Origin of the sequence: Citrobacter sp. RHBSTW-01044, assembly GCF_013781945.1 — a bacterium.
GTDB classification, from domain to species: domain Bacteria; phylum Pseudomonadota; class Gammaproteobacteria; order Enterobacterales; family Enterobacteriaceae; genus Citrobacter; species Citrobacter braakii.
The window spans coordinates 3,499,395-3,614,737 of the sequence record NZ_CP056180.1; the positions used below are offsets into that span (position 1 = coordinate 3,499,395).

Below are 115,343 nucleotides of genomic sequence, written 5' to 3' on the forward strand. Positions count from 1 at the left end.
TGCGTAACGCATCTTTGCTGGCCGGTACCGGCGTCGGTAATAATTCCTGAGTCATCACCACACGCCCGGAGCGTCCCGCCACGTATTTCAGCGACATCAGATGTTCGTCACGGCTAAAGTCTGCCAACGCATCGGCAACCATAAACGGCTTGATGTCGCGCATAAAGGCGTCCGTTGCGGTGGTCATACAGCCAATATGCGCATACACGCCGGTAATGATCAGTTGATTACGTCCGGTCTCCTTAAGCATCTGTTCCAGCGGGGAGCGATGAAATGCGCTGTAACGCCATTTCACCAGAATGGTATCCGCTTCATCCGGCGCCAGCGCCTCTACGATTTTCTGCTGTTCCGGTGAACGCGTCAGTCCCGGTCCCCACATATCATTGAGCAGAGCGCGGTCTTCATCACTCTGTTCTTTGGGCTGAGCGGTGTAATACACCGGAATGTTATGCTCTTTGCAGTACTGACGCAGTGCGGCGATGTTAGCGACGACCTGCTCCATCATCGGGCAGTTATCGCCCCAAAAGCCGATAAAATAGTCCTGCATGTCGTGGATCAGCAGTGCGGCGCGTTCGGGGTCAAACGCCCAGTCCACTTTGTTCACCGGAACATCAAGCGCCGTGGGTAGCGCATAAGCCTGCAGTTTAGGAATTGCCATCTCTTATTCTCCTTCAGGCCAGTGAACGTGATGCCAGCCACTGACGTAATTGTTTTTTATCTACTTTCCCAACCGGAGTCAGCGGTAACGACTCAACGCACTCAACGCGGTCAGGTAATTTAAATTCCGCTACGCCCTGTTCGCGTAGAAAACGACGCACCTGCACCGCTCGCAGCGGCTCTTTTACCACCAACCAGGCACAGCTTTTCTCGCCCATCAGTTCGTCATCCATACTGACCAGCGCGGCATGGATCACCATCGGGTGGCGCAGCAGCAGGTTTTCAATCTCTTCTGCAGCGATCTTCTCTCCACCGCGGTTGATCTGATCCTTCTCGCGTCCCTGGACGGTGATGTAGCCATCTCGATCGATGGCGATCAGATCGCCGGAGCAGTAAAAACCGTTGGCGTCAAAGGCGCTGGCATTGTGCTCAGGACTGTTGAAGTAGCCGCGGAAGGTGTATGGGCCACGCGTCATCAGGCGCCCGGTTTCTCCCTCGGCTAAAGGGTTGCCGTCAGCGTCTGCTACCCAGACTTCATCATCGGGACACATCGGGCGGCCCTGGGTATTGATGATGCGTTCAGGACTGTCGTCCAGACGGGTGTAGTTCACCAGCCCTTCCGCCATGCCGAAGACCTGCTGCAGCTGGCAGCCAATCTCCGCCGGAATACGCGCCGCAAGCGAGGCGGAAAGCCGTGCCCCACCGACCTGTAGCAGCGTCAGCGAAGCCAATTGCGCATTGCTCCCCCACTCCGCAATTGCCTGCAGCCACAGGCTCACCGCTGGCGGCACTAGCGCCGTGACGTTAACCTGATGCTGTTCAATCAGAGGGAAGCACAGGGTGGCGCTCGGGTCAGCCGCCAGCACGACGGTGCCGCCAGCCAGGAATACCCCCAACGCGCCAGGCGAACTCATCGCGTAGTTATGCGCCGCCGGGATCGCGCATAAATAACGCGTTTCCCCGGTGAATCGGCAAATCTCATTGCTGCGACGCACGCTGTAGTAGTAATCGTTATGGGTACGAGGAATCAGCTTTGGCGTCCCGGTAGTCCCGCCAGAAAGCTGGAAATAGGCCACCTCATCAGCAGGCGATGGCGTGGCGGAAAAATCAGTCGCAGGCTGGCTTATCGCCGTTTGCAGATTGTGTTCGCCTTCATCATTGCGCAGTTGCACCACGCGCACTGAATTGTGTTCAGCCACAAAAGCGTTAAGAAAATCGTCTCCGCTAAACAACGCATGCTGACGATCGGCAATCAGCAGCGCAGGTTCGATCTGTTTGGCATAGGCGTTAAGTTCGTTTCGCTGATGGCTGAATAATGCCAGCACCGGGGCTACGCCCAGCTTGAGCAGCGCAAAGAAAGTGATATACAACTCAGCCACGTTGCCCAGTTGTACCAGCGCGGTTTCGCCGGGTTTGATCCCCTGACGGCGCAGGCTGCAGGCGAGATTGTCAGTGGCCTGATTCAGTTGGCGATAGCTCAGGTGGCGTTCGCCATCGATCACCGCCGTATGGTCGCTGTCGGCGTGACGGGTAAGAATGTCGGTCAGCGGCAAATCCTGCCAGTAACCTTTTTCACGATAGCGGCGGGCAAACTCCTCCGGCCAACGGGTGAAAGGAATACTCATTATCGCTCCTTAGAGGCCTGGTCAATAAGGCTCTTAATGCAGTCCAAAAACATTCAACATCGTGGAGAGTTTGGCTCCCGTTTCACGCCATTCCGCAACCGGGGACGAGGCCGGAACAATCCCGGCACCGGCAAAGAAACGTACCTGATTACGCAGCAGCTTCGCACAACGGATCGTCACCACCCATTCGCCGTTGCCTTGGGAATCACACCAGCCGACAATGCCACCGAACAGTTCGCGATCGAACGGCTCCAGCTCGGCGATAAGTTTGCGCGCAACCTGATGCGGGAAGCCGCTCAGCGCAGGCGTCGGATGCAGCAGGCACGCGAGCGTCAGGGCGTTTTCTTGCGCGTTGGCTTTACCCTCAAACGGCGTGCCGAGGTGCCAGAGCGTAGGCGTGGTGACCAGTTGCGGAGAAGAAGGGAGTTGCAGTTCACGGCTTCGATCGCGCAGGACATTTTTCATGGCCTGCGTCACCAGTTCGTGCTCATGGCGATCCTTTTCGGACGCCAGCAGGCGGATGCCCGCCTCACGGTCCAGCACATCGTCCGGTTGACGTCGTGCCGAGCCTGCCAGCGGTAATGAGCTGAAACGATCGCCTTCTTTGCGTAACAGCAGTTCCGGACTGGCGCCAATCAATACGCCACCGTCTTCAAGGGGAACGTGAAAGTTGTAGCTCGCCGGATTTTGCGCCACCAGGCGCTCCAGCAGCGCCCCGCTGTCAATATTGGCATCAGCGGTGATATCGATCAGGCGTGACAACACCACTTTGTCGACTTCAGGGGTTGCCGTCAGCGCAGCCGCGCGAGCGACCATATCTTCAAAGAAGTTCTGTTCCGGGATCGATTTACGTTCAACAACGTTCAGCGACTGATGCGCGTTAAAGTAACGAGATGATTGCTGCTTCGCCGTTCGGGAGAACGTCTGCCATGACTGGGGAATAAACAGCGATGACGGCTGGCGGGTGTCAAAAGGAATCGCCCCGACCATGATGGGGTTAGCGATACCCTGCGCTTTGGCATCAGCAAACAGTGCATGCATTTTTTGTTGGAAAGGGCTGTCTGGCGAATCGCCATCAATTGCCGGTTCCGCATAGCGGGCGAAGCATCCTGACGTCGTAAAACTACGGTACGGCGACATAAAGAAAAAACTGTCGGGAGCGAGCGTCGGCATAGTCTGCGTTTTTTCCTCGGCCAGTGACGTTTCCATATCATCCTCCAAAAATGATAAAAGCTCTAATAATGATTATCATTTATATTTTCGGTCGCTAACCTAAAAGCAAAGCGGCGGTATGTCAACTCTTGTGGCAGCACAATGTGCGACTTTGGCTTGCATCCTTGTCCACTAACAATGAAAATGAGAAGCATTACTTATACTGATAACAGGATGCTGATTCGTGAGTCTCCCCTCTTTTTGCCGCACCGTGCTCTTACTGGCAGGTTTGTCTATTTCAGGAATTTCTTCAGGTTATGCCGCCGACTGGCCGCGTCAGGTTACCGACAGTCGTGGTACGCATACGCTGGAACATAAGCCGCAGCGAATTGTCTCCACCAGCGTCACCCTCACCGGCTCGCTGCTGGCAATTGATGCCCCGGTCATCGCCAGCGGCGCTACTACGCCGAACAATCGCATCGGCGATGCACAGGGCTTTTTACGCCAGTGGAGCGAAGTGGCAAAAGCGCGCAAACTGAGCCGCCTGTATATCGGCGAACCGAGCGCTGAGGCCGTGGCGGCGCAAATGCCGGATCTGATTCTGATCAGCGCCACTGGGGGAGATTCAGCCCTCGCGCTATACGATCAGCTGTCCACCATTGCGCCAACGCTCATCATTAATTACGACGACAAAAGCTGGCAGTCGCTGTTGACGCAGTTAGGTGAAATTACCGGTCAGGAGCAACAGGCGGCTGCGCGTATTGCCGAGTTTGATAAGCAACTGCAGGCGGTCAAGCAGCGTATTACCCTACCGCCGCAACCGGTCAGCGCGCTGGTGTACACCGCTGCAGCGCACAGCGCCAACCTGTGGACGACTGAGTCGGCGCAGGGCAAGCTGATGGAGCAGTTAGGTTTCACCCTGGCACCGCTGCCTGCCGGATTGCACACCAGCCAGAGTCAGGGCAAACGCCACGATATCATCCAGCTTGGCGGTGAGAACCTGGCGGCAGGCCTGAACGGCGAAGCGCTGTTCCTGTTCGCTGGCGACAACAAAGATGCCGACGCCATTTATGCTAATCCGCTGCTGGCACATCTGCCTGCCGTGCAGAATAAACGTGTTTACGCCCTGGGTACGGAAACCTTCCGTCTCGACTACTACAGCGCGACCTTGCTGCTGCAACGTCTGTCAGCTCTCTTTTAATCGCCAGCGCCGGATACGGCTAACGCCTTATCCGGCCTACAAACCGTAGAGGACAACGCTATCCGGCATTCACAGGCATTTGTCGGAATCGGCGCACTTCTCCCAGCAACAGCAGCAGTAGCAGACCGACAATCACCAGCCCAAACCCACTTACGCTTGCCGAAGCAACCGGTGTCATCATCGCCCCCAACCCCCCTAACAGCGCCGCGCCGATCGCATCTCCTGTAACGTTCTGCGCAGTCCACAAACCGTTAATTCGCCCGAGCATCGCTTCTGGCGTCTGCGTCTGTAACAGGGTGTACTGCAACAAAGAGCTGACCGCACTCAGCCAGCCGAACAGCGCCAGGCAGACAACGCCAAGCTCCCAGACCGGCATCAACCCAAACAGACCGATAGCCAGGAACGAAGCCACGGTCGATACCAGCATGATCAGTCCCGGACGAACGCTGTGCGCCAGTTGTCCGCTGGTCAACGCGCCCACCGCCGCGCCAAGAGGAATGGCCGCATACAGCAGACCTATTTGCGCACTCGACATTTGCCAGTTAATCGCCAACGCGGGATACAACACGCGCACGGCGCTCGCCATAGTCAACAGACCGCCAAGCAGCGCAATGCCGCCAATCAGCGGGCTGGCAAGCAGAAAGCGAAATGCTGCCAGCAGCGATTTTAGCGGATGCTCGCGCGGCTGCGGCGGAGGCGGTAGCGCAGGAAGGCTCAGCAACGGCAGCAAGGTAATGAAAGTGCCCGCCGCCGCCAGACCGTAGTTCCACGCCACGCCACCGGTCGCGAGCAATACCCCGCCAAGCATCGGCGAAATAACCGAACCCAGACGTACCGTCAGCATGGTAATCGCCCCGGCCTGCATCAAATTCTCCCGCCCAACCAGCGCCGGTGTTGCCGCCAGCAACGCGGTCACGCCCAGCGAGGCAAAGAAACCGTCCCATAAGCCAAGCAAATAAATCGCCAGTAACGACGGTTCGGGCAGCAGCGCATTCAGACACAGACCAATAAAGCCGATTCCGCAGGTTCCACGAGCCAACAGGATCACTTTTTTACGCTCATAGCGGTCGGCCAGCACCCCGCCCACCATCAGACCAATAAACATTGCGCTGCCGGTCAACGTTACTGACAAACCTACCTGCCAGGTCGACTGCGTCATCATCTGGATCTGTACCGGAACCGCCACGCCGAGTAGCCCCAGAGAGACAATGGAAATAAAACGGGCGAGGAAGACGGCGCGAAATGCAGGGTGGGTCTTTAACAGGCTGAGATTGAGCAGCCAGGATTGTCGATTCATTACAGAGCCTTACCAGGTACTTTTTCAATATCAATTCGATGGCTGCACATGCTAACATATCCAAATAAGATCGATAACGATAATTACTATCATTATCAGGGAAGTTGATATGTCATGCTCTGTTTCCGCGACACGTGCCTTCGCCGTGCCCGGACTATTGTTATTACTTGTTCTCACCACGGTATTAAGTCTGGTTATTGGCGCCAAGTCGCTACCTGCCTCCGTGGTGCTGGATGCACTTACCAGCAGTTGTCAAAGCGCTGATTGCACCATCGTGCTGGACGCGCGACTGCCGCGCACGCTGGCGGGGCTGCTCGCCGGTGGGGCGCTGGGTCTGGCTGGTGCATTAATGCAAACGCTCACGCGTAACCCTCTCGCCGATCCCGGCATTCTGGGCGTTAACTCCGGAGCCAGCTTCGCTATTGTGCTGGGAGCCGCGCTGTTCGGTTTTTCTTCTGCGCAAGAGCAACTGCTGATGGCCTTTTCCGGGGCGCTGGCCGCGTCGCTTATAGTGGCCTTTACCGGCAGCCAGGGCGGCGGGCAGTTAAGCCCGGTACGCCTGACGCTGGCGGGCGTTGCGCTGGGCGCGGTGCTGGAAGGATTATCCACCGGAATCGCCCTGCTCAACCCGGATGTCTACGATCAGTTGCGTTTCTGGCAGGCCGGTTCATTGGATATCCGCAGCCTGCAAACGCTGAAGGTCGTCCTGGTGCCGGTACTGATTGCCGCGGCTGTCGCGTTATTCCTTAGCCGTGCTCTGAATAGCCTGAGCCTCGGGAGCGACACCGCCACCGCGCTTGGCAGCAAAGTCGCTCGCACGCAGTTTATTGGCCTGCTGGTGATTACCGTACTGTGCGGCAGTGCGACCGCGATTGTCGGCCCTATCGCCTTTATCGGCCTGATGATGCCGCATATGGCGCGCTGGCTGGTGGGGGCAGATCACCGTTGGTCGCTGCCCGTTACCCTGCTGGCAACCCCCTCTCTGTTGTTAATTGCCGATATCATCGGTCGCCTGATTGTCCCCGGCGAACTGCGCGTTTCAGTGGTCAGCGCATTTATCGGCGCGCCGGTGCTTATCTTTCTGGTACGCCGGAAACCGCGCGGGGGTGGCGCATGATGCACCTCTCCCGCCGCCTGATCGTCAGCAGCCTGCTGCTGGTTGTAGGTTGTCTCGCCGTTGGCTTGTGGAGCCTGCGTAGCGGCGTCGTTACGCTGGAAACCCAGCAAATTATTGCCGCCCTGCTTGGCGATGCGCCGCGCAGTATTACGCTGGTGGTGACCGAATGGCGTTTGCCACGCGTGCTGATGGCGCTATTGATTGGCGCGGCGCTCGGCGTGAGCGGTGCAATATTCCAGTCGCTGATGCGCAACCCGCTGGGCAGCCCGGATGTGATGGGTTTCAATACCGGTGCCTGGAGCGGTGTGCTGGTGGCAATGGTGCTGTTCGGACAGCATCTCACCGCTATCGCGCTTGCGGCCATGGTTGGCGGGGTCCTGACGTCTCTGGTGGTCTGGGCGCTCGCCTGGCGCAATGGTATCGACACCTTTCGGCTGATTATTATTGGGATCGGTATACGCGCCATGCTGGTTGCGTTCAACACCTGGCTACTGCTGAAGGCATCATTAGAAACCGCGCTGACCGCCGGACTGTGGAACGCCGGATCGCTCAATGGCCTGACCTGGGCCAAAACCTGGCCTTCTGCCCCACTGATTATCATTATGCTGGTGTGCGCCACGCTGCTGGTGCGCCGGATGCGTTTACTGGAAATGGGTGATGACAGCGCCTGTGCGCTTGGCGTCAGCGTAGAGCGCTCACGTCTGATGATGATGCTGGTTGCGGTTGTACTGACCGCTGCCGCCACCGCGCTGGCTGGCCCTATCTCGTTTATTGCCCTTGTCGCCCCACATATCGCGCGGCGGATTAGCGGCACATCGCGCTGGGGATTAACCCTGTCGGCGCTGTGTGGCGCGTTGCTGCTGTTGATGGCGGATTTATGCGCCCAACAGCTGTTTATGCCTTATCAGCTTCCGGTGGGCGTTGTCACCGTAAGCCTCGGCGGTATTTATCTTATCGTCTTGTTAATTCAGGAGTCCCGCAAAAAATGATCGAATCAGTAGCCCGTTTGCGTGGCGACCAGTTAACGCTGGGTTATGGCAAATTTACCGTAGCGGAAAACCTCAATGTGTCGATTCCAGACGGTCACTTCACCGCAATTATCGGGCCAAACGGCTGCGGAAAATCAACGCTACTGCGCACGCTTAGTCGTCTGATGACGCCCGCGCACGGTAAGGTCTGGCTCGACGGCGAGCATATCCAGCACTATGCCAGCAAAGAGGTTGCTCGCAGAATAGGTTTGTTGGCGCAGAACGCCACCACGCCGGGTGATATTACGGTACAGGAGCTGGTTGCCCGTGGGCGCTACCCGCATCAGCCATTGTTTACCCGCTGGCGAAATGAGGATGAAATCGCGGTCTCAAACGCAATGCAGGCGACGGGAATCACTCATCTTGCGTCGCAAAGTGTGGATACCCTTTCCGGTGGACAACGCCAGCGCGCATGGATTGCGATGGTGCTGGCGCAGGAAACGTCGATTATGCTGCTCGACGAACCTACCACCTGGCTGGATATCAGCCATCAGATCGATCTGCTGGAGCTGCTGAGTGAGCTAAACCGGGATAAAGGGTATACGCTGGCCGCCGTTCTGCACGATCTTAATCAGGCATGTCGCTATGCAACGCATCTGATTGCGCTGCGTGACGGAAAAATTGTTGCCGAGGGTGCGCCGAAGGAGATCGTCACAGCGCAGCTTATTGAAAAAATCTATGGTCTGCGCTGTATGATTATCGACGATCCGGTTGCCGGAACGCCGTTAGTGGTGCCGCTTGGGCGTACACCGAAAATTCATACCCAGTCATCTCTATAGGGATGACTACACGGGTCAGCGTTTAACACGCTGACCCGATGACGTTTATTGGATATTTTGGAGCAGGTCACGCATGACAGGCCCAATCTTCTCAAACGCTTCAGGGGTTATGATATCGACATGCGCGCAGTCCTGACGATATACATCCAGACTGGATATCCACGGTGACCAACTGCGTTCAGGACTGACACCCGGCACTAAGGTGCGCTCAGCGACGAACAGTGTGGCGTGACCAGCAAACGGCACGCTGTGTGCCGTGGTGAGCAGGCGAACCGCATCGGCGTAGTTACCTTCGATAGCATTAAATAAGGCCTCTGACGCATTCCCCTGCTGCGCTGCCAGAAACGCTTCACGTTCACGCTCGATCTCAGCCAGTACCGCGGGATCCAACCCATTAGCCTCCTTTTCCTGCCAGTTTTGCGTTTCCGGCGGCCAGGTATCCAGCAGCCCCAGGAATGCAACTGTCTCTCCTCTGGCATGTAAGCGTGCGGCGATTCCCTGCGCCAACGTCCCCCCCAGCGAGTAGCCTAATAAATAATAGGGACCATGAGGCTGCTGGCTGAGCAGCGTTGCCAGGTGATGTTCGCATACCGCATCAAGGTTTTCCGCCGTCTGCATAGGGCCATCCGGTCGCGGCGACTGAATGCCAATAATCGACCACTGCGGACTGAGGTAACGCGACAGCACGCTAAACTGCCAGGCGAAACCCGACGCCGGATGGAAGCAAAACAGCGTTGGGCCATGACTTTCACGCAGCGGCAGCAGCGTCTCGAATCCCAGACGCTGCGACTGTTCATCATCATTGCTCTCCAGCAGTGCACTCAGTTGTTCAACAGTAGAAGCCACCATTATTTGCCCAGGCGTTACCTGACGCTCAAAAATCTGGCTCAACTGCGCTGCCAGTTTCATCGCCAGCAGCGAATGTCCGCCAAGCGCAAAGAAGTCAGCCTCTACGTCATTAACCTCGCAATCCAGCAAAGCCGCAAAAGACTGCGCGATGGCGGTTTCAGTCCCTGCTCGCGGCGCACGTCCTGACGTACGCGACGTCAACTGCGGCATCGGCAGCGCTTTACGATCCAGTTTACCGTTTGCACTCAGCGGCAGCTCCGCCAGTTGCAACAATACCGTCGGCACCATATGCGCAGGCAGTTTTTCACGCAGAGTTTCCCGCAATGCAGACGTATCCAGCGGTAACCCCGATTGCGACACCAGATACCCCACCAACTGTCGTGCATCGCCGCCTGTCGCCGCCGCCTGGTTGAATACGCAGGCGTGGGCTACGGCATGTTCGACATCTGGCAGTTGCTGCATCACCCGATCAATCTCACCGAGCTCAATGCGCTGTCCGCGAATTTTAAGCTGGTCATCGCTGCGCCCGAGGTATTCCACTGCGCCATTCTCCAGCCAGCGCGCCACATCCCCGGTACGGTACATGCGTTCACCAGGGTTAAACGGATCGGCGATAAAGCGGCTCGCGGTTAGATCCGCTCGCCCCAGGTATCCTTGCGCCAGTTGGATCCCCGTCAGATAGAGATCACCTGCCACGCCAAAGGGCACCGGGCGCATCATGGCGTCCAGGATCCGTAAACCGGTATTCCATACCGGATAGCCAATCGGCACGCTATTGCCCGTTACGGCAGCGAGATCGTCCCCCCAGGCCGGATACCAGCTCACATCGACCGCCGCTTCCGTTGGCCCGTATAAATTGTGCAGTGGCGCATGAGTCAACTGTTCCCATTCGCGGCATAAATCTGCAGGTAAGGCTTCGCCGCTGCAGAATACCCGTTTCAGCGAGGCACAGCTCTCCCGCGCGGTTTCCGGCGTCAGTGATGCTACAAAAGCGGCCAGCATAGAGGGAACAAAGTGCGTGGTCGTCACCCCTGACTGCGCAAAGAACTGCTGCATCGCCAGCGGATCGCGGTGCGCTTCAGGTTCTGCCATGACCAGTTTTGCCCCGGCAATAAACGGCCAGAAAAACTCCCATACCGAGACGTCAAAACTGCACGGTGTTTTTTGCGCCACCACATCATCCGCGGTCAGTGGATAGTGATTTTGCATCCACAGCAAACGGTTAACGATGGCGGTTTGCCCAACCATCACCCCTTTTGGTCTGCCGGTAGAACCGGAAGTAAAAATAATATAGGCCGTATGATTAGGTTGAGATAGCGCCAGCGGTGCAGCATCCTCTTCTGGCAGCGGCGCGTTGTAGCACAGACTTTCTAGCTCCGGAATATCGCTAAAGCGCGCCAGTTGCTCTTCGGTCGCGATTAACAATTTTGGCTTCGCGTCTTCGAGCATCATCCGCAGGCGATCGTCCGGGTATCCGGTATCCAATGGCAGCCAGGCAGCTCCCGCCTCAACAATACCGTGTAGCGCCAGCGTGAGGAACACGGAACGCGGTAATGCCACGGCAACGCTGTCACCAGGCTGTACGCCACGTTCGCGCAGGCGGCGCGCCAGCGCCACGACCTGTTGGCGCATTTCACGATAGCTAAACTGATAGCGGGCATCAGCCAGCGCCGGGGCATCCGGCGTTTTATCGGCCTGCTGTACCACCAGCGCGCTCAGCGTGGTGGACGGGAGCGCCACGGTCGTGTCGTTAATCTTCGCCAGCCGCTCATGTTCTGTCGGCAACAGCATCCCGGCATCGCCGCAGCATAGCGACGGATTGTCGGCAAACTGCGCGATAAGCGCGGTTAAACGTGATGCATGTTGCGCCAGCGTCGCGGCATCGTAGCGCTGTTTATTGGCCAGGATTTCAATACTCAGCCCGCCGTTTTCATCCGGGAACAGCGCCAGCTCCAGATCGTTCACCGGACCTGTCGCCAACGTATGGGTTTGCGCCTGAACGCCAGGAATATTCAGTTGATAGTCGAATATTTTCACGTTCAGTACCGGGCCAAACAGCGGTTCGGCACCGGCTGCGCGCCCGCTGTCGCGAACAATTTGCTCAGCATCATATCGCTGATGTCGGCGCATTTTCTTCAACTGTGCGGCCAGTCGTTGGGCAAGTGCAGGCAAGCTTTCTGCCGCATTCAACTGCACGCCAAATGGCAGGACGTTTAAAACCGGTCCGGTGGACGTGAGCGCCGCCGACCCCATACGCCGCATAAAGATAAACCCGGCGGCATATTCCATTCGGCTGCATAAACGTCCGAGCCACAGCGCCACCAGCGCAAGGGCCAGATCCGCACGCTGAACGTCTGGCATACGTGCCGCAAGCCGGCGAAACTCCCCTTCAGGCGCGGTTAACTTCAGACGAATAATATCCGCGCTGGCCGACCGCCCTGGCAGGGGTTTGTTAGACAGCGAAGCCGGAGGTGGGAGTTGCTTTCGCTGCTCGGTCCAGAAGGCGCCGTCACGTTGCCAGGCATCGCTTTGCCGATACTGTTGATACTCTTCCACCACCTCAGAAAATGGCGTAAAAGGTGATTCCGGCGTGGGCTCGCCATGCAGCCATGCGCGGTAAATTGCGGCTATCTGGCGGGTAATGGCAGGGAAACTGAAGCCATCAACCAGCAGATGATGGTAACGCTGATACCAATACCAACGCTTTTCTCCCACCTGAATGAGCAGGTGAAAAACCAGCGGCTTAGTGCCATCAGCACGGATGTCCTGCTGCAGGTCTGCCTGCATCAATGCGCGCGCTGACGCATGCGGATCGGATTTTTCGCGCAGATCGATAATTTCTGGTGGCGCAAAGGCAAGCGCAGAGTCTACCCATTGCCAGACCTCGCCGTTATCTTCGCTAAACCGCATCCTTAGAGTATCGGCCTGCTCCAGACCCGCCACTACCGCTTTCGCCAGCAACGGAGCGTCCAGTTCGCCGGTTAATTCTACGTAGTGCGCCACGCTCCACGCAGAGGGCAATGTGGAGAGTTTTTCCGCCATCCAGATCCCCGGCTGAGCCGCAACTAACGGTAAACGTTGAGTCATGGAGCCTCCTGCACATCGACGTAGTTCGCTGGCGTCAGCGTGGTCCAGTTTGCATCCAGCCATTGCTGGCAGGCTTCCTGTGATTGGGGTTCGCACGCGACCGTCCAGCCTGCAGGAAGTGAGCATTGCTGCGGCCAAAGGCTAAACTGACGTTGGGGATTTTGCAGAATGTAAAACTGGCCCTGCGGATTATCGAAGGGGTTACTGAATTCCATACTCAACTCCTGTCGTGGAACATCGTCCGGTTAAATCGTGTCGGTAAGCGGTTGCCAGAGCGTGATCAGCCCTTGCATCAGTCCGCCGCGCCAGCAAAGCGCATCGTGTCCACCATCAACCTGACGCCAGAAAATAGACTGTGGTGCAGAGGGTAACTGGGCATAAAGCGCCTGATTTGCGCGATAAATAATGGGCTCGCGGATCCCGGCTTCCAGCACAATACGCAGCCCCTGGGCGCTTATCTTTCCGCTTTTCAGTTGCTCAACGATCGCCCCATCCTGATGACCACCGCGATGCGGCCACCAATAAGAGCCTGACTGGCTGAGCACGCAGCCAAAGCGCGCGGGCCAGTTAAGCCCGGCATACAGCGATGACAGCCCGCCAAAACTTTGCCCGGCGACGACGGTACGCTGCGGGTCGTCACTGAACGCGGTCGTGGTCTTCACCAGCGGCAATAGTTCCTGCTGTACTGCCAACCAAAAATCCGCATTACACGGCAATTCGCGGCTGCGGTGAGCCGTGTCGATGGTATCAATCAGGAGATAAACGGCGGGGGGGAGGTGTCCGCGATGGGTGAGTGAAGTCAGCGCAGGCCAGACCGGCATACTTTGTGCCCAAAACTGTCCGTCCAGCAGGATAGCCAGCGGACGCGCTTCCGGTTGGGCTTCACCAGTGGTAAACACCCACACGCGGCGCGTATTGCCGAGCCTGGCGCTACGCCATTGCAGGCAAACTGCGGGCGAGTCGGGGTTTTCAGGTCGATCCCATCCCGGTTGTACGGGTGCATCAGGCATTTCCAGCGCAGACACCGCATGGCCACGACCGCCCTGCCAGCTCTGCGGATTGAGGGGATCGGCAATAGCCTGCGGCAACAATTGCCGCCAGCCTTCACGCAGCACGGTTCGGTCAGGCGCTTCGCCCGGCGTCTGCGCGGCAAAAATATCATTTCGTTCTGTTGGGATAAAACAGTAACTGCCGCGCCAGTTGGCGCTAAGGGAAACACTCCAGCACCAAACATTTGTCCCATCAATGCGTTGCATCGACTGAGGGGTGGCATTTTGATGGTGGTCGGTGACGCCGGTGATATAGACCCATACGTGATGAATAGCTGACTCTTTTTCCGTTCCCTGCGGGTCGCGCCACCAGAAGGTTACCCGATAATTTCCGTTGTCTTCACGCTCCCACTCCGGGCCTTTTTTTGACTGCCACCACGCCTCGCTTCCCATCTTTAACGTCGTCACCGCCATAACCCCATGTTTATTGTCAAATTTTATGATCTAGCGTGAAATATATTGATAATATTATTGATAACTATTTGCATTTGCAATAGCGTATTGTCGCGCTGTGGGAAGCGCGCACAGTTTTTCACCACTTATAAACCGGCCTGGCGCTGCGTACTTTTTCTGGAATGGAGGGTTTACGCGGATGCGGGCGACATCAGACCAAATGCCGCACCACGGCACATTGGTACTCGTGGCTAAAAGAACAGCAGGACATACAATGAACAACAAGATTCATTCACTGGCCTTATTGGTCAATTTAGGGATTTACGGGGTAGCCCTGCCAGCGATGGCAGAAGATCAAACCGATAGCGCCGCTGTCTCTCATGAAGACACCATCGTGGTTACCGCCGCCCAGCAGAACCTGCAGGCACCGGGCGTTTCAACCATTACCGCTGATGAAATTCGTAAGAATCCTCCCGCTCGCGATGTGTCGGAAATCATCCGTACCATGCCAGGCGTCAACCTGACCGGTAACTCAACCAGCGGTCAACGCGGTAACAACCGCCAAATCGATATTCGCGGCATGGGGCCGGAAAACACCCTGATTCTGATCGACGGCAAACCGGTAACCAGCCGTAACTCTGTGCGTCAGGGCTGGCGCGGCGAGCGTGATACCCGCGGCGATACCGCCTGGGTGCCACCAGAAATGATCGAACGTATTGAAGTGCTGCGCGGTCCTGCCGCGGCACGCTATGGCAACGGTGCGGCTGGCGGCGTGGTGAATATCATCACCAAAAAAGGCAGCAACGAATGGCACGGCTCCTGGGATACCTATTTCAACGCCCCGGAACATAAAGACGAAGGTTCAACCAAACGCACCAACTTTAGCCTGAACGGTCCGCTGGGCGGGGATTTCAGCTTCCGTTTGTACGGTAATCTCGATAAAACTCAGGCCGACGCGTGGGATATCAACCAGGGTCATCAGTCAGAACGTACCGGCACGTATTCAAATACTTTACCGGCCGGTCGTGAAGGGGTGATCAACAAAGACATTAACGGCGTGGTTCGCTGGGATTTCGCCCCGCTCCAGTCACTGGAACTGGAGGCTGGCTATAGCCGTCAGGGCAACCTGTATGCGGGCGACACTCAAAACACCAACACCAACCAACTGGTGAAAGATAACTACGGGAAAGAGACCAACCGTCTTTACCGCCAGAACTACTCTCTGACCTGGAACGGCGGCTGGGATAACGGCGTCACTACCAGTAACTGGGTGCAGTATGAACATACGCGTAACTCCCGTACGCCGGAGGGCCTGGCGGGGGGTACCGAAGGGATTTTCGACCCGAATGCGTCACAAAAATACCTCGACGCCGACCTGAGTGACGTCATGCTGCACAGTGAAATCAGCATTCCGTTAGATCTGCTGGTTAACCAAAATCTGACGCTCGGTACCGAATGGAACCAGCAGCGCATGAAGGACATGTTGTCCAATTCGCAGACCTTTATGGGCGGTGATATTCCAGGGTCCAGCAGCACCAACCGCAGCCCGTACTCAGACGCAGAGATTTTCTCTCTGTTTGCTGAAAACAACATGGAACTGACCGACAGCACCATGCTGACGCCAGGTTTGCGTTTCGATCATCACAGCATTGTGGGCGATAACTGGAGTCCGTCCCTGAACCTTTCCCAAGGTCTGGGCGATGACTTCACCCTGAAGATGGGGATTGCGCGCGCCTATAAAGCGCCAAGCCTGTATCAGCTCAACCCGAACTACATTCTGTACAGTAAAGGTCAGGGTTGCTACGCCACCGGCTCCGCGACCGGTATTGGTTGCTATATGATGGGCAACGATGATCTGAAGGCCGAAACCAGTATCAACAAAGAGATTGGTCTGGAGTTCAAACGCGACGGCTGGCTGGCTGGGGTAACCTGGTTCCGCAACGATTACCGTAACAAGATTGAAGCAGGTACGGTCCCGTTCGACAGAACGTCTATCACCAACAAAGGGAAAACGACTTATACCGATATCTATCAGTGGGAAAACATTCCTAAAGCGGTAGTTGAAGGTCTGGAAGGGACGTTGAACGTGCCGGTTAGCGAAACCGTTAACTGGACTAACAACATCACCTACATGCTGCAAAGTAAGAATAAAGAGACCGGCGAGCGTCTGTCGATTATTCCTGAATACACGCTGAACTCGACCCTGAGCTGGCAGGCACGTGAAGATCTGTCATTGCAATCCACCTTCACCTGGTACGGCAAACAGCAGCCGAAAAAATACGATTACCAGGGTAAACCCGTTACCGGTAGCTCGGCCAGTGAAGTCAGCCCGTACAGCATCGTCGGCCTGAGTGCGACCTGGGATGTGACGAAAAACGTCAGCCTGACCGGCGGCGTGGATAACGTCTTTGACAAACGTCTGTGGCGTGAAGGGAATGCCCAAACCACGGGCGATATCGTGACCGGGAACTATATGGCGGGCGCAGGCGCGCACACCTATAACGAACCGGGCCGGACGTGGTTCATGAGCGTTAACACACACTTCTGATAACGTTTTTCCCTCTCCTCGCTGCGGGGAGAGGGAAACCGTAAGAAATCATGCACACAACGCACATCCCGCTCCCTTTCGCAGATCATACGCTGCACATTGTCGAATTTGATCCCGACACTTTCCATGAGCACGACCTGCTCTGGCTCCCCCACCACACTCAGCTCCACTCCAGTGGGCGTAAGCGTAAAGCTGAGCACTTAGCGGGGCGTATTGCTGCAGTCCACGCACTGCGTGAATTTGGCCACAAAACCGTGCCCGGCATCGGTGTGCAACGCCAACCATTGTGGCCGCAGGATCTGTTTGGCAGCATCAGCCATAGCGCAACAACGGCGCTGGCGGTCGTATCAACGCATCCCATTGGGCTGGATATAGAAGCTATTTTTACACCTCAAACCGCAGTTGAGCTGGCTGATGGCATTATTGATAACCACGAACATCAGATTTTGCAGCATGCCTGCCTGCCCTTTCCGCTCGCCTTAACCCTGGTATTCAGCGCAAAGGAGAGCCTGTATAAGGCGTTTTCCAATCAGGCATCGGGGCTACCAGGTTTCACCAGCGCAAAAATCACCGCACTCACGACTCAGCAATTAACATTACAAATCATGCCGTCATTTTCGGCAAACCTCGGCAATCAAGAAGTTAACGTTCATTGGTTTCAGCGTGATAAAAATATCGTGACGCTATTTCCATTCTCACCATCAGGATCGTGATCCTTTTCTCTTTTTAAGAAATTAGCTGCGCAAATCGTAGACAGTTCGATTATCTCGACTTATCGTTAACTTGAATAATAAATCATATTTGAATAAATATTCAAAGTGGAGAAAGAGATGAACAAGACCTTGATTAAATCCGTATTACTGGCCTCGATCCTTACCACATCGGGTTCGCTGTATGCTGCCGACAACGGACTGATTGCGATTATTACCCCTTCTCACGATAACCCGTTTTTTAAAGCCGAAGCCGACGGTGCAGTCGCCAAAGCAAAAGAGCTGGGATACGCCACGCTGGTTGCCTCTCATGATGATGACGTCAATAAACAAAACCAACTGATTGAGACTGCTATTGCTCGTAAAGCGAAAGCGATCATTCTCGATAATGCGGGTGCAGATGCCACCGTAGGGCCGCTGGAAAAAGCCAAAGCAGCGGGTGTAGCTGCTTTTCTGATCGATCGCGAAATCAATAAAACCGGTATCGCGGTGGCGCAAATCGTGTCGAATAACTATCAAGGCGCACAGCTCGGCGCAGAGAAGTTCGCCAGGTTACTGGACGGAAAAGGGAAGTACGTTGAACTGCTGGGACGTCAATCCGACACCAACGCCCATGTACGCTCGCAGGGGTATCACGATGTACTCGATGACTATCCGGACATGAAAATGGTAGCCCAGCAGACGGCAAACTGGAGCCAAACCGAAGCCTTTACCCGAATGGAAGCCATTTTGCAAACCAACCCAGATATCGTAGGCGTGATCTCAGGTAACGACACTATGGCGCTGGGTGCAGAAGCCGCATTAAAAGCAGCGGGGAAAAATAATGTCATCGTGGTCGGTTTTGATGGCAGCGACTACACCCGCGATTCAATCATTAATAAAAGCAATATTAAAGCGACAGTACTGCAGCCCGGCTGGCAACAGGCACAAATGGCTGTTGAGCAGGCGGATTACTATCTGAAAAACGGCAAAGCCCAGAAAGAAGAAAAACAGCTCATGGATTGCGTGCTGATTGACGAAACCAATGCCAGCAAGCTGAACAAGTTCAACCTGAGCCACTAAGCGGAGGCACTATGTCGTTAACACAATGGGGTGCCGCGCTGGTTGGATGCGCCACCCTGTTGCTGACGGCCTGTACGGTAGTTGACCTCGACGAAAACGGCAAACCAATTATCCCGGCCGATCCTCAGGCCAAAGCCAGTTTCGACAACCAGACTTCCGATCAGATCGCGCAACAAACCTGGCAATCCCGCGTCCTGGAAGCGGCACAGCAACATGTTCTGGATGCTTCAGCGCTGACCACTCGCCTGAAGGCCCCCTCACCCGCTCCCGAAAGCGTGTTTGTACGCCTGACCAGCCAGATTGATAGCGTCGACACCACCAATGGGCGAGAGCACACCATCGTGGTGAGGGTCAATGATATGCCCGTCACGATTCAGATTGGCCCGGTAATGCGTGGCAATGCTATTCGCGATGCCAGTGGTTTCAAGTTTGAAGATTTTACTAACCAGGTTCAGTTTGCCCAACTGTCACGGGCTTATAACCGTGAAGCGGCGAAACAGTTACCCGCCGTAGACACTAGCTGGCAAGGGAAAACTGCCACGGTGCTGTTTGCCGTGACGTTGAATGCTGGAAAAGCGGAAAACGCAGCAGCACTGACGCTGGAACAGGAGGCTCACTAATGCGCAATACCTCAGCTGATGACATCATCCTGCGCACGCATGCCATTTCAATGCTGTTTCCCGGCACAATTGCGCTGGACAGCGTCGATTATCAGGTCTGGCGTGGCAAGGTGAATGTGATTATTGGTGAGAATGGTGCGGGGAAATCGACGTTGATGAAGATCCTCGCTGGCGTTCAGCAACCCAGTAGCGGTGAGATGTCGCTCAATGGAAATCCCGTGCGCTTTGCCAGCACCCGGGATGCTGCGGCACATGGAATTGGTATGGTGCATCAGGAGTTAAACCTGTTTGAGAACCTCACCGTCGCGGAAAACATTTTCCTCGGTCGGGAGATTCAAAAAGGCATGGCCCCCATTAATGAGGCCGAGCAAGAGAAACGCACCGCGGAATTATTAACCCGGCTCGATCAGCCGATATCACCGCGCGACCTGGTTGGCAATCTCAAAGTAGGGCAGCAACAGCTGGTCGAAATCGCCAAAGCACTGGCTGAAGATGCAGATATCCTGATTCTTGATGAACCCACCTCAGCGCTCAGTAAAACTGAAGTCGAGATTCTGTTTCGCGTGATCCGTGAACTTACTCGCCAGGGCGTGTCGATAATCTATATCTCCCATCGCCTCGAAGAATTGATGGCAATTGGCGATGTGATCACTATTTTACGCGATGGTAAATTTCAAGCCGAAGCCAAGGTTAGCGACATCGATGTCCCGTGGATTGTGCGCGAGATGTTGGGCAGTGATCCGGTAAGCAACTTTCTCGAACCCGGCCGCACGTTTGGAGCTCCGGTTCTGGAAGCTGAACATATCACCTGCGTGAATACCGCTGGCAGCGCAGTCGTCAATGACGTCACCTTTAACGTTCATGCCGGTGAAATTGTCGGTATCTATGGACTTATGGGGGCTGGGCGAACCGAATTGTTCGAGTGCTTGTTAGGTACTGAGCGCAACTACCTCGGAAAACTGTGGCTCGACAGCAAACCGGTCCCGCAGCGCTTAACCACCGCCGATCGCATCCGTATGGGAATGAGTCTGGTGCCGGAGGATCGCAAGCGCACGGGGATTTTCCCCATTTCATCCGTCGCCACCAATCTGACCATTGCCAGCCTTTGGCGGCGTCTGCAACGTGGCTTTGCCATTGCCCGCAAAGATGAAGAGGCCGTGGTCGCCAGCACAATTGGCAATCTGTCGATAAAAGTCTCCTCGCCAGAGGTTGAAATTCAGGCGCTGAGCGGAGGGAACCAGCAAAAAGTGGTGATTGGTCGCTCTCTGCTCACCAATCCCAAAATTCTCTTTCTTGACGAACCCACACGCGGCATCGATGTCGGGGCGAAAGCCGATGTGTTCCGCATGATGGTCCAGCTTTCCCAGCAGGGTATTGCTGTGGTCTTCTCCACCTCAGATTTAAAAGAAATTATGGCGGTTTCTGACCGCATTCTGGTGATGTCCGGCGGCAAGCTAACTGCCGATATCGCCCGCGATCGTGCCGAAGAATCGGCGCTGGTAACCGCAAGTGCTCAGGGGTTCTGATATGAAAACACTACAATCTGCCGCCAACGCGCCTCGCTCCACAGTCGCCTTCTCTCGGGAAAATATCCTGCTACTAATCCTAAAACTGCGCACTTTTATTGCACTGTTTTTAATCGTCGGGTTCTTTGCCTTCACCGTACCGGGATTTCTCTCTGGCGGCAGCATGGTCATTATGATCAAGCATATCGCCATTAACGCCTTTCTGGCGCTGGGGATCACGTTTGTCATTATTACCGCCGGGATTGATCTCTCAATTGGCGCTACGCTTGGGCTGTGCGGCATGGTCGCAGGATGGCTAATCACTAAAGGCATTGTATTGCCAATGTTCGGCATCGCAATTTTCCCCAGCGTCTGGGTGATTGTGCCTGTCGTCTTGTTGATTGGTGGGCTGATTGGCGCGGCGAATGGTTGGATCATCACCCACTATAACGTCGCACCGTTTATTTGTACGCTCGGAACCATGTACGTTTTGCGCGGGGCGGCGATGCTGACCTCCGATGGGCAAACCTTTCCCGGGCTTTCCGGCAATCCGCAGCTCGGCAATACCGGTTTTGATGAGATTGGTGCCGGTACACTGTTTGGGATTCCGTGGGCCATCTGGATGATGATTGTGCTGGCACTGGTCATTGCTTACGTCGCTCGTCGTCTACCTTTTGGTCGCCACGTTTACGCCATCGGGGATAACGAGCGCGCTGCTGAGCTGTCAGGGGTAAAAGTAAAACAGGTGAAAATCTGGGTGTATACCCTATCCGGACTGTGTGCCGCGATTGCTGGAATTGTGGTCTCGGCACAGCTTTCCGCCAGCCATCCGGCCAACGGTACGGCATTTGAGATGAACGCCATTGCCGCAGTGGTTCTCGGCGGTACGTCACTGGCCGGTGGACGGGGCACGATTTTAGGCACGCTGATTGGCGCTTTCGTTATCGGTTTTCTGGCCGATGGTCTGGTGATGATGGGCGTCAGCGAGTTCTGGCAAATGGTGATTAAAGGTATCGTGATTATCGTCGCGGTCATCATCGACCAGATGCAAAACCGGATGCAGCAAAAAGCCGCGGTGGTAGCACAAAAGGCGGCGATGGAAAGTCAGTAATCCCCTCTGAAAAGTCTGATATGCACAACCAGACAGCTCCAGGGGCCTCCTGGGGCTGTCAATTGTTTAACTCACCGTGACATCACCCTTCCACCAGACTGCGGGCTGTCGGGTAGTCGGTGATCAATACGTCAATATAATTCCCCTGCAATGCCCCGCGTATCGCATTCTGTTTTTCCACACCACCAGCCAAAGCAATCACGTGGTTACACTCCCGGATCTGCGAAAGCTCCATTCCGATGACCGGGTCTTCCTCATGGCTGAGTACCGGGTTACCTGCTGCATCGTAATAATGCAGACAGATATCGCCTACTGCGCCGCGCTCGGCGAGCAGTCGCAACATTTCTTCGTTGTAGTAGTTGCCTGAGTTTTTCAGCAATTGAGAAGGCTCCAGTTCGCCAATACCGACAATTGCCACATCCACTTCAGCGAACTTTTCAACCACCGCGGCAACGTCAGGGCTGTTAACCAACCGTGTACGCTCTTCAACCGAATGCTCAATACTTTGTGAAGGCAGCAGCCAGGCCGGACAGCCGAGGTGCGCTGCCAACTGTTGCGTAAGAATCGTGGCCTGCACGTTACCATTCGGCCCTACGCCGCCCAGCAGTTGGATCACCCCCGCCGCACGGATATTTTGCGGGTGCATCTCATCGACCATACAGCGAATGGTGCTACTCCAGGAGGAAATTCCAACCAGGTCCTCGGCTCGCAAGCGGGTTTCAACGTAATGCGCCGCCGCGCTGCCAATTGCATGCTTAATTTGCGTATTGCTGGGGTTGTCACCGACATCCACGACAATCGCCTGACGAATACCAAACTGCTCTTCAATGGCTTTTTCCAGCGCCACAAAGATATTGGTCGGCTGTACGACGGTGATTTTCACCAGCCCTTCTTTCTGACAACGCGTTAAAGCACGGGAGACAAAGGACTGCGACAAATGCAGCAGCGTGGCGATTTCAGACTGTTTTTTATTTTCGGCGTAGTAAAGCGTGGCAATCTTAACCAGCAACCGCTGTTCATCCTGCTTTGACATGGCATTCCCCCTGATAAACTGCCTGTTATTTTTATTCATACCTGAATAGATAACAAGTCATCAGTACCTTTCCAGTTATCACGTTAGTGTGATCCTTTTCTCTTTTCTCCAAAATTTGGTGGCACAAGCCGTAGACAAACCGCCAGACAAGGCATATCTTTAATCATGAATAATAAATCAGTAGTGAATATTTATTCTAACCAATAACGACTGACTGTTTTATCTGCAGATTACGTGGTGGGTAGAGAGACAGTTGCACTACTGCACTCACATGGAATATTTATTCATTCAAGATTAAACATTCAAGAGGTGTCTTATGAATCCGTTTTCGCTCTCAATACCAGAGCTAGAAAAGAAAGCACGTGCCGTGCGTCGCCGCATTATCGTGTTGAATGCTGAAAGCCCGGCTGGCGGGCACACTGGCGCAGACCTGTCGCAGGTTGAACTGCTGACAGCACTCTATTTTCGTATCCTGAATTGCTCCCCGGAGATTAAAGAGAGCGACGAGCGCGATATCTACATCCAGTCAAAAGGTCACGCTGTGGGCGGTTACTACTGTGTCTTGGCAGAAGCCGGTTTTATTCCTGTGGACTGGCTGGCGACCTATCAACACGCCGATTCGCATCTGCCGGGGCATCCGGTAAAACATAAAACGCCAGGAATTGAATTGAATACCGGAGCTCTAGGTCACGGTCTGCCGGTTGCAGTAGGGATTGCGCTGGCGGCTAAACGCAGCAACAGCAAACGCCGGGTGTTTGTCGTCACCGGTGATGGTGAACTGGCCGAAGGCAGCAACTGGGAAGCAGCACTGGTCGCTGCCCACTATAAACTGGATAACCTGATTATCATCAACGACAAAAATAACCTCCAGCTTGCCGGATCAACCAAAGAGATCATGAACACCGATCCGCTGGATGAAAAATGGCGAGCCTTCGGTATGCAAGTCACAGAGTGTCGCGGGAACGATATGAGTGATGTGGTACGCACGCTGGAAGGATTACCCCCTGAAGGCAAGCCATATGTCGTCATTGCACACACCACCAAAGGAGCCGGGATCTCTTTTATCCAGGGCCGCCCGGAATGGCACCACCGCGTGCCAAAAGGAGAAGAAGTTGAACTGGCGCTGGAGGAACTGAAAGATGCGTAATAGCGAACACCTCGCCACCGTCATGGTGAACACGTTAATTGCCGCGGTCAAACGTGGAATGGATGTTGTGCCGGTGGTGGCTGACTCAACATCAACAGCAAAAATCGCCCCATTTATGAAGGAATTTCCCGGTCGTCTGGTCAACGTGGGTATTGCCGAACAGACGTTGGTCGGTGCTGCTGCCGGACTGGCGCTGGGCGGTAAAATCGCCGTCACCTGTAACGCTGCGCCCTTCTTGATTTCACGGGCCAATGAGCAAATTAAAGTCGACATTTGCTACAACAATACCAACGTGAAGTTGATTGGCCTGAACGCAGGGGCCAGCTACGGACCGCTCGCCAGTACACACCACAGCATTGATGATATTTCCGTGCTACGCGGTTTTGGCAATATTGAGATTTACGCCCCGTCCTGTCCGGTGGAATGCCGACAGATTCTCGACTACGCCTTAAGCCACATAGGTCCGGTTTATATTCGCCTGGATGGCAAAGCCTTACCCGAATTACACGACGAAAACTACCAGTTCGCGCCGGGTAATATCGATATTTTGCGCAAAGGAAAAGATGTCGCACTGGTGGCAATGGGCTCAACTGTGCATGAAATTGTCGAGGCTGCCACAGTGCTGGAACAGGCGGGTATTGACGCCAGCGTAATCAGTGTACCGTCAATTCGTCCCTGCAATACCCAACAGTTACTGGCAGCTTTAACCCACTGCAAGGCAGTGGTTAGCGTGGAAGAACATAACATTAATGGCGGCGTGGGAAGTCTGGTGGCTGAAGTGCTGGCAGAAGCTGGCTGTGCTATTCCACTGCGTAGATTGGGGATTGCCGATGGCCAATATGCAATCGCAGCCGATCGTGCAGCAACGCGCGCACGCCATGAAATTGACGCGGCGGGTGTCGTGAAAAACGCCACCGCACTGTTGCTGGCAACACGATAAAACAATAACAACAACAGAACACTTACTGGAGAAAGCGATGTCACGAATTCCTCATCAGTTGACCATGGCGGTGATTATTGGCAATCGGGGATTTTTCCCGAGCTATCTGGTTGCTGAAGCCCGCGAACAAGCCAGCGTGCTCTTTGAGCGGCTGGGCATTAACACCATTATGCTCAACGATACGCAGACAGAACTCGGCGGTGTTGAAACCCGTCAGGATGCGAAAGTTTGTGCTGAACTTTTCCGCGCTCACCGCGACAAGATTCACGGTGTGGTGGTACTACTGCCGAACTTTGGCGATGAAAAAGCGATAGCGGAAACGCTGCGACTTTCCGGTTTAGATGTCCCGGTTCTGATCCAGGCGCAGGAAGACAACCTGGATAAAATGGGGCTTGCCACTCGCCGTGACAGCTTCTGCGGCAAGATCTCTCTGTGCAATAACATGCGCCAGTACGGTATTCCGTTTACGCTAACCACCCAGCATGTCTGCGACCTGTCAGGCGAGGTGTTTGCACAAGATCTGAAACGTTTCGAACAAATCTGTCGCGTGGTCGCCAGCATGCGCGGAGTTCGCGTCGGCGCTATCGGCGCACGTCCAGCTGGGTTTAACACCGTCCGCTACAGCGAAAAATTGCTCGAAAGACTGGGTATTGCCGTTGAAACACTGGATCTGTCTGAAGTCTTTACCCGCATCAAACGACTGCGCGACGACGATATCCGGGTGGATGAAAAACGCCGCCTGTTGATGGATAACGCCGACGCCAGCGCCATTCCAGCCGACAAACTGGTCACCATGGCAAAACTGTTTGTCGTTATCAGCGAATGGGTCATCGCTAATGATATTGATACGACTGCCATCCAGTGCTGGACCTCGCTGCAGGAAAATTTAGGCATCAACGTGTGCTCAATCATGAGCGTGATGTCCGGGCAGTTAATGCCCAGTGCCTGCGAAGTGGATGTGATGGGCGCGTTGTCAATGTACGCCCTCGCCAGCAGCAACTTAAGTCCAGCATCCATTGCCGACTGGAACAATAATTTCGGCGACGATCGTGATAAATGCGTTCTTTTTCACTGCGGTAATTTCGCATCAGCCAGTCTGGACAGCCCGAAGATGGGGACGGCGGATATCATCGGTACCACCGTCGGTAAAGAGAACACCTGCGGTGCAGTTCACGGTCGTATGAAAAGCGGTGCCTTGACCTACTTCCGCCTGAGTACCGACGATTTAACCGGCGAAATCAAAGCCTACGTCGGCGAAGGACTATCGGTTGACGATCCGCTGGACACTGTCGGCTGCCGAGCGGTAATCCAGGTACCTCATCTGGAGAACCTACTGGCATGGATTTGTCGTAATGGCTTTGAGCATCACGTGGCAATGAACCATTCCGCCAGCGCAGAGGTACTGCATGAAGCTTTCACCCGCTATCTCGGGGTGGATACCTTTTTCCATCGCTAATACTCAGGGAAACCGAAGGGCTGGAGAAAACAATGTCAGCACAAAAAGACATTATTATTGCGCTTGATGAAGGCACCACCAATGCCAAAGCCGTAGCGCTGGATGGTCAGGGAAACGTGGTCGCGAAGTTCTCCCGCGCGCTGGCGATCCACACGCCCCGTGAAGGCTGGGTTGAACAGTCAGGTGATGCACTTCTGGACGCATCGCTGGATGTTGTGGCACAAGCCATTGCCTGCGTCGGCGCACAACGCGTCGCAGCGCTGGCGATCAGCAATCAACGTGAAACGGCGATAGGCTGGTATCGTGCCAGCGGTCGCCCTCTCGGCCCTGCTATCACCTGGCAATGTTCGCGCACGGCAGATTTTTGCCGTGCATTACGTGAACAGGGGCACGAGGCGTACATAAAATCCATCACCGGATTACCCGTTGCCCCACTCTTTTCCGCCTCTAAAATGCGCTGGCTGCTGGAGTCAGTTCCCAACGGTATGACGCTCGCACAGCAAGGGGAAATATGTCTCGGGACCATCGATAGCTGGTTACTGTGGAACTTAACGCACGGCGAGGAATTTCGTTGCGATATCTCCAACGCTTCACGCACGCAGTTGCTCAATCTCAACAGCGGACAATGGGATAACGAGATGTTGGCTCTATTCTGTATTCCGCAGCAGGCGTTGCCCGAAGTTTGCCCTTCCAGCCACCATTTTGGCGTAACAAAAGGTCTGGAGAGGATACCTGATGGAATCCCTATTCTGGCGATGATTGGCGACTCTCATGCTGCACTTTTTGCCCATGGGTTGGGTAGGGAAGGCTGCGTCAAAGCGACCTATGGCACCGGATCTTCCGTTATGGCACCCGTATTCTCGGCGCAGTCCGAGGTGAGCGCGCTGGCAACGACCATAGCCTGGCATGACGGTGACACCCTGGTCTACGGACTGGAAGGTAATATTCCGCATACGGGAGATGCCGTCGCATGGATGGCCGATAGCACAGGTCTTAGCGAATTACCGGAAGAGCAACTGCTTCATGAGCTCAATACGCTGCCCGCCACGGTTGACTCCACGCTGGGCGTCTATTTTGTTCCGGCCCTTACCGGGCTGGGCGCGCCCTGGTGGGATGAAGATGCCCGGGGGTTGATTCACGGTCTCAGCCGCGGAGTGAAACGCGCACATCTGGTACGTGCGGCACTGGAGTCGATTACCTATCAGATTGCCGATGTTGTTTTAGCGATGCGCCAGCACAACGGTTTTCGACTCAGCGCGTTAATGGTTGATGGCGGGCCAACAAAAAATGACTGGCTAATGCAGTATCAAGCCGATTTATTGGGCTGTCCGGTGATGCGCAGCGATATCCCTGAACTTTCCGCTATCGGTGCCGGATTGCTGGCACGCAAGAAGCTGCAAGGTGCATCTACCAGCCAGTTGCGAGATTATCTGCCCGATCACGTATCGTTCCAGCCAAACATGGCGCGCCATGGGAGATTGCAAAAACGCTGGCATGAATGGCAAGGAGCCGTCGAACGCACCCGTTGGCAAACCCGTTAATAAATCAACGCTAATGATAAATGCGCCCGCAGCCATAACTGACTGTGGGTGCACTGTTAATTCTTCAAAAGCGAGTTACTGCGGCTGACACGCCGCCAGCGATCGGCGTTGCTGCCCTTTTTCATCGAAGTTGTCGGCAGCCAGCCAGCGCTGCAAAACAGCGTCGCACTGGGGCCATTCACTATCAATCATCGATAACCAGTCGCTGTCGCGATTACGCCCCTTGCGCACAATCTTCTGGCGAAAACGTCCTTCGAAGATAAACCCAAGGCGCTCCGCCGCCCGACGGGAAGCCGTGTTCAGAGAGTCACATTTCCACTCCACGCGACGATAGCCCAACGCAAACGCCTGGCGCAGCAACAGCCAGATGCTTTCGGTGCCGAGTACCGTATTTTTCATGCGCGGTGACCAGGTTACATGACCAATTTCAACCGAACCATGCTCCCGTTCGATCGCCATAAAGCACACCAGTCCCACCGCACGACCGGAACGCTGTTCAATGACAGCATAGGGAACCAGAGATGCATCCGTGGATTTGCCCTCTACCCAGCAAGCTGTGGCCTCAACGCTCGTGGGGCGAGAACTTGCAAGCCAGGTCCAGTCGCGATCGTCTGGCGCCTGCGCGTAAGCATCAAACAGATCGGCGGCATGGCTGTCGGCATCCAGGGGAACCAGTCGACAATATTGCCCTGCAAGTTCTTCCCGCGGCAGTACGGCAGCACCATTCCAGTCAGGCACAATATCGCCGACGGTCTGTCCATAAAGATTAATTTCCGGCACGATTCAACCCCTGTTGCGAAGTAAAAAATAGTTATAACACCGGCCATTTCGCCTTCAAAGCATCACGGGGGGATTTCTGACAACGAACAGAAATTCAGCGGCCCTTCTATATGCAGCTTGCAAGATGACGCGTCTATACTGATTAAAAATCAACGCTGAAGAGAACACTATGTCCCTACCCGATTTTCATGTTTCAGACCCTTTTACGTTAGGCATTGAACTGGAAATGCAGGTGGTCAATCCTCCGGGCTACGACCTGAGCCAGGACTCTTCCCGACTGATTGACGCCGTAAAGCCGCAGCTCACCGCCGGAGAAGTAAAGCACGATATCACTGAAAGTATGCTGGAGATGGCGACCGGGGTTTGTCGCAATATCGACCAGGCGAGTGCTGAATTATCCGCCATGCAGCAGATAATCTCACGGGTTGCTGCCGAGCATCACCTCGCCATCTGTGGCGGCGGTACGCATCCGTTTCAAAAATGGCAACGTCAGGAAGTCTGCGATGACGAACGCTATCGGCGCAACCTGGAAAATTTTGGCTATCTTATTCAGCAGGCGACGGTATTCGGCCAACATGTGCATATCGGCTGCGCAAACGGCGATGATGCTATTTACCTCCTGCACGGCCTGTCGCGATTTGTTCCCCATTTTATTGCACTCTCTGCCGCCTCACCTTATATGCAGACGTCCGACACGCGGTTTGCCTGCGCGCGGCTGAATATTTTCTCCGGATTTCCCGATAATGGCCCGATGCCGTGGGTGAATAACTGGCAGGAATTCGAGGGGTTATTTCGTCGACTGGCTTACACCAGCATGATTGATAGCATTAAAGATTTACACTGGGATATCCGCCCCAGCCCGCACTTTGGTACGGTAGAGGTTCGCGTCATGGACACTCCGCTAACCCTTGAACACGCAGTCAATATGGCGGGACTTATTCAGGCTACCGCCCACTGGTTGCTCACTAAACGGCCATTCAAGCACCAGGAGCGTGATTACCTGCTGTATAAATTTAACCGTTTCCAGGCCTGCCGCTTTGGCATGGCGGGAATCATCACCGACGTCAATACCGGCGATGGGCACCGCCTGTCAGATGACACGCTACGGCTACTGGAGAATGTCGCCGCTTCTGCGGACAAAGTGGGCGCGACCAGCGCGATTGAATCCTTACGCCTGCAGGTTAAAAATGGTCATGATGAAGCGCAGAGCATGCGTGATTTCGTCGCCGACGGCGGATCTCTGAGTGGTCTGGTGAAAAAACATTGTGAGATTTGGGCCGGGCTGTAAGCGTGGCGTTTGCGTTGCCCACAGAGATCCCGGACAATGGCTTTTTAACTCAAGTTTAACAATGCCATGAAACACCCGCTTGAATCACTGATGACCGCCGCAGGGATCCTGCTGCTGGCTTTTTTGTCTTGCCTGCTGCTGCCCGCCCCCTCACTGGGCATTGTGCTGGCGCAAAAACTCGTCGCCACCTTTCATCTAATGGATCTCAACCAATTTTATACTTTGCTGTTTTGTCTGTGGTTTTTACTGCTGGGGGTGATTGAATATTTTGTACTGCGTTTTATCTGGCGGCGCTGGTTCTCGCTGGCGGATTAGACCCGCGAGAACCCTTTGCCTTTAATGCGTTCGGCTATGATTTTCTTTGCGATACGCGCCCGGCGGCTGGCTGAACGTACGGGTGAAAATTCGCGTAAAGGTCTGCTGCGAATCGAATCCGTATTTCAAACAGATGTCATACACTTTCTGGTCGGTATCGCGTAGATCGCGCGCCGCCAATAGCAGCTTACGCTCGCGGATGTAGCGCCCGAGGCTTTCACCTTTGTACTGCATAAAAAGACGCTGCAGGTGCCATTTGGAATATCCCGCATGGCGTGCAATATCATCAATGCGCAATGGCTGATTCAAATTATCATCAATCCATTCAACAATCGTATCAATGACCTGAGCAGAAATCGTCATCATGCTCTCCCCTGTATTCATTGAGTCGCCTGTTGCCACCAGGCCGTAAACGGTTGGTCCGGTTCGGACAGTATTACCGGTTCACCCAGCATTGGCGTCAGTAGTCGGTAATCCTGACGACGGCTGGCAAGCGCCAGTCGTTTGTAGGGATCATCCCAGGTATGTTTCGCCAGAACGAAACGGCCGGCATGCCCTGGCAACACGGCTTTCGCATGCAGATCGGCCGCAGCCTGCGCCGTCTCTTCAGGCATCATGTGAATAAACTTCCAGTCCTGGTCATATTGACCGTTCTCCATAATCGCCAAATCAACCGAGCCAAACTGCTCACCGATGGCTTTAAAATGCGGTCCATAGCCGGAATCTCCGCTGTAATAAACGTTCTGCTCCGGCGTTTCGAACATGAAGCTCGCCCATAGCGTCTGGTTGCGCTTGATACCGCGCCCCGAAAAATGACGAGCAGGCAGCACATGAAGGATCAGCGAATCCGTCACTCTGACGGACTGATTCCAGTCCCGCTCTTCGATTATCTCGCTGCGCATCCCCCAGTAACGCAGATGCGACCCTACGCCGAGCGGCGTAATCACTCGCTTAATTTTCGGCATTAACGCCTTGATAGTGGCGAGATCCAGATGGTCATAGTGATCGTGCGAGATAATGAGCAGATCGATCTCCGGCATCGTCTGCGCAGTCCACGGATAATCCCCGGCAAAGGCTTTGTTCAGGAATGAAAACGGTGCGGCATAATTGCTAAATACCGGATCAATCAGGATACGTTGACCCGCCAGCTGCAAATACCATGAGGAGTGGCCCAGCCAGACCAGAGTATCCTGCTGTGGCGAAAGTCCAGCGAGATCGGTTGCCACCAGCGGTAACGGCTGCGCCGGGCGCGCATTATCACGCTTAGCGACCAGAAATTCCCACCAGGCCGCCAGCATGCCTTTGTTGCCGGTATAGCCCGGTGTCGGCACCTGGTTATGAAACTGTCCATCACGATAGTGAGGTGACTGTTCAACCAAACTCAGTTGTGCCCCTTGCGGGGCCTGACCAAACCCGGCATTAAGTACAAACGGTAAACTTGCAGCTGCGGCAATTAGCATAATAACAACCACACAAACTGTGAGACGCTTCATATCCTGACCTTAAACGCGCCCCTTTCCGCTGGTTTGCGCGACTGACTCTTGATTATGAGTGAGTAAGCACTCATTATAGAAATCGAAAGTTCGCCGTCAAGATGATTTTCAATCTTTGACATTCGCCGTTGCGGTGCTGCAAAGGCCGTGATTCAATCATGTTTTTTACAGACTTAAGGGTAAAGTGTAGTGGCTCGTCCGAAGAGTGAAGACAAAAAACTGGCATTACTGGAAGCTGCAACCACAGCATTTGCACAATCAGGCATTGCGGCATCTACCGCCGTGATAGCCCGCAATGCAGGGGTTGCGGAGGGGACGTTGTTTCGCTATTTCGCGACCAAAGATGATTTGATCAACGAGCTTTACCTCTTTTTGAAGCAAGACCTTTGTCAGTCGATGATGGCAAATTTGGATCGATCGGTGACCGATGCCAAAACCATGACTCACTACATCTGGAACAGCTACATTAGCTGGGGCCTGAACCATACCTGCGGGCATCGCACGATTCGCCAGTTGGCCGTCAGCGAGAAAATCAGCAAAGAAACGGAACAGCAGGCTGACGATATGTTCCCGGAACTGCGCGATCTTTGTCATCGCTCCGTACGACCTGAGTTTATGTCTGACGAGTATCGCGCCTTTGGCGACGCGCTGTTTCTTTCTCTGGCAGAGACCACCATGGAGTTCGCCGCCCGCGACGCGGCTCGCGCAAAAGAATATATTTCGATGGGATTTGAGGCGATGTGGCGCGCACTCACCCGTGAGGAAAAATAATGGACGGCCAGACCTTACATGCCTGTGCAAAGCGCCTTGCGCTCGAACTGCCTTTTACCGAGCACTGCTGGCCATTCGGCCCGGAATACGATGTCTTCAAAGTCGGCGGCAAAATTTTTATGCTGGTCTCAGAGCTTCGCGGACGCCCGCTGGTTAACCTGAAAGCCGATCCGCAAAAGTCACTGTTAAATCAGCAGATCTACCCCAGCATTGAACCCGGCTATCACATGAATAAAAAGCACTGGATATCGGTCTACCCAGGCGACGACATTACCGAGTCATTACTGACGGAGTTGGTAAATGATTCATGGCATCGCGTCGTAGACGGCCTGGCGAAGCGGGATCAAAAACGCCTGCGTCCAGGTTGATTTATCGTTAACTCCGATAAGTGTTTTTGCATTTTCCTGTCTTATCTTTTTCTTGCTAACCCTGTACCCTGCTGAAACAAAACGCACCCGCAGGGTATGAAAAATCACCAGGAGTAGTTATGGATATTGTTTCTGTCGCCTTAAAACGTTACTCCACTAAGGCATTCGATCCGAATAAAAAACTAACCGCTGAGCAGGTCGAAAAATTAAAAACGCTGCTGCAGTTTAGTCCGTCCAGCACCAACTCTCAGCCGTGGCACTTTATCGTTGCCAGCACTGACGAAGGTAAAGCGCGCGTGGCGAAATCCGCAGCCGGCGGTTTTGTATTCAACGAACGTAAAATGCTGGATGCTTCCCACGTCGTGGTGTTCTGCGCCAAAACGGCGATGGACGATGCCTGGCTGGAGCGCGTGGTGGATCAAGAAGAGCACGATGGCCGTTTCGCCACCCCTGAAGCCAAAGCCGCAAACCACAAAGGCCGCACCTTCTTTGCCGACATGCATCGCAAAGAGCTGAAAGATGACAACCACTGGATGGCAAAACAGGTGTACCTGAACGTCGGTAACTTCCTGCTGGGCGTGGCGGCGATGGGTCTGGATGCGGTGCCGATCGAAGGCTTCGATGCGGCGGTGATGGATGCAGAATTTGGCCTGAAAGAAAAAGGATTCACCAGCGTAGTTGTGGTCCCGGTGGGTCATCACAGCGTAGAAGATTTCAACGCCGCGCTGCCAAAATCTCGTCTGCCGCTGGAAACAACACTGACGGAAGTTTAATCCCCGCATTTGCATAAGCTCTACACAGCGGTCATCATAGACCGCTGTTTATTAAGGAGACGTTATGCAGGAATTGATATCTCAGGTAGAAGAACTCGGCATTGAAATAAATCACACCACCTCACTGGTGATGATTTTTGGCATTATTTTTATCACCGCCATTATTGTTCACGTTATTTTGCACTGGGTGGTATTACGCGCATTTGAAAAGCGCGCCAACGCCAGCTCCCGCCTGTGGCTACAAATCATCACGCAGAACAAGTTATTTCACCGGCTGGCATTCACCCTGCAGGGTATCATTGTCAATATACAGGCCGCACTCTGGTTGCAGAAAGGCAGTGAAGCAGCAGAAATATTAGTAACCTGCGCACAGCTGTGGATCATGATGTACGCCCTGTTGTCCTTGTTTTCCCTGCTGGACGTCATTCTCAATCTGTCGCAAAAATTCCCTGCCGCATCGCAATTGCCGCTAAAAGGCATATTTCAGGGCATCAAGCTCATCAGCGCTATTGTCGTCGGAATATTGATGATTTCCCTGCTGATTGGTCAATCACCGGCAATATTGATAAGCGGTCTGGGTGCCATGGCCGCCGTGTTAATGCTGGTGTTTAAAGATCCGATCCTCGGGCTGGTGGCCGGAATACAGCTTTCAGCCAACGATATGTTGAAGTTGGGTGACTGGCTGGAAATGCCTAAATACGGCGCAGATGGCGCGGTGATTGATATTGGCTTAACCACCGTAAAAGTGCGCAACTGGGATAACACCATCACCACTATCCCAACCTGGTCACTGGTATCGGACTCTTTTAAAAACTGGAGTGGGATGTCGGCTTCCGGTGGGCGACGCATTAAACGCAGCATCAGCATTGATGCTACCAGCATTCATTTTCTTGATGAGGATGAGCGTCAGCGGCTGCATAAAGCGCACCTGCTGAAACCGTATTTGACCACGCGCCATCAGGAAATTGACGAGTGGAATCAACAGTTAGATGCGCCTGAATCGGTATTAAACCACCGTCGGATGACGAATATTGGCACCTTCCGCGCCTATCTGAACGAATATTTGCGTCATCATCCGCGGATTCGCAAAGATATGACGTTAATGGTGCGCCAGCTTGCGCCAGACGATCACGGCTTACCGATCGAAATTTATGCCTTTACCAATACGGTGGTCTGGCTGGAATATGAAAGTATTCAGGCTGATATTTTCGACCATATATTCGCCGTGATCGAAGAATTTGGCTTGCGCATTCATCAGTCACCCACCGGAAATGATATTCGCGCGCTGTCAGGCGCGTTTCAACGCTAACGCTCAGGTACTGGCGCGTGAAATATAGCGCCAGTCCATCATCACCCTTTCCGTCTGCGCGTCAGGATTTTCTATTTTATTCAGCAGCAATCCTACCGCTTTGCGGCCTATATCCCGCGAGGGCTGCTCAATGGTCGAAAGCTGTGGGGAAACCATTTCTGCCAGTTCCGTACCGTCGAAGCCCACGACGGCGATATCCTGCGGGATCTGTAATCCGGCATTGAAAATAGCACGCATCGCCCCAGCGGCAAGCGTGTCCGATACGGCAAACACCGCGTCGGGTTTCACCTCTGCGGCAAGCAATGTTTTCATCGCCGCAATTCCTGCACTGGAACTTAACTCGCTGGCGTATTCTACGGCCTGATACTCAAGCGACAGCGCATGCAGCGCCGCTTTATAGCCACGTTCGCGCAACCGGGCGTATTTATAACTCAGATCATGATTGATTAGCGCAATGCGTCGATAGCCCTTTTCCACCAGGTGAGATATTACCGACTGCGCAGCGTCAACATCGTTAATCCCTACGCAGGAAACCGCGCCTTTATCAGCATATTCCGCACACTGAACCCAGGGAGCGTCGCCAATCAGCGTGGTCAGTTCCGGTAATTTTGAGAATGCATCCATGGTGATAATGCCATCAACGATTTTCCCCGATAGCAGCTTTAGCGCCGATTTTGAGCGGGCGGTATCCGAGCCGGAATTACACAGCAAAATGCGATAGCCATTCTTTTCCGCCTCTTCTTCAATGCCTTTAACAACCTCTGCACAAAAAGGGTTGGCAATGTTGGAAACCATCACCAGAATCATCGAACTGCGTGCCGTACGCAGCTGACGAGCCAGCAGGTTGGGCTGATAATTGCTTTCTTTAATAGCCTGTAGCACGCGCTCGCGATTTTTGGCTTTGACGGTATCACTGTGATTCAGCACACGCGATACCGTCGCCACCGACACACCGGCAAGCTGGGCGATTTTTTGAATAGACATAACGACGACAAGTCCTGCGGTTTAGGCTTTACGTTGAGGCTACCATAAAATCACTGCCCGGCGAACCGGGTGCGTGTTTAGCGCTGCACTGATACCCAGCGCTGCTGCTGATGGCTTTTTATAATCGCATCAATGATATACATCACATCCGCACCATCAGAAAATGACGCAAATCGACGCTCCGCCGTCGCGGGCATTTTGCCTGCCTGCACCGCCTGATAGAACTGCTGCATCATATTCTTGAACGCATCCGGCCAGCCCTCAATATGCCCACCCGGAAAGTGCGCACTGGCAGCAACATCCGCATTCATCAATCCTGGGTCATCGGTCAGGATCTGGTTCGCCTGCTGACGGTGCCCAATCCAAAGCTGTTGCGGCGTTTCCTGATCCCAGTGCAGTGAACTCTGGCTACCGTTAATTTCAAAGCTCAGGTGATTCTTGCGCCCGGCACTCACCTGTGAAACGCTAAAGCAGCCTTTGCTACCATCGTCAAAACGTATCAGCACCGATCCACAATCTTCCGTCGTCACCGCTTTATTCTCAAATTGCAGGTCAGCCGTTTGCTGGCCAAACGTAGCGTTACTGGCGATGCTGGCTTTTCGTACCGGCCAGACGATAGCCAGATCGGCCATCACCTCGACAATACGTTTTCCAGTGACGAATTGCACCGTGTCACACCAGTGGGAACCGATATCCGCAACCGCCCGTGAGTTGCCGCCTTGTTTGGCATCGACCCGCCAGTTGTAGTCAGTTTCCAGCAGCATCCAGTCTTGCAAATAGCTCCCCTGGACGGCAAACAGACGCCCCACGCTACCGCGCCTGACCATGCTGGCAGCCTGTTGTACCATCGCAAACTGACGATAGACAAAGCTCACGCCGTGCACCACTCCTACCTGCTCCGCCAGCGTTTCCAGTTCACGAGCCTCCTCAGGCGTCATACACAGCGGCTTTTCTGAAAACACGTGCAGACCCGCGCGTAAAATCTGCCGGTTGATGTCGGCATGCAGATGATTCGGCGTACAGTTATGCACCACCTGCAGTCCGGGATGCGCCAGCAGCGCCTCAACGCTGCCGTACGCCTGAGGAATATGAAGAGCATCTGCACGTTCCTGGGCAACCGCCAGCGAGCTATCACAGAGCGCCACCACGTTCACACCGCCGAGTCGACGCAACGCCTCGATATGTGCAGGCCCAATAAAACCGCTGCCAATAATGCCAACCTGTATCATTTGCGTACCTCATCGCCAGCGGCGAAATCATCAAATGCGCGTGAAGAAACCGGAATAATGTGGCGGCGTATAAAATCGCTCCCCTCACGCGCCCCGGTTTGCGCGTCTTTCAGGCAACACTCCCATTCCAGTACCGCCCAGCCAGGGAAATCATATTGTGTGAGCTTGCTGAAGATGGTTTTGAAATCGACCTGACCGTCCCCCAGGGAACGGAAACGCCCAGCGCGATCGAGCCACGGCTGATAACCGCCATAGACACCACTGCGGCTACTGGCATGGTACTCAGCGTCCTTGACGTGAAACGCTTTAATGCGCGAGTGGTAAACATCGATAAACCCAAGGTAATCCATCTGCTGCAATAACAGATGGCTCGGGTCATAGAGAATGTTGCAGCGAGGATGATGATTAACCAGCGCCAGAAAGCGCTCGAACGTTACGCCATCGTGCAGATCTTCACCGGGATGGATTTCAAAGCAAACATCCACCCCATGATGATCAAAGCGATCGAGAATGGGTCTCCAGCGGCGCGCCAGCTCCAGAAAAGCCTCTTCGAAGCGCTGACGGTTATGCGGTGGCCACGGATAAAAGAAGGGCCAGGCGAGCGAACCTGAAAACGTAGCATGCGCCGTCAGCCCCAGTCTTTGCGAAGCCGCAGCGGCCTGGTGGAGGGTTTCGATGGCCCACGCCTGCCTGGCCTGCGGATTAGCGCGTACAGATGGCGGAGCAAATCCGTCAAAAGCGTCATCGTAAGCCGGATGGACGGCAACCAGTTGGCCTTCAAGATGGGTAGATAGTTCGCTAATCACCAGCCCATGCCCGGCCAGCATCCCACGAATATCATCACAATAGGCCTGACTTATGGCTGCTTGTTCGACATCAAACAAAGACTTGTGATTACACGGGATTTGTAATGCCTTATAGCCCAGCTCCGCCGCCCATTTTGCCACGCCTTCCAGGGTGTTAAATGGGGGACGATCCCCGATAAATTGCGCCAGAAAAATGCCAGGCCCCTTGATGGTTTTCATAACCCCTCCTGAAAATTACGCCTGCTCTTTGTCGTCATACTTGAAAGAGAAAAGGAAAATCACGGCAATCACTGCGGCAGCCACTGCCGGGATCCACCAGAATGTGGTCCACGCCTGAGGCACCGTTTGCCCCGCCACCAGACGGTTGTAAAGTGCGCCTGAAATTTGCGAACCAAGCAGCATACCGATCCCATAGGTAAACATAACGATCATGCTTTGCGCCTGGCCTTTTACTTTCTCCCCGGCAATACGATCGGTGTAAATAAAGCCGACCACGAAGAAGAAGTCGTAGCACACGCCGTGCAGCAGAATGCCGAGATACAGCAGGAATCGGCCCTCTTCGCTGATGCCGAGGGCAAAGAATGCGTAGCGCACAAACCAGGCGCACATCCCGATTAACAACATGTATTTCACGCCCAGACGCCTGAACAGGAACGGGATCACCAGCATGAAGAAAATTTCAGACATCTGACCAAACGACATCGCCGTACTGACATCGCCAACGCCTGCATCAGCCAGAAACGACGCGGTATATGCGTAATAGGTTCCCAACGGTACAGAAATAAGCGTCGCGCAGAGCGAGAAGACAAAAAAGTGACGAACCTTGAGTAAGGCGAAAGCATCCGCACAAAACAGATCGCGCACTTTTACCGGCAGTCCTTTCGCCGGTGCTGGCGTGTTGGGCAACGTCAGGCTGTAGAGCGCCAGAATCACAGAAATAACCGCCGCCAGCGTAAAGATGCCGGTAGTATCCGAGATTCCGGTTACGCCGATAAAAATCCCCGCGACAATCCAGCCAATGGTGCCAAACACCCGCACCACCGGGAAAGTTTTGTCTTTATCCGACAGGCTATGAAAAGCAATGTTGTTGGTAAGCGCCAGCGTTGGCATGTAGCACAACGTGTAGCCAAACAGCAGACCAATCAACAGCGCACCGTTTTGCGCCACCAATGCCTGCGGAACAAACCAGAGGATCGCCGCGCCTGCAAGGTGCATCACCGCCATCACCTTTTGCGAGGCAAAAAAGCGGTCTACCAGCATCCCTAAGACGAACGGCGACAGAATAGAAGCAATGGGCCCGGCTGAAAACGCATCGCCAATCAGCAGCGACATGTTGTGCTGGCTCATCACCAGCCCCAGCGTGACGGACCAACTTCCCCAGATAAAGAACTGTAAGAACATCATTAGCGACAGCCGGGGTACCAGCAGCCGGTACTGTACGTTCTGTTTTCCACTACTTTCGGTTGTTGACACCATTTTTTGCCTCACCTTTAAAAAGTAATCGATTACAAAATAGATTCAATAGAAAAGTAATCGATTACAAAATAAAGATCCTGCCAGCAACGGCAAAATTGCGAGAGCGGTCACGATAAACATTGAGAGAAGATCCGATCCCATCCTGACGATGGGATCGGTAGAAACTTAGCGGGACTTACGACACAGCAGTTTGAAGGCAACGAACAGGAACAGGATCCACACCGGCAGGAGAATAGCTGACAGGCGCATATCGTCCATCGTACACATCAGCACCAGAATCATGCCAAGGAAAGCAATACACAGGTAGTTCCCTGCCGGGTACAGCAGCGCTTTGAACTGCGTCTCACGTCCCTTACGACGCATCGCCGCCCGGAATCGCAGATGGGCCAGGCAGATCATAATCCAGTTCAACAGCAGCGTCGCCACAACCAGCGCCATCAGCAGGCTAAAGGCCTTTTGTGGCAGGACATAGTTGATCAGTACGACCAGAGACGTAATAGCACCGGAGAGGATCAGTGAATTCACCGGTACGCCGCGACGGCTGACGCGGGTTAAGAACTTCGGCGCGTTCCCCTGGACAGAGAGACCAAACAGCATACGGCTGTTAGAGTAGACGCCACTGTTATATACCGACAGCGAAGCCACCAGAATGACAAAGTTCAGCGCTGAAGCCACCACGTTGCTATCAAGATTATGGAAGATCATCACAAACGGGCTGCTGTTGGATTTCACTTCCACCCACGGGTACAGCGCCAGCAGCACCACCAGAGAACCGATGTAAAACAGCAGAATACGGTATACCACCTGGTTTACCGCCTTTGGAATGCTTTTCTGCGGATCCTGCGCTTCTGCGGCAGTAATCCCGATAAGCTCAAGTCCGCCAAAGGAGAACATAATCACCGCCAGCGACAGGATCAACCCGTTCCAGCCGGTGGCAAAAAAGCCGTTGTAACGCCACAGGTTATCAATGCTGGCATGTTCCCCGCCGTGACCGGAAAACAGCATCCACACGCCAAAACCAATCATGCCGATAATGGCCAGCACTTTAATCAGCGCAAACCAGAATTCCGTTTCGCCATACAGACGTACGTTGACCAGGTTAACCGCGTTGATGATCACGAAGAATGCCGCGGCCCAAATCCAGGTCGGGACATCGGGCAGCCAGTACTGCATGTAGATCCCAGCCGCGGTCAGTTCCGCCATGCCAACCAGCACAAACATCACCCAGTAGTTCCAGCCGGACAGAAAACCCGCGAACGGTCCCCAGTATTTATAGGCAAAATGGGCAAACGATCCCGAAACGGGTTCTTCCACCACCATTTCGCCCAGTTGACGCATAATCAAAAAAGCGATGATCCCGGCAACGCCGTAACCCAGTAACACCGCAGGTCCCGCCATCTGAATAGCCGGGCCAATGCCCAAAAACAGGCCGGTACCAATTGCGCCGCCCAGCGCAATTAATTGAATATGGCGGTTTTGCAACCCCCTCTGAAGCGTCGGCTCATTCGTTGACGCGGCATCAGACACGCTGGTGTCAGATGCAGTTGACGCGTTTTTCACGCCCTTCCCCTGTGTCGTTTTTATTGAAGGGGCTTCTTTTAACATTTCAACCTGGTTGTCGCAAGGCGCAATAAGGACCCTCTGTGCCCGTGGCATTGCGTTTGTTCATAATTACAGTGAATTATTCTGGACGAAAAGGCATCGCAGGCCACAGAATGCGCTTTACTGTTTTTCTAACATTTTCAAACGGGTGAATCCGCTGTGTTTCAGCCACTCGTTTTTGAGCCAGGCCAGGCAACGACTGTCATGAATAAGATCATCAAACGACTGGAAATCGTCAAAAGCGCTATTGAACTGGAAGATGAGGAGATTATTTTCCAGCAGGTAGATCATCTGAAAAATGAGCCTATGTCAGTCTTGCCAGGCGCCATCGTTCAGGCGCTCGAAGCACGGCGCTTTAGTGATGCCCTACGTGAAATCACGGCCTGGCTGCAATCTCAACGGGCAGTCTCAACGTGGCAGGATCCTGCCATTGCCGCCAGTAAACTGGAACTAAAAGCGCTCGAAACACAGCTGCGTGACCTGATCGATAAGCGCAACACGCGCATTCAAATCCTCGATGATTTCAACGATCTGTATCATCTTCGCCTTGGGCCTCTGATGAGCCGGATCCTCGAGTTGCGTAAACAGCTCGCCGCCAGCGCCCAGCGCAAACAGGAAGCGGAGCGAAAACGCCGGGAACAAGACTATCAATCCTGCCAGCACTATATTTCCCAGGCCGTTGATCAACTGGCCAGGCTTAAGCAGCTCTGGATGAACCAGAATTCAGATTCGCGCGAATCGGTGGAAACACGTCAACGAATTCAGCAACAAACGGAGCTTATTACCGCCCTGCTGGCGGAGATTCGTGAGCTGGAAAACGACTTTTCTCGCCAGGACGACAGCGCAGCCCGTCAGGCACAGGAAGAAGCCAGCCATGAATATGATGAATATCAGGAGCAGCAGCAGGATGCGCAACATCGTTTTAGCCGGGACCAACGACTTTCTTCTGAAGAGCGTAATGAGTTAAAACGCCTGTGGCGTCAGGCCAGCCGTCTTTGTCATCCGGACGTGGTGGCGGACGATCTGAAAGAGAAAGCGCATCAGATGATGGTGCAGCTTAACCAGGCGCGCCAAAATGCCGACCTTGCTGCCGTACGGGCGCTACTGACTCAATTGCAAAGCGGCCTCGAACCGATGATGGCGAGTGACCGATTGAACGATCTGCAGCATTTACGCAGCAAAATACAGCAGCTCAGAGAACAAATTAACGCTCTGCTCAAAGAGATTACCGAACTGGAAGCTGAGAACGCCTGGCGCCTTGCCACCTCCGTGACGGATAAAGAGGCTTACTTCTCCGATCAACAACGGGCGCTTACGGAAATCCGCAATACGCTGGAACAACAGGTGCAACAGGTTGAGCAGGAGCTGTTGGCGGGGTAAGCGCTATCAGCGATAGCAAGCAGAAAATACAACATCTTCAAGGGAGGTTTGAAGATTAAGCACCAAATGATAAAAATAGCACAAAATGCTTATCCATTAAGATAAGTCAGAGTTATCAACTTAAATACTCGAATTTTAGGTCGATAACTGCAAATAAGACAATATTTCTCTCTCCCACCGCTCTCCCTCTCTCTTTATCCTGGCCTTGATTAAGAATTCTCCTACCTGCCAATAGTCCCATTAAGAAGAATGGTTATCTGTTTGAAATATAAGATTTTTCATATAAATCCCCTCCAGTACAAATAGGAATACCCTGTCTTTATAGAAATGGCTGAAACATTATTCGCGTGATCCATAAGCGAAATCTATCAATCATTTACTCAGAGCTGAAATAAACGATTTATCTTAAATTTTAACAAAGTGTAATATCTACTTTAAGAATAGTTAATGATTCAAATTAATACAGAAAATACCTGTTGAATCTGCAATAAATAAGGATGCGTTCACACCAAAGAACGTCATACGAGATTTAATTAACATTTCATGCGTCGCAAGAAACTCTTTTTTTAGCCTAAAAAAAGAGGCGACCGCCTGCACCAAAATTTCAAGGAGATCGTTATGTCTAAGGCTATTTTTTTGGGTGAATCAATTTATCCCTGGCTAGGCATGCGAGAAATCCTACGTGGTTCATCATTATATATTGATATCGCGTACTACTCCTCTCAGACGCTTTCTGCCGTCAACATAATCCCTTATGAAATGGATTGCATCATTATTAATCCTGACAACTCAGATTTTTTAAAATATGCCAGGATTATCCGCAACATGGCTTTACGCCCTGCCACAAAAATTATTGTTTTGGCAGATGAAGCTACTTTTTCTATTTTTCAAACCGTTTGCGGGAGGAACATGCTGTTCCTCGATCAAGACGCCAGCCTTGATCGGTTACTGCATGCCGTGACGTACATATCACAAAACAAAAAACCAATTAATATCAAAGAAATAAATAACAAAATCACAGCAAACGAATTTAACGTAATGATGATGCTTGCTCGGGGTTGGTCATTGACTCAAATCGCTGGGGCATCACAAAAAAGTGAAAAAACCATCGGGGCGTACAAAAGCAACATTGCCAGAAAACTCGGGAAAAATAACTCCCGACTCAAGTACACCATTTCTCACTATAGCCAGCCGTAACTGACTTATTTAAGGACAATTATCACGGTTATTATTTAAAAGATTTTCTTTCGGCTCACTTTTTAATTCCGCATCGCACGGAAGGGAATCCTATTTCCAAAAATCTATTACCGGGTAGCACATCCGCGTGCCAACCATAGCCAACAACTCAATGTATTAACAATACACATAACAGGAATGTAGACGAGGGTTATATATGAACAAAGTTTACAGCATTATTTGGAACGCGGCGCTCGGTATCTGGGTGGTCGTTTCCGAATTAACCAAAGGAAAGAAAAAAAGCAGCTCGCGTAAAACTGTCGCCGTACTGGCGGCCGGCGCATTAAGCGCTGCTTCAATGCAAGCTTCAGCAACTCCGATCATCGACATCGGTGAACATAATATTTTCGCCGACTACCAGACAGGTATTTCTGTTGGGGATTATGAGGGTGTCCACGACTACGGATTCTTATATGAAGATATCACTGCTGGTCAGGCGCTCAATATCAGCGGCGCGATCCCAACCATCAGTCCGGGTCAAAGTGGCGTTGTTGAATCAACGACCATCAGAGAGCTACTGCAAACCGGCAAAATCACCCTGCAGGCCACCAGCCCTGACCAGGGCGTAAAAACGATTACTACCGCCGAGGAGCTGGCGGAATACCTGACTTATAACCAATCATCAACGCCTTCGCAGAGCACAGAATTTGAGATTAACGACCCGGCGTTTCCCGGCGAAAAAACAACCATTAAAGTCTTTGATACCAACGCGTTAAGTAACTTTCTTACCGAATCACAGATTGGCGATTCGGCATTAAACACTTACGATCCGGCGCAGTCTAAAATCTACAAACAATTTGGCATCGCGCTGGCGACAAACGGCTCCACGGCCAACCTGAATTTGGGCGACGACACGCTCAATGTACGCGCCAAAGCCAATACCATCGAATTACTGGCCAAAGACTCCTCCTTACTGGAGGCTCAGGACGCGGGTAGCCAGGTTTACTGGCAATCCGATAACTTTATAAAATTTAACGCCGCCCCGGTTATTCCTGAAAAAACCTTCGCCGGCTCAGCGCAAACCTCCGTGTTTGGCGATGATGTCACGCTCATGACCTACGGCTATGATACGGACGGCAAAGTCGTCGAAACGGGTGAGCGCACATTTAACATCACCAACACGCAGGAGTTGGCCGAATTTAACGACTGGCTGTTGGGCAATAGCAGCGACGCGGCGGAAAACCCGGAAGGCGAAAAAGTCAGCCAAATCCAACTGTGGCTGGAAGCGAATGAAGTCACTACCGTCACCGCAGCACAAACGAAGTATGCCGAGCTGATTGATGGTCTGATCAATTCCAGCAAGCCCTCAGACGTGCTCAGTTGGGATTACGACGTCTGGACAGACGGCTTATCGCATGCCAATAACGCGACCGCTGACCGCGGTGAGCTGCATGCTATTTACGCCAACGGCGCAGGCACCTCCGGCACCCTGAACAAAGATGCGATTCTTGCCGTTGACGGCAGTATTAATGGCGTCATGAAAGCCGTTGATGGCGGAGTTATCACAAACTTTGGCGAACTGAACGCATTACGAACGTCTACCGGGCAGAGCCTGGCGATTGGCATGCTGGCAAAAGACGCGACGGCAACCAACAACGGGATGATCAACTCCGGGCTGTTTATCGATAAAGACGGCAACCAAAACGTCAACAGCTATGGCGCATTTGGTATGCAAGGTCAAGGCACCAGTCAGATCGCTAACAACGGCATCATCAACCAGGCGATCACCACCGATAACTTTGGTACCGCTTCGGCAGCCGATCCCTGGAGCAAAGACGTCCCCGCATCTTCGCTGACGCTGGCGATTGGTATGCAATTGTCTGACGATGCGCAAGGGGTCAACAATGGCGAGATTAACGTCGTAGACGGACGTAAAAGCGGTACATCCTTTGCCAGCGGCACCGCTTATGGCGTAGAAGTCGCCGGGAATGCCACCTTTACCAACGCTCAGAATGCCTCTATTTATCTTGGTCGCGACGCAAGCGATCCGGCTAAAGATGTCACCATGGCAGGCGGTTCCAGCCTGAGCGCCGGTATTATGATCAAGAGCGCCAAAGAGGTGATTAACAACGGCCTTATCACGCTGGGAACCGGCGTCCGTAACGCCGCAGGGATTTTGGTCGGAAATGCCACGGGCAACGTCCTCAATACCGGCAATATCGTGATCAATGGCGGTTCTAAAGGGGGCAGCAGTAAAAACTACGGCATCTCCGTACACGACAGCGGCGCAGAAAATAATCAGGAAATCCGTAACGACGGCAAGATTAACGTGAATGGCACCAACAACGTAGGGATCCACGTTAGCGCCAATAACAAAAATGCCGAAGTCACCACCAGCGCTGCAGGCTCTATCGTGGTGGACGGTGAAGGCGGCGTCGGTAATCGTAACTACGCCATCTGGGCGGAAGGTGGCGCCAACGGTCAGGCAGTGGTCAACGTCTACTCTAATATTACGCTGGATAAAGCCGGTAACATCGGCGTCCACGTGCGTGATAACGCCATCGCTAACGTTGACAGCTTAAGTAGCCCCTCATTTAACAGCACCGATCAGATTGGTTATTACCTGTATGGTAAGGGCGCTACCGCCAATATTGGTCAGGCGGTGATGAATGACAACGGTCAGGATCGCACCACCATTTTCCGTATCGCCAATGGCGCATTGCTGGCCGGTAATACCACTAACCCGAAAGATCAGTCCACCTCCAATCTGGATTTGACTCTCAGCGGTAACAATTCCGTGGGCGTACTCGCCACCGGCGCAGGCAGTAACGTAGATACCGGTGAAGCAACGTTCACCGTTAAGGGTACTGACTCTGCGGCGCTGGTTATCGAAGGCGGCGCGAAAGGGACCATCAGCGATAAAACCACCATCAATTTAACCGGTGAAAGAACCGTTGCCGGGGTTGTGGATGGTCAGGCGCATCAGTTGAATGGTAATACGCAGGGCAATGCCACGAGCACGACCCTCACCTCAAACGCGAAGATCACCTCTGAAGCCAGCGGCAACAAGGTAATCGCCTATGTGGCGAGGAATCTGGGCAACCTGATCCTCGATACCAAATCGATTATCGATCTGGCCAGCGTCGACAGCATCGGTGTCGATGTTCAAAAAGGCGGTAGCTTAACCAATAACTCCTCCCTCGCCCTGCATGTCAGCAACGGCATCGGCGTACGCGCCTCAGGCTCCAGCGCGCAGATTAATAAGCTGGGCAAAATTCAGGTTGATGATGGCACCGCTGGCGTTCTGTTGACCCAAGGGGCAAGCCTGCTGATTAACGGTATGACTGGCGACAGCATTACCACCGATGGCTCCGCTGACGGCATTCGCCTGGCCGAAGGCGCTGGCGCTCTGGCCGCGCAAAGCGTGATGATCCGCGCTGATGGTACCGGTGCCGGTATTCAAAACGATGCCAACAACACCAATATCACGCTGCGTGATGTCACCATCGACTCCAACGATGGCCCAGGGATCCGCACCAGCGTGGCGCTGACCATGAACGATGGGCTGAACAATATCCTCAACGTCAACGGTAAAGGTACCGGCTTCGCCTTTGAACAACGTAATGGCGACGCGGTGACGGGTAATCTAACCATCGGCAAAGGCTATACCATTGAGGTACTCAACAGCGAAGGCAGCGGTATCCGAGCCAATACGGACGGTCGTATCACCACCAATGCCGACATCAACGTGCATGACAGCGCAGGTGGTTCAGCAATCATCGCGAAAAACGTTAGCGCATTGACCAACAGCGGCAAGATTATCTCTGCCAGTACCACCTCACCGGTAATAGACGCCAGCGGCGACAGCAGTAAAGCCATCACCAACACGGGAACCCTGCAGGCAATCAACGACTCGGCCGTGGCAGTTCAGTCTGGTAAAGGCAATGACACCATCGATATCAGCGGCGGTGTGACCAGCGGCGTAATCAACACCGGTGAAGGTACGGATACCTTCAACTGGCGTAGCGGCTCTTATGCTGGCGAAGTGAATTTCGCGGGTACTGGCGGTAACAATAAAGCCAACATTGGCAATGTGACGCTGGATAAAACGCGCCACATCCTTACCGCAGCGGGAACGGGCAACGCCCTCACCTTCACTGATACAAAAGGTGCGAAGATTGGTACGCTGGCTAGCGACAACCTGAATACCGGTACCAACATTGGCACTGGCTGGGATTCACTGACCATCAGCGGGTCAAATGCAGATGTACGCATCGTTGAAAACCTGAATCTGGCGAGCGAAACCCTTGCTGTAAACAATGGCGCCACGCTGCGTACCGGCGACCACGTCGAACCAACCAGCACTGCCGCAAGCATTGGCGATTACAATGTCACCACCCAGGGCGCAGACAGCAAGGTTATCTTCGATACTCAGGGGGATACCTCAACAGCACAGATCTATCGCGGCATCATCAGCGGCGACGGGAAATTTGAACGTGCGGCGGGCGGTACCACGGTATTTACCGCCAACAATAGCTACACCGGCTCTACCACCATTGATCAAACCGGTACGCTGCAGTTAGGTGACGGTGGAAATGAAGGCGAAGTGAGCGCCGTCTCTGACATCATCGACAACGGCGTATTGGCGATTAATCGCGCCAACACCGTGCTGCTCAACGGTGTGATCTCCGGTATCGGCGCGCTACAGCAAATCGGCGGCGGCATTACCCGTCTGAACGGTAACAATACCTATACCGGTAACACCACCGTTACCAACGGCACGTTGCTGGTGAATGGCGATCAAAGCGCGGCGCGCGGCGTCACCACCGTCAGCGGCACGTCCACACTTGGTGGTAAGGGCATTATCGGCGGTAACGTGCTGATGAACGATGCCACAACCATCAGCGCCGGTGACGGCGGTGCGGGTACGCTATCTGTTAACGGTAATCTGCAGCTTGGCAGCAAAACGACCTCCGCTTTCGAACTGGGCCAGGCCTTTACGCCAGGCGGTGCGCTAAACGATCTGGTGAACGTGGCAGGCGATCTGCAACTGGACGGGACCCTGGATGTTACCACTTCGCAAGGCGGTAACTTCGGACCGGGCGTGTACCGTATCTATAATTACGGCGGTACGCTGGATAACCAGACGCTGGAGCTGGGCGCAATACCGGACAGTCAGGATAAGAGCAATATTTTTGTCCAGACCTCTATCGACAAACAGGTCAACCTGGTGAACGCCAACGGCGTTACCCTGCAGTTCTGGGACGGGGCGACGGTAAGTCAGAGCCACGGCGCGTCGGGCATTGAGGGCGACAGCAAAATTGACGGTGGCGATGGCAAATGGATGGCGATCGGCAGTCAGGGTGATAACAACTGGACCACGGCAACGGGCGAAGGTAACGCACCTTGGGCGCAGAAGTCCTTTGCCGTCTTCACCACCAAAGGAGGCACCGTTACCGTGGATAACGCCGCGGGAGAAGTTAACTTCTCCGGGGCACAGTTTGACGCCGATGGCTATGTCGTTAAAGGCGACGCACTTAACGCTTATGCCACCACGGAAAACGCGACTCACGCAGGCCAGACGCCGGGAACCGGTGAACTGCTGCTGCGCGTTGGCGCGGGTGGCGCGGGGCAAAACTATACCGCGACCATTGAGTCCGTCATCCGCGAAGCCAGCACGACTGACAAGCTGACGCTGGTGAAAACCGACCTTGGTCGTCTGATCCTCAGCGGTGATAACGCGTATCGCGGCGGCACACGCATTGATGGCGGTACGTTGCAGATTTCCGCCGACAGCAACCTCGGTCAGAGCGGAACCGACCTGGCTATCAACAATGGCTCCACGCTGCAGATGGGCGCGGACCTGACCAGCAATCGCACCATTGCGCTGGGCGCGAATGATAACGCGGCGGTGTTTGACCTCAATTCACATAACTTCACGCCAACCGGTGAGATTACCGGCGAAGGTAAACTGAAAGTCACCAGCCGCTCAAGCGATGCGGGCAGTACCCTGTCGCTCAATCGCGCGAACAGCTATAAAGGCGACACAGAAATTGCCGGTACCGGAAATGCCAACAATGTGACGGTCAACGTCAGCAAAACCGGGGCCTTTGGTAGCAATGAAAGCAGCACCGTGAACGTCAATAACGGGGCGACGCTCAATGTCAGCGGAACAGAGACCAGCCTGAAATCCCTGACCATGAACATCGCCGACAGTCTGTTAACGCTGGCGGATAACGTCACCGCCGCGAGCGCAAAACTGAACCTGACGGGCACAGCGAAAGCGCTGTTAACCGATAACGCCACCGCGGGCGAGGCGACGGTTAACGTGTCAAAAGACAGTACGTTGGCGCTGGAAGAAAACGCCAGCGGTGGTTCTGCTAGCGTGAATAACAGCGGACTGATGACCTTTGCGGACCAGGCGTTAGCAGAGAATACTGTCGTTAAAAACCTGGCGGGCGGCAAGGTCGATATCAGCGCAGTCGACAGCGCAACATCTATCGGCTCGTTGTCCGGCGCGGGGAATGTCGAACTGGGCAATAAAGAATTGTCGCTGGGTAATCTGCACCTTGATGACACCATCAGCGGCATTATCAGCGGCAACGACGGCAGCCTGGTGAAAATCGGTGACGGCACGTTAACGCTGACCGGCGATAACACCTGGACCGGCACCACGGACGTCAATGAAGGCGTACTGCTGGTCAACGGTAATCAGTCTGCCGCGACCGGTCAGGTGACGGTGAAATCTGGGGCAACGCTCGGCGGGAACGGTATTATCGGCGGCGCGGTTGATGTACTGGATGACGGCCATATTACCGCGGGTGCGGCCATCAACAGCGTGGGTAAACTGACTACCGGTTCACTGACGCTCAGCGATAACGCACAGCTTGATTACCAGTTTGGTCAGGCCTATACCCCAGGCGGAGCCTTCAATGACCTGATAGATGTGAATGGCGATCTGACGCTCGATGGTAAGCTCAATATCCAGACCTCTCCAGGCGGAAGCTTTGACGTTGGTGTTTACCGCGTCATCAACTACACCGGCACATTAACCAACAATGTGATGGACATTGCCGACGCGCCGGAAGCTGCGGACAGCCTGTACGTACAAACCTCGGTTAATAACCAGGTTAACCTGGTTAACCATGCCGGGCTGACGCTGCGCTTCTGGGACGGCACCGGCGGTGAGAATGGCGAGCTGAAAAACAACGGCGTCATCAACGGCGGCGACGGTATCTGGCAATCCAGCCAGGGTAATGACAACTGGACAACGGATGAATCAACGCCAGAAGGCGCGCTGAATGCACCGTTTACCGATGCCGCGTTCGCCGTCTTCCAGGGTGAAGCGGGCAATGTAACCGTCGATAACAGCAAAGGCGACGTCATCATCAGTGGCGCACAGTTCGCCACCGATGGTTATCGCGTGGGCGGTGAAGCCATTACCACCGATACGGCTAATACGCTGATTCGCGTCGGCGATGGCACAGTAGACGGCGCTAACTACACCGCGACTATCGACAGCGTGATCCGCGGCACTGGCGGCTTGAATAAAGGCGACCTCGGTACGCTCATCCTCACTGGCGACAATACTTACAGCGGTGGAACCACCATCACCTCAGGTACGCTGCAGGTGGCGGGTGATACCAACCTTGGCGCACCAGAGACGGGAATTACCTTTAATGGTGGTACGCTGAAATATGGTGAAGCGTTTGATACCGCTCGTCAGGTGACTCTGGAATCCGGCGGCGGCACATTCGACACCAACGGACATAACGTTTCTCTGCTGACGGAAGTCGAAGGTAACGGTCAGTTGACCAAAACTGGTAAAGGCTCCCTCACCCTGACGCTGGATAACACCTACACCGGTGGCACCACCATCGAGCAAGGCGTTTTACAGCTGGGTAACGGCGGTGATATCGGCAGCATTCAGGGGGATATCGTTGATAACGGCGTACTCAACGTCAATCGTGGCGATACCCTGGCGCTGACCGGTAATATCAGCGGCGAAGGCCAACTGCATCAAACCGGCAGCGGTGTTACGGAGTTGCATGGTGAAAACAGCTACAGCGGCGCAACGCTGATTGCCAACGGTGTACTGCAGGCGGGTAATACCAACACTCTGAGTAGCGCATCACACCACTACGTTGTCGCTGACACCACCCTCAACACGCAAGGTTACAACCAGACGGTAGCGGGACTGAGCAACGGCGGCGATGTTTCACTCATCGGCCAGCAGACTGGCACAACGTTAACCGTCAAAGGGGATTACACCGGCGAAAAAGGGACTATCAACATGGCGGCCACACAAAATGGCAGCGGCGCAGGCATTGCCGACCGTCTGATTATCGATGGCGGTAAAGCCAGCGGTAGTACGCTATTGGATGTCGATGGTTCTGGTCTCGGCGCACCAACTATTGGTGATGGTATCGAAGTGGTAACCGCGCTCAATGGCGCAACCACTACGGCACAAACGTCACGAGACGCCTTCCATCTTGCCGCCGATCGTATGGCAGCAGGCGCATTTGAGTATCAACTGCATGCGGGTAACGCTCAGGGTCAGGGTGAAAACTGGTATCTGAGAAGCGAATATCGTCCAGAAACTATGCTGTATTCTGGTCTCGCCAGCGTCGTTCGTCAGGGCGACATCAGCCTGTTAGGCAACATGCACCAGCGTATGGGTGACGAGGTTAAACCAGGTATTGATGAAGACAATCGCGCCTGGGCAAGAATGATTGGCTACTCCGGTAAAACCAAACTGGATGATGCGGCTGGAACGCAAACCAGCTCCCACACCATGGGGATTCAGGTTGGCGTCGATATGTATGCCAACGAAAGCTGGAAAGCCGGGATGTATACCAGCATTCTTGATATCGACAGCAACGTGAAAGGCACGAAGACAGGCAGCGACGGCAAAGGCGGCAACATCGACGACAACGCGTTTTATGTCGGCGGCTACGCCACCTGGTTCTCGGGCGACGGGATGTATGTTGATAACGTCCTGCAATACGGTAACCATAAATCCCGCCTGGCGGCGACCGGTAACAACGGCTCGTATACCGTCAGAGGCAACACGCTGACGGCGTCAACAGAAGTGGGTAAATCGTTCCGTTTAGGCGCCAGCGCATGGAGTCTGGAACCTCAGGCTCAGCTGATCTATCAACACAGCGACTTTGATAACGGGCGGCTTGATGGTGTGACCCAAACGAAAGTGAAAATGGATACCGCGGATTCCTTTACCGCCCGTCTGGGCGTGCGTCTGGTCGCTGACTATGACACCAACCATGGCAAATTCCAGCCTTACGGCAGGGTCAACGTCTGGCAGGGTCTGGGTTCAAAAGACAAAACGCACTTTAGCAATGCGGTAGCCACCACCACGCTTGAGTCTTCACAACAGTACTCCAGCACTGAAGTTGCAGCCGGTCTGTCATGGTCTATCGACAGAAACCTGCAGGTTTACGGAGAACTGGGTACGCAATTTAGTAACGGTGGCAGTAAGTCGCAGGTTGAAGCACCGGTTAATGCATCAATTGGCTTTAAGAAATCGTTCTAAGCTGACATAAACTCGCTAGCCCTCTGTTTAACAGGGGGCTTTTTTTTGCCTGTCCCGTATACAGGGCTGCCTGATCGCTTCACATATCAGGCCTACGGACTGGCGGAGAAAGCGCGGGAGCGGCCTTCTGGCAACGCGAAACAATCGAGGTTCAGGGGAACAACAGAGAGGGAGAAGATTAAGGATTATACTGCGTCAGGAGTAACGGGATCTCTTCTGCTAACACTGGGGGAGAAATGAAAAAGCCTTGAATTTTGTCACAACCAATCTGCATCAGCCGGTCCAGTTCGGACTGAGTTTCCACCCCTTCAGCAAGAACTTCAATACCAAAATTGTGCGCCAGTGAAATTATACCCTCAACAATCTTTGTTGAGCGGGTATCGGGTTCAATGCCGGCGATAAATTCCTTATCAATTTTTAAGGTATCAAAAGGATATTTCAACAGATAGTTAAGATTGGCGTGGCCGGTTCCAAAATCATCAAGGGCAATTTTGACCCCTATCGCCTTCAGCTCCGTCATATTTTTAGCCGCGACCTGACTGTCGCACAGCGGCGACGTTTCCGTGACCTCTATCTGGCATCGATGGGGCGGGAGACCACATACAGTAAGGTTTTTTCTGACGCGTTGGGGTAACAGCGGATCGCAGAATTCAAGCGCGGAAATATTGACGGACAATACAAGGGGCTCTGGCCAACGGGTTGCCACATCCCAGGGAGTGTGGGTAACCATATCTTCAATTGACATGATATTGCCGCTGTCTTCCAGCAAGGTAATAAAAATATCGGGAGAGATCATCCCCATCTGGGGGCTATTCCAACGCATTAATGCTTCAAACCCGCTAATACGCTGATTACGCAAATTAAAAATTGGTTGATAAACCATATAAAGCTGACTGGTATTCAATGCCTTTTCAAGCGCGGTTAACACCTCACTAGAATTAAACATTCCTCTCTCCCTCAACAAATCATAAAAATTAAAAACCAGTCAATATCACTCCCGAATTGTATCTACTATTAGGTGTGTTACATCAGAATAGAATGGCCAGGTTAGGGTAAAAAAGACATACGATGGGTAAATCTGACAATTAATTTATTTAATTCCGAGGTATTGGTCAGTCCCAGCTTGGTGACGACCCTCATTTTATGCGCCTGGATAGTTTTATAATTCAGGCTGACTAACTCTGAAATTTCTCTGGCGGTATATCCGTTTACCAATAAATTCAGAATCTGCTGCTCTCTCTCGGTTAATCTTTTCTGTGAACGATATAACCGGGGATTCCATTTCCCGGCCGTTAACGACGCCAGTTGACCGAAATCGCGCAGTGAAGATTTCTCCGTCAAAACTATCGTTTTTTCAACATATAATAACTCTACACATAATTTCGCCACCAAACTATCAGCAATAATTACCACGACATTATTATAAAACTTGAAGCGGTTTTTATTCAAAAACTGCACGATAGTTGAACATGGTTGTTCGTTATCAATGATATTAAAAACCATGGTTTGATGCTGGCATAATGATGACTGATGCAACATATCCTCAAACTGGAATGTTTGTATCGGTACATGTTTGCTTGTCAGGTAGGCGAACAAACCGTTGCCCACAAAATTATCACTGCCACACATCAACATCCTGTTCATCGCTCCTTATCAGCATCAAATCTTGTTACTCATTAAAAATTTAATAATAATCTTTTCGACCTCAGCCTCTTCACGACGATTTTTAAAATCGAACTCACATGAGATCTGATGACAGGCATACAATTGATTATCCTCATCAAATTCATTGATCATGACGACATCGATCACTTTCAAATCCAGCTGTAAACTGCCAAACGTATCAAAATCCAACGCGGCATTTTTAATCACCGCATCTTTATAGAGAAAACGGGAGTTCACATCTTTAACAATTAATGCACAACCGCCCTGCGAGATGTTTTTAATCTTCAGAGAGTAGTTTTCTCCGTTTTTGTAACGACCAAAACAGAAAAAGTCGTAACCCTTCAGGAAGGAAAAACGCTGATTTTGTCGCTGCTGGGCAAAGAAAATCATATCCGGGATGAAGTAGGATAATCCTGCTTGTGCACCTGCTGATAAGGTTTGTTCGAATCTGGCACTAAATTTTACAATCCCACTTTCACTGTGCAGGATAAAGTACTGGACCTTTTCAGGAACAATGTCTTCGTGTCCGGAGATGACAAACCGCTCGAAATCAATCTTCTCTAACTGCGTGATAACACTATGGTTTTCACATAAAACTTCCAGTTTCGTTTTCTTGTGCAACTCTTCACGAAGGGTAGCGATGATTTCAAACTTGTTGTCCTTTGCTAATCCAAAGCTCATTCTAAAACCCTTATTTCCATATTTAAGATATGTCTCGCTTTTGGTTACTCACAAAACGCGAGATCAGCATCCACCCCTGGTGCTTAATTACCATAGTGGATTCCATGTCGAACAGTTGGTTAAAAATTAAGTTTTTAACTATCTTTAGCCATTTATTGATACGTAAAAACATTTAATCAAAGTTAATTCTAGCTGAAGCCATGCCTAAAACCACATGAAGTTGTTGGCTAACTATAACAAAAGAGAATAATAAAATTTTTTGAGATGTCATTTTGAGATAACAAATAGCAAGAACTACACAGAAAAAAAATAGAGGGAAATGAATGGGTTTTGATGGAAGGACCACGCAGTATGCGGACTGGCGTGCTATCGCAAGAAGAAGAGAAAATGCTTACGGCACTATATCATTAACCAGGAATATAGCTCCGACTAGTTATTGTGAAAAAGTGAATAATTATATTTCACCTGTAAAATAAATTTACCTTAGGGCAGAAAAAAGGCCAGCATCCTGCTGGCCCGGTAATTACCGAATCGAACTATAGAGGCTTACTGTCTTACAGAGGGTACAACGTTAAAAATTCAATACTTTTGCTTAATAATTGATCGGGATGAATCTGCGATGATCATCACCGCTCCCGCCAGCATTAATGTGTCTTTCAACACCAGACGCCCGGCTCCGGACAAGTACGGAAAACCGTGGTGCAAATCGCCCAGTGGCATCACCCATGCTTCCGGTGTGGTAATTAAAAATGATAACGTCACAATCGGAGTAGCAAATGCCAGTACGCCACCAATTAATCCCAACCAACGGCTAACAGGATTAGCCAGCACCAGCAATGCGATCAGCACTTCGACTACGCCCAGACCATTGGAGAACGTATAGGTGTTATTCGCCTTCTGCCATTCCCGCTCCTGCGGTTTAAACTCACCTTCGTGGGTTAAATGCTGCTTATATTCTTCTGGATGTTCATAAAAAAATGACATTACCGGACTATTGGCAACAAATGGCGTAATACTATCGGCTTCGTAAGGTACAAATTTCAATAAGCCAATCCAGATAAAAACAATGGCAATACTCAGGCGAATCAATGTTAATCCAATTCTATCGCCCTTGCTGAGTAAACGCAGATACTTTTCCATTCAGACTCTCCTCACTTGTACAAAATTGCGGTTGCGTGAGTGCTGCTATCAATGCGCATTGAGGTGATTTTCCAGGAAGTTGCCTTCTTTTCCTGCGCCAGTCTGGCGATTGCATGTTCAACAACAGAAGGTGCGGCGGCAATTGCCGACACGCTGACGCGGGCTACTTCGACTGGCTGCTGTGCCAGTGCAGAAAATGTCACCGGCGCAGTCAGTAAAGCAGTCAACAATAATGAAGTTTTAAGCATGTTCATTTCTATTTCCATTAACAAGTGATTTCACTCGTAATAGAATAAAACAATGTTGCTTATCTTATTTCCTCCATAACGCCAGAATAACTGTTCATGAGTATTTCTTTATATATGATAAAAAAAAGCCCCAGACAGGTGGGGCAATCATGCAAACTATATTATTATTTTATTAGAGAGAAGAGATCGTTCAGTGATTCGCTCATGCTCGGATGAGTAAATATTTGATCGCGCAATGTCGTGTAAGGTAAACCAGCATCCATAACGGTTTTAATGATATTAATCATCTCATGAGAATCCACGCACAGCAGCGATACGCCTAATATCTGTTTCGTTTCGCGATTTACCACCGCTTTAAGTACGCCACGCGTGTCATTCATCACCCGTGCACGCGGGATAGCCGCGACAGGCAGGGTGACAACCTGGACCGCCGCGCCGCTGGCGCGAGCTTGTTCTTCTGTCATCCCCACGCGGGAAAGCGGCGGCGTCATAAAAACAGAATACGGTACGTTTTGGCGATCGCCGGTGTTACGTAATCCCTCGCCTGACAGGTTGTCGCGCACAATACGGAAGTCATCCAGCGAGATATAGGTAAATTGTAACCCCCCCGTCACATCGCCCATGGCCCAGATATTGTCTGCCGAAGTACGCAGATATTTATTCACCACAATGGCACCGCGCTCGTTGACATCCACACCCGCTTTCTGCAACTGCAGATTTTCAGTTGCCGGTTTGCGACCCGATGCCACCAGTAGCGCATCCACAGTCTGGACGCCTTCCGGCATTTGCACCTGCACCGCGCCGTCATGGGACGAAACCGCCTGCACCCTGGCATTAAGGATAATCTCAACCCCTTTGTCGCGTAAAATGTTGGCGATAGCGTCGGCAATATCCCGATCTTCGCGGGCTAAAAACAGTGGGGCGGCTTCATAAATGGTGACCTTACTGCCAAAGTTGGCAAACATTGATGCGAATTCAACACCAATATAACCGCCGCCCAAAATCCCCAAACGTTCCGGACGTTGCGTCAAATTTAACAACCCGGTACTGTCAAACACGCCCGGTGTAGTCATTACCCCTGCCACGTTTGGCATCGTTGCCTGTGCGCCGGTATTAATAAAGATCTTTTCGCCGCTTAGCTCAATCGCGCCTGTTGGCTGCACGACCCGCACCGTATGGTTATCAATGAATTCAGCACGACCTTCAATCACATCTACATTTTCCAGATCGGCAAGATTATGGAAGTTTTTATCACGCAGAAAGCTGACAACGGAGGCCTTGCGCTGCATCGCCGCAGCAAAGTCATGCTGAAGTTCAGCATCGTGTACCAGGGTTTTGGTGGGAATGCAGCCGATATTGATACATGTCCCGCCATACATGGTGTTTGACTGTTCAATAATCGCCACTCGCCAGCCCGTTTTCGCCAGGGTAGCCGCCAGCGTTTTACCCGCTTTGCCAAATCCGATAATAATCGCCTGATACTGATTCATGCTGTCTCTCCGCCATGTCACTGTTCGTTTGTTGAACTGAAGTATAGGTTTAACGATGCATGAACAATGTATCCATATCGCGCAAATTACTGTCAAATCGTCTAAATCACTACTATCTCTCTTCCACTCAATCCATCGAGGAAATAAACTAATACCATAAATTTATTTAATAAATAATGAGTAACAGCGTTACTTCATCTCGACAAGCATCAACAAGAACTGCTCAGGAGTCTTTATGGATGCACTTAGCCGATTACTTATGCTTAACGACCCGCAGGGCTCGATTGATCAAAACTGCCTGCTGAGCAGGGACTGGCAACTGCCGCACGCGGCGGGTGAGCTGTCCGTTATCCGCTGGCATACGGTAACCCAGGGATTTGCTCAACTGGATATGCCAGACGGAACGTCTTCTACGTTACGCCCAGGAACAATAGTCATTCTGCCTCAAAACTCCGCGCATCGGCTGTGCCAAACAGGGGAAGAACAAACGCATATTGTCTGCGGAAGCCTGCGATTGCAGGCATCTTCACGCTATTTTTTAACCGCCCTTCCGGAAATATTAATACTGGCACCAGAAGATAACAGTCCCATTAGCCACTGGCTGAAGGCCATGATTGCGCTGATGCAGCAGGAATACATCAACGATCTGCCTGGCTCCAACATCGTTTGCAGCCAGCAATGCGCTACGCTGTTCGCGTTAGCCGTTCGCGAGTGGCTAGCCCAGCCGACACCCGCTAAAAATGTGCTGAATTTACTGCTGCACCCAAGGCTGGGTGCCGTTGTCTTCATGATGCTGGAGTCACCGGCTTTTCCCTGGACTGTCGAAGAACTGGCAAAGCGTGCCCATATGTCGCGGGCCAGCTTTGCGCAGCTATTCCGTGAAGTATCAAACTCCACGCCGCTGGCGGTGTTAACCGAGCTACGCCTGCAATTCGCCGCCCAGATGCTGTCACGCGGATCGCAGCCGTTGATCGTTATTGCCGAGTCGGTGGGTTACGCCAGCGAATCATCGTTTCACAAAGTCTTTTTACGGGGATTTGGCTGCACGCCGGGCGAGTACCGCAAACGCGTGAAAGCGCTGGCGGCATAACGCACCGCCTGCTTCGGCAACAAAACCGACGCAGGCGAGCGCTTCAAGGCATTACTTTTGGCTACGATGCCTGTGCAGCCACATCAGCTTATAAGCTGCCGGAATAATAAACAGCGACAGCAATGGCGCGGTAATCATGCCGCCAATCATCGGCGCGGCAATGCGGCTCATCACTTCTGAGCCCGCCCCTGTCCCCCACAAGATTGGCAACAGGCCCGCGATAATCACCGCCACGGTCATCGCTTTCGGACGCACGCGCAGCACCGCGCCGTGATACAACGCTTCATCCAGCTTATCCGCCGTAAAGGTTTGCGGATTTTCCAGCGCAGGCTCGGCTTCAATAGCATGGCGCAAGTACATCAGCATCACTACGCCAAACTCCGCGGCAACGCCAGCCAGGGCGATAAACCCGGTTCCGGTCGCAACCGACATATGGAACCCCATCCAGTAGAGAAACCAGATCCCCCCTACCAGCGCAAAGGGCACGCTGGTAATAATCAGCAGCGCTTCACCAAAGCGACGGAAAGCCAGATAAAGCAGGACGAAGATAATCATCAGCGTCATCGGCACCATCAGTTTGAGCTTATGGCTGGCGCGTTCAAGCAGCTCGAACTGCCCGGAAAACGCCACGCTGGTCCCCGGCTTTAACTGTACGTTTTCAGCGATCGCTTTTTTCAGATCGTTCACCACCGAAACCATGTCACGGTCGCGGGCGTCGATATAAATCCAACTGGTGGGTCGCGCATCTTCGGTTTTCAACATCGACGGACCAGAAACCACTGTCACATCTGCAACATCAGCCAGCGTGATTTGCTGCTTCATGGGCGTCAGAATGGGCAGATTACGCAGCGCTTCCGGGCTATCACGATAGCTCTGCGCATAGCGAAGGTTAATCGGATAACGTGCAATCCCTTCCACCGTTTCGCCCACCATCGCGCCTCCGACCGCGGAGGTGACAAACAACTGTACCGCGCCAACGGTCATACCGTAGCGGGCTGCTTTCTCCCGATTAATGTCCACATTAATATAGCGCCCGCCCACCAGCCGCTCAGCGAGCGCCGAAGCGACGCCCGGCACGGTTCTGGCTACCTCTTCGATTTGTTCCGCCGTGGCGTCGATATCAGCCAGAACGTTACCTGACACCTTTATCCCAATCGGGCTTTTGATGCCGGTAGACAGCATGTCGATACGGTTACGAATAGGCGGAACCCACAGATTCGCCAGCCCTGGCAAGCGCACGGTTTTGTCGAGTTCGGCGATGATTTTGTCCATCGTCATCCCCGGACGCCACTGATCCTGCGGCTTCAGTTGGATCGTTGTTTCGACCATTTCCAGCGGCGCGGAATCCGTTGCGGTTTCCGCCTTACCGGTTTTACCAAACACGCGCGCCACTTCCGGAACGGTCATGATCAGCTTGTCGGTTTTTTGCAGCATATCCGCCGCCTGCGCGGCCGAAATCCCCGGCAGGGTTGAAGGCATATACAGTAGATCGCCTTCGTTAATCTGCGGCAGGAATTCACCACCGACTTTATTCAGCGGGTAGATAACCGTCAGTATCGAAAGCACCGCCACCAGCAGGGTGGTTTTAGGCCAATGCAGCACCTTCAACAACAGCGGATGATAAATACGGATCAGGAAACGGTTAAGCGGGTTACTGCTTTCCGCCGGAATTTTGCCACGGATCCAGAATCCCATCAGGATCGGAATGACGACAATAGCCAGAAACGCCGCGCCTGCCATGGCATACGTTTTGGTGAACGCCAGCGGGCCGAACAGTCGCCCCTCTTGCCCCTCGAGCGTGAAAATAGGAATAAACGACAGGGTGATAATCAGCAAGCTGATGAACAATGCCGGGCCGACCTCTACCGAGGCATCGGTAATAACCTTCCAGCGCGTTGCGTTATCCAGTTTTTCATCCGGATGCTGATGTCCCCACTCTTCGAGCCGCTTATGGGCGTTTTCAATCATCACGATCGCGGCATCGACCATCGCCCCGACGGCAATGGCAATACCCCCAAGCGACATGATATTGGCGTTCAGCCCCTGGAAATGCATCACGATAAACGCGATACACAGTCCCAGCGGCAGGGAAATAATCGCTACCAGCGCCGAACGCAGATGCCACAGGAACAGCGCACACACCAGCGCAACAACGATAAACTCTTCCAGCAGCTTATAGCTCAGGTTATCAATAGCGCGATCGATGAGCTGACTGCGATCGTATGTTGTAACTACCTCAACGCCTTCCGGCAGGCTGCTTTTCAGCGTGTCGAGTTTGGCTTTAACGGCGGAGATCACTTCACGCGCATTTTTACCGGAACGCAGAATTACCACCCCGCCCGCCACTTCGCCTTCGCCATTCAGTTCGGCGATCCCACGGCGCATTTCCGGCCCAATTTGCACACGCGCGACATCGCGCAGGTAAACAGGTACACCGTCGGCCCCTGTTTTCAGGACGATATTATTGAAGTCATCAAGCGTTTGTAGATACCCACTGGCACGGACCATATATTCCGCTTCAGCCATCTCAACAGACGAGCCGCCCGCCTCCTGATTCGACGTATCCAGTGCAGATTTCACCTCCGCCAGGCTGATGCCATATTGCGTCAGCTTCATCGGGTCGATAACAACCTGGTACTGTTTAACCACGCCGCCTACCGAGGCCACCTCTGCCACGTTCGGAATCGTTTTTAACTCATACTTTAAAAACCAGTCCTGAAGAGTTCGTAACTCTGCCAGATCGTGTTTACCGCTGCGATCGACCAGCGCATATTCAAAGATCCAGCCGACGCCCGTGGCGTCCGGTCCCATCTCCGCGCTGACCCCTGCCGGTAATTTCCCCTGAACCTGGTTGAGATACTCCAGTACGCGCGAGCGCGCCCAGTAAGGATCGGTGCCATCTTCGAAAATGACGTACACATAGGAATCACCAAACTGCGAGAAACCACGCACGGTCTTCGCGCCCGGTACCGACAGCATGGTGGTGGTCAGCGGGTAAGTCACCTGATTTTCGACGATTTGCGGTGCCTGCCCTGGATAGCTGGTTTTGACGATCACCTGAACATCAGAGAGATCGGGCAACGCATCAACCGGGGTATTAATGATAGTCCAGGTTCCCCAGATACTGAGAAACAGCGCCCCCATCATCACCAGAAAACGGTTTGCCACCGAACGGCGGATAATCCATTCAATCATTTATCATGTCCTCAGTGTGAATGGGTCGCCTGGGCTGGCTTTGCGGATGCGTCTTGCGCACCACTGTTCTGCGCGCGCATACGGTCCAGTGCGCCAGAGATATTCGCCTCGGAATCAATCAGGAACAGACCACTGGACACCACTTTTTCACCTTCAGTCAGGCCTGAGCGGATAGCCGTCAGCCCTTGAGATTCATGGAATACCGCAACCTGTTTCGGTACAAATCGACCTTCGTTATCGACGGTGATCACCCGTTGCTCGGTGCCTGTATCAATCAACGCCTTTGAGGGGATCAGCAGCATCGGTTCACTTTGCGTTTTCAGTTGCAGGTAAGCATTCATCCCCGGCTTGAGCGCCTCATCAGGGTTATTGACCTGCAAACGGATCTGCAGCGTACGCGTGGTGGCATCGACACTTGGCAAGATATTCCACTTGCTAATGGTGAAAGGCTTATCCGGCCAGGCGGGCACAGTGATGGTAAATTGCGAGGCGTCTTTGATTAGCCAGGCGATAGATTCCGGGACCGACGCGCTGACCCATACCGGGTCCATCCCCTGAATTTTCGCGACCACATTGTCTTTGGAAATGTTCATGCCGGTACGCAAATCGAATGCGGTAATCACCCCATCAATAGGGGCTTTCAGGGTAAAGCGGGTCTGAATTTTACGCGTCGATTTTAAGCGCTGAATATCCGCTTCCGGCATACCGGCCAGACGTAATCTCTCCAGAATCCCTTCCACCTGCGTCGCACTGCCGCCGGTCTCCCGCAGTAACAAATATTCGCTCTGCGCCTCAACCCAGTCGGGAATCGTCAGATCGATAAGCGGCGCACCTTGCTTAATTTTGTCGCCCACGGTTAGCGGGTAAACCTTCTCGATAAAGCCTGCTGAGCGAGCCTGGACAATAACAAACTGGTATTCGTTATAGCTAACGTTAGCCGGGAAAGTTTGCGCATAGTGCAGCGGGCCACGGCGCACAGGTTCTGTTTTCAGACCCAAATTTTGGGTCTGAGTAGGATCGATACGCACGCCAGGCGCTGACGCGCTCGCGGTCTCTTCATCGGCATATTTGGGGATCAGATCCATATCCATAAACGGTGATTTACCCGGCTTATCAAAGCGCGTGTTCGGGTACATGGGGTCATACCAGAACAACACTTTTCTGGCTTCTTTTTGCGAAGCCTGCCCGGTTTCAGCCGTTACGTTTGCTGATGAATAATAAGTATAAATACCGACAGAAATAACCCCACCGACAATCATGCCAGCGAGAATAAGCGCGGTATTTTTAATATTTAAAGACGCCATAGTGATTTCCATTGCGCGATAGTCTCACCCGAATTTCGAAGAATCCGGGCAAGAATAAAAGAGACCAGCGAGAACGTTATTTACTGATGTGAATATCGCGTAACACAGAGATATTTCCCTGCTGAACAAACGTAAACGCAACCTTATCGCCGGGTTTAATATCGTCAGCCTTGGTGTCGGCAACCCGCGTAAAACGCATCGTCATGGCAGGCCAGTTCACCGCGGGAATGGGATCATGCTTGATCGTGATTTTTTTACTTTCTTTATCAATAGCTTCAATCACCCCGGTGGCGCTAATGACGTCTTCCTGTTGGGCCGCTGGCTGCATGTTCATCATCTCGCCATGCTGATGCTCATTGGCCTGAGCGTTAAACATGACCACAGAGAAAAAGCTAAACAACACGGCTTTGGCGGTAGTATTCATACTTGATGCTCCTGAAAAGTTAATATTAAGGATTACTCCACCCAACCGCCGCCTAAGGCAGCAAACAGCTTAATTTCATTAACCTGTTGGGCGTAATTAAGATCGAGCAGCGATTGCTGCGTAGCGAATAAAGAACGTTCGGCGTCCAGTACTTCGATGTAGCTAACCGCACCATTTTGATAAAGCGCTCTGGCGCGTTGTAAGGTGATTTGCAATGACGTCAGGTAGCGCTGCTGACCGCTAATTTGATCGGCAATGCTTTGGCGCAACACCAGCGCATCCGCCACCTCTTTAAACGCGTTCTGAATTTTTTGTTCGTAATTCACCACCGACTGCTGTTGGCGAATTTCAGCGAGGTCGAGATTGGACTGATTACGTCCGGCGTTAAAAATGGGAATATCTATTTTGGGGACAAAATTCCACATACCGCTGGTCGCATTAAATAAGCTGGAGAGATCGCTGCTGCTGCTGGAAACCGAACTGGTCAAGGTAATCGACGGGAAAAACGCTGCCCGTGCGGCGCCGATATTGGCATTCGCCGCCATTAATCCGTGTTCAGCTTCCAAAATATCCGGGCGCTGCAACAGGATTTGCGACGAGAGCGATGGCGGCAGCGTTACTGGTTTAATATCCCCGCTGCTGCGCATCTGGTCGTTGGGTAATTTCCCGTACGTACCCAGCAACAGTTGCAGCGCGTTGTTCGCCTGCGCCAGTTCACCTTTACGCTTCGCGATTTCGCTGCGCGTGCTTTCAATCACGCCCCGCGCCTGTTCCAGCGCCAGCACGTTGGTGCTTCCGGTCAGCAACTGCTTCTCAACAAAAGCGTAAGAACGCTGATAGTTTTGCAGCGTTTCTTCGGCAATTTGCAGTTGTGCATAAGCCAGACGCTGATTGAAATAACTTTGCGATACGTTGGAGATTAATGAGATGTGTACCGCCCGACGCGCCTCTTCGCTGGCAAAGAAGTTCTGTCGCTCGGCTTCACTCATATTTTTCAGCCGACCAAAGAAGTCCAGATCGAAACTGAGATTGAGTCCAGCTTCGAATTCACGATCGGTGCTGCTATCGCCTTTTAATTTGCCGCTGTAAGTACCGCTGGAACCTGCCGTGATTTGCGGGTAGCGGTCAGCGTCCGTGACGCCATATTGCGCTCTCGCTTCCTGAACTTTTAGCACTGCCATACGTAAATCGCGGTTATTGACCAGCGCCTCGCCAATCAGCGCCTTTACCTGGGAGTCAACGAAGAAGCTCCGCCAGCCCGTGTCCTGATATCCCACCGGTGCAGAAACCAGGGCGTTCTGGCTTAAGGAGAATTGCTGCGGCACAGGCAATGTCGGACGCTGATAGTCCGGCGCCAATGAACAACCGGCGAGAACGAATACAGCGCTGAGGGTAAGAAGCTTAAATTTGCTCATAGTTCTTCTCGTCCTGACCGGACTGATGGCCCTAAAAAATGTAGGAATTTATAGCGTTGTACTTTAACGAAGTGACTCTGTTTAAGCGGTGACAGGAAAATGACAAAACTGTCATTTTCCCAATAACCGATTGCTATCCGATCCCGCTTCCCTAGAATTGAAAGTCCGCACAACCCGTGTGAGAAGGAGAATGCGATGAAGGTGTTGATAGTCGAAGATGAGAAAAAAACCGGTGAATACCTGACGAAAGGCCTGACGGAAGCGGGTTTTGTCGTGGATTTAGCGGATAACGGCCTGAACGGGTACCACCTGGCGATGACCGGCGATTACGACCTGCTCATACTCGACATCATGCTGCCGGATGTAAACGGCTGGGATATCGTACGGATGCTGCGTTCCGCTAACAAAGGGATGCCCATTCTTCTCCTCACCGCGCTGGGTACCATCGAACATCGGGTTAAGGGTCTGGAATTAGGCGCTGATGATTATCTGGTCAAACCGTTCGCCTTCGCCGAACTGCTGGCGCGGGTCAGAACGCTGCTGCGCCGGGGTGCGGCGGTGATTGTCGAAAGCCAGTTTCAGGTCGCGGATTTAATGGTCGATCTGGTCAGCAGAAAAGTCACCCGCAGCGGGACGCGTATTACCCTGACCAGCAAAGAGTTTACGCTGCTTGAGTTTTTCCTTCGTCATCAAGGGGAAGTTTTACCCCGCTCGCTGATCGCCTCCCAGGTTTGGGATATGAATTTTGACAGCGATACCAATGCCATCGACGTCGCCGTTAAGCGTCTGCGCGCCAAAATTGATAACGATTTTGAGCCGAAACTGATTCAGACCGTACGCGGCGTGGGATATATGCTTGAGGTTCCTGATGCCCAGTAAACGATGGCGGCGCCCTTTTTCGCTGGCGGCACGACTGACCTTTTTTATCAGTCTGGCGACGATCGCTTCATTTTTCGCCTTTGCATGGATAATGATCCACTCCGTGAAGGTCCATTTCGCCGAGCAGGACATCAATGATTTACAAGAGATCAGCGCCACGCTGGAGCGGATTATTAACCAACCCAACGAGCCAGAATCACGCCGCCTGGAAACGCTAAAAAACGTGGTAGAGGGCTACTCGAACGTCATTATTTCTCTGGAAGACAGTAAGCAGAAAGCCATTTTTCATTCGCCAAATGCGCCGGATCTCCGGCAATTTATCGCCAGCGCAAGACCGGATAAAAATGCCCATGCCAGCGATGTTTTTATTATATCCGGCCCAACACTGCAAACGTCCAAACATATTCACGGACAAAAAACGTCGTCTAACTGGCGAATGATTCGCCTGCCGGTAGGAAAGCTGACTGATGGAAAAGCGGCGTATACGCTGTATCTGGCGTTATCGATCGATTTTCATCTGCACTATATTAACGACCTGAAAAACAAACTGATTATGACGGCATCGCTGATTAGCATGATGATTGTATTTATCGTGCTGTTCGCTGTGTATAAAGGCCATGAACCGATCCGTAATGTCAGTCGGCGCATCCAAAATATCACCTCAAAAGATCTTGATGTGCGCCTCGATCCGCAAGCGGTCCCTATTGAACTGGAACAGCTGGTAAGTTCGTTTAATCACATGATCGAACGCATTGAGGATGTATTTAAACGTCAGTCGAACTTCTCGGCGGATATTGCCCATGAGATCCGCACGCCAATAACCAACCTGGTCACACAAACGGAAATTGCGCTCAGCCAAACCCGTAGCCAAAAAGAGCTGGAAGACGTGCTGTATTCCAATCTTGAAGAGTTTGGTCGTATGTCGAAAATGGTAAGCGACATGCTGTTTCTGGCGCAGGCAGACAACAATCAGCTTATCCCGGAAAAGACAGCGCTTAATCTGGCCGATGAGGTTGGTAAAGTGTTCGACTTTTTCGAAGCCTGGGCAGAAGAGCGCGAGGTGGGCTTACGTTTTGAAGGACGCGCATGCTGGGTTTCAGGCGATCCGTTAATGCTACGCCGGGCAATGAGTAATCTGCTTTCAAATGCCATGCGCTACACGCCAAAAGGCGAGTCGGTAACCGTGCGGGTGAAAGAGGCGGATGGCCTGGTCCAGATAGTCGTGGAAAATCCCGGCCCCCCCATTCCCCCACAGCATCTATCGCGGCTATTTGATCGGTTTTATCGGGTTGACCCTTCGCGACAGCGTAAAGGCGAAGGCAGCGGTATTGGCCTGGCGATTGTGAAATCGATTGTTATCGCCCATCAGGGGAAAGTCTCGGTGACATCCGATCAGCTTGCCACCCGATTTATTCTGACGCTGCCCAAGCATGCGATGTAATTTAAGGTAATGGCGTTTATACCTTAAACAATTCGAGTCGCAGGAAGGCGGCAAGAGAGGGAATCCCCGGTCACTTACTTAAGTAAATGACTGGGGTGAACGAGCGCAGCCAACGCATATGCAGCTTGAAGTATGACCGGTATATATCATCACCGATTCTCTGACATAACCGTCATAATCCTGTCACGCCGCTGACAGCCCTCACCAATTATAATTTCTTCCGTAAACCCAAACAGGAGAAATATGATGAATAAGATATCCTCTTTTTTCGCTATCGCGTTTTTTATTTCAGCTGGCGTTAATGCGGCAGACACACCCAAAATGCATCAGCAGGCCGCAGCAGCCCATGAAATGATGAATAACCGCAGTGCCCCTGCACATCAACAAATGGCGCAAGAACACGTCACACAGACGAATAATTCAACGTCAACGCCATCCCAGGCACGCCCCTTTTCACAAATGAATAAACATGAAAAAGCGATGGTCGTTCATCAGTCAGTGAATAACGGTCATTCATATGCTCATGAGGTTCAGGCCAGGCAGCACCGTGCACAGATCCCCGCGCAAGGGTAACGTTGTCCTGTGTTGAATAAAATGTCCATCAATACACTATGTATGAATATTGCGGACAAAATATGCCACGCAGGCCTGTACATTTACAAGCCTGCGTTCCTGCCATTAATGTCAATATTAATATTTCTTTAAACACTTCATTAAAAAGTAAATATAATTAAGCGTTTTATCTTACTTGTATAAAATACGTAATTCACCTGCCTGTAATGTTGCATATTACAGCCCCCACACTCTCACCATTAATATAAATTAGGATTCCCCCTGGTATGCGTCATTAATATTTAATGGGAGACTGCCGTCGTCGTAAACATGACATTCGAACAGTTCGTATTCCTATAAATAAACTTAATGATGATAGTGAGCAAAAAAATGAAAAAACGTCTGCTGACCCTCTTTGTCCTCGGCCTGACAACGGCCACAACAGCATGCGCAATTACCCCGGCAATGCAGAAAAAGTATGAACATTCAGGTTGTACACAAATGAGTGAACTCAATGGCTGCGATATCAATAAATCCTATCAGTGGAACCGCGATCATGGCTTTATTGAGAACGGCAACAGCCAGCAGAGCCGTCATCATCGTCATGGTGAAGAGCAGCAAAATACCGCTGACCGGGATAACCACGATAATGCCGATATTTACGGCAAATTCAGCGGAAATTACGTAGCCAAATTTGCCAATGGTCAACGCAGCGTTGATATTCACGTCGAGGGTTCCAGCGTGTACGTCAATGGTAATGAAGTGCGTGACGTAAATACCTATCAGGATACGATGACCTTCCGTGTCGGCTATGCCACTTACACCATTAAAACGAATGGTCGCGGTAGCTGGAATGACAGCGATGCCGGGAATGCTGGCAAAATTGTGCGCGAGTAACGGATACCGCCACAATGAAAAAACTGATTTCCACGTTGGTTATTATGGCTAGTCTGTCGGGCTGTGCCGAACATCCTTACCTTTCTGCAGCCGCTGCTGGTATTGGGGCCGCAGCAGTTGCCACGGCGATCGCTAATCACAAAAACCGTGAAGCCAACCGTGATAAAGAGCATGAACGCCAGGAGCGCGAGCAAAGGGAGAACCAGCATGCGTGGCGGCATAGTCACCATCACTCCGATGATGACGGCCATTACTATCACCGCTAAGTCAGCACAAAGAGCGCTGCGATCACAGCGCTCTCAACGGTCATGTATTACAGTATGCCGTTTTAATACTGGAGTCAGGCATGGCATTAACCCTCACGGTATTGCTTGAAAACAGGCGCGCTGCGAGCGCAGATAAATCATTACGGGCAAAGCCTGGATTAAGTCTGTTAGTTCAGGATGAAACCACCACCATACTATTTGATACCGGCCCGGACGACAGCTTCATACTTAACGCCGCGCAAATGGGCGTAGACCTGACGCAATTGACCGCCGTGGTTCTTTCGCACGGCCATTACGATCACTGTGGCGGCGTGCCGTGGCTGACGGATAACAGTCGTATCATTTGCCATCCCCAAATAGCCTGCGAACGATATGCCTCAATAACCCTGGCGGGAACGCCAAGAAAAATAAAAAAACTCTCGCGTGATAACGACTACTCTCGACTAATCATGGAATACACCCGTGAACCGTTGGCGATCAGCGATCGATTTTTGTGGTCCGGGGAAATTAGTGTCGCCACTCCACAGGCCTATGGCGTTATTAGCGAGAAAACACCTCAACCGGATTACATCAGCGACGAAGGCGTATTGATCTATAAATCTGATCGCGGGTTAGTCATCATTACCGGATGCGGGCATCGGGGAATAGAGAATATCGTACGCCATTGCCAAAACATCACCGGCGTTAACCAAATTTACGCCCTCGTCGGTGGGTTCCATTTACGCACTGCCTCCCCCGCTAAGCTATGGCGAACCCGACAATTTATTAAGCAACAACAACCAGAAAAACTACTCGGCTGTCATTGCACCGGTTCGTGGGGTCGATTGTGGCTACCGGGAACTGACGCCCCGGCAACGGGAGATGTGATTGTGCTGGCAGAGTAACGGCGGTAAGACATTGCCGAAAAAGCAATAAAAAGCGGGAGCCTTACGGCCCCCGCTTTTCAACCATCATTACAGAGTGACGATTGCTGGCTCATCAAAGACGGTGAGTTTTGGCGCTTCGCCGGTGAATTTTTCTGCGTATACCAGGCTGGTATTCCCCGCGCAGCCATTCGCCAGCCTTGAGGTTGGGATATCCGCCGTCAGCACATTCGCGCCGCCATTTTTGCAGATACCGTTCTCAATATCTGGCCATGCGCCTTCATGGATACAGATGATTCCCGGTTTGATACCGTCACTGATGTGTGCCCCCACCAGCACCTGTCCACGCGCATTCCATACGCGTACCAGATCACCCTCGGCAATACCTCTGGCTTTCGCATCATCCGGGTGAATCGTTACCGGCTCACGATTGGCAATCGCGTACTCTTTGCGCAGCGAAGCGTAGTTCAACTGACTATGCAGACGATGTGCCGGGTGCGCCGTCAGTAGCTGCAGTTGATCTTTATCCGCAGTTCCTTTCCATTCATCGGGTTCAATCCATGACGCATGCGGCGGGCAATCTTTGTATTGATAGCCTTCAATCGTTTTTGAGTAGATTTCTATCTTACCGCTCGGCGTTCCAAGCGCATTCATCACCGGATCGCTGCGGAAATCCGCGTAGCGTACATATTTGTTATTCTTTTCATTCTCACGCATTTCGATCAGTTTGTTTTGCTGCCAAAACGCGTTGAACTGAGGCATGGCGATACGCTGGGCGCGGGCGGCTTTTTGCGCGGCATCATAGAACTGCTTCAGCCACGCCATTTCATCTTTGCCCTCGGTGTAGACCGCCTTACCGCCAGGCTTGAGCATCTCCGCCAGATCGGCAAATACGTCAAAATCACTGCGTGCTTCAAACTGCGGCTCAATGACCTGCTTCATCGGCACCAGATGTTGGTTACTGTAATCACCGGTCATGGTCAGATCGTTGCGCTCAAACGACGTGGTGATCGGCAGGACTATATCGGCATGTTTGGCCGCTGCGGTCCAGTAGCACTCAGAGATGACAACCAGTTCAGGCTTCTGCCAGGCTTTGATTAAACGGTTAGTATCCTGATGATGGGTAAAGTTTGCGCCGCCCGCCCACCAGATCATTTTGATATCCGGGAAGGTTTGCTCTTTACCGTTATGCTGATATTTGCCGCCTGGATTTTCCAGCGCTTCGACAATTCGCGCTACCGGCAGGCTGATCACCGCATCGGAAACCGCCCAGTCGTTCCCCGCAGATGACCCACCCTCAATTTGGGCGGAGATGGCTGGCAATACTCCCCCGGTACGCGTTGGGTTACCGCCGTTGGAATAGTGATAAGAGAACCCGAAACCACCGCCTTCGGTACCAATTTGCCCCAGCATCGCCGCCAGAGTCACCAGCATCCAGTGTTTTTGCTCACCGTATTGCTGGCGCTGAATCCCCCAACCCGCCATGAGCATGGTTTTATTGCTGGAGAAAATTTCCGCCAGCTTCTCCAGTTGCTCAGCAGGCACGCCGCACACGCCGGAAGCCCACTCGGCGGTTTTCTCTATTTTGTCGCTCTTGCCGAGCAAATACTCTTCAAACTGCGGATATCCAGTGGTGTATTTTTCCAGGAAGGCTTTGTCATGGAGATTTTTCTTCACCAGCGTATGGGCGATCCCTAACATCATCGCCACATCGGTCCCCATATGTGGCGCAATCCAGGTCGCATTATCACCAAAGAACTCAATGGTTTCGGAACGCATCGGATCGATGGCGATGACGCTTTTCCCTGATTTCTTCAGCAGATTAAAGTATTCAATCCCCTGTTCATCCGTGCTGCTCCAGGCAATCTTGAGGGTATTGAGCGGGTTCATCCCCCACAGCACCACGACCTGACTGTGCTCAAGCACCATCGGCCAGGTGGTTTGCTGCTCATAGACTTCAACCGATCCCACAACGTAAGGCATGATCACCTGCGCGGCACCGGTTGAATAATCTCCGGTATGACCTGCGTAACCACCGGCCATGCTCATATAGCGTTGCAGTAAGGTTTGCGCTTTATGCAGAACGCCGCTAGAGCGCCAGCCATAAGAACCAGCAAATATCGACGCTGGGCCATAGCTGCTACGGATCCGGCTATGCTGCTCGTGTATCAGTTTCAGTGCCTGCTCCCAGCTAACCCGCACGAAAGGATCGCTTCCACGTTTACCATCCGCATTACCCGGGTTTTCCAGATAGCTTTTGCGCACCATCGGATATTTTACGCGGATATTGGTATGGACCTGATCCGGCGCGGTTTGCTGTAACGAGTTCGGCACCGTTTTAGGCAACGCGCCTTTTGAGGAAACCACTTTGCCATCTTTTACTTCCACGTATACCGCGCCCCAACGCGCTGCCGTCAGAATCGCTCCGCCATTTTGGCCTTCGGCCCAGGCCGGCATTGGGATCACCGAAGAAATCGCCATTGTCCCGGTTGCCGCGCCGGCCGTCTTAATAAAGTCACGTCTTGTGAGTTTCATGATTTCTCCTGATTTATCGCTTATTTGTTCATGTCTTTAGCGTTGTACTGGAAGTAACGGCTCAGGATATCCAGTTCGTTTTCACTGATATTGGTGCGAGCTCCCATCCCTTTTGCTACTGAAGGCCAGGCGTTGAGCGTGAAATGATTCGCCGGAATTGGCGCATGGCAGCCCGCGCAGTACACATTGTCGAGTTTGCGCGCGTAATCCCACATCGGTTCACGGCTGGCGAGAGCGGAACCGCTCCATTCACCCTGCAGCACGACATCTCGCCACACATTGCCGTAATCATCTTTTTTCCAGTCGGAGAGGATCTTCAGCGATTGCTGACCTTTTTCACTCAGGCTGGCAAGAATCAAACGCTGTCCTGCCGCGTAGTAAATGACCTGTTCATTTCCCTGCATCTGGCTACCGCGAATCTCGACCTGTCGCGTATTGTCCGTTGTTTTCAGAACCTGCATTTTTGTTGCCGGGTAAACGGTTCCCAAATCGCCCAGCGCAGTGTTGCTTACGGCATAAAGCTCTGTTGCCGAAGCAGGGGTGGAGGCTGACTGCGCTTCAAGCCCTTTGAGCGCGCTGTCATCCATTTTTATTTCAGGTGGGAAATGGGCGACGCCTTTGTGGCAATCAATACAGGTTTGCTTTTCCTCAATGCCCATTTTGTGCATTTTCTGGGCCTCCGCGCTTTGTGCGGCAAGATCCATCGCGTCCATGCTGTGACAGCTACGGCAGGTCGCAGAATCGCTCGCTTTTAGCTGTGCCCAGACGGTTTGCGCCATCTCCAGACGGTGTTCTTCAAATTTTTCTGGGGTATCGATTTTTTTGGTTATGAACTGATGATAAACATCTTTTGAGGCCCGCAGTTTAGCCACCAGATAATCCAGACCGCCCTGGGGGATATGACAATCAGCACACTCTGCACGAATACCTTTCTGATTCTGAAAGTGAACCGAACCGGTATATTCCTCATACGGTGCCTGCATCGTATGGCACGATAAACAGAATTCCGTGCTTGAGGTTTTGTGCAACGTCCATTGCCCTGCCAAAACGATAACAGCACCAAGAACAATGCACAGCAGCATCGTCCCGAGGATGGTTTTATTTATTTTTCTCATCTTTTATTCCCACAAGACGAATACCCTTTAATAGGTAGACAATAATTACCCTAACGCGGTTACTTATTGATATTCATCAAACGCAGAGGGAAATGAGAATCAGCATGTGGGTAAGTTTGAAGGCGCTCGCATAATTAATACGAACGAAATTAAATATAAAATACCTTTTTAAATTCAGAGAATTAAACCAAATCCAAGGTTTAATTAACCATTAATCATGAAAACGTCAGAATAAAAGTTTGATGAGTGCTGAATGGCATTAAAATTATGCCCTTGGCAATAGTCGCTATATAACAAAATATACAATGAAAAAACATAAAAACGAACCCTTTTCTATTACGTGATAACACGTATTAATGAAGATCCCCCTCTTGTGGTTGTGCTCAGATATACATTCACGACAAGACTTGTGACACACAGCTATCATTGACGCGCATTTATGCATGCAACCTTGATCTGGTCACTTATTATACAAATTCGATTTTCGCTACACTCTGGGTAGAGGTAAACAAACAGGAGGTAGTGAATATGTATCGCTCAATTCTGGTACCCATTGATATCTCTGAAACCGATTTAACCCGCCATGTTGTTCCACAGGTCCAGGCGCATGCCAAAACCGCTAAGGTCCACTTTTTAGCCGTTATTCCTACCGTTCCGTTCTATGCCTCGCTGGGGCTGGCTTACTCAACAGAATTCCCGGACAGAAGCGGTCTGCAGGCCAAGGCCAGCGAAAAACTCGAAGAGATTATTAAGCAGTTCAATATTCCTGCAGGCAGGAGTCAGACTCACGTCGTTTACGGCCCGCCGAAGGATCAGATCCTCAAACTGGCGGAGGCGGTAGACGCTGAGCTTATCGTCATTGCCTCACATAAGCCTGGTTTTAGCACTTATCTGCTGGGTTCAACGGCGGCTGCCGTAGTACGCCATGCAAAATGTCCCGTGCTGGTTGTGCGGTGATAGGGTCAAAATGGGGGCGAATTTGCACTAACGTTTATAAGTTAAGCATTCTTGAGAACATGTGATTCTTACTCAGGGTTCCGTTCACCTCAGCGGTAAATGTAGCAATATACCGGAGGCAACAGATTCATTGCCTCCGGATGTCCCACTCTCAGTTACTCATTACGCCCATTCATTTTCGCTAAAATGACAAGCATTAGAGCGAATGTATTCCCGTTGTTCTGTGGCTTAGGCCATCACTCAGTTCTGAATATCCAGCCTGACCAGTGCCAGCAACAGCTGACTCAGCGCACCGTAGAAACCAAAGTCATCATAGCGGCGGCATTTGGCGGTGAATTCCGGTAACCAGCGTAACAGCCCCGCCAGCGTTTCTCTGCGCAGCGCATCAATACGCTGGCGGCTAAGCCCGGACTCTCCCAGAGAAAAATGCAGATGACTCAGCAGTTCGATAAAAATTGCCAGATGATCGGCTGACTCGCTAAACGTTTCGCTTACCTGCATGCCAGCATCGGCTAACAATCGTTTAATGACCCCGTAATTCGGCCCTCCTTCAAGATGGGCCGACGCATAGGGTAACGCCGCGTGTTTTTCCGACATCAGAAACAGGCTACAAAAATCAGCCGCCAGTTCGAGGGTTGCGTCCTCACGCACCTGAAGCGCAGCAATTTTCTCCTCCAGCTGAAGGACTTCCGCTTCAAGCGACGGTTCACCTTTTAGCACCGCGAACCACTCAGCCATTTCGCTGGACTGCAAAAGTGCCAGGCTGTCATCGTCACGTTCCCGGGAAAACAACTGCGCCAGCCAGGCGTAAACGCAGGCCATCTGTTCTGTTGTAAGGGAAGAGTGTTTTATCATGACGATACCTTCTCCGCCGGAACATATTCGCACTGCGCCACCATTTTTATCGGGCCGCTAAACGCCGTCACGTTATCCACCTTGCCGGTATATTTCTCAATTTCCACCAGCGTAGTATGAGCGCTGGTCGCCTGCGCCAGTTGAGACGTGCCGATATCGATTGTTAATACGTTTGGATTGCCGTATTTACACAGCGCCCCAGTTTCTCCGCCGTTATCAGGGTCGTACCAGGCACCTTCATGAATACGCGCCACGCCTGGCGAGTAGAGATCGGAGACAACCGCCCCGGCCAGTACTTGTCCACGTGCGTTAAACACACGGACAATATCACCGTTGCGAATCCCCCTGACGCTGGCATCCTGCGGGTTGATAAACACCGGCTCTTTACCACTTACCGCATAATGCTTACGCAGCGCTTCAGATTCACAAAGCTGCGAGTGCAGACGGAAATCAGGGTGAACAGATTGCAGATGCAGTGGCCAACGCTGCGACCCGGGTCCACCATGTGAGCGTTCGATTTTCTCAAACCACATCGGATGCCCCTGGCAGTCGTCATACTGCATACCGGCAATGGTTTTCGAGAAAATTTCGATCAATCCGCTCGGCGTGCCCAGCGGCTCAAGATCGGGGTCTTCGCGGAATGCCTGATGACGTACAAACATCTGCGGATGTTCGAACTCAACGTACTCTTGCTGATTCCAGAAAACGTCAAAAGCGGGGAGATGAACGCCGCGCCCTTTCCCCTGCTGGCTTCCTTCCTGCCAGATCCGTTTCAGCCACCCCATCTCATCCAACCCTTCGGTAAAGGCTTCTTCACGATTAAAGCGGCGGCAGAGATCGCGGAAAATATCGAAATCATTACGTGCTTCAAATTGCGGCTGCACCAACTGTTTCATGGCGATAATGCCGCGGTTGGAGTGGTTGCCATACTGGTCAAGATCGTTACGCTCAAACTGGGTCGTCGCGGGCAATACGATGTCAGCGAATCGACAGGTCGAGGTCCACTGATTATCGATGGCGATAACGGTTTCCAGCTTACGCCAGCCCTCAATAATACGATTGATCTGCTGGTGACGATGGAAAGGGTTGGTCCCGGCAAAAACGCACATCTTCAATGGCGGCAACTTGACGGTTTTGCCGTTCCAGTTAATTTGTTTACCCGGCTCAAGAATCGCATCGATAAAACGCGCGATCGGGATGGTGCTGCTGTACCCCTTATAATCAGTGCTGTCATGCACAGGAGGTACGGTGGTGGAGCCAGAAAAACCGCTCAGGATAATCCCTTTGCGGCTTGGCGTGCCCGCGCCGTTGTAGTGCCAGCCAAAGCCGAAGCCACCGCCGGGTAAGCCGATTTGTCCAAGCATTGAGGCCAGCACCACGATCATCCACGCCCACTGTTCCCCGTGCTGCATACGCTGGACGCACCAGCCGGCAATAATCTGCGTTCTTCCGCCCGCCATTTGCCGCGCCAGTTCACGAATCGTATCGGCATCAATCCCGCATATTTTTTCCGCCCACTGGGCATCTTTAGGCTGTCCGTCACTTTCCCCCAGCAGATAAGGCAGAAACTGCTCAAACCCTACGCAGTAGTTATCGAGAAAATGCTTATCGTAGAGCTTCTCGGTATAAAGCGTGTGCGCCAGCGCCAGCTGTAGCGGCACATCGGCCTGCGGATTCACGGCGACGTGTTTAACCTTGTCGCGGCCCAGGTAGTCGTGCGTCGAGGTGATGACCGGATCAACACTGATAACCGAGATCTCGCCGCGCGCCACTTTTTCTTTCAGTTGTTCGTAGTATTCATAAACATCATGATCCGGGCACCACCAGTTCGCCTGCTGGTTTTTAATCAGGTCGGAACCCCACAGCACAATCGTTTTGCTGTTTTTCAGCACCAGCGGCCAGGAGGTCTGCTGTTCATATACCTCCATTGACCCGACCACGCGCGGCAGAATCACCTGGGCTGCACCAGTGGAATAGTCGCCCCCGGTACTTACGCTGTTGCCGTGCAGCGCAATGGCGCGCGCCAGCATCCCCGAGGCGTTATGGAACATGCCGGTTGATTGCCAACCGCTGGCCGTCAGCAGCGCGCTCGGGCCATAGGTCTTCTGAATTCGCTCCAGCTCCTGATAGAAGAAGTCCAGCGCTTCATCCCACGAAACGCGCACAAAGCGGTTATCTCCACGCTGCGTGGTATCGCTCTGATGGCGTTTACGCAACCAGTCGACACGGACCATTGGATAGCGAATACGCGCCCCGCCATGCACGTGGTCCGGCAGTCCGGCGATCATTTTTGACGGGTACTTATCACGCTCAAACGGTTTGGCTTCAATAAAACGCCCATCAACCACGGTGGCGCGGATTGCCCCCCAGTGAGATCCGGTCAGGATCCCCTCTTTGACGCCAGTTCCCTGCACCTCTGCGGCGTTGGCGCTGCGCGGTGTGAGCAGCGAAGGTCCTAACATACCGGCGACGGTCAAGCCGCCCAACTGCAGTAGAAAACGACGGCGAGATGCCTGAAAGAGATCGTTATTTTTCATTGCTTTCTCCCTTATCGCCATGCGGCTTGTCCGTGGTGTCAGAGGCATTCATCTGCAGATATTTCAGTAAGGTACGTTCTTCACGTTTATCCAGACTGGTAAATCCAATCATGCCGTTCAACGTGCCAATCCAGCCGTTGGCGTCAAAGTGTTCTTTCTCAGGTGCGCCGTGGCACTGGTTACAGGTTCCGTTATAGAGCGAGTCGGCATAAGCCCAGATTGGCTTGATGTCGTTAACCATATCGCCCTTCTGCATCCAGGCGGTGGCCTGCAGCTTGCTCCACTGCGTATTCGTTTCCGCGACGGTCGTTTGCTCCAGGGTTTTCACGTGCTGCTGAATGTCGCCACGAATGGAGGCCACAAAAATGCGTTTACCCGGCAATTGCGCCAGCACGCGCTGACGCCCGTTACTCTCTGTCCAGCCCACAATTTCAATTTGCAGCCAGTCGCCGTCACGCTTTAACACTTTTACTTCAGAAGCAGGCAGCAGTGAGCCCGCAGGTTCTTTATCCCCTTTGGCGGCATAAATAGGTTTGATGTCCAGGGAATAAAGCGTATCGCCATCGTCGTTTGCGTTGGCGCGTAACTGGTCAAACTGCTTGCGGAAACCGCTGCTCATATCGGGAAGCTGATGCGCAATACCTTTATGGCAGTCAATACAGGACTGATTGTCCTTGGCCGCAATCTTCATCTGACGCGCAGCTTCAGGATGCTGTTTCGCGTGATCCATCGCATCATAGTTATGACAGGAACGACAGGTCGCGGAGTTGTTCTCCTTCATTCGCGCCCATTCGCGCTCCGCCAGCTCGGCACGTTTGGCTTCGAATTTCTCAGGAGTATCAATAGAGTGGGCAACAAAGGTCTGGTAAATATCGTTGCTGGCCTCCAGCTTACGTTTCACCATGCCAGGGATATCGGATGGAATGTGGCAATCATGACACTCTGCGCGCACCCCGGAGGCATTCTGAAAATGCGCAGACTGTTTATATTCTTCATAAACCGGCTGCATGCTGTGGCAGCTCACGCAAAATTCGGTTGAACTGGTTAATTTAATGCCAACGTGCGGTAAGACGATCAGCGCGATACCGACCACCATCCCGATGACGATCAGCGCCAACACTGACCAACGTGCGCTCGGTCTGAGCAGCGCCCTCCATAGTTTCCGCATAATAGCCCCTGTAAATATATGGTTTAGTTACAGAGGATCTTATTTCGCAAATGTGAACGGCAACACTGGTCAGGATGAATGGCTTACGGCACAATGTGAACAGATATGAACAGAAAGAGACAACAACCAGGATGTCGCATCACATTGTCATTGTTGAGGATGAACCCGTTACCCAGGCACGATTACAGGCTTATTTTGAACAGGAAGGTTATCACGTCTCGGTCACAGCCAGCGGAGCCGGCCTGCGTGAAATCATGTCACAACACTCTGTCGATCTTATTCTGTTAGATATCAATCTCCCGGATGAAAATGGCTTAATGCTGACCCGCGCCCTGCGTGAACGCTCAACGGTGGGGATAATTCTGGTAACGGGTCGTAGTGACCAAATTGACCGTATCGTTGGCCTGGAAATGGGGGCTGATGATTATGTCACCAAGCCGCTGGAGCTACGTGAACTGGTGGTGAGAGTGAAAAATTTACTCTGGCGTATCGACCTTGCCCGCGAGGCGCGACCGGAGGCTAAAGACAACTGCTATCAGTTTGCCGGGTATTGTCTGAACGTCTCCCGTCATACTCTGGAACTGGGCGACGAGGCAATCAAACTCACCCGCGCCGAGTATGAAATGCTGGTCGCGTTTGTCACCAATCCGGGGGAAATTCTCAGTCGCGAACGTTTACTGCGCATGCTTTCGGCGCGACGGGTAGACAATCCGGACTTACGCACCGTGGACGTACTGATCCGCCGTTTACGCCACAAGCTGCGGGCTGATTTACTGGTGACGCAGCACGGGGAAGGCTATTTTTTAGCGGCTGACGTGTACTGATACAGATAAACAGGACGGAATCCGCCGGGTGACAACGAGCACTTTACATGCTGGCTGTCGGCATTTTTCGGGGTGAGCACCAGGATCGGCGGACTGATATTTTCCGGCACAGGTTGTCCTTGTAATACTCTGATAGCCTGCTGAATCGCCAGGTCACCTTGCCAGACCATTTGATCGCTGGCAGCCATAATGATTCTTTCGCGTTTAAGCCCGCGATACACCTGATGCGACAGATAAAAAGAGACGACAGTTAACGGCGCGCCCTGATTGCGCTTCTCCCCCATTGCCGCTTCCGCAGCAATTGCCGTACCGGCCACCACGTCAACATCCGGGTGACGCTCAAGCATCTCCTGCAACAGATTACGCTGTATTTCAATATCATTATCGCCCAACGCCACATCCACGATGCGCACCTGACTGCCGGCAATCGCCTGACGGAACCCGGCCACCATCTCACGACTGCCCCCGGCGTCATCAGGTCCTGGCAATAATAAGACCTTTAGCGGTTTGCCCGCGCTCCACTTAACCAAATAGCGGCCTGGCTGATACCCCATCTGGAACCACGGAACCCCAACCCGGGCTTTTACCGTTGCTTCATGGATAGCATTCACCACCTCGATAACCGGTAGCGTGCCAACCTGTGCCTGCAAATCCGGAAAAGTCGTCGTGCTGCTGCCCAACAAAATGGCATCCGCGCCCCATTGCTGGCATTGAGCGATTTGTGATTTTTGCGTGTCGAACTGGCGATACCCTCCCGCCTCGAGCACCTTCAGGCTTACGCCGTATTTTTTCGCCGCCTCCAGCATGCCGTAATTCACGGAAAGCCAGTAGGAATCCTTCAGGCTGGGATACAGCGCGCACAGTTTCCAGACTTTGTTTGCAGTAACGTCCGTTAGCGGCTCCGGCACTGCCTGCTGGGTATCCGGCCAGCGCAGCAGTGCGGACCCGGTCGCGTGACCTAAGCCGGGAAAAAGTGTGATAAGCAGGAAAACCAATACGCGCATGATAGCCTCAACATTGATAAGGCTTTATCCTAGTTGCTTTCCTCTTTTGGACTCAACCTTTTTAATCTGTGGCGACCCGACAGTGAATTTATCTCTGACCAAACGACTGTGGATAGGCTTCGGGCTGATGGCGGCACTGACCCTCATTAGTACGCTGGTTGGCTGGTATAACCTGCGTTTTGTCAGCCAGGTTGAGCAGGCCAATACCCAGGCGCTGATCCCGACCATGGACATGGCGCGCCAGCTCAGCGAAGCCAGCGCCTGGGAACTGTTTTCCGCGCAGAATCTGACCACCGCAGATAATGAAAATATGTGGCTGGCTCAGGGGCGTATGTTAACCGCCCAAAGCCTGAAAATTACCGCTTTACTGAAAACCCTGCGCGAGCAGGGCTTTGATACGTCGGCCATTGAACAACAGGAAAAAGAGATCGCCCAGTCGTTAAGCCATCAGGGGGAGTTGGTTGGCGAACGTCTGAAACTGCGCGATCGGCAGCAACAGCTCAGCCAACATATTGTTGAGGCTACCGCCGACGTTGCCGAAATGGCGCGCGGTCAGGCCAGTAATGCCGCCACCTCGGCGGGCGCTACGCAGGCAAGCATTTATGACTTGATTGAGAGCCATCAGGGGCAGGCGGCGGAACACGCTCTCGACAGGCTTATCGATATCGATCTGGAATATTATAACCAGATGAATGAACTGCGCCTGAGCGCGCTACGCGTGCAGCAAATGGTGATGAATCTGGGGAATAACCAGGCGCAGAATAACCTTGCAGCGCTGGAAACCCAGCTTAATGCCGCCGTCAGAGTGCTTCACCGCCGACAAATACGCATTGAAGATCCGGTGGTACGCACTCAGGTTGCCGGCGCTGTAAATTCGATAAGCCGTTATGTCGATCTGCTGGCCCTGTATCGTCAGGATAATGACATCACCACCCGCTTACAGATCTTATCGCAGAACAATATCGAGCAATTTACCCGTTTCAGTAGCGAAGTGAGTCAGTTGGTAGAAATCATTGGCCAACGCAATCAGACCGGGCTGGCGCATCTCAAACAGGCCAGCCAGCGCGGGCAAACGCTGCTGCTGCTGTTAGGTGCGGTGTCATTGTGCTTGTTAATTCTCATTCTTTGGCGCGTAGTTTACCGCTCGGTCACGCGCCCGTTGGCGCAGCAAACCCAGGCGTTACAGCGTCTGCTTGAAGGTGATATTGACTCCCCATTTCCGGAAACAGCGGGCGTTCGCGAACTGGATACTATCGGGCGGTTGATGGATGCCTTTCGCGGTAGCGTTCACGCCCTTAATAGCCATCGCGAACATCTGGCCGCTCAGGTAAAAGCTCGCACCGCCGAACTGCGTTCTATGGTGTCGGAACACCGGCAGGCGCGGGCAGAAGCCGAAAAAGCCAACCAGGCAAAATCGGCGTTTCTGGCCGCCATGAGCCATGAAATACGCACCCCGCTGTATGGGATCCTCGGCACTGCGCAGTTGCTCTCAGACAATCCCGCTCTGGCGCAGCATCAGGAGAATCTGCGCGCAATCACCGACTCTGGCGAGTCTCTGCTGACCATCCTCAACGATATCCTGGACTATTCCGCCATCGAAGCGGGCGGAAAAAATGTGGCGATCGGCGATGAACCTTTTGAGCCCAGACCCTTGCTGGAAAGTACGCTTCAGCTCATGCATGGTCGCGTTGTGGGTCGCCCGGTCGTGCTGGTTACGGATTTTGCCGACGATGTCCCCGACTCCCTACGCGGCGATCCGCGCCGCATTCGGCAAATCATAACTAACCTATTAAACAACGCGCTGCGCTTTACCGATCGCGGACACATCACCCTGCGTAGCCGATGTAAAGACCAGGACTGGTATATTGAGGTTGAGGACACGGGATGCGGGATTGACCCTGTCCATCAGCGCGATATTTTTCAGCCGTTTGTTCAGGTTAGCGGTAAACGTGGGGGGACCGGGCTTGGACTCACTATCAGTGCCAGCCTTGCGCAGGCGATGCAGGGAGAACTGAGCGTCACCAGTACGCCGGGAGTCGGAAGCTGCTTTCGTCTGCGTCTGCCATTACGGGCTGGCGCGATGCCGGTAGCTAAATCCGTTCCACGTGCCATATCGTTACAGGGTTTACGCTTACTGCTAATCGAGGATAACCCCCTCACGCAGCGCATCAGTACAGAAATGCTCACCCTCAATGGCGCCCAGGTCACCGCTGCCGACAGTGCGGCTGCGGCGCTCACCATACTGCAGCAAGACGCCCAGTATAATGCCGCGCTGGTTGATTTTGATCTTCCGGATATCGACGGCATCACGCTGGCGCAACAGTTAACCCGCGAGTTTCCGACGTTAAAGCTAATAGGCTTTAGCGCACACGTCATCGACGAAACGCTAAGCCAAAGAACCAGCACCCTGTTTCGCGGCGTTATTCAAAAACCGGTTCCCCGGGATGAACTCAGTCGGCTCATTACCCATTATCTGCACGGTAACGCCCCTCTCCCGGTTGCATTAGAAAATGACAACCAACGGTTAGATACCCAACAATTAGCCGGGGATATCCAGCTAATGGGATGGCAAAAGGTGCACGAATGGTTAGCGCTCTTTAAGCAACACACCCTTCCTGTATTAGATGAGATTGACGCAGCGCGCGCAGCATGTGAGTACGAGAAGATAAAACGTCTGGCACATCAGCTAAAAAGCAGCTGCGCCAGCATGGGGATGCGTTCTGCCAGCAGGATGTGCGCAGCGCTTGAACAGCAGCCGCTAGCTGATTTTTCACTCAGAGAGGAAGTACAACTAAGTCTTACAGAAGTGGAAATGTGGTTGGCAAAAGAAAATTTGTCGCGATTAGCTGAAGCTGAACATCAGAAGTGACGTTGAAATGGTACGCCCTGTAGGATTCGAACCTACGACCTACGGCTTAGAAGGCCGTTGCTCTATCCAACTGAGCTAAGGGCGCATTGCGAAGTGATTACTTCATGCAGATGAAACGCGTGAATTATACGGTCAGCGCTTGCTGAGTCAATGCCTTTTGTTTCGGTTGCTGGCGAAGTGTACGAATGTTGATTTTTTCTGCTCGTTCAAAGGTATCCAGGAAATCACCTGGTAACAACTCAGCCCGCAAAACGTCAGATTTAGGGATACATGTATTTAGAATATTTATGATTTTGCTTAACATTCCTTTATCCCCTCTCCAGTGGTCAGGAACTCTTTAATGTTAAGTATCGCCATCAAGGAAGAAAACAGTCACTTCGAACATGGACTGAAAATCATCATCTCCCATCTGGCAAATCAGTGGCATCAGGAGATTAGCTTTTTACCTGTCGAAGATATCGATCGCGCTGAAATCGCGTTTATCTCACTGGATGAAGATTGGCTCAGCGCCGATTGTTACATGGTTCCTGTCCACACCAGGCGCCAACACCGGGTGGTCATCTGTAGCAAAAACGACAAAGATAAGCTGATGTTCCGCCCCTGCCTGTACATGTTGCCACTGATTTATCGGGAAGATGACGTCGACGAGATAACCAAAAAACTGGTCCTCATCCTGCAAAAACGCGCACTGCGCACTAGCGTGCCCGCGACTATCTGCCATTACTGCACCACCCGCAACTTTTCTATCGAAGAACGCCAGTTCTTAATGTTTCTCGCCAGCGGGTATACGTTAGCCGAAACGGCTCATCTGCTCTCAGTCAGTGATATCCAGGCCAAAGCGACCCGCCGCAGCATTATGAAAAAGCTGCATGTGAAAAACGATCAGCAATTCTTAAGATACATCCGCGCACATCTGAACTTTCTGCAAAATTAGACGGGGTATCTCTGCCTAATTTTTATTGAGAAATATCTCATCATGGATTAAGCATCGGCTCCTACTGTACCTGGCTTCAGGCTGCGAGAATAATCCGGCCATACTATTTCCGGGGTAACAAAAAGACACACCCGGTAATATTTTATCTAATCTCAGAGAGAGGTTGAACTGGATAAAACGATCTTTTGGGCATTGAGTAAGACATCAGAAAACTTCCGGCAGATTATTCTGATGGAGTACGCAATTGCCAGTCTGATGATTGTTGAAGCACTGAAACCCAACGGCACAAGTCAACTCACCTTTGCGCTGACAAAAGTTTGGTTCAGGGATGCCTGTAGTCAGCAATTTATCCAGACCTGCCGCAACAGAAATGGAATGGAAAAGGATGCACAGTGCAAAACGCCGGGACCGCTATCGCCGTATACGAAACGCTAACTGTAGCTGGCAATTTCCCCACTGTACCTCACAGGTATTTGACCGGATCGAGTATCTGGCGCAAAAACTCGAATACACCTTACCGGACGGCACTATATCTCAGGCGATAATTACGACAGACTACTATCTGGCCTATGCGCTGAGTCGACATTTATTCTCAGGTACTCGCACGGCGATCTTCCAGAGCGTTGAATCGACTTTGCTCAGCATGCAAGAGCCGGTAATTAGCCAGTTAGTGATTGACATTGAAAGCTTAACAACCCCTTATTTCGATATACTTGAAAGCCTGCGCCAGCTAATTAAGAAGCATAATAACATCCAAATCTTCATAATGCTTTCCAGTCGCGATGAAGACCTCACTAGATTTATTTCACTGTCCGGTCCATTTTATATCTTGCCACGCAATTTGCGCCTCCCCGAGATGCGCCAGGCCTTATTATCTCCGGTTCTTAACTATATTCATTCCAGGCGTATAAATCAGTTCGACTGGGAGCTGATTACCTTACTATTACAGGGTAACTCCTTAAAAAAGATTGCATTGTTACAGGCACAACCCTACCACCGCATCATCTATCGCCTGAACCAGTTGATTACGCGCCTTGGATTACCCAGCAGGCAGCGCTTTTTGCATCTGATACACCGCCTCAACGTTACCTCTCCCCATTTAATTTAACACCATAACTCATTGTGCTATAAGATTTTTTAGGAAATTACTTATTTTTAAATAAGAAAACAGATCTAATTTTTACAAATATTTAATATTTACAACTATTCCTGGTATTATGCCTGGAGCCACTCCCACACTTAACCTTACTGATCCTGTGCATTTCAATAAAAAATAGTCCTATTGCAGCCTTAACAAAACCTAAACAATTGGTTTATTGTGTCGTTTTTACTGTTTAAAAAAAATTTTCAATCTGCCATAATTCGAACCACAGATAAATAATACCAATAGTCATTAACACATCTGGATCTTTCAGAATATCCTAACTGACATTAACAACCAGGATGTTGTAAGTCTTTTCCGAATGAGCAGAGCAGGTATAATCCCCACAGTTTCCTGATTAATTGTTAGTTTTCCCGGTGTGAAATGGATTTTCCACAAATTCATTGTTCTGCAGAAGAACAACCGAATAAACAAGGATGAAATAATATTTATTCGGCTCTCCCTCAGAACAATTCTTGGCTATTTGACAATATTATAACGCCTGATGTTTTATCAAATTCGCAAGATACGCAAACAGTTTGAGGCATACAACAATGAAACCAGCATCCGTTATCATTATGGACGAACACCCTATTGTCAGAATGTCGATAGAAGTACTACTCGAGAAAAACAGTAATATTCAGGTAGTGTTGAAAACCGATGACAGCCGTACGGCAATAGAACATCTGCGCACGTACCCTGTCGATCTTGTCATCCTGGATATTGAACTGCCTGGTTCTGATGGGTTTACATTACTCAAAAGAATAAAGTCATTGCAGGAGAAAACTCGGGTACTGTTTCTGTCCTCAAAATCCGAGTCGTTTTATGCCGGGCGTGCTATCCGGGCCGGTGCAAATGGGTTTGTCAGTAAACGAAAGGATCTCAATGATATCTACAATGCGGTAAAAATGATTTTATCGGGATATTCCTTTTTTCCTTCGGATACCCTTAATTTCATTAACAATATAAATGCACAAAAAGGCGTCTTACATGACATGCCGCTCTCTAACCGTGAAGTTACCGTTTTGCGTTATCTGGCAAACGGGCTATCCAATAAGGAAATTGCTGAGCAGTTGTTACTCAGCAATAAAACGATTAGCGCTCACAAGGCTAATATCTACTCCAAGCTCGGGTTGCACACCATCGTTGAGCTGATCGATTACGCAAAAATGCATGAATTAATGTAATAACACTCCCGGCGAGATTTCGTTCGGGAGTGTTTTGTTAGCGCATTGATTAGTTATAGTTAATCATGAACGTGGCATCAGCCCTGGCAATGCCAGGCTGAACCCCAGCAGCTAACGCGATATAGTTTGCGAAAAAGGTCAGCGTGGCGTTGCCGTTCTCATCAATCCCCACCGTCTGACTGGCCTGCTCGAGCGGCAATCGCGTACGGTCGCTGTCGTGCAGTTCGATCGCCACCTTTTGCGCCATCACCGCGTCATCAAGCGCCAGCAACGTCGTGCCCGGGGCCGGAGTTCCGGAAAACGTTATCGAAGCGGAACCCGGCGGGCAGCCTTCTAGCTTCAGCGTAAACGCGACCGGTTGAGTGGTATCTCCGCTGGTCTGAAGCTGCTTTGTCGGCCAGGTGCCTAGCTCCACAGACTTATTGCTGTCGCCGGCAATTACCGCGCAGGTAAAGTCCACCACGTTACCGCGCAGTTCAATATTGATTTCCCCCAGTGACGAAGCGGCGTGGCACAACGAGCTGAATGTCAGCAGGCACACCATTGCCAGAAGTGTCCCTGCGGCTGACGTTTGTTTGTTAGTCATAATCCACTCGCAGATAGCCACGGGCTGTAAAAGGTCCTTCGGTAGGCTTATTGCCCGTCACGCTAACCGGCCATGTTCGGATCCCCACGCGTGCCGCGGCGTTATCATCCAGTTGAAACGGGATAGTGCTGGACAGATTATTGGGCGTCAGCGGTTTACCGCTGCTGTCGGCGACAATAAAACCTAAATCGGGATTGTCAGATACCATCATTTGCCCGGTGGCTTTCTCGGCCTCTACACGCATGGTTAAGTAGGCCTGTGCAGCGACGTTGGTGCATTTTATCGCTACCGTTTTGGTCTGCGGATTGATGCCTTCAGGCCGGTTTCCCGCTCCTGCCTTGCTAAACAGCGATGCGCCAATATCACCAAAATCAAACTCGACAATCTGCCCGGCGTTTACTTCGCAGTTTTGTGGAACCTCCACCTTGCCGCTGTAGCTGATGGTATAAACCGGTACGCTTAGCGCATCTCCGGTACTGGTCGTGACATAGACGCTGAACATCGTCTGCCGCGGAATCGGCACCATGTTAATAAACGGGCGGATCACTTTGAGCTTAAACACCAGCTTTGAATCCATCACGCCAAAAGGCTGCTGCTTAGGTACGTTAGGGTGAGTCCCCATGCGAATGTAATTACGCGGGGGATAAAATAACCCGGCATAGCTATCGGTTATGCTCATGGCCCCCAGCAGGTAGTCATTGAGCTTCAGATACTGGAATCCGCCTTCGGTACTTTGAACCGGAAGTTCAGTGACATAGCTTCGATAGGTGTAATTTACCGTTGTCCCGGCCGGACAGGTGGCATTCACGCCAACCCAGCCAGATTTTTCCGGTAACGTCACCACCTGTCCCGGCTGGTTGTTACTACTGTTGAAGACATTCGACAGATCGTAAAAAACATCCGTTGGCGTGCCATTCGAGTTTTGGCAGACCGTCGCCCAGGACGAATGGGCCATCAGCAGTAAAGCGCTTCCCAGTAACAAACCCGTTTGTCGTTTCATCGTATTATTCCTGTCGTGCTGACGGAGATTCGCACGTCACGTTCGTGAGCGTTACCGCTTGTTTCAGGCTCTCCTCTGGCAAGGCATAGCGCGCCACGCAGCGCGCGTTTGCGCCTTCCCCCCATTGGATCAACAACTCGCCTTTTAGCGGCAGGCCGCTCAGGTAGATTTGCCCGTCTTCACCCACCATGCTGGTCACGCCGCTGGTGTTTTCACGCACGACGGAGCCAAACGGCACTGGTTTACCGGCATGTTTGGCGGTAATCAGCGCCCGCACACCGATTCGTGTATCAAACGCCGCCCGCACCAGCGCTCCTTGCGTTGGCACTACGCTACTGACGTTATTCTCCACATCGGTATTGTTGTTCATGGAATTGGTGTCTAACGCGACGCGGTTATAGCGATAGACGGTGGCATACGGCATCACCGCGTATCCGCGCCAGTCGGTTTGAACGCCGGTCTGGTTCTCTATCCTTACACCCTGCGCGCCCGGCGCTTTAATCAGCACGTTGGTATCGCCCAGAGGCTGACTGAGCGTAATGCCGTCCGCATGCCCCACCACGCCGCCGGAGAGCTGCCAGTTGTAGTCATGCTGGTCACGGTCGTAGTTGTAACCCACGCCCAGCGTACCGTAGGCCGCCTGCCAGTTGGCGCTGGCGTTTCCGCTATAGCCATTGGTGCTGCTGTGCCCCTGATTCACGCTGTAGCTCAGGTTGCGCCCATCCAGCAACGTACCGCCGATCCCGCTCTGCCAACTGTTCTGTCCGTTGCTATTACGGTTGGCATTAAAGGTGGCGTAGGTGCGATCGAGGGCGTTATCACGCGAGTAACGCCGTCCGCTCAGCAGGCTGAACGGTACAGACATATTGAACGCCAGAATACGGTCGGTGTCGGAGATGCCAACCGATTCATTCCACGACCAGGAGAGTGAATAGCTAATCCCCTGCCAGCCGCTGGCATAACCCAGTTGATACCAGGTATTGGTGTCTGAAGTATTCCAGTACGTCTGCTGACTACCCGAGATATACAGCGATCCGTAATCCCCCAGATTCTGCGAAATGTTGATCTGGAAACGGCCCTTTTTGCTGTAGCTCAGGTTGTGGTAACTCGTCACATTGGGCACGTCGTGGCGATTGCCCTCACTGTCGTATTCGTACTCATAGCCTTCCATACTGCGATACGCCACATCGTCGAGGGTATAGAAGCCACGCGTTGAGTAGCGATACCCCAACAGCTGGAAGTTAGTGCCAAAATTGTTCAGCGATTTCGCATACAAGAAACGCAAAGACTGCCCCTGGTGCGTACTGTCATCCGCCAGTTGGCTGCGCGCATGGGTGAGATCGACAGAAACCGCCCCCCAGTCCCCCAGGTTTCGACCGGTGCCTAAAACCACCGCGGTGTAACGTGAGGCCAACTGCGTACCACCGTATGCGGTATAGCCCTCTGGTAACCCGGCAATTAATGTTCCCTGGAAAAAGAACGGTGAAGATTGCTGGCTATTGCCGCTGCGAAAATCCCCGGCGACAACGTCATATTTGAAACGCCCTTCTCGCTGTAATAAGGGAACGGTGGAGTACGGCACCGTATAGCGTTGCTGGCTGCCGTCCTTCTCATCCACCGTGACCTCAAGATCACCGCTGGATGACGTTGGGTTGAGATCGGTTATCGAGAAAGCGCCGGGTGAAACATAGCTTTGATAAATCACATAGCCATTCTGACGAATGGTCAGTTTCGCTGCGGTACGCGCAATGCCGCGAACGGTAGGCGCGTAGCCCTGTAAGCTGTCGGGATACATACTGTCTGAGGAATAGAGCCGCGCACCGCGAAACCCGACGCTGTCAAAAACGTCGTTGCCAGTGTTGCTGTCGCCCATCACCAGTTCGCCCTTCAGCGGGACAATTGCGCGCTGAAGCCATGTACCGATGTTTTTCCAGCTTTGTGAGTGGTATCCGTCGCCCTTGGAGTAGCTCCACGCACCGTTGTTTCTCAGCCGCCAGGGGCCATAGTTCAGACCACTGAGCATACTGAGGAAATAGCTGTCAGTATCACTGCCACGGCTGCCGGTAAAGCTGTAGTTAACCAGCGCGGCCGGGATCCCTTCATCCCACTCTTCCGGTGGAATATAGCCGCGCGCGCTGTTTAACATTGACGCCTGTGGCAGGCTGACGTTTAAGCGCAGGGTAGAAAAATCAAACGCAATCTCGCTGCCAGGAATCGCCTCAGGTAGATTGATACAGGTATCGTTCGGATCCTTACTGAGTGCCGGAAACGCGGCGATATTGACGCCAAGGCGCTTCACCCAGTCGAGTCCAAAGCACGGCATCAGCCCACCGGACTTCTCCCCGGCTTTTGCCGCACTGGTAGTAAAACGAATATCCTGAGTGGCAACAAACTCATCGTTGCGCCAGATATCCACGCGATAAACGCCTTCAGGCTGGTGATTGCCTTTTTCAAAACGTGATAAATCCGCCACGGTTGCCGTATCCGCAGATAAAAAGGCCGGATTAAAATAGCTTTCCCCATAGCTTAGAGAGGGAAAGAGCGCCGCCAGCGTGGACAACGCCACCCCCGCCAGCGGTGGCGTAACCCCCGGTAACAGGCCAGGAAAATACGTTGTCTTATTCATCGTTATCTCAACGCACACTAACCGTTTTAGCCGGGGTCACAGCGCCATAATCATTGACCGTCTGGAACGTGACGTTGCCCTGAACGCCCGTGGGTAGCAGGACCTGCGCATCGCTTTTCGGCGCAACCATCACGTTATCGACCTTCGTTTTCCCCACATTGAGATTGACCAACGTGACGTAATACGCTGACGGATTGTTGATCTTCAGGTGGTTGCCGGAGCGGGAAAAGGTCAGCATTCCTGGTGCATCTTCCGGGATTTGCGGCAGATTATTCGGACGAACGAAAAGTTTGATGCGTGACAGAATCGCCAGTTGCAGAACGTTTTTGCCCTCAAGGCTGTTTTTATTGACTGACGGAATGGCTTTGACGTTCATCCAGAACAGCGACTCACGGTCTTTGGGCAGCGGTTCACCGGCATAGATGATACGCAGCGTGTTTTCGCTTTTGGGTTCACTAACAAACAGCGGAGGCGTAACCACAAACGATTTTTCTTTAGCGCCTGCGCTATTCTCAATCCATGAATTTACCAGGTAACGTTCTTTGGTATCGCTATTGCTAATAGACAGGGACGTTTGTTTGGCATCGGCCGGATAAATAACGCGAGTGGCGCCTAATGCAATGCCTCCGGCAGCCTGAACACTGGCAGCAGAAAATAAGGCCAGTAAAAGGATAAAACCTGATTTTAGATAATTAAACATAGCTAAAAATACCTTTGATGCGATTATCGTTGGGAAATAAATCAGGGATAAACCAACGTAAACCACACGTCTGAGCGAAGCGTTCCCGGCGTTATATTTTCCGAGACAGCCCGATAGCGGGCAGTGAAATGAAACGTCATCTCTTGCGTTATAATCGGCACATAATGAAGCGGCAGGGCATTCGGTATAATTTGCCGTTGGCGCTCGTCAAATAACGCCAGGCCAATCCCCGAAGCCGCAGACGCATCGCCGCTGGCAAGAAAAACCTGCGGATCTTCCGCTGGCGTCACGCCCGCAAACGCAATCCCAACATGGTCATAAACATCGGAGCTGCACGACGTTAAGCGCAGTGAAAACGGTACGCTGGTAGAGGCGAAGCTTCCCGTCCCAGAGAAAGCATTGGTGCGATACTGCCCCATTTGCACCCGCATATCCTGACTGTCAGTGGCGACCGTACAGGCGCCGTTGACGAGCTGCCCCCGTAAGTGGACGCGGCCACTTTCCAGTATTACCGTATGTGAAAGCACAGGCATTACGCACAGCATTCCCGCCAGCGCCACGCCTTTCCCTATCATCTGCCGCATCCTTCATCATCCCCGGATATTGCCTCATCCATTGAGGCGAACGTCATCCTTGCGCAAATCAAAACGGCTTATTCGTACTTCATGATGAATGTCGCGTCGGCATTTGCCTGACCCGGCGTTGCGCTTGCGGCAGTGGCTTTGTAACGCGCAGAGAAACGCAGGGTGTTGGTCCCTTCTACCAGCGCCTGAGCGGTAGAGAAGGTTGCGCCATCCGGCTTCAGCGCGGTGGACGTATTGTCCAGAATTTCAATCCCAACACCGCCTGCAGTGGTACCGTTGTCTGCAGAAGTGACAGCCAGCAGGTTGTTATTGGTATTATCGGACTGGCCAGAGAAAGCAACGGCTGCGGTTGCGGCAACGTTCGGGTCACAGTCGTTCAGCACGATAGAGAACGGAATTTGTGCTGTAGTGTCACCCACTGCGGCAAAACTGGCAGTACGATACTGGCCTAACGTCACAACCTGATCGGATGACTGAGTACTGACTGCACAGGCTGCATTGACCAGTTCACCTTCAAAATGCACAGTACCGCCGCTAACGCTTACCGGATCGGCTGCAACCGCTGCACCGGCGACTAACATCAGGCTGGCAATAACAGAAGAGGTCATTAATTTACGTTTCATGGATTTCCCTTGAATTACACACATCCGGCTCCGGCATCCTGCGGGATCCGTTTGAATCATTATCGACATTAAATGTCAGGCTAATTATCTCTGCATCCTGTAAAGATATATATCGCATGAGAATTAGCTAACCTTTTACCCCAACTCTCCTGAGTATTTGATTCACTAATTATTCCTCGCGAATATGACTATTCGTCACAGCGATAAATTAAACATTTCAATTAATGAAAAATACCTGCAAATCCTTTTAATGACCCTGGCTAATTCTTAATGGGACCCAGGAAAAATCTGGGTGGGAATGAGGTAAAATCCCTCATAATTAACCGTAACAGACTGGTTTGTGGCGCATTACCCCTGAATATACCAGGGTGATGAGTTGTTTCATTCACGTTAATTTTAATTAGCATGCTCATTAATTATCCGTAAGGCTTAAGCCTCTGTACTGACCCCATTCGCAGATCGTGACGCCCCCTGGCGCACGTAAAAATGCAAACGAAAACTGACAGCACGTCTCGCTTCTGACAAAATAGCGGCATCCCCTTCGATTTAACGTAACAGACGGAATCCTCTCTCTGATGGCAGCAAAGATTATTGACGGTAAAACGATTGCGCAGCAGGTGCGCTCTGAGGTTGCTCAAAAAGTTCAGGCGCGTTTAGCGGCTGGATTACGCGCCCCAGGCCTGGCTGTTGTGCTGGTAGGTAGCAACCCGGCTTCGCAGATTTATGTCGCGAGTAAACGCAAAGCCTGTGATGAGGTGGGGTTTGTCTCCCGCTCCTATGACCTGCCTGAAACCACCAGCGAGGCGGAGCTGCTCGAGCTGATCGATACGCTCAATGCAGATACCACCATCGACGGTATTCTGGTCCAACTGCCGTTACCTGCGGGTATCGACAACGTTAAAGTTCTCGAGCGTATTGCGCCGGATAAAGACGTTGACGGTTTCCACCCGTATAACGTTGGTCGCCTGTGCCAGCGTGCGCCGCGCCTGCGCCCGTGTACTCCGCGCGGTATTGTGACTCTGCTTGAGCGTTACAATATCGACACCTACGGTCTGAATGCGGTCGTTATTGGCGCGTCGAATATTGTTGGCCGCCCGATGAGCATGGAGCTGCTGCTGGCTGGCTGCACCACCACCGTCACCCACCGGTTCACCAAAGATCTGCGTCGCCATGTAGAGCATGCAGACCTGCTGATTGTTGCCGTCGGCAAACCTGGCTTTATTCCCGGCGAGTGGATCAAAGAAGGTGCGATTGTGATTGATGTCGGCATCAACCGTCTGGAGAATGGTAAGGTTGTTGGCGATGTGGTCTTTGAAGATGCTGCCGCACGCGCGTCATATATCACGCCGGTACCCGGCGGCGTAGGCCCAATGACGGTCGCCACACTTATCGAAAACACGCTGCAGGCGTGTGTTGAATATCATGATGTAAAGGACGTTTAAGATGGCCACATTTTCACTGGGTAAACACCCACACGTTGAACTCTGCGATTTACTGAAGCTGGAAGGCTGGAGCGAAAGCGGCGCCCAGGCAAAAATTGCTATTGGCGAAGGGTTAGTGAAGGTCGATGGTGCTGTAGAAACGCGTAAACGCTGCAAAATCGTTGCCGGACAGACCGTCAGCTTTGAAGGCCACAGCATTAACGTCGTGGCGTGATCCCAGGTGCCGGATGAGGTTAACCCCTGTCCGGCCACTTCCTCACTCCTTTTCAGATAATGACTTCATCACCACTTCACAGTGAACTGTTAGCATGTTGTTTTTCCACACGAAGCGATCATCATGCCAACAATCGTTACCCACGCTGCCGTTCCACTCTGTTTAGGATTAGGTCTCGGGCGTAAAGTCATCCCCCCGCAATTACTGTTTACTGGCGTCATTCTGGCTATGTTGCCGGATGCCGACGTACTATCGTTTAAGCTTGGCGTCGCCTACGGCAACGTGTTTGGTCACCGCGGTTTTACCCATTCGCTGCTGTTCGCCTTCGTGGTGCCGCTGCTCGGCGTATGGATGGGTCGACGATGGTTTAAGGCAGGCTTAATTCGCTGCTGGCTATTCCTGACGGTTTCACTGCTGTCGCACAGCCTGTTGGATTCGGTCACCACTGGCGGCAAAGGCGTCGGCTGGCTGTGGCCGTGGTCGGATGAACGCTTCTTTGCACCGTGGCAGGTGATTAAAGTCGCCCCGTTTGCGCTATCACGCTACGCCACACCATACGGGCACCAGGTGATAATTTCGGAGTTGATATGGGTATGGCTACCGGGAGTTATGATGATGGGTGTGCTGTGGTGGTATCGGAAATATTAATTTGCCGGATACGACAAGCGTCTTATCCGACCGACATTCGTACATTGATTGCCGGACAGGGCGCGAGCCGCCATCCGGCAATCAATATCATTACTTACGGCGCCAGGTAGTGCCCTGCGGGCCATCTTCCAGCACGATACCCATCTCATTGAGACGGTCACGCGCGGCGTCAGCTGCCGCCCAGTCTTTGGCTTTACGGGCATCCAGACGCTGCTGGATTAACGCTTCAATTTCAGCAACTTCACCGTCATCCGCCTGCGCACCGCTTTGCAGGAATGCTTCGGGCTCCTGTTCCAGCAGGCCCAGCACGCTGGAAAGCTTACGCAGATGCGAAGCCATACCGTTAGCCACCGCCATATCTTCACCCTTCAGGCGGTTAACCTCACGCGCCATATCAAACAGCACGGAGTAGGCTTCCGGCGTATTGAAGTCATCGTCCATCGCTTCAATGAAGCGTGCTTCAAAGGCTTCGCCACCGGCTGGGGCAACGGACTTATCGGTGCCGCGCAGCGCGGTATACAGACGCTCCAGTGCAGAGCGCGCCTGCTTCAGGTTCTCTTCGCTGTAGTTTAACTGGCTACGGTAATGACCAGACATCAGGAAGTAGCGAATGGTTTCGGCGTCGTAGTATTTCAGCACGTCACGCACGGTAAAGAAGTTGCCCAACGATTTGGACATTTTCTCCCGGTCAACCATCACCATCCCGGAGTGCATCCAGTAATTAACGTATTCACCGTCATGCGCACAGGTGGACTGAGCGATTTCGTTTTCATGGTGCGGGAACATCAGATCCGAACCACCGCCATGAATATCAAAATGGTTGCCCAACTGTTTGCAGTTCATCGCCGAACATTCGATGTGCCAGCCAGGACGACCCGCGCCCCACGGAGACGGCCAGCTCGGCTCGCCTTCTTTGGACATTTTCCACAGCACGAAGTCCATCGGGTTGCGCTTCACATCAACCACATCAACGCGTGCGCCCGCCTGCAGCTGATCCAGATCCTGGCGTGACAGCTGACCATAGTTCGGGTCAGTCGGCACGTCGAACATCACGTCGCCGTTATCAGCGACATAAGCGTGACCTTTGGCAATCAGCTGTTCAGTGATTTCAATAATCTCAGCGATATGGTGCGTAGCGCGCGGCTCCAGATCCGGGCGCAGAATATTCAGCGCGTCGAAATCGCTATGCATTTCCGCGATCATTCTGTCGACCAACGCCACAAAGCTCTCACCGTTTTCATTCGCGCGCTTGATGATTTTGTCATCGATATCAGTAATATTGCGCACATACTTCAGCTTATAGCCGAGGAAGCGCAAATAGCGCGCGACAACGTCGAAAGAAACGAAGGTACGTCCGTGGCCAATATGACAGAGATCGTAAACGGTAATACCACACACGTACATGCCGACTTCCCCGGCATGAATAGGTTTGAATTCCTCTTTTTGGCGCGTCAGTGTATTAAAGATTTTTAACATCGAAGATTCCGTGTAGACGTGTGTGGATAGTAAAGTCTGTATAATACCCATAATTTAGACCGGAAGCAGCACACTTTGCGAGGTGATCGCAGCTTGCGGTTATGCTATAACACACCCCTAACTCTGACCCTTCACGGGGTCGAAGCACCAATCTATCGGAACAGGATGCAAAAATGGTTACTTTCCACACTAATCACGGCGATATCGTAATCAAAACGTTTGATGATAAAGCGCCTGAAACAGTTAAAAACTTCCTGGACTACTGCCGCGAAGGTTTTTACAACAACACCATTTTCCACCGTGTTATTAACGGTTTCATGATCCAGGGCGGCGGTTTCGAACCGGGCATGAAGCAAAAAGCCACGAAAGAAGCGATCAAAAACGAAGCGAACAACGGCCTGAAAAACACCCGTGGTACGCTGGCGATGGCGCGTACTCAGGCTCCGCACTCCGCAACCGCACAGTTCTTCATCAACGTTGCAGACAACGACTTCCTGAACTTCTCCGGCGAAAGCATGCAGGGTTGGGGTTATTGCGTGTTTGCCGAGGTTGTTGAAGGCATGGACGTGGTTGATAAAATCAAAGGCGTTTCCACTGGTCGCAGCGGTATGCACCAGGATGTGCCAAAAGAAGACGTCATCATCGAAAACGTGACCGTCAGCGAGTAATCGTGACGACACTGTTTATTGCAGATCTTCACCTCTGCACAGAAGAACCGGCGATCACCGCCGGTTTTCTGCGTTTTTTAGCCGGTGATGCACGAAAAGCTGATGCACTGTACATTCTCGGCGACCTGTTTGAAGCCTGGATTGGCGACGACGACCCAACCCCACTGCATCATGAAATAGCCGCGGCGATAAAATCACTGGTTGATTCCGGCGTTCCCTGCTTTTTTATTCACGGCAACCGAGATTTTCTGCTCGGCAAACGTTTTGCCCGTGAAAGCGGCATGAGCTTGCTGCCTGAGAAAAAAGTACTCAACCTGTATGGCCGCAAGGTATTGATCATGCATGGCGACACTTTGTGTACAGACGATGCAGGCTATCAGGCGTTTCGCGCCAAAGTACATCAACCCTGGCTACAGAAGCTGTTCCTCTCCCTACCTCTGTTCGTTCGCCAACGTATCGCCGCGAAAATGCGCGCCAACAGCAAAGCGGCCAACAGCAGCAAGTCACTGGCGATCATGGATGTGAATCCGCAGGCCGTCATCACCGAGATGGAAAAGCATCAGGTCCAGTGGTTAATTCACGGCCACACCCACCGCCCGGCAGTCCACGAACTTACGGCCAATGAGCAACCCGCTTTCCGCGTGGTATTAGGCGCATGGCACACCGAAGGGTCGATGATCAAAGTCACGCCAAATGACGTTGAACTGATCGCATTTCCGTTTTAATTCCGCAGATATCCAGTTCCTCTTTACACAAAACTCATTGAGATGTAGCCAACTACAGAGGCTGCCTGAAGGGTGAAGTGTAAAGCGCGCAATCGTTTTCCTTGACGGCGAATTATGCTATTCTCTGTGGCCTCAAAAGTCGAGTGTAGTGCATCACAGGAGTTTTCAGACGCATGTCTTCCCGCAATAACCCGGCGCGTGTCGCCATCGTGATGGGGTCCAAAAGCGACTGGGCTACCATGCAGTTCGCCGCCGAAATCTTCGAAATTCTGAACGTGCCGCATCATGTTGAAGTCGTCTCCGCCCACCGCACCCCTGACAAGCTGTTTAGCTTCGCCGAACGCGCAGAAGAGAACGGCTATCAGGTGATCATTGCCGGTGCGGGTGGCGCTGCACATCTGCCGGGCATGATTGCGGCTAAAACGCTGGTGCCTGTTTTAGGCGTCCCGGTGCAAAGCGCGGCGCTGAGCGGCGTAGATAGCCTTTACTCCATCGTACAGATGCCGCGCGGTATTCCGGTCGGAACGCTGGCTATCGGCAAAGCGGGCGCGGCAAATGCGGCCCTGCTGGCAGCACAAATTCTGGCAACACACGACAAAGCATTACACCAGCGTCTGAACGACTGGCGCAAAGTACAAACCGACGAGGTGCTGGAGAATCCGGACCCGCGAGGTGCGGCATGAAGCAGGTCTGCGTACTCGGTAACGGTCAGTTAGGGCGCATGCTGCGCCAGGCCGGTGAGCCGCTGGGCATTGCGGTCTGGCCCGTCGGGCTGGATGCCGAACCAGCAGCGGTCCCTTTTCAGCAAAGCGTGATCACCGCTGAGATTGAGCGCTGGCCGGAAACGGCGCTCACCCGCGAGCTCGCGCGCCATCCGGCATTTGTCAACCGCGACGTTTTCCCAATTATTGCCGACCGTCTGACGCAAAAGCAGCTTTTTGACAAGCTCGGCCTGGCAACTGCGCCGTGGCAGTTGCTGGCAGATAAAAGCGAATGGCCTGCAGTATTCGACAAACTCGGTGAGTTGGCGATCGTGAAACGTCGCGTCGGCGGCTACGACGGTCGTGGGCAGTGGCGTTTGCGCGCAAATGAAACCGGACAACTGCCGGACGACTGCTACGGCGAGTGCATCGTTGAGCAGGGAATCAACTTCTCTGGTGAAGTCTCACTGGTTGGCGCTCGTGCGCACGACGGTAGCACCGTCTTCTATCCGCTGACCCATAACCTGCACCAGGACGGCATTCTGCGCACCAGCGTGGTCTTCCCGCAGGCTAACGGCAAACAGCAGAAACAGGCCGAAGCGATGCTCTCTGCCATCATGCAGGAGCTGGGCTATGTCGGCGTGATGGCGATGGAATGTTTCATCACCCCGGAAGGTCTGCTGATTAACGAACTGGCTCCACGCGTGCACAACAGCGGGCACTGGACGCAAAACGGTGCCAGCATCAGCCAGTTTGAGCTGCACCTGCGAGCCATTACCAACCTGCCGTTACCCACGCCGGTAGTGAACACTCCTTCGGTGATGGTAAATCTGATTGGTAGCGACCTGAACTATGACTGGCTGAAGCTGCCGCTGGTGCATCTGCACTGGTATGACAAAGAGGTGCGTGAAGGGCGTAAAGTGGGACACCTGAACCTGAGCGACAGCGATACCGCGCGTCTTAGCGCGACGCTGGAAGCGCTTATCCCCCTGCTGCCGCCGGAATATGCCAGCGGTATTATCTGGGCGCAGTCAACGCTGAAATAAGCCATTAATGCCGGGGATTTGATTTTATCCTTCCCCGGCCCCTCCTCTGGCGCGTAAAATCCCCTCCATTGCTGTTTTTGTATTTTCAGGATCACACATGAACGATGGAACGGACTATCGCGCAATTTTGCTCGCTGGTACGCCTATAATCGATGTACGCGCCCCCGTCGAATTTCTGCAAGGCGCAATGCCGGGCGCAATCAACCTTCCCCTAATGAACGATGACGAACGTGCCGCCGTGGGTACCTGTTATAAACGTCAGGGACCCGAGGCAGCCCTCACGCTCGGCCATCAACTGGTCTGCGGCGAGACTCGCCAACAACGTATGAAGGCCTGGCTGGATGCCTGTCGTCAAAATCCTGCGGGCTATTTATGCTGCGCGCGCGGCGGTCAGCGTTCGCACATTGTGCAGCAGTGGCTGCTCGAGTCCGGGATTGACTACCCGCTGATACACGGCGGCTACAAAGCCCTGCGTCAGGCGGCGATTCAGCTGACGGAAGAATTAGTGCAAAAGCCGATCGTCTTAATTGGCGGCTGTACCGGGAACGGTAAAACGCAGCTGGTGCAACAGCAGCCGAACGGCGTGGATCTCGAAGGTCTGGCGCACCATCGCGGTTCCTCGTTTGGTCGCACCGTTGAACCGCAGTTGAGTCAGGCGAGTTTTGAAAACCTGCTGGCGGTCGAAATGCTCAGAACCGACAGCCGTCAGGATCTGCGTCTGTGGGTACTGGAAGATGAAGGCCGCATGATCGGGGCTAATCATCTGCCCGAATGCCTGCGCGAACGCATGGCCCAGGCATCTATTGCAGTGGTGGACGATCCTTTTGAGCGTCGTCTGGAGCGACTGCGTGAAGAGTATTTCGTGCGGATGCACCACGATTTTACCCATGCTTATGGCGAGAGTCAGGGCTGGCAGGAGTATAGCGAGTATCTGCACCACGGCCTGTTTGCTATTCGCCGCCGTCTGGGTTTACAACGTTTTGCCGAGCTGACCGCCCTGCTCGACGTGGCTCTGCGCGAACAGCAAGCGACGGGCAGTACCGACGCCCATATGGGCTGGCTGGTACCGTTGCTCAACGAGTATTACGACCCGATGTATCGTTATCAACTGGAAAAGAAAGCCGCGAAAGTCGTCTTTCGCGGCACATGGCAGGACGTTGCCGACTGGCTTAACGCACAGTGATCAGTGTCTGTCGCGCTTATCCGCGCGTTTCGCCAGCCAGTCGCCCAGCACCTGAACGACCTGCACCAGAATAATCAGCGCCACCACGGTGACGATCATGACCTGGGTTTCATAGCGGTAATAACCAAAGCGAATCGCCAGGTCGCCTACCCCACCGCCGCCAACGATTCCGGCCATCGCGGAGTAACCGATCAGACTCACCAGCGTTATCGTCAACCCACGCAGCAGACCCGCGCTCGCTTCAGGTAACAGAACGGTGCAGATGATGCGCATCGGGCTGGCGCCAAAGGCTTCCGCCGCTTCAATAATGCCTTTATCGACTTCGCGCAGTGCGCTGTCGACCAGACGGGCATAAAAAGCGATTGCCGCCACCGAGAGCGGAACCGACGCCGCAATCGGCCCAATGGTATTTCCGAGTAAAAACTGTGTGAGCGGCAGCAGCAGCACCAGCAGGATCACAAACGGCACCGAACGGATGATATTCACCAGCACGGAGCTGAGCAGATACACAAAACGGTTTTGCCAGAATAAATGCCGGTCGGTGACGAAAATAAGAAAACCGAGCGGCAGACCGCCAATAATCGCCAGCACCGTAGAGATACTTAGCATCTGAAAGGTTTCATTAAACGCCAGCGTCAAATCAGGCAATAAATCATCCACGAATCACCTCCACCTGTGCCGTGCGTTGACGAATATGTTCCACGGCGACATCCACCGCAGAAGGGTTATGCGGCGCGGTCAGTTGCACCACCAGAATCCCCAGCGCACGCTCGCCGATATATTCAATTTTGCCGTGCAGAATGTTCACCGCCACACCAAATTTAACCGCGACTTCTGACAACACTGGCTGTTCCGCCGAATCGCCGATGAACAGAATTTTCAGCAACTGGCCAGGCAAATGCTGGCGCAAGCGTTCGGGTAGCGTCAGATTGAGGGTATGCGACACCAGTTGCTGCGTGAAAGCGTGCTGCGGGTGAGCAAAAACGTCAAACACCTCACCGGACTCCACCACCTTGCCGCCGGACATCACCGCCACACGATCGCAAATCGATTTGATCACGTTCATCTCGTGAGTGATCAGCACGATCGTGATCCCCATTTGTTGGTTGATCTGCTTAAGCAATGCCAGAATAGTGGCCGACGTTTCCAGATCCAGCGCAGAGGTCGGTTCATCACACAGCAGCACATCCGGGTGATTGGCAATCGCACGGGCAATACCAACGCGCTGCTTTTGCCCGCCGCTGAGCTGCACAGGAAAGCGGTTCGCCTTGTCAGACAGCCCCACCAGCGTCAGGATTTCGCTGACGCGTGGGCCAATTTTACTGCGCTCCCATCCGGCAGCCTTCAGGCTGAAAGCGACGTTTTGCGCCACGGTACGGGTATGCATCAGATTAAAATGCTGAAAAATCATCCCAATACGCTGACGGGCTTTACGTAGTTGCGCCCCTTCCAGCGCGGAAATTTCTACGCCGTTAACCTTTACGCTTCCCAGGCTTGGTCGCGTTAAGGCGTTCAGGGTGCGCAGCAGCGTACTTTTCCCCGCGCCGCTGGTCCCGACAATGCCAAATATCTCACCTGCGCCTATGCGCAAGCTGACGTCATCAACCGCCCGGGTTGATGGTCCACGGCCTGCGCTAAAATCCACGCAAACCTTTTCTATCTCAATCATAGCCACCTCAGAAATGCGAAAAGGGCAGTCGCCGCTGCCCCTGTTAACCTTGTGCGCAGCGATTATTGGGCTGCCGACATCCATTCCGGTTTCTGGAAGGCGCTGTAAATATTTTGCGGATCGTCGATCACCGCGCGATACGCCGGAGATTTCACCGCCGCCACAATATCTTTCGCGAACGGTTTATCTGCATCTTCACTGCGTACCGCTATGATATTTTTCAGATTTTCGTCAAGATGCTCTTGCTTGATGGCACTGGCGAGATCCAGTTTCGCCGCCACGGCAAAGTTACCGTTGACCAGCGCGCCGGTCACACCGTCCAGGGTACGCGGCAGTTGTGCCGCTTCCAGCGGTTTAAACACCAGCCCTTTCGGGTTGCTGGCGATATCGCGCTCAGAGGCTTTAGTCGGATCGATAGTGTCTTTGATGGTAATAAGGCCAATAGACTGCAGGAAACGCAGACCGCGAGCCAGGTTGGTTGGATCATTGGAAAGCGTGATCACATCCCCTTTTTTTAACTCATCCAGGCTTTTGATTTTATGTGAGTAAAAACCCATCCCGGCCGTCGGAACCACAATCAGCTTGCTCAGCTTCAGTCCTTTATCAGCGGTGAATTTGTCAAAGTAGAGCGAGTGCTGGAACAAGTTGGCATCAATACTGCCGTTGGAAAGCGCCATGTTCGGCTGCACGTAGTCGCTGAATTCGCGCACCACTACCTTATAGCCTTTCTCTTTCAGCGTAGGGGCAATGGCCTGTTTCACCATATCGCCGTACGGACCAGGTGCGACGCCAAACACGATGGTATGCGGGTCACTGTTCGCATGAGCAAGTTGTAATCCACAGGCCAGTAACAGCGCTCCGGTCGCGACGCGTAAACTCTGACGCAATCCCATAATTTCTCCATTTTAACGTTGTGGTGTCATGTCTCACGCCGTTCTTGCGGCGTTGTTCTTGTTGGCCTGTTAACAGGCTGATTGTTAACATGACACAGATCACAACCTGCTGTCCTTGAAATTATTTCATGATGTTGCGGGATATGTCGTTGAATGTACGTTGAAGGTACTAATGTGTTTTTCAGCAAAGGATAGTAAAAAACCGGATAACCTTCTGGTTACCCGGTTTTGGCAGGGAAATTGACTTAGAAGTCGTAACGCAGACGAACCAGGTTCATATCACCCAGATTGTCGGTGCTGGAGGTGAAGACGTGTTCGTAATCCACACGGAAACCGTAGTCCAGCTGGAAGCTGATACCCACACCATTGTCGGTACGCAGGTAGTTACGACCATTCACGTATTCAATACGGTCGCCCATAACGTAGGGTTGAACGGATTTCAGCGCATACTGACCAACCGGGAAGGTGTAACCCGCGAAGTATTCCAGACCCCAGGCATCACCGGCAAAGTAATCGTTAACGGAGACTTTTTTGGTGGTCATGAAGTTTTGATACCAACCGCCGCCCATCGAGAAGGTCCAGTTGTCCGGTTTCCAGCTCAGCGCGGTACCGACGATGTTTTGATCGTAGGTTTTGCTGGTGTCGCCACGCATTTCCGCGCGGGTGTAGTTCCACGCCGTACCCCAGGTCAGGTCATCGGTGATGTGATAATCCACACCCAGCGAGCCACCGCCTTTACGCTTGTAGCGCAGACCGTTGTTCGGGTTGTAATCATCGCTGAACAGATAAGACGCGTAGAGATCAACATCGCCAACCGTTTTCTTATACTTCAGTGATTTACGCGTACGATAGGAACCGTCATAGTCGCCATTGATACCGTTACCTGGTGCCTGACCGATCATGTCGTAGTCCCAGATATCCGTTTTCGCACCAACCACATCATAGTAAATGCTGTTCTGTTGACCGAAGGTCAGCGTACCCCAGGTCGCGCTCTTCAGACCGGTGTACAACATACGACGCGTGGTATCGTTGGCGCCGTTAGCATAGTGATTATCCCAGTTGAACATTGCCGGGAAGTTTACGCCCAGCTCGTAATAACTCACCCAGCTGATGTCATCAAACAGATAGTAATCAGCGGCGAAGCGAAAACGCGTCCCACCGTCGAAGCCATTACGCTTGTAGCCATTCTTACCATCGTCACCAGCCATATTCTGGAACTGCGGACGAATACTCCCGCCGACGGTGAAGTTAAGACGGCTCAGCGGGTTGCCCGCCTGTGGATCTTGTTTCAGGACCGTGATTTCCGCCTGGGAGGCGAACGTCGTTAATGCCACTGCTGCGCCGATCGATACCGCCAGCGCCGTTTTTTTTATAGTCATTATTTGTACCTTGATAGATAGCCTGCCAATTATTCAGCATACAAATATTAACGTTTATTAATACACTCGTGTTGTCGGGTTTTTATTGTTCTGTGCTGTTAAATATCAATGAGTTATCAATTTGTGCTACATAGATAAAAAACGCACCGATTTAAAAAACCGGTGCGTAATCATCACGAATATGAATTAACTACTGAATTGACGGAACAGCGCTTTGCCTTTTAGCAGACGTGAACCGAGCCATCCGCCGCATAACGAGAGCAACAATGCCCCACAAAGCGGCAACACGACCCACAGTCGCCAGTCTGGCTCCCACGGAAAATCAAACACTCGGGTTTGCAGCACCGCCAGTGCGGTTTCCGCACCGATGGCAGCCACCAGTCCGGCGACCATCCCGAGCATGGCGAACTCGCACCATAGCGTGGTACGCAGCAGCTTCTTACCCGCGCCCAGCGTGCGCCAGACCACCAGTTCCTGATGACGCTGACGCATTCCGACCTGGACCTGCGCCAATAGCAGCAACATACCGCAAGCGGTAACCAGTACCACCATCACCTCCAGTGCCCGGCTCACCTGCTCCAGCACCTGGCTCACCTGTTTGAGGATTGCGCCAATATCCAGCAGGCTGATAGTCGGGAATTCGCGGTTAAGCTGCGTCAGCATGCCATTGCCGTTCTCCCAGCGAAAGCTGGTTAACCAGCTTTGCGGCTGAGCGTCCAGCGCGCCGGAGGGAAAGATAAAGAAGAAGTTGGGGCGCAGGCTTTCCCAGTCCACTTTGCGCAGACTGCTGACCGTGGCGCTGAAATCCTGGGTATCGCCCATAAAGGTCACCCGATCGCCAAGCTTGACGTTCAGCCGTTTCGCCAGCCCCTCTTCCATCGAGACTTCGCCCGCTTTTGGCGGCCAGCTTCCGGCAACGATCGGGTTATGATCCGGTCGGGTATCCTGCCAGGTCAGATTAAGCTCACGGTTCAGCGCCTCATCGTGATTGCCTTCGGTCGGCTTCTCATTGATCGCCGTCAGACGCGCCCGCACAATCGGATAGAACGATTCCGGGATCACCTGATGCTCAGCCAGGAAAGCCTTGAGTGGAACCACCTGTTCGGTGGCAATGTTGATGAGAAAATAGTTCGGGCTTTCCGGCGGCATTTGCTGCTGCCAGCGGTCGAGCAGGTCGCCACGCAGTACCAGCAGCAGCGCCAGCAACATAAAGGAAAGCGAAAATGCCGACAGCTGACTGAGCGTTGACCACGGCTGGCGCAACAGCCGACTGACCGCTAAACGCAGCGGCAGCGAGGTGAGCGTCAGACCACGCAGCACGTTGAGCAGCATCCAGCCGAGCCCCCCGCACAAAAGCGCCAGCACTACCGCTCCGGCCAGCACGGCCCACAGCAGCGGACTTCCGCCCATCAGTCCGGCGAGCAGGGCAATCACGACTATCAATACCACCGGCAAATAAAACTTCAGCGGCCAGACGTTTGCCACCACGTCACGACGCAGTACCCGCAGTGGCTGAGTCGCCAGCAGCAAACGGTAAGGGCGTAACCCCACCAGCAGAGAAATGACCGTCATGGTGCCTAATGCCCATAGCCACGGCCAGGGACTGGCAGGCGGCAGTTCGCCGGGCAGTACCGGCTTAAGTAATACCACCAGCACGCGTTCAAACAACAGCCCGAATACCCCTCCGGTCACGCCAGACAGCACCAGCACCATCAGCCATTGACCAACAATTAGCCTGCGCAACTGTGCTCTGCCCGCGCCAAGGGTTTTCAGAATAGCCACCAGATCGTAACGACTGCGGCAGTAATGGCTCATCGCCACGGCAACCGCAGCGACCGCCAGCAGCAGCGTTAGCAGCGCCGACAGCAGCAGGAACTGTTGCGAACGCTCCAGTGATTTCCCCAGCGCCCCTTCATCCTGCTCCAGCCCATACCAGCGCTGTTCAGGCTTTAACTGCGGGAGCAGCCATTTTTCATAGGCTTCCAGTTGCTGCGGTGTCCCGCCAAATTTATAGCGCCAGGTCACACGGCTCCCCGGCTGGACCGCCGCCGTTTTTTTGACATCCGCCATGTTCATCATCAGGCGCGGCGCTATCTGAAACGGATTAAAACCGGCGTCCGGCTCCTGCACCACTTCCCCGGCGATGCGCAGCGTGGCATCACCCACGTCGATGGAATCACCGATTTTTAAGTTCAGCAACGCCATCAGACGCGGAGCCAGCAGCACCGAGCCAGGCTGAGGTTTCAGTCCCGGCGGATTGGTTTGCAACGTGCCATACATCGGATACACATCATCCACCGCTTTGACGTTCGCCAACTGCGGCGTATCCCGGGCAAAGGTCATAGTGGCAAAGGTCAGCTGTTCGCCCACTTTCAGGCCACGCTGTCGCGCCTCGTCAATCCACGCTTTCGGCACGGTACGCGAACTTTGTAGCGACCGATCTCCCGCCATAAACTCACGGCTTTGCTGGCTCAGCCCTTTTTCCATACGATCGCTGATATTGCCCAGAGCCAGCACGCAGGCCACGGCCAGGCTCAGCGCCAGCCAGACAATCAGTAATGAAGGCGAGCGCCATTCGCGCCAGAACCAGCGTGCAATCATGCCTCCTCCTGCAACTGTCCGTTCACCAGGCGTAAACGCCGATCGCAACGCGCCGCCAGTTGAGAATCATGGGTCACCAGAATCAGGGTGGTGCCATGTTCCCGGTTCAGAGAAAACAGCAGGTCGGCGATTTTGTCTCCGGTCTGGCGGTCCAGATTGCCCGTCGGTTCATCGGCAAACAGCACGTCAGGGCGACCGTTAAACGCCCGCGCCAGCGCCACGCGCTGCTGCTCCCCACCGGAAAGCTGGGCCGGAAGATGATCAAGACGTTTTCCAAGCCCCAGTTGCTCCAGCAACGTTTTTGCCCCGTCGCGACTTTTTCCGCTGTTTTCGCCGCGCAACAACGCGGGCAACTCGACGTTTTCCAGCGCGTTTAGGGTCGGAATTAACATGAATGACTGGAAGACAAAACCCACGTGTCGCGCCCGCAGCTGTGCCCGGGCTTCTTCATCCATGGTGTGCAGCGCCTGCCCCACCAGGCTGACTTCACCGCTGGTGCCATCGTCCAGCCCGGCGAGGATCGCCAGCAGTGTGGATTTTCCTGAACCCGACTCGCCAATCAGCGCAATGGTCTCGGCGCGTTTGACAACCAGTTCAACTCCGGTAAGGATGGATAGCTCATGATCACCCTGACCGACGGATTTCTTAAGATGATGAACTTCAACAATGTTTTCCGCTGGCATTGGCCTTTCCTGTTCCTGGTCCTGTTAACTTTCCGCGCCGCCGCAGCGGACACGTTATTAATTCTGGGTGACAGCCTGAGCGCCGGATACCGTATGTCCGCCAGCGCCGCGTGGCCTGCGCTACTTAATGATAAATGGCAAACCAAAACGCCGGTGGTGAATGCCAGTATTAGCGGCGACACCTCGCAGCAGGGTCTGGCCCGTCTGCCTGCATTACTGAAGCAGCACCAGCCGCGCTGGGTGCTGGTCGAACTTGGCGGCAACGACGGTCTGCGCGGTTTTGCGCCTGCGCAAACCGAACAAACCCTGCGCACGATTCTGCAGGATGTGAAAGCAGCAAATGCCGAACCGCTGCTGATGCAAATTCGTCTGCCGGCAAACTACGGTCGCCGTTATAATGAAAGCTTTAGCGCGATTTATCCAAAACTCGCCAAAGAGTTTGATATACCTCTGCTGCCCTTTTTTATGGAAGAGGTTTATCTGAAACCCCAGTGGATGCAGGATGATGGTATTCATCCTAACCGTGACGCCCAGCCGTTTATTGCCGACTGGATGGCGCAACATCTCACTCCTCTAGTAAATCACGACTCGTAAAACAACGGAGATCCTGACAGGTAAAGTTATGCAAAAATCGGTCTTAATAACAGGATGTTCCAGCGGAATCGGTCTGGAAAGCGCGCTTGAGCTAAAGCGCCAGGGTTTTCAAATTCTGGCAGGCTGTCGCAAACCTGACGATGTGGCGCGTATGAACAGCATGGGATTCACCGGCATATTGCTGGATCTGGATTCACCCGAGAGCGTAGATCGCGCGGCTGATGAGGTGATCGCCCTGACCGATAATCGTTTGTATGGGATCTTTAACAACGCCGGATACGGCGTCTATGGCCCACTGCCCACCATCAGCCGCGAGCAGATGGAACAGCAGTTTTCCGCCAACTTCTTTGGCGCACATCAGCTTACCATGCGCCTGTTACCCGCCATGCTACCCCACGGCGAAGGACGAATTGTGATGACCTCGTCGGTAATGGGATTGATCTCAACGCCGGGGCGCGGGGCCTATGCCGCCAGCAAATATGCGCTGGAAGCCTGGTCCGACGCGCTGCGTATGGAGCTGCGCCACAGCGGGATTAAGGTCAGCCTGATTGAGCCTGGCCCTATTCGCACCCGCTTTACCGAAAACGTCAACCAGACCCAGAGCGATGCTCCCGTGGAAAACCCCGGAATTGCCGCGCGTTTTACGCTGGGGCCACAAGCGGTTGTCGCCAAAGTGCGTCATGCGTTTGAGAGCGACAAACCAAAGCTGCGTTATCCGGTTACGCTGGTGACCTGGGCAGTTATGCTACTGAAGCGCCTGTTGCCAGGCCGCATAATGGACAAAATTTTACACGGTTGAGTTGAAGCACGCGCGTCAGCCCCCATGTAACAAGAAATCGACAAAAGAGAGTAACTCCATGTCCACACAGAATATTGTTAACATTAACGAATCGAACCTCCAGCAGACCCTTGAACAGTCGATGACCACGCCGGTCCTGTTCTATTTTTGGTCTGAGCGCAGCCAGCATTGTCTGCAATTAACGCCGGTACTGGAGAGCCTTGTTGCTCAGTACAACGGTCAGTTTATTCTCGCCAAGTTAGACTGCGACGCCGAGCAGATGATCGCCTCCCAGTTTGGTCTGCGCGCGATCCCCACGGTTTATCTGTTCCAGAACGGTCAGCCGGTAGATGGATTCCAGGGCCCGCAGCCGGAAGAGGTTATTCGCGCGCTGCTGGAGAAAGTGTTACCGAGCGAAGAAGAGTTGAAAGCGCGCCAGGCGATCGAGTTCATCGAAGCCGGCAATCACGCTGATGCGCTGCCGCTGCTGAAAGAAGCCTGGCAGATCTCCAATCAGAGCAGCGAAATTGGCCTGCTGCTGGCGGAAACGCAAATCGCCCTGAACCGTTCTGACGAAGCCGAAGCGGTACTGAAAACTATCCCGTTGCAGGATCAGGACACCCGTTATCAGGGCCTGGTGGCACAGATCGAACTGCTGAAGCAGGCGGCTGATACGCCTGAAATCCAACAGTTGCAGCAGCAGGTCGCCAGCAATCCACAGGATGCGGCGCTGGCAACTCAACTGGCCATTCAGTTACACCAGGTCGGACGTAACGAAGAATCGCTGGAATTGCTGTTCAGTCACCTGAAGAAAGATCTCACTGCAGCCGACGGTCAGGCGCGTAAAACCTTCCAGGAGATCCTTGCCGCACTGGGCACCGGCGATGCGCTGGCCTCGAAATACCGCCGCCAGCTGTACGCGCTGTTGTACTAATCCGCTGCATTTGCCTGATGGCGCTTGCGCTAATCGGGCCTACAATCTCCCCGTAGGCCCGCGCCATCCGGTACTCCATTAGTTTTTTTTCAAATGCGTCACCACCAGTTGGTGACGTGAATTATAGAACTTCCGATAGGTCAGGTAGCAGGCGATAATGGTTGACAGACTGGCAGTCGAAAGCAGCATAAACGTCACCATAATCTGATACTTAATCGCTTTTACCGGATCAATACCTGCAAAGATCAACCCGGACATCATCCCCGGTAAACTCACCAGTCCCACGGTCTTCGCTGAATCGATCGTCGGGATCAGCGAAGCGCGAATACTGTCGCGAATCAGCGGCGCGGAGGCCACTTTCGGCGTCGCACCGAGGCTGAGTTTTTCCTGAATTTGCTGCTGTTCGCTGTTAAACCGCTGCCCCAGATTGTTGTAACACAGCCCTACCGCAACCATCGCATTGCCTGCAATCATGCCGGAAATTGGGATCACCTGCATTGGGGTAAATTCGATAGAGCCTGACAGAACCAGCACCGCCAGCGTTAACCCCGCCCCCGCCGTGATGGCGATAAATGACGAGAGAAAAGCTTTATCAATATATTTACTGCGCTTTTGCGCGTTATAGGCCGCGTTGAAACAGATAAATAGCACCATCAATAAGGTCAGAATGCTGTGGTTAACGCCGAAAATATATTTCAGCACATAGCCAACGATAATAAGCTGAACCACCGCCCGGCAAACGCTCCAGAGAATATCTTTTTCCAGCGCCAGTTTTTCTTTGTTGCTGATCAGTATCGCGACCACCACCAGCATCATCGCTAACGCCAGTGATTCATTGGTAATATTATGCTCGTTCATTGCTTACTTCCTGCATTTCCCCGGCGTGCGGTTGAAGGGTTATGACATTATCCGCATGATTAATTTCATCTTTGTCGTGCGTCACCCACAACACAGCAATATTCTTATCGCGAACATAGTGGTGAATTAATTCGTTCACATTCCGTTTATTGGCTTCATCCAGCGCGCTGGTAATTTCATCAAGCAGCAGGATTTTTGGCAGAAACTGTAAATTACGAATTAACGAGACGCGTTGCTTTTCGCCGCCAGACAGCTCATTGATGTTTTTTTTGAGGATCGTTTCGGGTAGCTCAAAACGGGCCAGATCGGCAAGAAACACATCCGGATCCGGACGTTTATCGCGGATTTGCCAGGGGAAAATGAGGTTGTCGTAAACGGTGTCACCAAACAACGCGGGCGTTTGCGCACAATAAGAAACCTGCTGGCGATATGTTTCAGGCTTAAGAGTGTTTATCTCCTTGCCCTCAAAGAGAATTTCACCGGCAGTCGGGCTAATTAATGACGCCACTATCTTGAGTAACGTACTTTTACCGCAACCAGACTGGCCGGTAATCAGCTTAAATTCTCCGGCCCGGAGATTAAAACAGATGTTATTGAGAACCTGCGTCGCCCCTGCCTGCCATGCGACATTTTTTAACTGAAGCAGAATGCTGCTTTCTTCCATTACCAATCCCTTTTTTACCTCTTTCGTGCAGACAGTCTATCCCTGTAATTTATTATAGGGGAGCCCACCCTGATAAATCGGGTATAATTTGACTAATGAGGCAGTAAAGGACAACACAACAGGAGGTTTCATCAATGCTCATTTTTATTCCTATTCTCATTTTTGTCGCGCTGGTCATCGTCGGTGCTGGCGTCAAAATCGTCCCGCAGGGATATCAGTGGACGGTCGAGCGTTTTGGCCGTTACACCAAAACCCTGCAACCGGGTTTAAGCCTTGTTGTACCGTTCATGGACCGCATCGGTCGTAAGATCAACATGATGGAACAGGTGCTTGATATCCCCTCTCAGGAAGTCATCTCCAAAGACAACGCCAACGTCGCGATTGATGCCGTCTGCTTTATTCAGGTGATCGACGCGCCAAAAGCGGCTTATGAGGTCAGCAACCTGGAACTGGCGATCATCAACCTGACCATGACCAACATTCGTACCGTTCTCGGCTCGATGGAACTCGATGAAATGCTCTCCCAGCGCGACAACATTAACACGCGCCTGCTGCATATCGTTGACGAGGCCACGAATCCCTGGGGCATCAAAATCACCCGTATTGAAATCCGCGATGTGCGTCCCCCAGCAGAACTTATCGACGCCATGAACGCGCAGATGAAAGCCGAACGAACCAAGCGCGCCTATATTCTTGAAGCGGAAGGGATCCGTCAGGCAGAAATCGTCAAGGCCGAAGGTGAGAAACAGTCGAAAATCCTCAAAGCGGAAGGTGAACGCCAGTCGGCATTTTTACAGGCTGAAGCGCGTGAACGTTCCGCAGAAGCCGAGGCCCGCGCGACGCAGATGGTTTCGGAGGCAATTGCCGCCGGGGATATTCAGGCCGTGAACTACTTCGTGGCGCAGAAATACACCGAAGCGCTGCAGCACATCGGTTCGTCGAATAACAGCAAAGTGGTGATGATGCCGCTGGATGCCAGCAGCCTGATGGGGTCCATTGCCGGGATAGCCGAACTGGTGAAAGACAGCGCCAGCGAACGGAAAAAATCATGATAGCGATGATTCTGGTGCACCCGCACATCTTCTGGCTCAGCCTCGGCGGTCTGCTACTCGCCGCCGAGATGCTGGGCGGTAACGGCTATCTGCTGTGGAGCGGCGTGGCGGCGGTGATTACCGGCCTGGTGGTGTGGCTCATCCCGCTTGACTGGGCGTGGCAGGGGGCGATGTTCGCCGTACTCACCCTGCTGGCGGCCTGGCTGTGGTGGAAGTGGCTGGCAAGGCGTGTACAAGATCAGAAACCCGCCGACAGCCATCTTAACCAGCGCGGGCAGCAGTTGGTTGGCCGTCGATTTATTCTGGAAACCGCCCTGGTCAATGGCCGCGGACACATGCGCGTCGGCGACAGCTCATGGCCCGTCAGCGCCCGCGACGATTTGAGCGCCGGAACGCAGGTTGAAGTTATTGCCGTTGAGGGAATTACCCTGATTATTACAGCGGTATCACACTAAAAAGACAGGAAATAAGACTATGGTCAGGAAGACACCCCTTGCCTTTGCCCTTTGCTCATTATTGGTCGCCGCCCCGCAGGTATTCGCCTCTTTCGATATGGAAGACTGCAAATGGAGCGACGACAGCTGCCTGCTGAAAGGCACGCCCACCTTCAATCCGGAAAACGACAGCCGTGATAACCTGCTGCGGCTGCTGAGCCAGGAGAAATCATTTGCTCTGCCGGTGCAGTCGATGCCGGCGGACATCACCCGCTCCCGCGATTTCTATTTTGCGTATCATCCGCAGTGGGATGACATTGCCCCGCAGCCAGCCGCAGCGCAGGTATCTGCCGAAGACAGCCCCCTGTCCCGACAGATAGCCGAACTGAACATTAGCGCAGACGAAATAAACGTCAACGACGCTGAGCTTGAGAACCGTCATGTTTCGAACAATACCGCGAGCGTCAGCGCGTTTTTTGCCGCACTGCTGGCCGACTCAACGTTAACGGCAAATCAGCGTCAGGCCCTGGCCCAGGCGCGCACAGGACTGTTATCCGGGGCAACCCGCGAACAGATTGAGTCATCGCTTGCCACTCTCCCGGCAGATTCTCCAGCTCAGTCCTACAAAAGCTATCTGGCAGCGGCCGCCAGTTTTTATGCCGGTGATTATGCCAGCGCCGAACAGGATTTCGCTCAGCT

At 52.8% G+C, this 115,343-nt stretch carries 98 protein-coding genes and 1 tRNA gene (2 of these 99 cut by a window edge); 50 read left to right on the top strand and 49 right to left on the bottom strand.

The window, feature by feature from the left end; genetic code table 11:
• The 3 genes in view from HV352_RS17090 to entC are tightly spaced (at most 33 nt apart) and all read right to left on the bottom strand, a layout consistent with a single transcriptional unit that may run on beyond the window.
• A protein-coding gene (locus tag HV352_RS17090; protein WP_016152199.1) for an isochorismatase crosses the window boundary here: on the bottom strand, window positions 1–658 show its 5' portion. It extends 200 nt beyond the left edge of the window; the window shows 658 of its 858 coding nt (coding positions 1–658); it begins with the start codon at window positions 656–658; its stop codon lies off the left edge, out of view.
• 13 nt (window positions 659–671) lie between these two features.
• Window positions 672–2,282 carry a (2,3-dihydroxybenzoyl)adenylate synthase EntE gene (entE, locus tag HV352_RS17095; protein WP_047358073.1) on the bottom strand — a complete coding sequence of 537 codons (1,611 nt, stop codon included), beginning with the start codon at window positions 2,280–2,282 and terminating at the stop codon, window positions 672–674.
• A 33-nt stretch (window positions 2,283–2,315) separates the two neighbouring features.
• A complete protein-coding gene (entC, locus tag HV352_RS17100; protein WP_016155945.1) occupies window positions 2,316–3,491 on the bottom strand; it encodes an isochorismate synthase EntC in 1,176 nt (391 codons plus the stop codon).
• 187 nt (window positions 3,492–3,678) lie between these two features.
• On the opposite strand from entC, the gene fepB reads away from it, so the two are divergent.
• The gene (gene fepB / locus HV352_RS17105; protein ID WP_181634924.1) at window positions 3,679–4,635 is read left to right on the top strand and encodes a Fe2+-enterobactin ABC transporter substrate-binding protein; all 957 of its coding nucleotides are present in this window, start codon (window positions 3,679–3,681) and stop codon (window positions 4,633–4,635) included.
• Between the two features lie 58 nt (window positions 4,636–4,693).
• Here fepB and entS read toward each other — a convergent pair whose 3' ends face one another.
• Complete coding sequence (gene entS, locus HV352_RS17110) at window positions 4,694–5,932, bottom strand: enterobactin transporter EntS (RefSeq protein WP_016152195.1); 1,239 nt, start codon at window positions 5,930–5,932, stop codon at window positions 4,694–4,696.
• A gap of 109 nt (window positions 5,933–6,041) precedes the next feature.
• On the opposite strand from entS, the gene fepD reads away from it, so the two are divergent.
• From fepD to fepC, 3 genes are read left to right on the top strand one after another with little or no spacing between them, the layout of a single operon-like run.
• Window positions 6,042–7,049: a Fe(3+)-siderophore ABC transporter permease gene (gene fepD, locus HV352_RS17115; RefSeq protein ID WP_046275115.1), complete on the top strand. Its 1,008-nt coding sequence runs from the start codon at window positions 6,042–6,044 to the stop codon at window positions 7,047–7,049.
• Window positions 7,046–8,038 (top strand): iron-enterobactin ABC transporter permease, encoded by a 993-nt coding sequence (fepG, locus tag HV352_RS17120; RefSeq protein ID WP_165499999.1) that lies wholly within the window; start codon window positions 7,046–7,048, stop codon window positions 8,036–8,038. The genes fepD and fepG overlap by 4 nt, the downstream gene beginning before the upstream one ends.
• Complete coding sequence (gene fepC, locus HV352_RS17125) at window positions 8,035–8,856, top strand: iron-enterobactin ABC transporter ATP-binding protein (protein ID WP_181634925.1); 822 nt, start codon at window positions 8,035–8,037, stop codon at window positions 8,854–8,856. The genes fepG and fepC overlap by 4 nt, the downstream gene beginning before the upstream one ends.
• Window positions 8,857–8,901: 45 nt before the next feature.
• Here fepC and entF read toward each other — a convergent pair whose 3' ends face one another.
• From entF to fes, 3 genes are read right to left on the bottom strand one after another with little or no spacing between them, the layout of a single operon-like run.
• A complete protein-coding gene (gene entF, locus HV352_RS17130) occupies window positions 8,902–12,792 on the bottom strand; it encodes an enterobactin non-ribosomal peptide synthetase EntF (RefSeq protein ID WP_181634926.1) in 3,891 nt (1,296 codons plus the stop codon).
• Complete coding sequence (locus HV352_RS17135) at window positions 12,789–13,007, bottom strand: MbtH family protein (protein WP_016152190.1); 219 nt, start codon at window positions 13,005–13,007, stop codon at window positions 12,789–12,791. Before HV352_RS17135 ends, entF begins: the two co-directional genes overlap by 4 nt.
• 30 nt (window positions 13,008–13,037) lie before the next feature.
• Window positions 13,038–14,255 carry an enterochelin esterase gene (gene fes, locus HV352_RS17140; protein ID WP_181634927.1) on the bottom strand — a complete coding sequence of 406 codons (1,218 nt, stop codon included), beginning with the start codon at window positions 14,253–14,255 and terminating at the stop codon, window positions 13,038–13,040.
• Window positions 14,256–14,508: 253 nt separating this feature from the next.
• On the opposite strand from fes, the gene HV352_RS17145 reads away from it, so the two are divergent.
• From HV352_RS17145 to HV352_RS17170, 6 genes are all read left to right on the top strand, one after another.
• Complete coding sequence (locus HV352_RS17145; RefSeq protein WP_016155941.1) at window positions 14,509–16,782, top strand: TonB-dependent siderophore receptor; 2,274 nt, start codon at window positions 14,509–14,511, stop codon at window positions 16,780–16,782.
• A 50-nt stretch (window positions 16,783–16,832) separates the two neighbouring features.
• Window positions 16,833–17,495: an enterobactin synthase subunit EntD gene (entD, locus tag HV352_RS17150; RefSeq protein ID WP_047415103.1), complete on the top strand. Its 663-nt coding sequence runs from the start codon at window positions 16,833–16,835 to the stop codon at window positions 17,493–17,495.
• A 117-nt stretch (window positions 17,496–17,612) separates the two neighbouring features.
• Entirely contained in the window at window positions 17,613–18,554 is a 942-nt protein-coding gene (locus tag HV352_RS17155) for a D-ribose ABC transporter substrate-binding protein (RefSeq protein WP_016152186.1), read from the top strand.
• Between the two features lie 11 nt (window positions 18,555–18,565).
• Window positions 18,566–19,174, top strand: a complete 609-nt coding sequence (locus tag HV352_RS17160; RefSeq protein WP_181634928.1) for a DUF2291 family protein — start codon at window positions 18,566–18,568, stop codon at window positions 19,172–19,174.
• Window positions 19,174–20,700 carry a sugar ABC transporter ATP-binding protein gene (locus HV352_RS17165; RefSeq protein ID WP_170973930.1) on the top strand — a complete coding sequence of 509 codons (1,527 nt, stop codon included), beginning with the start codon at window positions 19,174–19,176 and terminating at the stop codon, window positions 20,698–20,700. Before HV352_RS17160 ends, HV352_RS17165 begins: the two co-directional genes overlap by 1 nt.
• 1 nt (window position 20,701) lies before the next feature.
• Window positions 20,702–21,790: an ABC transporter permease gene (locus tag HV352_RS17170; protein ID WP_103283601.1), complete on the top strand. Its 1,089-nt coding sequence runs from the start codon at window positions 20,702–20,704 to the stop codon at window positions 21,788–21,790.
• An 82-nt stretch (window positions 21,791–21,872) separates the two neighbouring features.
• Here HV352_RS17170 and HV352_RS17175 read toward each other — a convergent pair whose 3' ends face one another.
• The gene (locus HV352_RS17175) at window positions 21,873–22,823 is read right to left on the bottom strand and encodes a sugar-binding transcriptional regulator (RefSeq protein ID WP_137379419.1); all 951 of its coding nucleotides are present in this window, start codon (window positions 22,821–22,823) and stop codon (window positions 21,873–21,875) included.
• 316 nt (window positions 22,824–23,139) lie between these two features.
• Here HV352_RS17175 and HV352_RS17180 point away from each other — a divergent pair, with 316 nt between their 5' ends.
• The 4 genes from HV352_RS17180 to HV352_RS17195 are packed head-to-tail and all read left to right on the top strand — an operon-like array spanning window position 23,140 to window position 27,907.
• Entirely contained in the window at window positions 23,140–23,970 is an 831-nt protein-coding gene (locus HV352_RS17180) for a transketolase (RefSeq protein ID WP_137379418.1), read from the top strand.
• Complete coding sequence (locus tag HV352_RS17185; RefSeq protein ID WP_047358064.1) at window positions 23,963–24,910, top strand: transketolase C-terminal domain-containing protein; 948 nt, start codon at window positions 23,963–23,965, stop codon at window positions 24,908–24,910. Before HV352_RS17180 ends, HV352_RS17185 begins: the two co-directional genes overlap by 8 nt.
• 37 nt (window positions 24,911–24,947) lie before the next feature.
• Entirely contained in the window at window positions 24,948–26,366 is a 1,419-nt protein-coding gene (locus HV352_RS17190; protein ID WP_016152179.1) for an L-fucose/L-arabinose isomerase family protein, read from the top strand.
• 32 nt (window positions 26,367–26,398) lie between these two features.
• Window positions 26,399–27,907: an FGGY-family carbohydrate kinase gene (locus tag HV352_RS17195; RefSeq protein WP_181634929.1), complete on the top strand. Its 1,509-nt coding sequence runs from the start codon at window positions 26,399–26,401 to the stop codon at window positions 27,905–27,907.
• A 75-nt stretch (window positions 27,908–27,982) separates the two neighbouring features.
• On the opposite strand, the gene HV352_RS17200 is transcribed toward HV352_RS17195, so the two are convergent.
• Window positions 27,983–28,687, bottom strand: coding sequence for a GNAT family protein (locus HV352_RS17200; RefSeq protein ID WP_016152177.1), 705 nt, complete (start codon window positions 28,685–28,687; stop codon window positions 27,983–27,985).
• Window positions 28,688–28,856: 169 nt separating this feature from the next.
• Between HV352_RS17200 and HV352_RS17205 the strand changes: the two genes are divergently transcribed.
• Together HV352_RS17205 and HV352_RS17210 are read left to right on the top strand one after the other, a co-directional pair.
• Window positions 28,857–29,975, top strand: coding sequence for a YbdK family carboxylate-amine ligase (locus HV352_RS17205; protein ID WP_019076232.1), 1,119 nt, complete (start codon window positions 28,857–28,859; stop codon window positions 29,973–29,975).
• Window positions 29,976–30,041: 66 nt separating this feature from the next.
• Complete coding sequence (locus HV352_RS17210) at window positions 30,042–30,290, top strand: DUF1158 domain-containing protein (RefSeq protein ID WP_016152175.1); 249 nt, start codon at window positions 30,042–30,044, stop codon at window positions 30,288–30,290.
• 21 nt (window positions 30,291–30,311) lie between these two features.
• On the opposite strand, the gene HV352_RS17215 is transcribed toward HV352_RS17210, so the two are convergent.
• Together HV352_RS17215 and HV352_RS17220 are read right to left on the bottom strand one after the other, a co-directional pair.
• The gene (locus HV352_RS17215; protein WP_003021996.1) at window positions 30,312–30,653 is read right to left on the bottom strand and encodes a RamA family antibiotic efflux transcriptional regulator; all 342 of its coding nucleotides are present in this window, start codon (window positions 30,651–30,653) and stop codon (window positions 30,312–30,314) included.
• A gap of 17 nt (window positions 30,654–30,670) precedes the next feature.
• Window positions 30,671–31,783 carry an MBL fold metallo-hydrolase gene (locus HV352_RS17220; protein WP_181634930.1) on the bottom strand — a complete coding sequence of 371 codons (1,113 nt, stop codon included), beginning with the start codon at window positions 31,781–31,783 and terminating at the stop codon, window positions 30,671–30,673.
• A 189-nt stretch (window positions 31,784–31,972) separates the two neighbouring features.
• Between HV352_RS17220 and HV352_RS17225 the strand changes: the two genes are divergently transcribed.
• From HV352_RS17225 to HV352_RS17240, 4 genes are all read left to right on the top strand, one after another.
• Window positions 31,973–32,554: a TetR/AcrR family transcriptional regulator gene (locus HV352_RS17225; protein ID WP_016152173.1), complete on the top strand. Its 582-nt coding sequence runs from the start codon at window positions 31,973–31,975 to the stop codon at window positions 32,552–32,554.
• Entirely contained in the window at window positions 32,554–32,922 is a 369-nt protein-coding gene (locus HV352_RS17230) for an MmcQ/YjbR family DNA-binding protein (protein ID WP_016152172.1), read from the top strand. The genes HV352_RS17225 and HV352_RS17230 overlap by 1 nt, the downstream gene beginning before the upstream one ends.
• Window positions 32,923–33,041: 119 nt before the next feature.
• A complete protein-coding gene (nfsB, locus tag HV352_RS17235; protein ID WP_181634931.1) occupies window positions 33,042–33,695 on the top strand; it encodes an oxygen-insensitive NAD(P)H nitroreductase in 654 nt (217 codons plus the stop codon).
• Between the two features lie 64 nt (window positions 33,696–33,759).
• Window positions 33,760–35,004: a mechanosensitive ion channel family protein gene (locus HV352_RS17240; protein ID WP_016152170.1), complete on the top strand. Its 1,245-nt coding sequence runs from the start codon at window positions 33,760–33,762 to the stop codon at window positions 35,002–35,004.
• Window positions 35,005–35,007: 3 nt separating this feature from the next.
• Here HV352_RS17240 and HV352_RS17245 read toward each other — a convergent pair whose 3' ends face one another.
• The 5 genes from HV352_RS17245 to pheP all read right to left on the bottom strand — a co-directional run bounded on the left by HV352_RS17245 (window position 35,008) and on the right by pheP (window position 41,059).
• A complete protein-coding gene (locus HV352_RS17245; protein ID WP_016155936.1) occupies window positions 35,008–35,988 on the bottom strand; it encodes a LacI family DNA-binding transcriptional regulator in 981 nt (326 codons plus the stop codon).
• Between the two features lie 77 nt (window positions 35,989–36,065).
• Entirely contained in the window at window positions 36,066–37,217 is a 1,152-nt protein-coding gene (locus HV352_RS17250; RefSeq protein WP_181634932.1) for a Gfo/Idh/MocA family oxidoreductase, read from the bottom strand.
• Window positions 37,214–38,242 (bottom strand): sugar phosphate isomerase/epimerase family protein, encoded by a 1,029-nt coding sequence (locus HV352_RS17255; protein ID WP_172860565.1) that lies wholly within the window; start codon window positions 38,240–38,242, stop codon window positions 37,214–37,216. Before HV352_RS17255 ends, HV352_RS17250 begins: the two co-directional genes overlap by 4 nt.
• A 15-nt stretch (window positions 38,243–38,257) precedes the next feature.
• Window positions 38,258–39,499: an MFS transporter gene (locus tag HV352_RS17260; RefSeq protein WP_016155933.1), complete on the bottom strand. Its 1,242-nt coding sequence runs from the start codon at window positions 39,497–39,499 to the stop codon at window positions 38,258–38,260.
• A 165-nt stretch (window positions 39,500–39,664) separates the two neighbouring features.
• The gene (gene pheP / locus HV352_RS17265) at window positions 39,665–41,059 is read right to left on the bottom strand and encodes a phenylalanine transporter (protein WP_047415083.1); all 1,395 of its coding nucleotides are present in this window, start codon (window positions 41,057–41,059) and stop codon (window positions 39,665–39,667) included.
• A gap of 246 nt (window positions 41,060–41,305) precedes the next feature.
• On the opposite strand from pheP, the gene HV352_RS17270 reads away from it, so the two are divergent.
• From HV352_RS17270 to HV352_RS17280, 3 genes are all read left to right on the top strand, one after another.
• Complete coding sequence (locus HV352_RS17270; protein WP_016152164.1) at window positions 41,306–42,481, top strand: DnaJ family molecular chaperone; 1,176 nt, start codon at window positions 41,306–41,308, stop codon at window positions 42,479–42,481.
• Window positions 42,482–43,099: 618 nt separating this feature from the next.
• On the top strand, window positions 43,100–43,678 hold the full coding sequence (locus HV352_RS17275; protein WP_131380880.1) for a LuxR C-terminal-related transcriptional regulator: 579 nt from the start codon (window positions 43,100–43,102) through the stop codon (window positions 43,676–43,678).
• A gap of 196 nt (window positions 43,679–43,874) precedes the next feature.
• A complete protein-coding gene (locus HV352_RS17280) occupies window positions 43,875–53,207 on the top strand; it encodes an autotransporter outer membrane beta-barrel domain-containing protein (protein ID WP_181634933.1) in 9,333 nt (3,110 codons plus the stop codon).
• Window positions 53,208–53,385: 178 nt separating this feature from the next.
• On the opposite strand, the gene HV352_RS17285 is transcribed toward HV352_RS17280, so the two are convergent.
• From HV352_RS17285 to rclA, 6 genes are all read right to left on the bottom strand, one after another.
• Window positions 53,386–54,153 carry an EAL domain-containing protein gene (locus HV352_RS17285; protein ID WP_047501818.1) on the bottom strand — a complete coding sequence of 256 codons (768 nt, stop codon included), beginning with the start codon at window positions 54,151–54,153 and terminating at the stop codon, window positions 53,386–53,388.
• 101 nt (window positions 54,154–54,254) lie between these two features.
• The gene (locus HV352_RS17290) at window positions 54,255–54,842 is read right to left on the bottom strand and encodes a helix-turn-helix transcriptional regulator (RefSeq protein WP_019076223.1); all 588 of its coding nucleotides are present in this window, start codon (window positions 54,840–54,842) and stop codon (window positions 54,255–54,257) included.
• Window positions 54,843–54,866: 24 nt separating this feature from the next.
• Window positions 54,867–55,553 carry a PilZ domain-containing protein gene (locus HV352_RS17295; protein ID WP_016152158.1) on the bottom strand — a complete coding sequence of 229 codons (687 nt, stop codon included), beginning with the start codon at window positions 55,551–55,553 and terminating at the stop codon, window positions 54,867–54,869.
• Window positions 55,554–56,132: 579 nt separating this feature from the next.
• Window positions 56,133–56,693 (bottom strand): reactive chlorine resistance membrane protein RclC, encoded by a 561-nt coding sequence (gene rclC, locus HV352_RS17300; protein ID WP_016152157.1) that lies wholly within the window; start codon window positions 56,691–56,693, stop codon window positions 56,133–56,135.
• Between the two features lie 11 nt (window positions 56,694–56,704).
• Window positions 56,705–56,941, bottom strand: a complete 237-nt coding sequence (gene rclB, locus HV352_RS17305) for a reactive chlorine resistance periplasmic protein RclB (protein WP_029139445.1) — start codon at window positions 56,939–56,941, stop codon at window positions 56,705–56,707.
• Between the two features lie 164 nt (window positions 56,942–57,105).
• A complete protein-coding gene (gene rclA / locus HV352_RS17310) occupies window positions 57,106–58,431 on the bottom strand; it encodes a reactive chlorine resistance oxidoreductase RclA (RefSeq protein ID WP_181634934.1) in 1,326 nt (441 codons plus the stop codon).
• Between the two features lie 235 nt (window positions 58,432–58,666).
• Between rclA and rclR the strand changes: the two genes are divergently transcribed.
• A complete protein-coding gene (gene rclR / locus HV352_RS17315; protein WP_101699772.1) occupies window positions 58,667–59,521 on the top strand; it encodes a reactive chlorine-specific transcriptional regulator RclR in 855 nt (284 codons plus the stop codon).
• 51 nt (window positions 59,522–59,572) lie between these two features.
• Here rclR and HV352_RS17320 read toward each other — a convergent pair whose 3' ends face one another.
• The 4 genes from HV352_RS17320 to HV352_RS17335 all read right to left on the bottom strand — a co-directional run bounded on the left by HV352_RS17320 (window position 59,573) and on the right by HV352_RS17335 (window position 65,859).
• On the bottom strand, window positions 59,573–62,716 hold the full coding sequence (locus HV352_RS17320; RefSeq protein ID WP_016152153.1) for a CusA/CzcA family heavy metal efflux RND transporter: 3,144 nt from the start codon (window positions 62,714–62,716) through the stop codon (window positions 59,573–59,575).
• Between the two features lie 11 nt (window positions 62,717–62,727).
• Window positions 62,728–64,020 carry an efflux RND transporter periplasmic adaptor subunit gene (locus HV352_RS17325; RefSeq protein ID WP_016155926.1) on the bottom strand — a complete coding sequence of 431 codons (1,293 nt, stop codon included), beginning with the start codon at window positions 64,018–64,020 and terminating at the stop codon, window positions 62,728–62,730.
• 76 nt (window positions 64,021–64,096) lie between these two features.
• Entirely contained in the window at window positions 64,097–64,444 is a 348-nt protein-coding gene (cusF, locus tag HV352_RS17330) for a cation efflux system protein CusF (RefSeq protein ID WP_016152151.1), read from the bottom strand.
• 32 nt (window positions 64,445–64,476) lie between these two features.
• Window positions 64,477–65,859, bottom strand: a complete 1,383-nt coding sequence (locus HV352_RS17335; RefSeq protein ID WP_016155924.1) for an efflux transporter outer membrane subunit — start codon at window positions 65,857–65,859, stop codon at window positions 64,477–64,479.
• Window positions 65,860–66,054: 195 nt separating this feature from the next.
• On the opposite strand from HV352_RS17335, the gene cusR reads away from it, so the two are divergent.
• From cusR to HV352_RS17365, 6 genes are all read left to right on the top strand, one after another.
• Window positions 66,055–66,738 carry a copper response regulator transcription factor CusR gene (gene cusR, locus HV352_RS17340; protein ID WP_016152149.1) on the top strand — a complete coding sequence of 228 codons (684 nt, stop codon included), beginning with the start codon at window positions 66,055–66,057 and terminating at the stop codon, window positions 66,736–66,738.
• Window positions 66,728–68,179 (top strand): Cu(+)/Ag(+) sensor histidine kinase, encoded by a 1,452-nt coding sequence (locus tag HV352_RS17345; protein WP_181634935.1) that lies wholly within the window; start codon window positions 66,728–66,730, stop codon window positions 68,177–68,179. The genes cusR and HV352_RS17345 overlap by 11 nt, the downstream gene beginning before the upstream one ends.
• 246 nt (window positions 68,180–68,425) lie before the next feature.
• The gene (locus HV352_RS17350; protein ID WP_049271324.1) at window positions 68,426–68,752 is read left to right on the top strand and encodes a hypothetical protein; all 327 of its coding nucleotides are present in this window, start codon (window positions 68,426–68,428) and stop codon (window positions 68,750–68,752) included.
• A gap of 369 nt (window positions 68,753–69,121) precedes the next feature.
• Entirely contained in the window at window positions 69,122–69,628 is a 507-nt protein-coding gene (locus HV352_RS17355; protein WP_047358081.1) for a hypothetical protein, read from the top strand.
• 14 nt (window positions 69,629–69,642) lie between these two features.
• Entirely contained in the window at window positions 69,643–69,894 is a 252-nt protein-coding gene (locus HV352_RS17360) for a membrane lipoprotein lipid attachment site-containing protein (RefSeq protein WP_019076216.1), read from the top strand.
• 80 nt (window positions 69,895–69,974) lie between these two features.
• Window positions 69,975–70,778, top strand: coding sequence for an MBL fold metallo-hydrolase (locus HV352_RS17365; protein WP_104652340.1), 804 nt, complete (start codon window positions 69,975–69,977; stop codon window positions 70,776–70,778).
• Window positions 70,779–70,847: 69 nt separating this feature from the next.
• Here HV352_RS17365 and HV352_RS17370 read toward each other — a convergent pair whose 3' ends face one another.
• Both HV352_RS17370 and HV352_RS17375 read right to left on the bottom strand, forming a co-directional pair.
• Complete coding sequence (locus tag HV352_RS17370; RefSeq protein WP_016152143.1) at window positions 70,848–73,292, bottom strand: trimethylamine-N-oxide reductase 2; 2,445 nt, start codon at window positions 73,290–73,292, stop codon at window positions 70,848–70,850.
• Window positions 73,293–73,312: 20 nt separating this feature from the next.
• A complete protein-coding gene (locus HV352_RS17375) occupies window positions 73,313–74,407 on the bottom strand; it encodes a NapC/NirT family cytochrome c (RefSeq protein WP_016155916.1) in 1,095 nt (364 codons plus the stop codon).
• A 528-nt stretch (window positions 74,408–74,935) separates the two neighbouring features.
• On the opposite strand from HV352_RS17375, the gene uspF reads away from it, so the two are divergent.
• Window positions 74,936–75,364, top strand: coding sequence for a universal stress protein UspF (gene uspF / locus HV352_RS17380; protein ID WP_003021923.1), 429 nt, complete (start codon window positions 74,936–74,938; stop codon window positions 75,362–75,364).
• 240 nt (window positions 75,365–75,604) lie between these two features.
• On the opposite strand, the gene torD is transcribed toward uspF, so the two are convergent.
• Genes torD through torC form a run of 3 tightly spaced genes read right to left on the bottom strand, consistent with a single transcriptional unit; the run spans window position 75,605 to window position 79,924 of the window.
• On the bottom strand, window positions 75,605–76,219 hold the full coding sequence (gene torD, locus HV352_RS17385) for a molecular chaperone TorD (protein ID WP_016152140.1): 615 nt from the start codon (window positions 76,217–76,219) through the stop codon (window positions 75,605–75,607).
• The gene (gene torA / locus HV352_RS17390) at window positions 76,216–78,756 is read right to left on the bottom strand and encodes a trimethylamine-N-oxide reductase TorA (protein ID WP_016152139.1); all 2,541 of its coding nucleotides are present in this window, start codon (window positions 78,754–78,756) and stop codon (window positions 76,216–76,218) included. Before torA ends, torD begins: the two co-directional genes overlap by 4 nt.
• Complete coding sequence (gene torC, locus HV352_RS17395; RefSeq protein WP_049271320.1) at window positions 78,746–79,924, bottom strand: pentaheme c-type cytochrome TorC; 1,179 nt, start codon at window positions 79,922–79,924, stop codon at window positions 78,746–78,748. The genes torA and torC overlap by 11 nt, the downstream gene beginning before the upstream one ends.
• Before the next feature lie 131 nt (window positions 79,925–80,055).
• Between torC and torR the strand changes: the two genes are divergently transcribed.
• The gene (torR, locus tag HV352_RS17400; protein WP_016152137.1) at window positions 80,056–80,748 is read left to right on the top strand and encodes a two-component system response regulator TorR; all 693 of its coding nucleotides are present in this window, start codon (window positions 80,056–80,058) and stop codon (window positions 80,746–80,748) included.
• Here torR and torT read toward each other — a convergent pair.
• Window positions 80,721–81,752, bottom strand: a complete 1,032-nt coding sequence (gene torT, locus HV352_RS17405) for a TMAO reductase system periplasmic protein TorT (protein ID WP_181634936.1) — start codon at window positions 81,750–81,752, stop codon at window positions 80,721–80,723. The genes torR and torT overlap by 28 nt on opposite strands.
• Window positions 81,753–81,834: 82 nt before the next feature.
• Here torT and torS point away from each other — a divergent pair, with 82 nt between their 5' ends.
• Window positions 81,835–84,621 carry a TMAO reductase system sensor histidine kinase/response regulator TorS gene (torS, locus tag HV352_RS17410; RefSeq protein ID WP_181634937.1) on the top strand — a complete coding sequence of 929 codons (2,787 nt, stop codon included), beginning with the start codon at window positions 81,835–81,837 and terminating at the stop codon, window positions 84,619–84,621.
• Between the two features lie 8 nt (window positions 84,622–84,629).
• Here the strand turns inward: torS and HV352_RS17415 are convergent.
• Together HV352_RS17415 and HV352_RS17420 are read right to left on the bottom strand one after the other, a co-directional pair.
• A tRNA-Arg gene (locus HV352_RS17415) sits at window positions 84,630–84,706 on the bottom strand.
• 39 nt (window positions 84,707–84,745) lie between these two features.
• Window positions 84,746–84,925, bottom strand: coding sequence for a hypothetical protein (locus HV352_RS17420; protein WP_016152134.1), 180 nt, complete (start codon window positions 84,923–84,925; stop codon window positions 84,746–84,748).
• Between the two features lie 36 nt (window positions 84,926–84,961).
• Between HV352_RS17420 and fimW the strand changes: the two genes are divergently transcribed.
• From fimW to fimZ, 3 genes are all read left to right on the top strand, one after another.
• A complete protein-coding gene (gene fimW, locus HV352_RS17425; protein WP_016155913.1) occupies window positions 84,962–85,555 on the top strand; it encodes a fimbria biosynthesis transcriptional regulator FimW in 594 nt (197 codons plus the stop codon).
• Between the two features lie 385 nt (window positions 85,556–85,940).
• On the top strand, window positions 85,941–86,663 hold the full coding sequence (locus HV352_RS17430; protein ID WP_101700640.1) for a fimbriae Y protein: 723 nt from the start codon (window positions 85,941–85,943) through the stop codon (window positions 86,661–86,663).
• Window positions 86,664–87,250: 587 nt separating this feature from the next.
• On the top strand, window positions 87,251–87,883 hold the full coding sequence (gene fimZ, locus HV352_RS17435) for a fimbria biosynthesis transcriptional regulator FimZ (protein WP_016152131.1): 633 nt from the start codon (window positions 87,251–87,253) through the stop codon (window positions 87,881–87,883).
• Window positions 87,884–87,932: 49 nt separating this feature from the next.
• Here the strand turns inward: fimZ and sfmF are convergent, their stop codons facing one another.
• The 6 genes from sfmF to fimA form a co-directional block, all read right to left on the bottom strand.
• A complete protein-coding gene (sfmF, locus tag HV352_RS17440) occupies window positions 87,933–88,469 on the bottom strand; it encodes a fimbria assembly protein (RefSeq protein WP_109018107.1) in 537 nt (178 codons plus the stop codon).
• Window positions 88,462–89,424, bottom strand: a complete 963-nt coding sequence (gene fimH, locus HV352_RS17445; RefSeq protein WP_230851701.1) for a type 1 fimbria D-mannose specific adhesin FimH — start codon at window positions 89,422–89,424, stop codon at window positions 88,462–88,464. The genes sfmF and fimH overlap by 8 nt, the downstream gene beginning before the upstream one ends.
• 49 nt (window positions 89,425–89,473) lie before the next feature.
• Complete coding sequence (locus tag HV352_RS17450) at window positions 89,474–92,095, bottom strand: fimbrial biogenesis usher protein (RefSeq protein WP_047416798.1); 2,622 nt, start codon at window positions 92,093–92,095, stop codon at window positions 89,474–89,476.
• Between the two features lie 7 nt (window positions 92,096–92,102).
• Window positions 92,103–92,795, bottom strand: coding sequence for a type 1 fimbria chaperone FimC (gene fimC / locus HV352_RS17455; protein WP_016152127.1), 693 nt, complete (start codon window positions 92,793–92,795; stop codon window positions 92,103–92,105).
• 41 nt (window positions 92,796–92,836) lie between these two features.
• Window positions 92,837–93,370: a type 1 fimbrial protein subunit FimI gene (fimI, locus tag HV352_RS17460; RefSeq protein WP_019076203.1), complete on the bottom strand. Its 534-nt coding sequence runs from the start codon at window positions 93,368–93,370 to the stop codon at window positions 92,837–92,839.
• 77 nt (window positions 93,371–93,447) lie between these two features.
• Window positions 93,448–94,002: a type 1 fimbrial major subunit FimA gene (gene fimA / locus HV352_RS17465; RefSeq protein WP_019076202.1), complete on the bottom strand. Its 555-nt coding sequence runs from the start codon at window positions 94,000–94,002 to the stop codon at window positions 93,448–93,450.
• 575 nt (window positions 94,003–94,577) lie between these two features.
• Between fimA and folD the strand changes: the two genes are divergently transcribed.
• The 3 genes from folD to HV352_RS17480 all read left to right on the top strand — a co-directional run bounded on the left by folD (window position 94,578) and on the right by HV352_RS17480 (window position 96,306).
• On the top strand, window positions 94,578–95,444 hold the full coding sequence (folD, locus tag HV352_RS17470) for a bifunctional methylenetetrahydrofolate dehydrogenase/methenyltetrahydrofolate cyclohydrolase FolD (protein ID WP_003021887.1): 867 nt from the start codon (window positions 94,578–94,580) through the stop codon (window positions 95,442–95,444).
• A gap of 1 nt (window position 95,445) precedes the next feature.
• On the top strand, window positions 95,446–95,658 hold the full coding sequence (ybcJ, locus tag HV352_RS17475; protein WP_016152124.1) for a ribosome-associated protein YbcJ: 213 nt from the start codon (window positions 95,446–95,448) through the stop codon (window positions 95,656–95,658).
• 123 nt (window positions 95,659–95,781) lie between these two features.
• Entirely contained in the window at window positions 95,782–96,306 is a 525-nt protein-coding gene (locus HV352_RS17480; protein ID WP_019076201.1) for a metal-dependent hydrolase, read from the top strand.
• A gap of 90 nt (window positions 96,307–96,396) precedes the next feature.
• Here the strand turns inward: HV352_RS17480 and cysS are convergent, their stop codons facing one another.
• Window positions 96,397–97,782 carry a cysteine--tRNA ligase gene (gene cysS / locus HV352_RS17485; protein ID WP_075846834.1) on the bottom strand — a complete coding sequence of 462 codons (1,386 nt, stop codon included), beginning with the start codon at window positions 97,780–97,782 and terminating at the stop codon, window positions 96,397–96,399.
• Window positions 97,783–97,955: 173 nt separating this feature from the next.
• On the opposite strand from cysS, the gene ppiB reads away from it, so the two are divergent.
• The 5 genes from ppiB (at window position 97,956) to mnmH (ending at window position 102,105) form a co-directional block, all read left to right on the top strand.
• Entirely contained in the window at window positions 97,956–98,450 is a 495-nt protein-coding gene (gene ppiB / locus HV352_RS17490) for a peptidylprolyl isomerase B (RefSeq protein ID WP_003021875.1), read from the top strand.
• A gap of 2 nt (window positions 98,451–98,452) precedes the next feature.
• The gene (gene lpxH, locus HV352_RS17495) at window positions 98,453–99,175 is read left to right on the top strand and encodes a UDP-2,3-diacylglucosamine diphosphatase (RefSeq protein WP_103283569.1); all 723 of its coding nucleotides are present in this window, start codon (window positions 98,453–98,455) and stop codon (window positions 99,173–99,175) included.
• A gap of 173 nt (window positions 99,176–99,348) precedes the next feature.
• Window positions 99,349–99,858, top strand: coding sequence for a 5-(carboxyamino)imidazole ribonucleotide mutase (gene purE / locus HV352_RS17500; protein ID WP_181634938.1), 510 nt, complete (start codon window positions 99,349–99,351; stop codon window positions 99,856–99,858).
• Window positions 99,855–100,922, top strand: a complete 1,068-nt coding sequence (gene purK, locus HV352_RS17505) for a 5-(carboxyamino)imidazole ribonucleotide synthase (protein WP_181634939.1) — start codon at window positions 99,855–99,857, stop codon at window positions 100,920–100,922. The genes purE and purK overlap by 4 nt, the downstream gene beginning before the upstream one ends.
• Before the next feature lie 97 nt (window positions 100,923–101,019).
• Complete coding sequence (gene mnmH, locus HV352_RS17510; protein ID WP_075846828.1) at window positions 101,020–102,105, top strand: tRNA 2-selenouridine(34) synthase MnmH; 1,086 nt, start codon at window positions 101,020–101,022, stop codon at window positions 102,103–102,105.
• On the opposite strand, the gene HV352_RS17515 is transcribed toward mnmH, so the two are convergent.
• The 6 genes from HV352_RS17515 to ybbA form a co-directional block, all read right to left on the bottom strand.
• The gene (locus HV352_RS17515) at window positions 102,106–102,765 is read right to left on the bottom strand and encodes a methionine ABC transporter permease (protein ID WP_003831085.1); all 660 of its coding nucleotides are present in this window, start codon (window positions 102,763–102,765) and stop codon (window positions 102,106–102,108) included.
• A complete protein-coding gene (sfbB, locus tag HV352_RS17520) occupies window positions 102,758–103,774 on the bottom strand; it encodes a virulence-associated ABC transporter ATP-binding protein SfbB (protein WP_029139443.1) in 1,017 nt (338 codons plus the stop codon). Before sfbB ends, HV352_RS17515 begins: the two co-directional genes overlap by 8 nt.
• A 62-nt stretch (window positions 103,775–103,836) precedes the next feature.
• Window positions 103,837–104,667 (bottom strand): MetQ/NlpA family ABC transporter substrate-binding protein, encoded by an 831-nt coding sequence (locus HV352_RS17525; protein WP_016152116.1) that lies wholly within the window; start codon window positions 104,665–104,667, stop codon window positions 103,837–103,839.
• Window positions 104,668–104,912: 245 nt separating this feature from the next.
• Window positions 104,913–106,046: a porin gene (locus tag HV352_RS17530; protein ID WP_016152115.1), complete on the bottom strand. Its 1,134-nt coding sequence runs from the start codon at window positions 106,044–106,046 to the stop codon at window positions 104,913–104,915.
• Between the two features lie 186 nt (window positions 106,047–106,232).
• Window positions 106,233–108,647 carry a putative ABC transporter permease subunit YbbP gene (ybbP, locus tag HV352_RS17535; RefSeq protein ID WP_181634940.1) on the bottom strand — a complete coding sequence of 805 codons (2,415 nt, stop codon included), beginning with the start codon at window positions 108,645–108,647 and terminating at the stop codon, window positions 106,233–106,235.
• Window positions 108,644–109,330, bottom strand: coding sequence for a putative ABC transporter ATP-binding protein YbbA (gene ybbA / locus HV352_RS17540; RefSeq protein WP_016152113.1), 687 nt, complete (start codon window positions 109,328–109,330; stop codon window positions 108,644–108,646). Before ybbA ends, ybbP begins: the two co-directional genes overlap by 4 nt.
• On the opposite strand from ybbA, the gene tesA reads away from it, so the two are divergent.
• Genes tesA through HV352_RS17555 form a run of 3 tightly spaced genes read left to right on the top strand, consistent with a single transcriptional unit; the run spans window position 109,298 to window position 111,636 of the window.
• Window positions 109,298–109,924, top strand: coding sequence for a multifunctional acyl-CoA thioesterase I/protease I/lysophospholipase L1 (gene tesA, locus HV352_RS17545; RefSeq protein WP_085951033.1), 627 nt, complete (start codon window positions 109,298–109,300; stop codon window positions 109,922–109,924). The two genes, ybbA and tesA, sit on opposite strands and share 33 nt — an antisense overlap.
• Before the next feature lie 28 nt (window positions 109,925–109,952).
• The gene (locus HV352_RS17550; RefSeq protein WP_019076196.1) at window positions 109,953–110,723 is read left to right on the top strand and encodes an SDR family oxidoreductase; all 771 of its coding nucleotides are present in this window, start codon (window positions 109,953–109,955) and stop codon (window positions 110,721–110,723) included.
• A gap of 58 nt (window positions 110,724–110,781) precedes the next feature.
• Window positions 110,782–111,636, top strand: a complete 855-nt coding sequence (locus tag HV352_RS17555) for a co-chaperone YbbN (RefSeq protein ID WP_016152110.1) — start codon at window positions 110,782–110,784, stop codon at window positions 111,634–111,636.
• Window positions 111,637–111,714: 78 nt separating this feature from the next.
• On the opposite strand, the gene fetB is transcribed toward HV352_RS17555, so the two are convergent.
• Both fetB and fetA read right to left on the bottom strand, forming a co-directional pair.
• Entirely contained in the window at window positions 111,715–112,494 is a 780-nt protein-coding gene (gene fetB, locus HV352_RS17560) for an iron export ABC transporter permease subunit FetB (protein ID WP_016155894.1), read from the bottom strand.
• Window positions 112,481–113,158 carry an iron ABC transporter ATP-binding protein FetA gene (fetA, locus tag HV352_RS17565; RefSeq protein ID WP_019076194.1) on the bottom strand — a complete coding sequence of 226 codons (678 nt, stop codon included), beginning with the start codon at window positions 113,156–113,158 and terminating at the stop codon, window positions 112,481–112,483. Before fetA ends, fetB begins: the two co-directional genes overlap by 14 nt.
• Window positions 113,159–113,292: 134 nt before the next feature.
• Here fetA and HV352_RS17570 point away from each other — a divergent pair, with 134 nt between their 5' ends.
• The 3 genes in view from HV352_RS17570 to HV352_RS17580 are tightly spaced (at most 19 nt apart) and all read left to right on the top strand, a layout consistent with a single transcriptional unit that may run on beyond the window.
• Window positions 113,293–114,210 carry an SPFH domain-containing protein gene (locus HV352_RS17570; protein WP_003021835.1) on the top strand — a complete coding sequence of 306 codons (918 nt, stop codon included), beginning with the start codon at window positions 113,293–113,295 and terminating at the stop codon, window positions 114,208–114,210.
• Window positions 114,207–114,665 (top strand): NfeD family protein, encoded by a 459-nt coding sequence (locus tag HV352_RS17575; protein WP_016152105.1) that lies wholly within the window; start codon window positions 114,207–114,209, stop codon window positions 114,663–114,665. The genes HV352_RS17570 and HV352_RS17575 overlap by 4 nt, the downstream gene beginning before the upstream one ends.
• A 19-nt stretch (window positions 114,666–114,684) precedes the next feature.
• Window positions 114,685–115,343, top strand: the 5' portion of a protein-coding gene (locus HV352_RS17580; RefSeq protein ID WP_181634941.1) for a hypothetical protein. 1,486 nt of this gene lie beyond the right edge of the window; 659 of the gene's 2,145 nt are visible here — the first part of the coding sequence; it begins with the start codon at window positions 114,685–114,687; the stop codon falls past the right edge of the window.

Excerpts from the sequence above, each read along its gene's own strand:
- entE (WP_047358073.1), bottom strand. The coding sequence starts at position 2,282 with ATGAGTATTCCTTTCACCCGTTGGCCGGAGGAGTTTGCCCGCCGCTAT.
- entC (WP_016155945.1), bottom strand. The coding sequence starts at position 3,491 with ATGGAAACGTCACTGGCCGAGGAAAAAACGCAGACTATGCCGACGCTC.
- entS (WP_016152195.1), bottom strand. The coding sequence starts at position 5,932 with ATGAATCGACAATCCTGGCTGCTCAATCTCAGCCTGTTAAAGACCCAC.
- fepD (WP_046275115.1), top strand. The coding sequence starts at position 6,042 with ATGTCATGCTCTGTTTCCGCGACACGTGCCTTCGCCGTGCCCGGACTA.
- fepG (WP_165499999.1), top strand. The coding sequence starts at position 7,046 with ATGATGCACCTCTCCCGCCGCCTGATCGTCAGCAGCCTGCTGCTGGTT.
- fepC (WP_181634925.1), top strand. The coding sequence starts at position 8,035 with ATGATCGAATCAGTAGCCCGTTTGCGTGGCGACCAGTTAACGCTGGGT.
- entF (WP_181634926.1), bottom strand. The coding sequence starts at position 12,792 with ATGACTCAACGTTTACCGTTAGTTGCGGCTCAGCCGGGGATCTGGATG.
- HV352_RS17135 (WP_016152190.1), bottom strand. The coding sequence starts at position 13,007 with ATGGAATTCAGTAACCCCTTCGATAATCCGCAGGGCCAGTTTTACATT.
- fes (WP_181634927.1), bottom strand. The coding sequence starts at position 14,255 with ATGGCGGTGACGACGTTAAAGATGGGAAGCGAGGCGTGGTGGCAGTCA.
- HV352_RS17145 (WP_016155941.1), top strand. The coding sequence starts at position 14,509 with ATGAACAACAAGATTCATTCACTGGCCTTATTGGTCAATTTAGGGATT.
- entD (WP_047415103.1), top strand. The coding sequence starts at position 16,833 with ATGCACACAACGCACATCCCGCTCCCTTTCGCAGATCATACGCTGCAC.
- HV352_RS17155 (WP_016152186.1), top strand. The coding sequence starts at position 17,613 with ATGAACAAGACCTTGATTAAATCCGTATTACTGGCCTCGATCCTTACC.
- HV352_RS17160 (WP_181634928.1), top strand. The coding sequence starts at position 18,566 with ATGTCGTTAACACAATGGGGTGCCGCGCTGGTTGGATGCGCCACCCTG.
- HV352_RS17165 (WP_170973930.1), top strand. The coding sequence starts at position 19,174 with ATGCGCAATACCTCAGCTGATGACATCATCCTGCGCACGCATGCCATT.
- HV352_RS17170 (WP_103283601.1), top strand. The coding sequence starts at position 20,702 with ATGAAAACACTACAATCTGCCGCCAACGCGCCTCGCTCCACAGTCGCC.
- HV352_RS17175 (WP_137379419.1), bottom strand. The coding sequence starts at position 22,823 with ATGTCAAAGCAGGATGAACAGCGGTTGCTGGTTAAGATTGCCACGCTT.
- HV352_RS17180 (WP_137379418.1), top strand. The coding sequence starts at position 23,140 with ATGAATCCGTTTTCGCTCTCAATACCAGAGCTAGAAAAGAAAGCACGT.
- HV352_RS17185 (WP_047358064.1), top strand. The coding sequence starts at position 23,963 with ATGCGTAATAGCGAACACCTCGCCACCGTCATGGTGAACACGTTAATT.
- HV352_RS17190 (WP_016152179.1), top strand. The coding sequence starts at position 24,948 with ATGTCACGAATTCCTCATCAGTTGACCATGGCGGTGATTATTGGCAAT.
- HV352_RS17195 (WP_181634929.1), top strand. The coding sequence starts at position 26,399 with ATGTCAGCACAAAAAGACATTATTATTGCGCTTGATGAAGGCACCACC.
- HV352_RS17205 (WP_019076232.1), top strand. The coding sequence starts at position 28,857 with ATGTCCCTACCCGATTTTCATGTTTCAGACCCTTTTACGTTAGGCATT.
- HV352_RS17210 (WP_016152175.1), top strand. The coding sequence starts at position 30,042 with ATGAAACACCCGCTTGAATCACTGATGACCGCCGCAGGGATCCTGCTG.
- HV352_RS17215 (WP_003021996.1), bottom strand. The coding sequence starts at position 30,653 with ATGACGATTTCTGCTCAGGTCATTGATACGATTGTTGAATGGATTGAT.
- HV352_RS17220 (WP_181634930.1), bottom strand. The coding sequence starts at position 31,783 with ATGAAGCGTCTCACAGTTTGTGTGGTTGTTATTATGCTAATTGCCGCA.
- HV352_RS17230 (WP_016152172.1), top strand. The coding sequence starts at position 32,554 with ATGGACGGCCAGACCTTACATGCCTGTGCAAAGCGCCTTGCGCTCGAA.
- nfsB (WP_181634931.1), top strand. The coding sequence starts at position 33,042 with ATGGATATTGTTTCTGTCGCCTTAAAACGTTACTCCACTAAGGCATTC.
- HV352_RS17240 (WP_016152170.1), top strand. The coding sequence starts at position 33,760 with ATGCAGGAATTGATATCTCAGGTAGAAGAACTCGGCATTGAAATAAAT.
- HV352_RS17245 (WP_016155936.1), bottom strand. The coding sequence starts at position 35,988 with ATGTCTATTCAAAAAATCGCCCAGCTTGCCGGTGTGTCGGTGGCGACG.
- HV352_RS17250 (WP_181634932.1), bottom strand. The coding sequence starts at position 37,217 with ATGATACAGGTTGGCATTATTGGCAGCGGTTTTATTGGGCCTGCACAT.
- HV352_RS17255 (WP_172860565.1), bottom strand. The coding sequence starts at position 38,242 with ATGAAAACCATCAAGGGGCCTGGCATTTTTCTGGCGCAATTTATCGGG.
- HV352_RS17260 (WP_016155933.1), bottom strand. The coding sequence starts at position 39,499 with ATGGTGTCAACAACCGAAAGTAGTGGAAAACAGAACGTACAGTACCGG.
- HV352_RS17270 (WP_016152164.1), top strand. The coding sequence starts at position 41,306 with ATGAATAAGATCATCAAACGACTGGAAATCGTCAAAAGCGCTATTGAA.
- HV352_RS17275 (WP_131380880.1), top strand. The coding sequence starts at position 43,100 with ATGTCTAAGGCTATTTTTTTGGGTGAATCAATTTATCCCTGGCTAGGC.
- HV352_RS17280 (WP_181634933.1), top strand. The coding sequence starts at position 43,875 with ATGAACAAAGTTTACAGCATTATTTGGAACGCGGCGCTCGGTATCTGG.
- HV352_RS17285 (WP_047501818.1), bottom strand. The coding sequence starts at position 54,153 with ATGTTTAATTCTAGTGAGGTGTTAACCGCGCTTGAAAAGGCATTGAAT.
- HV352_RS17290 (WP_019076223.1), bottom strand. The coding sequence starts at position 54,842 with ATGTTGATGTGTGGCAGTGATAATTTTGTGGGCAACGGTTTGTTCGCC.
- HV352_RS17295 (WP_016152158.1), bottom strand. The coding sequence starts at position 55,553 with ATGAGCTTTGGATTAGCAAAGGACAACAAGTTTGAAATCATCGCTACC.
- rclC (WP_016152157.1), bottom strand. The coding sequence starts at position 56,693 with ATGGAAAAGTATCTGCGTTTACTCAGCAAGGGCGATAGAATTGGATTA.
- rclB (WP_029139445.1), bottom strand. The coding sequence starts at position 56,941 with ATGCTTAAAACTTCATTATTGTTGACTGCTTTACTGACTGCGCCGGTG.
- rclA (WP_181634934.1), bottom strand. The coding sequence starts at position 58,431 with ATGAATCAGTATCAGGCGATTATTATCGGATTTGGCAAAGCGGGTAAA.
- rclR (WP_101699772.1), top strand. The coding sequence starts at position 58,667 with ATGGATGCACTTAGCCGATTACTTATGCTTAACGACCCGCAGGGCTCG.
- HV352_RS17320 (WP_016152153.1), bottom strand. The coding sequence starts at position 62,716 with ATGATTGAATGGATTATCCGCCGTTCGGTGGCAAACCGTTTTCTGGTG.
- HV352_RS17325 (WP_016155926.1), bottom strand. The coding sequence starts at position 64,020 with ATGGCGTCTTTAAATATTAAAAATACCGCGCTTATTCTCGCTGGCATG.
- cusF (WP_016152151.1), bottom strand. The coding sequence starts at position 64,444 with ATGAATACTACCGCCAAAGCCGTGTTGTTTAGCTTTTTCTCTGTGGTC.
- HV352_RS17335 (WP_016155924.1), bottom strand. The coding sequence starts at position 65,859 with ATGAGCAAATTTAAGCTTCTTACCCTCAGCGCTGTATTCGTTCTCGCC.
- cusR (WP_016152149.1), top strand. The coding sequence starts at position 66,055 with ATGAAGGTGTTGATAGTCGAAGATGAGAAAAAAACCGGTGAATACCTG.
- HV352_RS17345 (WP_181634935.1), top strand. The coding sequence starts at position 66,728 with ATGCCCAGTAAACGATGGCGGCGCCCTTTTTCGCTGGCGGCACGACTG.
- HV352_RS17350 (WP_049271324.1), top strand. The coding sequence starts at position 68,426 with ATGAATAAGATATCCTCTTTTTTCGCTATCGCGTTTTTTATTTCAGCT.
- HV352_RS17355 (WP_047358081.1), top strand. The coding sequence starts at position 69,122 with ATGAAAAAACGTCTGCTGACCCTCTTTGTCCTCGGCCTGACAACGGCC.
- HV352_RS17360 (WP_019076216.1), top strand. The coding sequence starts at position 69,643 with ATGAAAAAACTGATTTCCACGTTGGTTATTATGGCTAGTCTGTCGGGC.
- HV352_RS17365 (WP_104652340.1), top strand. The coding sequence starts at position 69,975 with ATGGCATTAACCCTCACGGTATTGCTTGAAAACAGGCGCGCTGCGAGC.
- HV352_RS17370 (WP_016152143.1), bottom strand. The coding sequence starts at position 73,292 with ATGAAACTCACAAGACGTGACTTTATTAAGACGGCCGGCGCGGCAACC.
- HV352_RS17375 (WP_016155916.1), bottom strand. The coding sequence starts at position 74,407 with ATGAGAAAAATAAATAAAACCATCCTCGGGACGATGCTGCTGTGCATT.
- uspF (WP_003021923.1), top strand. The coding sequence starts at position 74,936 with ATGTATCGCTCAATTCTGGTACCCATTGATATCTCTGAAACCGATTTA.
- torD (WP_016152140.1), bottom strand. The coding sequence starts at position 76,219 with ATGATAAAACACTCTTCCCTTACAACAGAACAGATGGCCTGCGTTTAC.
- torA (WP_016152139.1), bottom strand. The coding sequence starts at position 78,756 with ATGAAAAATAACGATCTCTTTCAGGCATCTCGCCGTCGTTTTCTACTG.
- torC (WP_049271320.1), bottom strand. The coding sequence starts at position 79,924 with ATGCGGAAACTATGGAGGGCGCTGCTCAGACCGAGCGCACGTTGGTCA.
- torR (WP_016152137.1), top strand. The coding sequence starts at position 80,056 with ATGTCGCATCACATTGTCATTGTTGAGGATGAACCCGTTACCCAGGCA.
- torT (WP_181634936.1), bottom strand. The coding sequence starts at position 81,752 with ATGCGCGTATTGGTTTTCCTGCTTATCACACTTTTTCCCGGCTTAGGT.
- HV352_RS17420 (WP_016152134.1), bottom strand. The coding sequence starts at position 84,925 with ATGTTAAGCAAAATCATAAATATTCTAAATACATGTATCCCTAAATCT.
- fimW (WP_016155913.1), top strand. The coding sequence starts at position 84,962 with ATGTTAAGTATCGCCATCAAGGAAGAAAACAGTCACTTCGAACATGGA.
- HV352_RS17430 (WP_101700640.1), top strand. The coding sequence starts at position 85,941 with ATGCACAGTGCAAAACGCCGGGACCGCTATCGCCGTATACGAAACGCT.
- fimZ (WP_016152131.1), top strand. The coding sequence starts at position 87,251 with ATGAAACCAGCATCCGTTATCATTATGGACGAACACCCTATTGTCAGA.
- sfmF (WP_109018107.1), bottom strand. The coding sequence starts at position 88,469 with ATGACTAACAAACAAACGTCAGCCGCAGGGACACTTCTGGCAATGGTG.
- fimH (WP_230851701.1), bottom strand. The coding sequence starts at position 89,424 with ATGGCCCATTCGTCCTGGGCGACGGTCTGCCAAAACTCGAATGGCACG.
- HV352_RS17450 (WP_047416798.1), bottom strand. The coding sequence starts at position 92,095 with ATGAATAAGACAACGTATTTTCCTGGCCTGTTACCGGGGGTTACGCCA.
- fimC (WP_016152127.1), bottom strand. The coding sequence starts at position 92,795 with ATGTTTAATTATCTAAAATCAGGTTTTATCCTTTTACTGGCCTTATTT.
- fimI (WP_019076203.1), bottom strand. The coding sequence starts at position 93,370 with ATGATAGGGAAAGGCGTGGCGCTGGCGGGAATGCTGTGCGTAATGCCT.
- fimA (WP_019076202.1), bottom strand. The coding sequence starts at position 94,002 with ATGAAACGTAAATTAATGACCTCTTCTGTTATTGCCAGCCTGATGTTA.
- folD (WP_003021887.1), top strand. The coding sequence starts at position 94,578 with ATGGCAGCAAAGATTATTGACGGTAAAACGATTGCGCAGCAGGTGCGC.
- ybcJ (WP_016152124.1), top strand. The coding sequence starts at position 95,446 with ATGGCCACATTTTCACTGGGTAAACACCCACACGTTGAACTCTGCGAT.
- HV352_RS17480 (WP_019076201.1), top strand. The coding sequence starts at position 95,782 with ATGCCAACAATCGTTACCCACGCTGCCGTTCCACTCTGTTTAGGATTA.
- cysS (WP_075846834.1), bottom strand. The coding sequence starts at position 97,782 with ATGTTAAAAATCTTTAATACACTGACGCGCCAAAAAGAGGAATTCAAA.
- ppiB (WP_003021875.1), top strand. The coding sequence starts at position 97,956 with ATGGTTACTTTCCACACTAATCACGGCGATATCGTAATCAAAACGTTT.
- purE (WP_181634938.1), top strand. The coding sequence starts at position 99,349 with ATGTCTTCCCGCAATAACCCGGCGCGTGTCGCCATCGTGATGGGGTCC.
- purK (WP_181634939.1), top strand. The coding sequence starts at position 99,855 with ATGAAGCAGGTCTGCGTACTCGGTAACGGTCAGTTAGGGCGCATGCTG.
- mnmH (WP_075846828.1), top strand. The coding sequence starts at position 101,020 with ATGAACGATGGAACGGACTATCGCGCAATTTTGCTCGCTGGTACGCCT.
- sfbB (WP_029139443.1), bottom strand. The coding sequence starts at position 103,774 with ATGATTGAGATAGAAAAGGTTTGCGTGGATTTTAGCGCAGGCCGTGGA.
- HV352_RS17525 (WP_016152116.1), bottom strand. The coding sequence starts at position 104,667 with ATGGGATTGCGTCAGAGTTTACGCGTCGCGACCGGAGCGCTGTTACTG.
- HV352_RS17530 (WP_016152115.1), bottom strand. The coding sequence starts at position 106,046 with ATGACTATAAAAAAAACGGCGCTGGCGGTATCGATCGGCGCAGCAGTG.
- ybbP (WP_181634940.1), bottom strand. The coding sequence starts at position 108,647 with ATGATTGCACGCTGGTTCTGGCGCGAATGGCGCTCGCCTTCATTACTG.
- tesA (WP_085951033.1), top strand. The coding sequence starts at position 109,298 with ATGATGAACTTCAACAATGTTTTCCGCTGGCATTGGCCTTTCCTGTTC.
- ybbA (WP_016152113.1), bottom strand. The coding sequence starts at position 109,330 with ATGCCAGCGGAAAACATTGTTGAAGTTCATCATCTTAAGAAATCCGTC.
- HV352_RS17550 (WP_019076196.1), top strand. The coding sequence starts at position 109,953 with ATGCAAAAATCGGTCTTAATAACAGGATGTTCCAGCGGAATCGGTCTG.
- HV352_RS17555 (WP_016152110.1), top strand. The coding sequence starts at position 110,782 with ATGTCCACACAGAATATTGTTAACATTAACGAATCGAACCTCCAGCAG.
- fetB (WP_016155894.1), bottom strand. The coding sequence starts at position 112,494 with ATGAACGAGCATAATATTACCAATGAATCACTGGCGTTAGCGATGATG.
- fetA (WP_019076194.1), bottom strand. The coding sequence starts at position 113,158 with ATGGAAGAAAGCAGCATTCTGCTTCAGTTAAAAAATGTCGCATGGCAG.
- HV352_RS17570 (WP_003021835.1), top strand. The coding sequence starts at position 113,293 with ATGCTCATTTTTATTCCTATTCTCATTTTTGTCGCGCTGGTCATCGTC.
- HV352_RS17575 (WP_016152105.1), top strand. The coding sequence starts at position 114,207 with ATGATAGCGATGATTCTGGTGCACCCGCACATCTTCTGGCTCAGCCTC.